This window comes from Microbacterium hominis NBRC 15708 (assembly GCF_001592125.1).
GTDB classification, from domain to species: Bacteria; Actinomycetota; Actinomycetes; order Actinomycetales; family Microbacteriaceae; genus Microbacterium; species Microbacterium hominis.
On sequence record NZ_BCWI01000001.1, the window covers coordinates 395045 to 510387 of the forward strand.

100 protein-coding genes, 4 tRNA genes, 1 other RNA gene and 1 pseudogene (2 of these 106 running past the window's edge) are annotated in these 115343 nt (G+C 70.6%); 39 read left to right on the plus strand and 67 right to left on the minus strand.

All coding sequences use genetic code 11. The features are described from left to right. Positions 1-813, plus strand: the 3' portion of a protein-coding gene (locus MHO01S_RS01925; protein WP_060959545.1) for a sugar-transfer associated ATP-grasp domain-containing protein. The gene continues 213 nt to the left of window position 1, outside the view; the window shows 813 of its 1026 coding nt (coding positions 214-1026); the start codon falls outside the window, past its left edge; the stop codon is at positions 811-813. Positions 814-897: 84 nt separating this feature from the next. On the opposite strand, the gene MHO01S_RS01930 is transcribed toward MHO01S_RS01925, so the two are convergent. The 3 genes from MHO01S_RS01930 to MHO01S_RS01940 all read right to left on the minus strand — a co-directional run bounded on the left by MHO01S_RS01930 (position 898) and on the right by MHO01S_RS01940 (position 4126). Further along, complete coding sequence (locus MHO01S_RS01930; protein WP_060959544.1) at positions 898-1599, minus strand: coenzyme F420-0:L-glutamate ligase; 702 nt, start codon at positions 1597-1599, stop codon at positions 898-900. Beyond that, on the minus strand, positions 1596-2936 hold the full coding sequence (locus tag MHO01S_RS01935) for an RNA polymerase sigma factor (protein WP_060959543.1): 1341 nt from the start codon (positions 2934-2936) through the stop codon (positions 1596-1598). The genes MHO01S_RS01930 and MHO01S_RS01935 overlap by 4 nt, the downstream gene beginning before the upstream one ends. Positions 2937-3142: 206 nt before the next feature. Then, the gene (locus MHO01S_RS01940) at positions 3143-4126 is read right to left on the minus strand and encodes a proteasome assembly chaperone family protein (RefSeq protein WP_060959542.1); all 984 of its coding nucleotides are present in this window, start codon (positions 4124-4126) and stop codon (positions 3143-3145) included. A 132-nt stretch (positions 4127-4258) separates the two neighbouring features. Between MHO01S_RS01940 and MHO01S_RS01945 the strand changes: the two genes are divergently transcribed. The 3 genes from MHO01S_RS01945 to sucB all read left to right on the plus strand — a co-directional run bounded on the left by MHO01S_RS01945 (position 4259) and on the right by sucB (position 8916). Further along, positions 4259-5728 carry a leucyl aminopeptidase gene (locus MHO01S_RS01945; RefSeq protein WP_061781760.1) on the plus strand — a complete coding sequence of 490 codons (1470 nt, stop codon included), beginning with the start codon at positions 4259-4261 and terminating at the stop codon, positions 5726-5728. Then, the gene (lpdA, locus tag MHO01S_RS01950; RefSeq protein WP_061781761.1) at positions 5725-7104 is read left to right on the plus strand and encodes a dihydrolipoyl dehydrogenase; all 1380 of its coding nucleotides are present in this window, start codon (positions 5725-5727) and stop codon (positions 7102-7104) included. The genes MHO01S_RS01945 and lpdA overlap by 4 nt, the downstream gene beginning before the upstream one ends. 105 nt (positions 7105-7209) lie before the next feature. Then, on the plus strand, positions 7210-8916 hold the full coding sequence (gene sucB / locus MHO01S_RS01955) for a 2-oxoglutarate dehydrogenase, E2 component, dihydrolipoamide succinyltransferase (protein ID WP_061781762.1): 1707 nt from the start codon (positions 7210-7212) through the stop codon (positions 8914-8916). A 29-nt stretch (positions 8917-8945) separates the two neighbouring features. On the opposite strand, the gene MHO01S_RS01960 is transcribed toward sucB, so the two are convergent. Then, positions 8946-10337 (minus strand): hypothetical protein, encoded by a 1392-nt coding sequence (locus MHO01S_RS01960; RefSeq protein WP_061781763.1) that lies wholly within the window; start codon positions 10335-10337, stop codon positions 8946-8948. 148 nt (positions 10338-10485) lie between these two features. On the opposite strand from MHO01S_RS01960, the gene MHO01S_RS01965 reads away from it, so the two are divergent. Continuing rightward, positions 10486-11196, plus strand: a complete 711-nt coding sequence (locus MHO01S_RS01965; protein WP_060958907.1) for a DUF4191 domain-containing protein — start codon at positions 10486-10488, stop codon at positions 11194-11196. A 3-nt stretch (positions 11197-11199) separates the two neighbouring features. Here MHO01S_RS01965 and MHO01S_RS01970 read toward each other — a convergent pair whose 3' ends face one another. After that, positions 11200-11649, minus strand: a complete 450-nt coding sequence (locus tag MHO01S_RS01970; protein WP_060958908.1) for an RDD family protein — start codon at positions 11647-11649, stop codon at positions 11200-11202. Between the two features lie 131 nt (positions 11650-11780). Between MHO01S_RS01970 and glnA (MHO01S_RS01975) the strand changes: the two genes are divergently transcribed. The 5 genes from glnA (MHO01S_RS01975) (at position 11781) to MHO01S_RS01995 (ending at position 16670) form a co-directional block, all read left to right on the plus strand. Beyond that, positions 11781-13205, plus strand: a complete 1425-nt coding sequence (glnA, locus tag MHO01S_RS01975) for a type I glutamate--ammonia ligase (RefSeq protein WP_060958909.1) — start codon at positions 11781-11783, stop codon at positions 13203-13205. Positions 13206-13501: 296 nt separating this feature from the next. Next, positions 13502-13834, plus strand: a complete 333-nt coding sequence (locus MHO01S_RS01980) for a YbjQ family protein (RefSeq protein WP_060958910.1) — start codon at positions 13502-13504, stop codon at positions 13832-13834. A gap of 123 nt (positions 13835-13957) precedes the next feature. Beyond that, positions 13958-15736 (plus strand): TIGR03767 family metallophosphoesterase, encoded by a 1779-nt coding sequence (locus MHO01S_RS01985; RefSeq protein ID WP_061781764.1) that lies wholly within the window; start codon positions 13958-13960, stop codon positions 15734-15736. Continuing rightward, positions 15736-16089: a hypothetical protein gene (locus tag MHO01S_RS01990; protein WP_061781765.1), complete on the plus strand. Its 354-nt coding sequence runs from the start codon at positions 15736-15738 to the stop codon at positions 16087-16089. Before MHO01S_RS01985 ends, MHO01S_RS01990 begins: the two co-directional genes overlap by 1 nt. Next, positions 16086-16670, plus strand: coding sequence for a hypothetical protein (locus MHO01S_RS01995; RefSeq protein WP_061781766.1), 585 nt, complete (start codon positions 16086-16088; stop codon positions 16668-16670). The genes MHO01S_RS01990 and MHO01S_RS01995 overlap by 4 nt, the downstream gene beginning before the upstream one ends. Here MHO01S_RS01995 and MHO01S_RS02000 read toward each other — a convergent pair. Genes MHO01S_RS02000 through MHO01S_RS02010 form a run of 3 tightly spaced genes read right to left on the minus strand, consistent with a single transcriptional unit; the run spans position 16661 to position 21281 of the window. Continuing rightward, positions 16661-19660, minus strand: a complete 3000-nt coding sequence (locus MHO01S_RS02000) for a bifunctional [glutamine synthetase] adenylyltransferase/[glutamine synthetase]-adenylyl-L-tyrosine phosphorylase (RefSeq protein ID WP_061781767.1) — start codon at positions 19658-19660, stop codon at positions 16661-16663. The two genes, MHO01S_RS01995 and MHO01S_RS02000, sit on opposite strands and share 10 nt — an antisense overlap. 6 nt (positions 19661-19666) lie before the next feature. Further along, positions 19667-21004, minus strand: a complete 1338-nt coding sequence (gene glnA / locus MHO01S_RS02005; protein WP_060958915.1) for a type I glutamate--ammonia ligase — start codon at positions 21002-21004, stop codon at positions 19667-19669. A 49-nt stretch (positions 21005-21053) separates the two neighbouring features. Further along, entirely contained in the window at positions 21054-21281 is a 228-nt protein-coding gene (locus tag MHO01S_RS02010) for a hypothetical protein (RefSeq protein WP_060958916.1), read from the minus strand. Between the two features lie 73 nt (positions 21282-21354). On the opposite strand from MHO01S_RS02010, the gene ppgK reads away from it, so the two are divergent. Next, positions 21355-22113, plus strand: coding sequence for a polyphosphate--glucose phosphotransferase (gene ppgK / locus MHO01S_RS02015; RefSeq protein ID WP_060958917.1), 759 nt, complete (start codon positions 21355-21357; stop codon positions 22111-22113). A gap of 176 nt (positions 22114-22289) precedes the next feature. After that, complete coding sequence (locus tag MHO01S_RS02020) at positions 22290-22493, plus strand: three-helix bundle dimerization domain-containing protein (RefSeq protein ID WP_060958918.1); 204 nt, start codon at positions 22290-22292, stop codon at positions 22491-22493. 44 nt (positions 22494-22537) lie between these two features. On the opposite strand, the gene rnpB is transcribed toward MHO01S_RS02020, so the two are convergent. Beyond that, positions 22538-22914, minus strand: an RNA gene (gene rnpB / locus MHO01S_RS02025) — RNase P RNA component class A. 107 nt (positions 22915-23021) lie between these two features. Here rnpB and MHO01S_RS02030 point away from each other — a divergent pair. Together MHO01S_RS02030 and MHO01S_RS02035 are read left to right on the plus strand one after the other, a co-directional pair. Next, entirely contained in the window at positions 23022-23693 is a 672-nt protein-coding gene (locus tag MHO01S_RS02030; protein WP_060958919.1) for an LPXTG cell wall anchor domain-containing protein, read from the plus strand. Continuing rightward, entirely contained in the window at positions 23686-25464 is a 1779-nt protein-coding gene (locus MHO01S_RS02035) for a DUF4012 domain-containing protein (protein WP_061781768.1), read from the plus strand. Before MHO01S_RS02030 ends, MHO01S_RS02035 begins: the two co-directional genes overlap by 8 nt. Before the next feature lie 4 nt (positions 25465-25468). Here MHO01S_RS02035 and MHO01S_RS02040 read toward each other — a convergent pair whose 3' ends face one another. Both MHO01S_RS02040 and MHO01S_RS02045 read right to left on the minus strand, forming a co-directional pair. Next, positions 25469-27190, minus strand: a complete 1722-nt coding sequence (locus tag MHO01S_RS02040; RefSeq protein WP_157553717.1) for a bifunctional 3'-5' exonuclease/DNA polymerase — start codon at positions 27188-27190, stop codon at positions 25469-25471. Next, positions 27187-27918: a zinc ribbon domain-containing protein gene (locus MHO01S_RS02045; protein ID WP_061781770.1), complete on the minus strand. Its 732-nt coding sequence runs from the start codon at positions 27916-27918 to the stop codon at positions 27187-27189. Before MHO01S_RS02045 ends, MHO01S_RS02040 begins: the two co-directional genes overlap by 4 nt. A 119-nt stretch (positions 27919-28037) precedes the next feature. Here MHO01S_RS02045 and MHO01S_RS02050 point away from each other — a divergent pair, with 119 nt between their 5' ends. From MHO01S_RS02050 to MHO01S_RS02085, 8 genes are all read left to right on the plus strand, one after another. Beyond that, positions 28038-29540, plus strand: a complete 1503-nt coding sequence (locus MHO01S_RS02050; RefSeq protein ID WP_060958922.1) for an amino acid permease — start codon at positions 28038-28040, stop codon at positions 29538-29540. 32 nt (positions 29541-29572) lie between these two features. Then, positions 29573-29645, plus strand: a tRNA-Val gene (locus MHO01S_RS02055). A gap of 133 nt (positions 29646-29778) precedes the next feature. Continuing rightward, the gene (gene aceE, locus MHO01S_RS02060) at positions 29779-32508 is read left to right on the plus strand and encodes a pyruvate dehydrogenase (acetyl-transferring), homodimeric type (protein WP_060958923.1); all 2730 of its coding nucleotides are present in this window, start codon (positions 29779-29781) and stop codon (positions 32506-32508) included. 8 nt (positions 32509-32516) lie between these two features. Further along, a complete protein-coding gene (locus tag MHO01S_RS02065; protein ID WP_060958924.1) occupies positions 32517-33740 on the plus strand; it encodes a PucR family transcriptional regulator in 1224 nt (407 codons plus the stop codon). Positions 33741-33843: 103 nt separating this feature from the next. Beyond that, entirely contained in the window at positions 33844-34764 is a 921-nt protein-coding gene (locus MHO01S_RS02070; protein ID WP_060958925.1) for an ACP S-malonyltransferase, read from the plus strand. Next, the gene (locus MHO01S_RS02075) at positions 34761-35777 is read left to right on the plus strand and encodes a beta-ketoacyl-ACP synthase III (protein ID WP_060958926.1); all 1017 of its coding nucleotides are present in this window, start codon (positions 34761-34763) and stop codon (positions 35775-35777) included. The genes MHO01S_RS02070 and MHO01S_RS02075 overlap by 4 nt, the downstream gene beginning before the upstream one ends. 93 nt (positions 35778-35870) lie before the next feature. Next, positions 35871-36119: an acyl carrier protein gene (locus MHO01S_RS02080; protein WP_005049448.1), complete on the plus strand. Its 249-nt coding sequence runs from the start codon at positions 35871-35873 to the stop codon at positions 36117-36119. Between the two features lie 66 nt (positions 36120-36185). Then, positions 36186-37424, plus strand: a complete 1239-nt coding sequence (locus tag MHO01S_RS02085; RefSeq protein WP_060958927.1) for a beta-ketoacyl-[acyl-carrier-protein] synthase family protein — start codon at positions 36186-36188, stop codon at positions 37422-37424. 153 nt (positions 37425-37577) lie between these two features. Here MHO01S_RS02085 and MHO01S_RS02090 read toward each other — a convergent pair whose 3' ends face one another. From MHO01S_RS02090 to MHO01S_RS02100, 3 genes are all read right to left on the minus strand, one after another. Further along, complete coding sequence (locus tag MHO01S_RS02090; RefSeq protein ID WP_060958928.1) at positions 37578-38090, minus strand: DUF3145 domain-containing protein; 513 nt, start codon at positions 38088-38090, stop codon at positions 37578-37580. 118 nt (positions 38091-38208) lie between these two features. Further along, positions 38209-38285: transfer RNA gene (locus MHO01S_RS02095), tRNA-Ile, on the minus strand. A gap of 14 nt (positions 38286-38299) precedes the next feature. Then, positions 38300-39355: a DMT family transporter gene (locus tag MHO01S_RS02100; RefSeq protein ID WP_060958956.1), complete on the minus strand. Its 1056-nt coding sequence runs from the start codon at positions 39353-39355 to the stop codon at positions 38300-38302. Positions 39356-39409: 54 nt separating this feature from the next. On the opposite strand from MHO01S_RS02100, the gene def reads away from it, so the two are divergent. After that, complete coding sequence (gene def / locus MHO01S_RS02105; protein WP_082734092.1) at positions 39410-39976, plus strand: peptide deformylase; 567 nt, start codon at positions 39410-39412, stop codon at positions 39974-39976. A 62-nt stretch (positions 39977-40038) separates the two neighbouring features. Here def and MHO01S_RS02110 read toward each other — a convergent pair. From MHO01S_RS02110 to dusB, 5 genes are all read right to left on the minus strand, one after another. Further along, positions 40039-40111, minus strand: a tRNA-Asn gene (locus MHO01S_RS02110). 73 nt (positions 40112-40184) lie between these two features. Beyond that, positions 40185-40958, minus strand: a complete 774-nt coding sequence (locus tag MHO01S_RS02115) for an ATP-binding cassette domain-containing protein (RefSeq protein WP_061781771.1) — start codon at positions 40956-40958, stop codon at positions 40185-40187. Between the two features lie 64 nt (positions 40959-41022). After that, positions 41023-42918: a DNA primase gene (gene dnaG / locus MHO01S_RS02120; RefSeq protein WP_061781772.1), complete on the minus strand. Its 1896-nt coding sequence runs from the start codon at positions 42916-42918 to the stop codon at positions 41023-41025. Further along, the gene (locus MHO01S_RS02125; protein ID WP_060958932.1) at positions 42918-44306 is read right to left on the minus strand and encodes a deoxyguanosinetriphosphate triphosphohydrolase; all 1389 of its coding nucleotides are present in this window, start codon (positions 44304-44306) and stop codon (positions 42918-42920) included. Before MHO01S_RS02125 ends, dnaG begins: the two co-directional genes overlap by 1 nt. After that, positions 44296-45462, minus strand: coding sequence for a tRNA dihydrouridine synthase DusB (dusB, locus tag MHO01S_RS02130; protein WP_061781773.1), 1167 nt, complete (start codon positions 45460-45462; stop codon positions 44296-44298). Before dusB ends, MHO01S_RS02125 begins: the two co-directional genes overlap by 11 nt. A gap of 62 nt (positions 45463-45524) precedes the next feature. On the opposite strand from dusB, the pseudogene MHO01S_RS02135 reads away from it, so the two are divergent. Next, positions 45525-45923 (plus strand): annotated as a pseudogene (locus MHO01S_RS02135) (glutathione peroxidase); the annotation flags it as partial. 184 nt (positions 45924-46107) lie between these two features. On the opposite strand, the gene MHO01S_RS02140 reads toward MHO01S_RS02135, so the two are convergent. The 3 genes from MHO01S_RS02140 to recO are packed head-to-tail and all read right to left on the minus strand — an operon-like array spanning position 46108 to position 48343. Beyond that, complete coding sequence (locus tag MHO01S_RS02140) at positions 46108-46773, minus strand: DsbA family oxidoreductase (RefSeq protein ID WP_060958934.1); 666 nt, start codon at positions 46771-46773, stop codon at positions 46108-46110. Positions 46774-46802: 29 nt separating this feature from the next. Then, entirely contained in the window at positions 46803-47618 is an 816-nt protein-coding gene (locus MHO01S_RS02145) for an isoprenyl transferase (protein WP_060958935.1), read from the minus strand. Beyond that, positions 47615-48343, minus strand: coding sequence for a DNA repair protein RecO (gene recO, locus MHO01S_RS02150; RefSeq protein WP_060958936.1), 729 nt, complete (start codon positions 48341-48343; stop codon positions 47615-47617). Before recO ends, MHO01S_RS02145 begins: the two co-directional genes overlap by 4 nt. 55 nt (positions 48344-48398) lie before the next feature. On the opposite strand from recO, the gene MHO01S_RS02155 reads away from it, so the two are divergent. Beyond that, positions 48399-49085 carry a trimeric intracellular cation channel family protein gene (locus MHO01S_RS02155; protein ID WP_060958937.1) on the plus strand — a complete coding sequence of 229 codons (687 nt, stop codon included), beginning with the start codon at positions 48399-48401 and terminating at the stop codon, positions 49083-49085. A 147-nt stretch (positions 49086-49232) separates the two neighbouring features. Here MHO01S_RS02155 and leuA read toward each other — a convergent pair whose 3' ends face one another. The 13 genes from leuA to lepA all read right to left on the minus strand — a co-directional run bounded on the left by leuA (position 49233) and on the right by lepA (position 63005). Further along, the gene (gene leuA, locus MHO01S_RS02160; protein ID WP_060958938.1) at positions 49233-50993 is read right to left on the minus strand and encodes a 2-isopropylmalate synthase; all 1761 of its coding nucleotides are present in this window, start codon (positions 50991-50993) and stop codon (positions 49233-49235) included. A gap of 162 nt (positions 50994-51155) precedes the next feature. Continuing rightward, positions 51156-52091, minus strand: coding sequence for an NADP-dependent oxidoreductase (locus tag MHO01S_RS02165; RefSeq protein WP_061781774.1), 936 nt, complete (start codon positions 52089-52091; stop codon positions 51156-51158). A 1-nt stretch (position 52092) separates the two neighbouring features. Further along, on the minus strand, positions 52093-53001 hold the full coding sequence (gene era, locus MHO01S_RS02170; RefSeq protein WP_060958940.1) for a GTPase Era: 909 nt from the start codon (positions 52999-53001) through the stop codon (positions 52093-52095). Beyond that, positions 52998-54317: a hemolysin family protein gene (locus MHO01S_RS02175; protein ID WP_060958941.1), complete on the minus strand. Its 1320-nt coding sequence runs from the start codon at positions 54315-54317 to the stop codon at positions 52998-53000. Before MHO01S_RS02175 ends, era begins: the two co-directional genes overlap by 4 nt. Next, positions 54314-54781 carry an rRNA maturation RNase YbeY gene (gene ybeY, locus MHO01S_RS02180; RefSeq protein ID WP_060958942.1) on the minus strand — a complete coding sequence of 156 codons (468 nt, stop codon included), beginning with the start codon at positions 54779-54781 and terminating at the stop codon, positions 54314-54316. The genes MHO01S_RS02175 and ybeY overlap by 4 nt, the downstream gene beginning before the upstream one ends. Continuing rightward, the gene (locus MHO01S_RS02185) at positions 54778-55926 is read right to left on the minus strand and encodes a PhoH family protein (protein ID WP_060958943.1); all 1149 of its coding nucleotides are present in this window, start codon (positions 55924-55926) and stop codon (positions 54778-54780) included. The genes ybeY and MHO01S_RS02185 overlap by 4 nt, the downstream gene beginning before the upstream one ends. Then, on the minus strand, positions 55877-56224 hold the full coding sequence (locus MHO01S_RS02190; protein WP_060958944.1) for an HIT domain-containing protein: 348 nt from the start codon (positions 56222-56224) through the stop codon (positions 55877-55879). Before MHO01S_RS02190 ends, MHO01S_RS02185 begins: the two co-directional genes overlap by 50 nt. Positions 56225-56247: 23 nt before the next feature. Beyond that, on the minus strand, positions 56248-57000 hold the full coding sequence (locus MHO01S_RS02195; RefSeq protein ID WP_061781775.1) for a 16S rRNA (uracil(1498)-N(3))-methyltransferase: 753 nt from the start codon (positions 56998-57000) through the stop codon (positions 56248-56250). Between the two features lies 1 nt (position 57001). Continuing rightward, positions 57002-58114: a molecular chaperone DnaJ gene (gene dnaJ / locus MHO01S_RS02200; protein ID WP_060958946.1), complete on the minus strand. Its 1113-nt coding sequence runs from the start codon at positions 58112-58114 to the stop codon at positions 57002-57004. Between the two features lie 52 nt (positions 58115-58166). Beyond that, entirely contained in the window at positions 58167-59204 is a 1038-nt protein-coding gene (hrcA, locus tag MHO01S_RS02205) for a heat-inducible transcriptional repressor HrcA (RefSeq protein ID WP_060958947.1), read from the minus strand. A 58-nt stretch (positions 59205-59262) separates the two neighbouring features. Continuing rightward, on the minus strand, positions 59263-60480 hold the full coding sequence (gene hemW / locus MHO01S_RS02210; RefSeq protein ID WP_061781776.1) for a radical SAM family heme chaperone HemW: 1218 nt from the start codon (positions 60478-60480) through the stop codon (positions 59263-59265). Further along, positions 60480-61130: a DUF1990 domain-containing protein gene (locus tag MHO01S_RS02215; RefSeq protein WP_060958949.1), complete on the minus strand. Its 651-nt coding sequence runs from the start codon at positions 61128-61130 to the stop codon at positions 60480-60482. The genes hemW and MHO01S_RS02215 overlap by 1 nt, the downstream gene beginning before the upstream one ends. A 24-nt stretch (positions 61131-61154) precedes the next feature. Beyond that, positions 61155-63005 (minus strand): translation elongation factor 4, encoded by a 1851-nt coding sequence (gene lepA, locus MHO01S_RS02220; RefSeq protein ID WP_060958950.1) that lies wholly within the window; start codon positions 63003-63005, stop codon positions 61155-61157. Between the two features lie 303 nt (positions 63006-63308). Here lepA and MHO01S_RS02225 point away from each other — a divergent pair, with 303 nt between their 5' ends. Then, a complete protein-coding gene (locus MHO01S_RS02225) occupies positions 63309-68045 on the plus strand; it encodes an ExeM/NucH family extracellular endonuclease (RefSeq protein ID WP_061781777.1) in 4737 nt (1578 codons plus the stop codon). Positions 68046-68128: 83 nt separating this feature from the next. Next, positions 68129-68872: an alpha/beta fold hydrolase gene (locus MHO01S_RS02230; RefSeq protein ID WP_082734093.1), complete on the plus strand. Its 744-nt coding sequence runs from the start codon at positions 68129-68131 to the stop codon at positions 68870-68872. Here MHO01S_RS02230 and MHO01S_RS02235 read toward each other — a convergent pair. After that, a complete protein-coding gene (locus tag MHO01S_RS02235) occupies positions 68802-70103 on the minus strand; it encodes an MFS transporter (protein WP_061781778.1) in 1302 nt (433 codons plus the stop codon). The two genes, MHO01S_RS02230 and MHO01S_RS02235, sit on opposite strands and share 71 nt — an antisense overlap. Before the next feature lie 227 nt (positions 70104-70330). Between MHO01S_RS02235 and rpsT the strand changes: the two genes are divergently transcribed. Continuing rightward, positions 70331-70591 (plus strand): 30S ribosomal protein S20, encoded by a 261-nt coding sequence (rpsT, locus tag MHO01S_RS02240; RefSeq protein ID WP_036285140.1) that lies wholly within the window; start codon positions 70331-70333, stop codon positions 70589-70591. 66 nt (positions 70592-70657) lie between these two features. On the opposite strand, the gene holA is transcribed toward rpsT, so the two are convergent. The 5 genes from holA to MHO01S_RS02265 form a co-directional block, all read right to left on the minus strand. Further along, the gene (gene holA / locus MHO01S_RS02245) at positions 70658-71704 is read right to left on the minus strand and encodes a DNA polymerase III subunit delta (protein ID WP_060958954.1); all 1047 of its coding nucleotides are present in this window, start codon (positions 71702-71704) and stop codon (positions 70658-70660) included. Between the two features lie 64 nt (positions 71705-71768). Beyond that, positions 71769-74096, minus strand: coding sequence for a ComEC/Rec2 family competence protein (locus MHO01S_RS02250; RefSeq protein ID WP_061781779.1), 2328 nt, complete (start codon positions 74094-74096; stop codon positions 71769-71771). Beyond that, complete coding sequence (locus MHO01S_RS02255) at positions 74093-74683, minus strand: ComEA family DNA-binding protein (protein ID WP_061781780.1); 591 nt, start codon at positions 74681-74683, stop codon at positions 74093-74095. The genes MHO01S_RS02250 and MHO01S_RS02255 overlap by 4 nt, the downstream gene beginning before the upstream one ends. A 126-nt stretch (positions 74684-74809) precedes the next feature. Then, positions 74810-77392 (minus strand): leucine--tRNA ligase, encoded by a 2583-nt coding sequence (gene leuS, locus MHO01S_RS02260; RefSeq protein WP_060958571.1) that lies wholly within the window; start codon positions 77390-77392, stop codon positions 74810-74812. Between the two features lie 70 nt (positions 77393-77462). Beyond that, positions 77463-78773: an anthranilate synthase component I family protein gene (locus MHO01S_RS02265; RefSeq protein ID WP_061781781.1), complete on the minus strand. Its 1311-nt coding sequence runs from the start codon at positions 78771-78773 to the stop codon at positions 77463-77465. Positions 78774-78857: 84 nt separating this feature from the next. On the opposite strand from MHO01S_RS02265, the gene MHO01S_RS02270 reads away from it, so the two are divergent. From MHO01S_RS02270 to MHO01S_RS02280, 3 genes are read left to right on the plus strand one after another with little or no spacing between them, the layout of a single operon-like run. Next, entirely contained in the window at positions 78858-79535 is a 678-nt protein-coding gene (locus MHO01S_RS02270) for a DedA family protein (RefSeq protein WP_060958569.1), read from the plus strand. Between the two features lie 4 nt (positions 79536-79539). Beyond that, positions 79540-80604, plus strand: a complete 1065-nt coding sequence (locus MHO01S_RS02275; RefSeq protein WP_060958568.1) for an App1 family protein phosphatidate phosphatase — start codon at positions 79540-79542, stop codon at positions 80602-80604. A gap of 9 nt (positions 80605-80613) precedes the next feature. Further along, positions 80614-81324, plus strand: coding sequence for an SOS response-associated peptidase (locus tag MHO01S_RS02280; protein WP_060958567.1), 711 nt, complete (start codon positions 80614-80616; stop codon positions 81322-81324). 51 nt (positions 81325-81375) lie between these two features. On the opposite strand, the gene nagE is transcribed toward MHO01S_RS02280, so the two are convergent. Both nagE and MHO01S_RS02290 read right to left on the minus strand, forming a co-directional pair. Further along, entirely contained in the window at positions 81376-83358 is a 1983-nt protein-coding gene (nagE, locus tag MHO01S_RS02285) for an N-acetylglucosamine-specific PTS transporter subunit IIBC (RefSeq protein WP_061781782.1), read from the minus strand. 94 nt (positions 83359-83452) lie between these two features. Continuing rightward, positions 83453-84109, minus strand: a complete 657-nt coding sequence (locus tag MHO01S_RS02290; protein WP_060958565.1) for a M23 family metallopeptidase — start codon at positions 84107-84109, stop codon at positions 83453-83455. A 618-nt stretch (positions 84110-84727) separates the two neighbouring features. Between MHO01S_RS02290 and MHO01S_RS02295 the strand changes: the two genes are divergently transcribed. Further along, entirely contained in the window at positions 84728-85057 is a 330-nt protein-coding gene (locus MHO01S_RS02295) for a hypothetical protein (protein ID WP_060958564.1), read from the plus strand. A 219-nt stretch (positions 85058-85276) separates the two neighbouring features. Here MHO01S_RS02295 and MHO01S_RS02300 read toward each other — a convergent pair. From MHO01S_RS02300 to rplU, 10 genes are all read right to left on the minus strand, one after another. Further along, positions 85277-85352 (minus strand) — tRNA-Ala (locus MHO01S_RS02300). Positions 85353-85423: 71 nt separating this feature from the next. Next, positions 85424-85801 (minus strand): ribosome silencing factor, encoded by a 378-nt coding sequence (rsfS, locus tag MHO01S_RS02305; RefSeq protein ID WP_060958563.1) that lies wholly within the window; start codon positions 85799-85801, stop codon positions 85424-85426. Continuing rightward, positions 85798-86760, minus strand: a complete 963-nt coding sequence (locus MHO01S_RS02310) for a hypothetical protein (protein WP_061781783.1) — start codon at positions 86758-86760, stop codon at positions 85798-85800. The genes rsfS and MHO01S_RS02310 overlap by 4 nt, the downstream gene beginning before the upstream one ends. Next, the gene (nadD, locus tag MHO01S_RS02315; RefSeq protein ID WP_060958561.1) at positions 86757-87353 is read right to left on the minus strand and encodes a nicotinate-nucleotide adenylyltransferase; all 597 of its coding nucleotides are present in this window, start codon (positions 87351-87353) and stop codon (positions 86757-86759) included. The genes MHO01S_RS02310 and nadD overlap by 4 nt, the downstream gene beginning before the upstream one ends. 9 nt (positions 87354-87362) lie before the next feature. Next, the gene (locus tag MHO01S_RS02320) at positions 87363-87590 is read right to left on the minus strand and encodes a hypothetical protein (RefSeq protein ID WP_060958560.1); all 228 of its coding nucleotides are present in this window, start codon (positions 87588-87590) and stop codon (positions 87363-87365) included. 40 nt (positions 87591-87630) lie between these two features. Next, the gene (locus MHO01S_RS02325; RefSeq protein WP_061781784.1) at positions 87631-88902 is read right to left on the minus strand and encodes a glutamate-5-semialdehyde dehydrogenase; all 1272 of its coding nucleotides are present in this window, start codon (positions 88900-88902) and stop codon (positions 87631-87633) included. A 61-nt stretch (positions 88903-88963) separates the two neighbouring features. After that, positions 88964-89797 carry a glutamate 5-kinase gene (gene proB / locus MHO01S_RS02330; RefSeq protein ID WP_060958558.1) on the minus strand — a complete coding sequence of 278 codons (834 nt, stop codon included), beginning with the start codon at positions 89795-89797 and terminating at the stop codon, positions 88964-88966. Beyond that, the gene (gene obgE / locus MHO01S_RS02335) at positions 89794-91314 is read right to left on the minus strand and encodes a GTPase ObgE (RefSeq protein WP_060958557.1); all 1521 of its coding nucleotides are present in this window, start codon (positions 91312-91314) and stop codon (positions 89794-89796) included. Before obgE ends, proB begins: the two co-directional genes overlap by 4 nt. Before the next feature lie 108 nt (positions 91315-91422). Then, entirely contained in the window at positions 91423-91680 is a 258-nt protein-coding gene (rpmA, locus tag MHO01S_RS02340) for a 50S ribosomal protein L27 (protein WP_060958556.1), read from the minus strand. 18 nt (positions 91681-91698) lie between these two features. Further along, positions 91699-92007: a 50S ribosomal protein L21 gene (gene rplU, locus MHO01S_RS02345; protein WP_060958555.1), complete on the minus strand. Its 309-nt coding sequence runs from the start codon at positions 92005-92007 to the stop codon at positions 91699-91701. Between the two features lie 193 nt (positions 92008-92200). On the opposite strand from rplU, the gene MHO01S_RS02350 reads away from it, so the two are divergent. Continuing rightward, positions 92201-92473, plus strand: a complete 273-nt coding sequence (locus MHO01S_RS02350; protein ID WP_060958554.1) for a DUF4031 domain-containing protein — start codon at positions 92201-92203, stop codon at positions 92471-92473. A 3-nt stretch (positions 92474-92476) separates the two neighbouring features. Here MHO01S_RS02350 and MHO01S_RS02355 read toward each other — a convergent pair whose 3' ends face one another. Then, the gene (locus MHO01S_RS02355; protein ID WP_061781785.1) at positions 92477-94951 is read right to left on the minus strand and encodes an Rne/Rng family ribonuclease; all 2475 of its coding nucleotides are present in this window, start codon (positions 94949-94951) and stop codon (positions 92477-92479) included. A gap of 306 nt (positions 94952-95257) precedes the next feature. On the opposite strand from MHO01S_RS02355, the gene MHO01S_RS02360 reads away from it, so the two are divergent. Next, positions 95258-95872, plus strand: a complete 615-nt coding sequence (locus MHO01S_RS02360; RefSeq protein ID WP_060958552.1) for a vitamin K epoxide reductase family protein — start codon at positions 95258-95260, stop codon at positions 95870-95872. Between the two features lie 40 nt (positions 95873-95912). Here MHO01S_RS02360 and ndk read toward each other — a convergent pair whose 3' ends face one another. The 4 genes from ndk to ileS are packed head-to-tail and all read right to left on the minus strand — an operon-like array spanning position 95913 to position 101497. Beyond that, positions 95913-96326 carry a nucleoside-diphosphate kinase gene (gene ndk, locus MHO01S_RS02365; RefSeq protein ID WP_005053482.1) on the minus strand — a complete coding sequence of 138 codons (414 nt, stop codon included), beginning with the start codon at positions 96324-96326 and terminating at the stop codon, positions 95913-95915. A 1-nt stretch (position 96327) separates the two neighbouring features. Next, positions 96328-96738, minus strand: coding sequence for a DUF4233 domain-containing protein (locus MHO01S_RS02370; protein WP_060958551.1), 411 nt, complete (start codon positions 96736-96738; stop codon positions 96328-96330). Continuing rightward, the gene (locus MHO01S_RS02375; protein WP_060958550.1) at positions 96726-98078 is read right to left on the minus strand and encodes a bifunctional folylpolyglutamate synthase/dihydrofolate synthase; all 1353 of its coding nucleotides are present in this window, start codon (positions 98076-98078) and stop codon (positions 96726-96728) included. Before MHO01S_RS02375 ends, MHO01S_RS02370 begins: the two co-directional genes overlap by 13 nt. Beyond that, positions 98075-101497, minus strand: coding sequence for an isoleucine--tRNA ligase (gene ileS / locus MHO01S_RS02380; RefSeq protein ID WP_060958549.1), 3423 nt, complete (start codon positions 101495-101497; stop codon positions 98075-98077). The genes MHO01S_RS02375 and ileS overlap by 4 nt, the downstream gene beginning before the upstream one ends. 242 nt (positions 101498-101739) lie before the next feature. Between ileS and MHO01S_RS16840 the strand changes: the two genes are divergently transcribed. Continuing rightward, positions 101740-102399 (plus strand): pentapeptide repeat-containing protein, encoded by a 660-nt coding sequence (locus MHO01S_RS16840; protein ID WP_060958548.1) that lies wholly within the window; start codon positions 101740-101742, stop codon positions 102397-102399. Further along, complete coding sequence (locus MHO01S_RS02390) at positions 102396-102971, plus strand: GNAT family N-acetyltransferase (protein ID WP_082734059.1); 576 nt, start codon at positions 102396-102398, stop codon at positions 102969-102971. The genes MHO01S_RS16840 and MHO01S_RS02390 overlap by 4 nt, the downstream gene beginning before the upstream one ends. Positions 102972-103087: 116 nt before the next feature. Here the strand turns inward: MHO01S_RS02390 and MHO01S_RS16605 are convergent, their stop codons facing one another. Then, positions 103088-103915, minus strand: coding sequence for an endonuclease domain-containing protein (locus tag MHO01S_RS16605; RefSeq protein WP_060958547.1), 828 nt, complete (start codon positions 103913-103915; stop codon positions 103088-103090). A 271-nt stretch (positions 103916-104186) separates the two neighbouring features. On the opposite strand from MHO01S_RS16605, the gene valS reads away from it, so the two are divergent. Both valS and MHO01S_RS02405 read left to right on the plus strand, forming a co-directional pair. After that, positions 104187-106763: a valine--tRNA ligase gene (gene valS / locus MHO01S_RS02400; RefSeq protein ID WP_060958546.1), complete on the plus strand. Its 2577-nt coding sequence runs from the start codon at positions 104187-104189 to the stop codon at positions 106761-106763. A 1-nt stretch (position 106764) separates the two neighbouring features. Beyond that, on the plus strand, positions 106765-107013 hold the full coding sequence (locus tag MHO01S_RS02405; RefSeq protein ID WP_060958545.1) for a hypothetical protein: 249 nt from the start codon (positions 106765-106767) through the stop codon (positions 107011-107013). Between the two features lie 15 nt (positions 107014-107028). Here MHO01S_RS02405 and MHO01S_RS02410 read toward each other — a convergent pair whose 3' ends face one another. The 3 genes from MHO01S_RS02410 to MHO01S_RS02420 form a co-directional block, all read right to left on the minus strand. Further along, positions 107029-107601 (minus strand): dihydrofolate reductase family protein, encoded by a 573-nt coding sequence (locus MHO01S_RS02410; protein ID WP_061781830.1) that lies wholly within the window; start codon positions 107599-107601, stop codon positions 107029-107031. Positions 107602-107664: 63 nt separating this feature from the next. Continuing rightward, positions 107665-108966, minus strand: a complete 1302-nt coding sequence (locus MHO01S_RS02415; RefSeq protein WP_060958544.1) for an MFS transporter — start codon at positions 108964-108966, stop codon at positions 107665-107667. Continuing rightward, positions 108963-109583, minus strand: coding sequence for a winged helix-turn-helix domain-containing protein (locus tag MHO01S_RS02420; protein WP_061781786.1), 621 nt, complete (start codon positions 109581-109583; stop codon positions 108963-108965). Before MHO01S_RS02420 ends, MHO01S_RS02415 begins: the two co-directional genes overlap by 4 nt. A 71-nt stretch (positions 109584-109654) precedes the next feature. Here MHO01S_RS02420 and MHO01S_RS02425 point away from each other — a divergent pair, with 71 nt between their 5' ends. Then, positions 109655-111712, plus strand: coding sequence for a M3 family metallopeptidase (locus MHO01S_RS02425; RefSeq protein WP_060958542.1), 2058 nt, complete (start codon positions 109655-109657; stop codon positions 111710-111712). A gap of 48 nt (positions 111713-111760) precedes the next feature. Here the strand turns inward: MHO01S_RS02425 and MHO01S_RS02430 are convergent, their stop codons facing one another. The 5 genes from MHO01S_RS02430 to tig form a co-directional block, all read right to left on the minus strand. Then, positions 111761-112312 (minus strand): hypothetical protein, encoded by a 552-nt coding sequence (locus MHO01S_RS02430; RefSeq protein WP_231734856.1) that lies wholly within the window; start codon positions 112310-112312, stop codon positions 111761-111763. A 5-nt stretch (positions 112313-112317) separates the two neighbouring features. After that, entirely contained in the window at positions 112318-113586 is a 1269-nt protein-coding gene (gene clpX / locus MHO01S_RS02435) for an ATP-dependent Clp protease ATP-binding subunit ClpX (RefSeq protein ID WP_060958541.1), read from the minus strand. A 158-nt stretch (positions 113587-113744) separates the two neighbouring features. After that, complete coding sequence (locus MHO01S_RS02440; RefSeq protein ID WP_060958540.1) at positions 113745-114410, minus strand: ATP-dependent Clp protease proteolytic subunit; 666 nt, start codon at positions 114408-114410, stop codon at positions 113745-113747. 11 nt (positions 114411-114421) lie between these two features. After that, positions 114422-115006 carry an ATP-dependent Clp protease proteolytic subunit gene (locus MHO01S_RS02445; protein WP_060958539.1) on the minus strand — a complete coding sequence of 195 codons (585 nt, stop codon included), beginning with the start codon at positions 115004-115006 and terminating at the stop codon, positions 114422-114424. A 256-nt stretch (positions 115007-115262) separates the two neighbouring features. Next, positions 115263-115343 carry the final stretch of a trigger factor gene (gene tig, locus MHO01S_RS02450; RefSeq protein WP_061781787.1) on the minus strand. 1398 nt of this gene lie beyond the right edge of the window, so 81 of the gene's 1479 nt are visible here — the last part of the coding sequence; its start codon lies beyond the right edge, outside the window — the gene reads right to left on this strand; the stop codon is at positions 115263-115265.

A 115343-nucleotide genomic window follows, 5' to 3' on the forward strand; every position in this document is an offset into this window, starting at 1 on the left:
ACGCGGGCAGAGCGCGCCACCTGGGTCACGAGTCCCCTCGCCCTCGAGCTGTCCAACCGCTACGACGATCCCGCCCAGGTCCACCGGTTCCACCACAAGGTCGACTTCAACCGCGACTTCGATCGTTTCCTCGGGCGTGAGTGGCTCGAGCTCGTACCGGGCAACGTCGAGGAACTGCGAGCCTTCGCGCAGCGGCATCCGGTCTTCATCGCCAAGGTTCCCGTCAGCAAGTCCGGGCTCGGCGTGCGCCGCTACGACGCCGCCGACGTGACCGACTGGGAGGCGTTCCACGCGGAGCTGAGGAACAAGGGCGAGGTGCTCATCGAGGAGCGCATCGTCCAGCATCCGGATCTCGAGGCGATCGCCCCCGGAACCGCCAACACGACGCGGGTGACCACGTTCGTCAAGGACGACGGCACGGTCGAGATCATCAACATGGCCCAGAAGTTCGGGCGGGGCCAGGTGAGCGACCAGGCGTCGTTCGGCGGCTTCTACACGGCGCTGCACGAGGACGGGCGCGCGATGGGCATGGGCTACTCCACGTCGGGCGAGCTGTTCGAGACCCACCCCGACACGGGGTTTCGCATCGCGGACTATCGACTGCCGATGATCGACGAGGTGCGCGCCCTCATCTCGGACGTCGCCCTGGTCATCCCCGAGGTGCGCTACGTCGGCTGGGACATCGTCGTGACGCCGACCGGTCCCGTGCTGGTCGAGGGCAACTGGGGCGCGGGCGTCTTCGAGAACAAGCCGTCGGCCACCGGCATCCGGCACGGACACCTGCCGCGCTATCGCGCCGCGATGGGGTTCTGAGCGCACGCGGCAAGACACTCCCTCGACGCGAGAGAACGCCGGCGCTCCCGAATCGGAGGCGCCGGCGTTCTCGCGTCGTGGGGCTCAGACGGTGCGGATGATTCCCAGCGGAGTCGACTCGTGGCCCTGCCCGAGCGGGTTGTCGGCGAGGATGCGCACGAGCCGGCGCTCCCCCGCCTTGTCGAGCGTCGAGCCGAGGATGTTGCCGCCGATGTCGTTGATGTCGACGACGGCGACCTCCACCTGCCCGCCGAGGAGCGTCCGCAGTCGCGTCGCGACCTCGGTCGGCTTGGTCGGTCCGAGCACGACCGCGCGGTTGTAGGGCGGGATGGTGCCGTTCGTGGGCCCGTCGATCGCGCGCGCCTTGTCACCGGCGATGCGGTAGAAGTCGCCCCGTCGCCCGAACAGCTTCGTGACGGCGCTCACCGCGGCCGCGAACAGGATGCGCACGGTGCCGCACTCGCGCAGCGCCATCTCCATGGTCTCGGGCATGCCGAGGCCGATGCCGTACGAGGTCTTGGTGACGTACTTCGAGAGGAAGCGCGCGAGGGCACGCGGCTGGATCTCGTCGAGGGTGTAGGAGCGGCCCTGCGTGATCGCGACGATCTTCTCGGTCACGAAGAGGAGGTCCCCCGCCGTCACCTCGGCCGCGGCGTACTCCGTCACGAACGCGTCCAGGTCGTCGCCGGGCATGACGACGCGCGTGCGGATCGGGATCCGCGCGAACGTCGTCCCCTCGACGGTGACGGTGAGCACCTTGCCGTCGTTGGGAACGTCGGCGCTCATTCGAGATAGTCCCGCAGCGATTGCGACCGCGACGGGTGGCGGAGCTTGGCCATCGTCTTCGACTCGATCTGGCGGATGCGCTCGCGGGTGACCCCGAACGTGTCGCCGATCTGGTCGAGCGTCTTCGGCTGCCCGTCGCCGAGACCGAAACGCATGCGGATCACGCCCGCCTCGCGCTCGCTCAGCGAGTCGAGCAGCGACTCGAGCTGACGCTGCAGCATCGTGAACCCGACGGCATCCGCGGGCACGACGGCCTCGGTGTCCTCGATCAGGTCACCGAACTCGCTGTCGCCGTCCTCGCCGAGCGGTGTGTGCAACGAGATCGGCTCGCGGCCGTACTTCTGCACCTCGATGACCTTCTCGGGGGTCATGTCGAGCTCGCGCGACAGCTCCTCGGGCGTGGGCTCACGTCCCAGATCCTGGAGCATCTGGCGCTGCACGCGGGCGAGCTTGTTGATGACCTCGACCATGTGCACGGGGATGCGGATGGTGCGCGCCTGGTCCGCCATGGCGCGGGTGATGGCCTGGCGGATCCACCACGTCGCGTACGTAGAGAACTTGAAGCCCTTGGTGTAGTCGAACTTCTCGACCGCGCGGATGAGACCGAGGTTGCCCTCCTGGATCAGATCCAGGAACTGCATGCCGCGGCCCGTGTAGCGCTTGGCCAGCGAGACGACGAGGCGCAGGTTGGCGCCGAGCAGGTGGCTCTTGGCGCGCTGTCCGTCGCGGGCGACCCACTGGAGATCGAGGCCGAGCTGGCTCGACTTCTCGGCGGCCGACATGTGCGACAGCTTCTCCTCGGCGAACAGACCCGCCTCGATACGCATCGCGAGCTCGACCTCTTCGGCCGCGTTCAGCAGCGGCACCTTGCCGATCTGCTTCAGGTAGTCCTTGACCGGGTCGGCGGTCGCGCCGGTGATCTGCGTCGAGTAGACAGGGACATCGTCCTCGTCGCTCGACGAGATCACGATCGCGCCGGTCGGCAGCGGCTCGGAGAAGGCCGGCTTGGTCGCGCCGTCCTCTTCCTCGTCGTCGTCCTCGCCGTCGCCCTTCTTGGCGGCCGCGGCCGCGGGAGCGTCTTCCGCGTCGTCGTCCGTCGCCTCGTCGGCGGTGTCGTCGATGTCGGCCTCATCGAGCTCGACGTCGTCGTCCAGCTCCTCGTCGTCGTCCGACGTGGCCTTCTTCGCAGCCGTCTTGGGGGCGGCCTTCGCCTTCGCCGGCGCCTTGGCAGGAGCCTTCTTGGCCGCCGGCTTCCTCGTGGCCTGTTCCGTGGTGGACTCCGTGGCTTCCTCCTCCTCGACCTTGCGGGAGCGGGTGGTCTTCGTGCCTGAGGTCACGTCTTGCCTTTCACCGACGGGAGCGCCGGGTTTTCGGACAGGAGTAAGACCCTTGTCAAGTCCGCAGCCGCTTCCAGGGGAAACGGCCTTCGGTCGACAACGGGTCAGGGATCCATTGTCGCATACATCATCGGATCCACCGTGCGCAACAGTCGATCAGGATCCCCACAGCATCCACAACGTCGTGGGACGGGCGGGCATTCCCCTCAGCGCCGGCCGCGCCGGTCGTCGCCGCGCCATTCGTCGCCCTTGCGGTCCTCGCCGCGGCGGTCGTCGTCGCGGCGGTGGTCATCGGTGCGACGATCGGCGAGGAAGCGCTCGAGCTCGGCGGCGAGCTCATCGGCGCTGGGCAGATCTCCGGTGTGGATGATCGGTTGGCCCAGGTTGGAGCCGGCCATGTAGGAGTCGTACCGCTCCTCGAGAGTGCGCAGCATCGCGGTCAGCTCGGGATTGCCCTCGACCTGGTCGTCGACCTTCGAGACGTACTCCCGGTTCTCCTCGCGCACGCCGTCCGCGTCGAAGACGAGGCCCGTCGCGACCGACAGGCTGTCGAGACCGGCCAACGCCGCTGCGGGATAGTCGGTGTCGGCGAGGTAGTGCGGCACGAGGAGAACGAACCCCGAGACGGAGGCGCCGCTCTGCGCGAAGCGGTGCTCAAGCAGATGTCCCACGGTCGCCGGCACCTGCGTGTGCGGCTGCCACACGGAGTGCGCCTGCGTCAGATCGCTGCGGGTGCCGCTGACGGTCGTTCCGATGGGGCGCGTGTGGGGCACCGGCATCGGGATGGCGTGGACCCAGGTCACCGAGGACACCTGAAGGCCCTCGGCGAGCCCGATGACCGTCTCCGCGAACGACTCCCAGGCGAAATCGGGCTCGTACCCGGCGAGGAGCACGAACGGCTGGCCGATCGCGTCGTGCGCGAGCGACAGCTCCAGCCGCGGAGGGCGGTAGTCCGAGAGATGGTCGGCGTCGAAGGTGATCGTGGGGCGCCGCGCACGGTAGTCGAGGAGCACGTCGGCCGAGAAGGTCACCAGCGGCGCCGGATCCAGGTCCTCGCGGAAGATGTCGACCATCTGCGAGACCGCACCGCCGGCATCCGTGAATCCGGTCAGCACGATCACCATCGGGATGCCCGCGGGCACGGGTGGGGCCGACGCGACGCGCTCGTAGAGGGGACCGCTCAAGGGCATGGTTCCACTGTACGAGCCCCCGCCGCGTGCGGCGCCGCGTGCCGCTGACAGCGAACACGACCCGCGGGCGGCGCGCCGGTGGGGGGGCGGGCGCACGCCACCGCGGCGAACGGCAAACCTAGGATGGAGGTCATGGCGTTTCCCGAGCTGTCGTACACCACCGACCCTCTGCGCGGGATCGAGGCGGATGCCCTCGTCCTGGCCCTGCCGCCTCTCGAGGAGGTCGCCGACGAGCTGGGGCACTGGCCCGGCCTGTCCGACGCTCTCGAGGCGGTCGGCTTCACGGGCGCTCCGGGCGGGGCGATCCGCGTCGCGGTGGCCGACTCCACCCGCCTCCCCCTGATCGTCGTCGGAACAGGTTCGCGCCCCGGGGCGTCGGCGCTGCGCGACGCGGTCGGCGCCGCGATCCGCACCACGGCGGGCTTCGACACCATCGCGATCGAGGCCGTGGGCGCGGATGCCGACGGCTGGCGCGGTGCGGCGGAGGGCGCCGTCCTCGGCGGCTACCGGTTCGACGGATACAAGACCACCGCGGCGCCGGCTCGTGCCCGTCGCGTCATCCTTCGGGCGGACCACGCGCCGTCGGAGTCGGAGCTCGAACGCGTCCGCGCCGTCGGTGCGGCGGCCGCGCTGGTCAAGGACCTCGTGCACACCCCCGCCGAATGGCTCGGCCCCCAGGATGTCGCGGACGCCGCCGTGGACGTCCTGCGTGACCTCCCCGTCGAGGTCGAGGTGCTCGACGAGACGCAGCTGGCCGACGGCGGATACGGCGGAATCCTCGGCGTGGGCCAGGGGTCGGATCGCCCCCCGCGACTCGTGCGGGTGGACTACCACCCGGCCGACGCCCTTCGGCATGTCGCGCTCGTCGGCAAGGGCATCACCTTCGACACGGGCGGCCTGTCGTTGAAGCCCGCGGCCGGCATGGTCGGTATGAAGTACGACATGTGCGGTGCGGCGACGGTGCTCGCCGTCGTACGCGCGGCGGCGCAGCTGCGGCTGCCGGTGCGCGTGTCGGCATGGCTGTGTCTCGCCGACAACATGCCCTCCGGCCGCGCGATCCGCCCCGGCGACGTGCTGCGCATCCTCGGCGGGACGACCGTCGAGGTGCTGAACACCGACGCGGAGGGGCGACTGGTGCTGGCCGACGGTCTGGTGGCGGCGAGCCGCACCCGCCCCGACGTCCTCATCGACGTCGCGACGCTGACCGGTGCGATCTCGGTCGCGCTCGGATCGCGGCACACCGGGGTCATGGGAAGCGAGGACGCGGTCGCGGAGTATCTCGAGGCCGCCGCATCCGTCGACGAGCCCGCGTGGCCGCTGCCGCTTCCCGCCCACATGGAGGAGGAGCTCGACTCCCCCATCGCCGACCTCGTCAACGCGAAGATCGGCGACCCCACCGGGGGTTCGCTGTTCGCGGGACTGTTCCTCCAGCGATTCGTCGGACGCACGTCCGATGCCGAGGACGCGCCCCGCATCCCCTGGGTGCACCTGGACATCGCCGGCAGCGGATCCACGAAATCCGCCACCGGTGCCACGGACAAAGGTCCGACCGCGGCGACCATCCGTTCGCTGCTCGCATTCGTCGAAGGAGACGCACGATGACCGAACACCGCGCCGACCTGGTGGTCCTCGGCGGAGGCTCCGCCGGCTACGCCGCCGCCCTGCGAGCGGCCGAGCTCGGCCGTTCGGTGGTGCTCGTGGAGAAGGACAAGCTCGGCGGGACCTGCCTGCACCGCGGCTGCATCCCGACGAAGGCGATCCTGCACGCGGCGGAAGTCGCCGACAGCGTGCGCGACGCCGCCCAGGTGGGCGTGCGCGCCTCGTTCGAGGGCATCGACGCGGCCGCCGTCACGGCGTTCCGCGAGGGCATCGTCGCCAAGAAGTACAAGGGTCTCGAGGGTCTCGTGAAGGCGCGCGGGATCACGGTCGTCGCCGGAGCCGGACGGCTCGCGGTGGATGCCGACGGGCCGGCGGTCGCCGTCGGTGAGGACCTCTATCGCGGCACCGACGTGCTGCTCGCGACCGGTTCCTACACGCGCACGCTCCCGGGGATCCAGATCGGCGGGCGCATCCTCTCGAGCGAGGAGGCCCTCGCCCTGACCGAGGTGCCGGCATCCGTCATCGTCCTCGGAGGCGGCGTGATCGGCGTCGAGTTCGCGAGCGCCTGGCGGTCGATGGGGGCCGAGGTCACGATCGTCGAGGCCCTCGATCACCTGGTCCCCGCGGAGGACGTCTCCTCGAGCAAGGCGCTGGAACGTGCCTTCCGCAAGCGGGGCATCACGGCACGGCTCGGGTCGCGCTTCGCGTCGGTGACGCCCACGGATGCCGCGGTCACGCTCGTTCTCGAGGACGGCAGCGAGCTGTCGGCCGAATACCTGCTGGTCGCCGTCGGGCGCGGCCCGGCGACGGCCGACCTGGGATTCGAGGAGGCCGGCGTCGGCATCGAGCGCGGCTTCGTCGTCGTCGATGACCGCCTGCGCACGAGCGTGGCCCACGTGTGGGCGGCCGGCGACATCGTCCCCGGCCTGCAGCTGGCCCACCGCGGGTTCCAGCAGGGGATCTTCGTCGCGGAGGAGATCGCCGGGCTCTCCCCCATCGCGGTGCCCGAGCACACGATCCCGCGCGTGACCTACTCCCACCCGGAGGTCGCGTCGGTGGGCATCACGGAAGCCGCAGCGCGCGCGGCCCACGGCGACGCCGTCGTCGCGTACGAGTACAACCTCGCCGGCAACGGACGCAGCGAGATCATCGGCACGGGCGGCATCGTCAAGGTCGTGCGGGTCGCCGACGGCCCCGTCGTCGGGGTCCACCTGGTCGGGGATCGGGTCGGCGAGCTCATCACCGAGGGTCAGCTGGCCGTCGGCTGGGAGGCCCATCCCGAGGACATCGCCCCCTACGTCCACGCCCATCCCACGCAGAGCGAGGCCCTCGGAGAGGCCTTCCTCGCCCTGGCGGGCAAGCCGCTGCACGCCATCTGAGCCCCATCCGCCACCCCAACCCGCGTCCGACGCCCGGGCCGCTGTGCGGTCGCAAGGGTCACTAAGCTAGTTGTCGGACATCGAACTTCTGAAGGAGACACAGTCATGAGCACATCCGTGGTCCTCCCCGCGCTCGGAGAGAGCGTCACCGAGGGAACGGTCACCCGTTGGCTCAAGAAGGTCGGTGACACGATCCAGGCCGACGAAGGGCTGCTCGAGATCTCGACCGACAAGGTCGACACGGAGATCCCCTCCCCCGTCAGCGGTGTGATCGAGGAGATCCTCGTGGCCGAGGACGAGACCGTCGAGGTCGGCGCCGTCCTGGCGAAGATCGGCGACGGCTCCGCCGCCCCGGCCTCCGACGACGCGCCCGCCGCCGCGCAGAGCGCGCCCGAGGCCGAGCCCGCGCCCGCCGCGCCCGCACAGAGCGAAGCGCCTGCCGCGCCCGCGCCGGCCGAGGCGCCCGCCGCCTCTGGCGACGCGAAGGACGTGGTCCTGCCCGAGCTGGGCGAGAGCGTCACCGAGGGCACCGTCACGCGCTGGCTGAAGCAGGTCGGCGACGACGTGGCGGTCGACGAGCCACTGCTGGAGATCTCGACCGACAAGGTCGACACCGAGATCCCCTCGCCCGTGGCCGGCACGCTGCAGGAGATCCTCGTCTCCGAGGACGAGACGGTCGCCGTCGGCGCCACGCTCGCCCGCATCGGCTCCGGGGCGCCCGCTCCGGCCGCCGCGGCGCCCGCTCCCGAGCCCGCCGCACCGGCTGCCGCTCCCGCTCCGGCTGCTGCTCCCGCTCCGGCTGCTGCTCCCGCCGCTCCGGCTGCTGCTCCCGCCGTGCCGGCCGCTCCTGCACCGGCTGCCGCTCCGGCTCCCGCCGCCGCGGCGACGGACGACGACGTCGCGACCTATGTGACGCCGCTGGTCCGACGCCTCGCGCAGCAGCAGGGCGTCGACCTCGCGTCCGTCGTCGGCACCGGGGTCGGTGGACGCATCCGCAAGGAGGACGTCCTCAAGGCCGCCGAGGCCGCTCAGAGCGCCCCGGCCGCGCCCGCTGCGGCTCCCGCCGCCGCGGCGCCCGCGCCTCTGGAGGTGTCGCCGCTGCGCGGCACGACGCAGCCGATGTCGCGCCTGCGCAAGGTCCTCGCCGAGCGCGCCGTCGCATCCATGCAGCAGACGGCTCAGCTGACGACCGTCGTCAAGGTCGACGTGACCAAGGTCGCGGCGTACCGGGCCGCGGTCCAGAAGGACTTCGTCGCCAAGACGGGCGGCAAGCTGTCGTTCCTGCCGTTCTTCGTGCTCGCCGCCGCCGAGGCGCTGCAGGCGTTCCCGGTCATCAACGCGACCGTCGACGGCACCGACATCGTGTACCCGGCGACCGAGAACATCTCGATCGCGGTGGACACCGAGCGCGGTCTGCTCACCCCGGTGGTGCGCGATGCGGGCGGCAAGACGCTCGCCGGCATCTCCTCGGAGATCGCCGACCTGGCGGCGCGGACGCGCGACAACAAGCTGAAGCCCGACGAGCTCGCCGGTGGCACGTTCACCGTGACCAACACGGGTTCGCGCGGCGCGCTGTTCGACACTCCGGTGGTGTTCCTTCCGCAGTCCGCGATCCTCGGTACGGGTGCGGTCGTCAAGGAGCCCGGCATCGTGAAGGTCGACGGCGTCGAGGCGATCGCGGTCCGCTCCTACGTGTACCTCGCGCTGTCCTACGACCACCGCATCATCGACGGCGCCGACGCGGCGCGCTTCCTGGGCGCGGTCAAGACGCGCCTCGAGGACGCGCAGTTCGAGAGCACGCTCGGCATCTGATTCGGGCGCCCCGCTCACCCGGGTCGTCCTCATGGCTGGTCCGCGACGTCGTACACGTCGCGGACCAGCCATTTTCCGTCGGTGCTGACGAGGACGACCACCTGCGGCGCCCGCCCGTCGGCGCTGACGCGGTAGACCGCGACGCCGCCGTACTCGTCCAGCACGTCGATGCGACGCGCGGCAGCGGCGTCGGTCGCGACCCCGACCGGCATCGAGGCGGTCGGATCCTCCAGGACGCCGTCGCACACGCCGCCGGCGACGCACGCGGCGAGCTCCGACAGCAGGCCGTCGACCTGTGCGCGCTCGTCTGCGGCGTCCGCGCCCGCTCCCGCGGTCGGCGCCGCGGTCGGGGCGGCCCGCGGTGCCGTCGCCGTCGGGGAGGGCGTGCTCGCCCCCTCGGAGGCGGAGCCGTGCGCGCCCGTGGAGGCGGTGCCGATCGCCGCCGACGGCGCGTCGTCGACGGGCCATGCCACGCCGACGCCGACCACGACCAGGGCGATGGCCGCGGCGACGAGCGCGGGAGCGCGGTGACGGTGCGAGCGCCGCGCCGGCGACGCCGCGGCGCTCGGAACCGCCGGCTCACCGCCACGGGCGTGCCGACGCGGCGTCACCTGCGCGCGTCCGCGGATCTCGCGCAACCGCGAGATCGACGAGGCGGTCGCACGGATCGCCTCATGCGCACGCTCGACGAGGTGATGATCGAACAGCCGGCCGGCCCCTCCGGAGAGGCGTGCCGTGCCGGTCACGGGAATGTCGTCCGCGGTCCATACCGTGGCCGCGCGCCGCGGGCGCGACGTCGCGTCCTCCTGCCGCTCGTCGCCGATCAGCGATGAGGGCTCCGCCGCCGAGAACAGGGCTTGCTCCACGCGCTCGTGCCGACGCGGAGTGATCTCGTCGGCGGACACGAGCTCGATCGCCTCCGCGAGCGCGGCACCGAGTGCGCCGCGAGAGCCGCGAGAGCCGCGAGAGTCGTCGGACAGCAGTTCCAGCATCCGCACCGTCTCCTGCCGCCACGGCGCGGAGCCGCCCGCGGCCAGGACGGGGCGACCATCGGCATCCACCCACCATGATCCCGTCGAGATGCCGCAGCGCAGGGCCTCGGCGGCGCCGCGCAGCATGCTGATCGCCGCGGTGACCACGGCTCCGGGCGACAGCGGCGCACCGGCGGCGATGACCGTCGTCAGGCGCTGCGCGCAGTGCGGCAGCAGCGCCACATGGCCGTCGGCGGAGCGCGCGACATCCACCGGCGCCAGCACGTGTTCGTCGCCGCGCGCCCGCCACACGGCGTCGGGAAGCTCATCGGCGGGCACCCACACCGTCGGCGGGTCTCCGGCCCGCAGGACGCCGGGGAACGGCGATTCGTCCGCGCGCAGCGTCCGCAGCATCGGCGGCGGGGCGAGCGGAGAGGCGTCGAACGTCATGCTCCGAGCGTCGTGGAGCGGCCTGGCGCGCTGACCCCGCCGCCCCTCATCTGTGGACGATGCGGGAAATCCGACGGCTGGGGAGGAGGTGCGTGGGCAGGCGTACGCCCGCGCGTGCGGGCTGCCCCGCGACGGTAGGCTGTGTGCCATGGCATCCCGCAGTACCGCTCCCGAGAAGGGCCCCGGCTTCTTCTCCCAGCTCCGCTCCCTGTACACCTTCACGAAGGCCGAGTTCTCGTGGCTTCCGTGGGTTCTGGCGGCGGTCGTCGTCGTGGGCATCGGCATCGGCGTGCTCGTGGGCTTCCTGATCCCGCCCACCGCCATCTGGAGCATCATCCTCTGGGGCGTCACCGGTCTGCTGTTCGGTCTGCTCGGCGCCATGATCGTGCTCACGCGCCTGTCGACGCGTGCGATGTACATCAAGCTCGACGGGATGCCGGGCGCCGCCGGGCACGTGCTCTCCACCTCGCTCGGGCGCAGCTGGGTCGCCTCCGACATGCCCGTCGGCGTCAACCCCAAGACGCAGGACGCCGTCTACCGCGTCATCGGACGCGGCGGCGTGGTCATCGTCGGAGAAGGTGCCCGTGGACGCCTGACGCGGCTCGTCAACGACGAGAAGATGAAGGTGCAGCGCGTGGCATCGGGAGTGCCGATCAACGTGCTCTACATCGGTCACGGCGAGGGCGACATCCCGATCTCCAAGCTCTCGGCCACGATCAAGTCGTTCCCGAAGAAGGTCGACCGCGCGACGATGGCGGCCGTCGTCAAGCGCGTGGACTCCGTCTCTCAGTCGGTGACGTCGTTGCCGATCCCCAAGGGCATCGACCCGATGCGCGCCCGCGCCCCGCGCCCGCGGTGACCGTCACCCTCTGACGAGAACGGTCCCTGCGGCCTTGTCGTGCAGTCCCCGCTGATCCGCATCCCAGATCACGGCGGGGATGACCAGCGCCAGCAGCAGCGTCCGCACGAGCGGCCGCCACAGTCCCGTCCACCCGCCGCCGACACGGATCACCCTCATGCCGAGCAGCCGGTGCCCCGGGCTGCCGCCCAGGGTGGGGATGAACAGGATCTGCACCGCGAGGAAGATGATGTTCGATGCCACCGGGTTGGCGTTGCGGAAGCCGGTGACCTCGTCGATCGTCGGGAAGAACGCGTACGCGATGAGGGTCGCCGTGGCCAGATCGATCGCCAGGGCGCCGATGCGGCGCCCGATCCGGGCGATGCTTCCCGCGCCGGTCTGCGGCAGCCCGAGCCGCTCGCCGGGATAGCTGTCGTCGGAATGTCCCGTATTCTCAGTCGTACCGGCTGTCACCGGCTCAGCTTATCCGCGCCGCCGTAACATCCCCGAAACACAGGGGATACTGCCGGGCAACCGGTCCTCGATAGCGTCGAGGAGAGCCTGATCCCGTTCAGGCGTGTTTCACACCCGATCTTGGAGACTCCATGTTCAAAGATTCATCCGAGGTTCTGAAGTTCATCAAGGACGAGGACGTCAAGTTCCTCGACATCCGTTTCACGGATCTGCCTGGTGTGCAGCAGCACTTCAACATCCCTGCCTCGACCGTCGACGAGGAGTTCTTCACGGTCGGTCAGCTCTTCGACGGCTCGTCGATCCGCGGTTTCGCGAACATCCACGAGTCCGACATGCAGCTCATCCCCGATGTCTCGACCGCCTACATCGACCCGTTCCGCGAGGCGAAGACGCTCATCATGCTCTTCGACATCTACAACCCGCGCAACGGCGAGATCTACAGCAAGGACCCGCGTCAGGTCGCCAAGAAGGCGGAGAAGTACCTCGCCTCCACCGGCATCGCCGACACGGCCTTCTTCGCCCCCGAGGCGGAGTTCTACATCTTCGACGACGTGCGCTACGAGGTGAAGCAGAACGCTTCCTTCTACAGCGTCGACTCCGAAGAGGGCGCCTGGAACACCGGTCGCGCCGAAGAGGGCGGCAACCTCGCCAACAAGACGGCGTACAAGGGCGGCTACTTCCCCGTCTCCCCCGTCGACAAGACGGCCGACCTCCGCGACGACATCAGCCTGCACCTCATCGACTCGGGCCTCATCCTCGAGCGCGCTCACCACGAGGTGGGCACCGGCGGCCAGCAGGAGATCAACTACCGCTTCGACACCATGGTGCACGCGGCCGATGACATCCTGAAGTTCAAGTACATCGTCAAGAACGTCGCCGAGCAGTGGGGCAAGGTCGCGACCTTCATGCCGAAGCCGCTCTTCGGCGACAACGGCTCGGGCATGCACACGCACCAGTCGCTGTGGCTCGAGGGCAAGCCGCTCTTCTACGACGAGAAGGGCTACGGCGGCCTGTCCGACCTCGCTCGCTGGTACATCGGCGGTCTGCTGGCGCACGCGCCGGCCGTGCTCGCCTTCACCAACCCGACGCTCAACTCCTACAAGCGTCTCGTCAAGGGCTACGAGGCCCCGGTCAACCTGGTCTACTCGGCCGGCAACCGCTCGGCCGCGATCCGCATCCCGATCACGGGCAGCAACCCCAAGGCCAAGCGCATCGAGTTCCGTGCGCCCGACGCCTCGGGTAACCCGTACCTCGCGTTCGCCGCGCAGATGATGGCGGGCCTCGACGGCATCAAGAACCGCATCGAGCCGCACGAGCCGGTCGACAAGGACCTCTACGAGCTGCCGCCCGAGGAGGCCAAGAACATCCCGCAGGTGCCGAACTCGCTGCTCGACTCGCTCGAGGCGCTCCGCGCAGACCACGAGTTCCTCCTCGCCGGCGGTGTGTTCACGCCCGAGCTCATCGAGACCTGGATCGAGTACAAGATCGAGAACGAGATCAAGCCGCTCGCCGCGCGCCCGCACCCGTTCGAGTACGAGCTGTACTTCGGCGTCTAGTCGGCCCGCGGCAGGGCCGGAGTGACCGGTGACGATCCGTCGTCGCCGTCTCGCCGGATCGAGTCGCCCAGAGCCCCAGTGGCACCGCTTCCTCCCCTGGAGGAACCCGGTCGCCGCTGGGGCTCTGTCGTTTCGGGTCTCGGCGCGTCGGAGGCCCGCGGTCACCCGCCACGGTCCCGAGCCGATGCCGCTGTGGTGCTCGATCTCGGGCCGCGGCATCCATAGGATCGACCCGGCACCATCCGTACGCCGCCTCGGCGACGGAGCATCGGGCCGATCACAGAGACGAGGTCACCATGTTCGCTGTCACCACGAACGACGTTCCGGGTTATCGCATCACCAAGGTCCTCGGCGAGGTCATGGGGCTCACGGTGCGGTCGGCCAACTTCGGTCAGAACTTCACCGCCGGCTTCCGCTCGCTCGCCGGCGGCGAGATGCCCGAGTACACGAAGGTCATCTACGAGTCGCGCTTCGAGGTGATGCAGCGGATGTGGGCCGAAGCGCAGCAGCGCGGCGGCAACGCCGTGGTGGCGATGCGGTTCGACTCGGGTGCGATCGGCAGCTTCACGGAGTTCTGCGCGTACGGCACGGCCGTGGTGGTGGAGCCGCTCGATCCGGCGCAGGCGTAGCGGCATCCGGGCACGGATGCGGGTCGTCGGCGCGTCGCGGCATCCGCATCTGGTGAGTCGCGCTCGCGGCCCGCTAGATTTGACGCACCCGATTGCGTCAGCGCGCCGAACCCGGAGGTGCCCGTGGGCGTGCTCTCCCGCCGCCAGTTCCTCGCCGTCGTCGGCGGTCTCGCCGCTGCCGGCGCACTCCCCCGCGACGAGCTCGCGCACGCTCTCGCCGCACCGCCGCGCGCGGTCGCCGACGCACCGAGTACGCTCCTGCAGACGATCCTGCAGGGGCCGGTTCAGAAGGGCTCCTACCGCACGCTCGTCGCCGGCGCGGGTGAGCCCCACATCGCACGCTTCGACGTGCTCGGGCGCTCCGCGGACGCCGGGCGCGCCGCATCGCGTCGGTCGCTCCTCTACCTCGCCCACCTCTCGGACATGCACGTCATCGACGCGCAGTCGCCCGGCCGCATCGAGCCGATGATCGTGCAGGACCACGCCGCGTGGGGATCGGCATTCCATCCGCAGGACCCGCTCAGCCCGCACGTGATCGCCGCGATGACCAGGTCGATCTCCGATCTTCGGTACAGCCCCGTCACCGGCGCTCCGATGGATGCCGCCGTCGTCACCGGAGACAGCGCGGACATGCACTCGCACCGCGAGCTGCGCTGGTACATCGACCTGCTCGACGGACTGACCGTCGACCCGCGCACGAGCGACACGTTCCAGGGCGTACAGGCGTGGGCCGAGGCCGTCTGGGCCTATCGGCCGGCCGATCCGACGGGCGGCGCGTTCGGCGCCTACGGCTTCCCCACCCTGCCGAGCCTGCTCGACGAGGCGATCGCCCGCCCCGTGTCGTCGGTGGGCTTGCCCGCCCCCTGGTACACGGTCTACGGAAACCACGAGACGCTCCTGCTCGGAACGTTCGACCTCGACACGCAACTGCGCGCCCTCGCGGTGGGCGGACGCAAGTCGTACACCCTGGAGGCGACGGCGGCGATGGCGCTCGGCGGCTACGCGGCGCGCACCAGCGCCGTGCAGCAGACCCTGGATGCGTGGGGGCTCGAGCTGGGGCTGCGTCCCGGATTCAAGGCGGTCCCCGCCGATCCGGGGCGTGCGCTGTTCACGCAGCAGGAGTTCATGACGGAGCATTTCCGCACGGCGGATCGTCCCGGCCCGGTGGGGCACGGCTTCACCGAGGAGAATCTGCGCTCCGGCCAGACGTGGTGGAAGGCCGATCTGTCGCCGCGGGTGCGGGTGTTCGGCCTGGACACCTGCAACCAGGTCGCGGGCCCCGACGGCGCCGTGCCGAAGAACCAGTTCGACTGGCTCGAGGCGGAGCTCGTCACGGCCACCAAGGAGAACCGGCTCGCGATCGTGCTCAGCCATCACAACAGCGACACCCTGGAGAACCGGGCACAGCGGCCCGGGCAGGAGGAGGTGCTGCTCGGAGCCGACGAGTTCGTGGCGATGCTCGTGAGATACCCCGTGGTGGTGGCGTGGCTGAACGGACACACCCACCTGAACCAGATCCTCGCGCACCGGGCGCCCGGCGGTGGCGGCTTCTGGGAGATCACGACCGCATCCTGCATCGACTTCCCACAGCAGCAGCAGACCGTGGAACTCGTCGACAACCGGGACGGCACGCTCTCGATCTTCACGACCGTCGTCGACCACGCCGCCGATCCGCGGCCGGGAAGCGGCGGCGACTATCTCGCGCTCGCTTCGCGCAGTCGCGAGCTCGCGTCCAACGACTGGGCCGAGACTCCACTGATGCGCCGCGGATCGGCGCTCGACCGCAACACCGAGCTCCTCCTGCCCGCGCCGTTCGATCTCGCGACGATCAGCGACGCGGCGCTCGAAGCGCAGCATCTCGCCGCGCGCACGCGCATCCTCGCGCACGAGGGGAACCTCTGATGCGCGCCGCTCGGCTCGTCTGCGCCCTCGTGGCGTGCGCCGTCGCCGCGAGCCTGGCGGGCTGCTCGCAGGTCGCCGCCCTCGCGCCGGTCGGAGGAAACGGCCTGGCCGAAGTGCGCTTCGGAGCGATCGACGTCCTGCAGCAGAAGGGCATCGATCTGCTCGAGGCGCCCGTCTGCGCGACCGTGGGGGCAGGGCCCGCGGTGACCTGCACCGGCCGCACGCTCGACGGCCGCGACGTCTCGGTCGCCTCCAGCGTCTCGTCGGACGCGCGACTGGACGTGCTCGTCGGCGGACAGACGCTCTTCTCCGGCCTCCTGTCGGATGTGCTCGACGCGGCGGCGCGCGGATGAGCGCCGCTCCGACGTCGCTGACGCGGGTGGCCCTCGCGGGGGTCGTCGTGGTGGCCAACGCCGCCGCACAGGCTGCGCTCGTCGCGGTCGCGCCGCGTCAACCGCTGGATGCCGCTGCCATCGCCCTCGCCGTCGTCTCCGGTGTGGTCCTCGGTGCGGGGGCGGCCGCGCTGTGGGTGATCGCCCAGGGGCGGTTCCGGGCGCGGACGGTGGGCCGCACGGCGGTCGCCGCGGTCGCCGTCGCCCTGTTCGCGGTGGCGGCACCCGTCGCGATCCCGGTCGTGGTCGCGATCGCCTGCCCCGTGATCGCGGCGGACCGCCCGGTCGTCGCCGGGACGGGGCTGCGGCGGCATCCCTGGCGCACCGCCTTCCATCTGGTGCTGACGGCTCTGGCGGTCGTCCTGGCGAGCGTGGTGGCGATGCTTCTCGGGCTGCTCGCGCCCGGCGCGATCGGGTCCGCCGCCGCGTGGCTGATCATCGGAGCCGGCGCCGCCGTCATCACCGGGAGCTGGCAGCGCTGGGCACGCCGTGCTGAGTCCGAGCACGGCACGCGCACGGCCCCGGCATCCGCTCAGCCGTAGAAGAGCTTCTCGAAGTCGCGGCGCGCCCGTCGCGCCGTGCGCAGCCACTCCTCCTCGACGAGGGTGGCCGACCGCGGCGGGTACTCCAGCAGACGGCCGATGCCGTCGAGCTTGCCGCGATCGGTCGGAAGGACGTCGCTCGTCTGGCCGGACAGCAGCGTGTTGGCCGACCGCAGTCGACTCGCGAGCCGCCACGCGTCGTGGAGACGCTGCGCGGCGGCATCCGGCACCAGTCCGGCCGCCCGGGCGGCCTCGAGCGCGTCGAGGGTGGATGTCGTGCGCAGCGCTGGGACGTCGTGCGCGTGCTCGTGCTGCCAGAGCTGCACGAGCCATTCGACATCGCTCAGCCCGCCGGGGCCGAGTTTGAGGTGTCGCGACCGGTCGGCGCCCTGGGGCAGTCGCTCGTTCTCGACGCGCGCCTTGATCCGCTTGATCTCCCGCAGGTCCTGCTGCACGGGATGCCGGGGGTAGCGCACCTCGTCGGCGAGGGCCATGAACCGGCCGACGAGCTTCACGCTCCCGGCGACGCCGCGAGCGCGCAGCAGGGCCTGGGCCTCCCACGAGAGCGACCACCGTCGGTAGTACTCCGTGTAGGAGTCCAGCGACCTCACGAGCGGTCCGTTGCGCCCTTCCGGACGCAGGTCGGCGTCGAGCTCGAACGGGACCCGATGATCTTCGGAGTAGGTGCGGATGCCGGCGACCAGGCGCAGCGCGAGATCGTGCGCGCGCTGCGGGTCGAGGCCGTTCGCGTCGTAGACGTAGAGCACGTCGGCGTCGGATCCGAAGCCCAGCTCTCCCCCGCCGAAGCGGCCCATCGCGATGACCGAGAAGTCCAGCGCGGCGTCCTCGGCGCCGACGATGTCGCGGCGGACCGCGCGCAGCGTGGCCTGGATGGTCACCTCGCTGACCGTTGTGAGGCCCTGTGCGAGCTCGTCGATCGTCAGCGTGCCCAGCACGGCCCCGAAGGCGAGCCGCAGCAGCTCCCGACGACGCAGAGCGCGCACGGCGCGCATGGCCTCGACCACCGTCTCGTGCCGCGTCTGGATCGCGCGCGCCTCTTCCTGGAGGGCGACGCCGGGGCGCGGGCGGAGCTGGTCTTCGGAATCGAGCCAGGCGACCGACTCGGGGATCCACTCCATCAGCTCGCCGATGTAGCGCGATCCCGACAGCACGCGGGTGAGCCGCTCGGCGGCACCCGCCGAGTCGCGCAGCATCCTCAGGAACCAGGGCGTGTCGCCCAGACGCTCGCTGATGCGCCGGAAGGCGAGCAGGCCGTAGTCCGGATCGACCCCGTCGGCGAACCACCGGATCATGACCGGCATCAGATGACGCTGGATGGTGGCCTTGCGGCTCAGACCGCCCGTGAGCGCGCCGATGTGACGCAGCGCCCCCGCCGGATCGCGGAACCCGATGGCCGCGAGGCGATCGTGCGCCTGCGCGGTCGACAGCTGCTGCTCGTCCGAGCTCAGCGCCGCGACCGCCGACAGCAGCGGGCGGTAGAACAGGCGCACGTGGATCTCGCGCACCTCGCGCTTGATGCCCTCCCACAGCGCCCAGACGCCGGGCCCGCCGTCCGCCAGGCGCGACGCGCGAGCGAGCACCCGCAGACCGTCGGGCTGCTGAGGCATGAGGTGGGTGCGGCGCAGGTCACGCAGCTGCACGCGATGCTCGAGGACCCGCAGCACCCGGTAGTCATGCGAGAACGTCGCGGCATCCTCGCGCCCGATGTAGCCCGCGCCGACGAGCGCCTCGAGCGCATCGAGGGTGCCCCGTTGCCGGATCGTGTCGTCGGTGAGCCCGTGCACGAGCTGGAGCAGCTGAACGGTGAACTCGATGTCGCGGATGCCGCCGGGACCGAGCTTCAGCTGGTACGGGACCTCCGCTGCGGGGATGTGGTCCGTCACCCGCTCGCGCATGCGCTGCACGCTGTCGACGAAGTTCTCCCGGGCCGCGCTCGTCCAGATCTTCGGCTGGACGGCCGCGACGTATGCCTCGCCGAGAATACGGTCGCCGGCCAACGGGCGTGCCTTGAGGAGGGCCTGGAACTCCCAGCTCTTCGCCCAGCGGTCGTAGTACGAGAGGTGGGAGTCGAGGGTCCGCACGAGGGCGCCCTGCTTGCCTTCCGGGCGCAGATTGGCGTCGACCTCCCACAGGGGAGGCTCGATCTCCATCCCGGAGATGCCGCGCATCGTCTGCACTGCGAGCCGCGTCGCGATGTCGATCACGCGGCTCTCGCCCACCTGCTCGACGAGTTGCGGGTCTCCCCCGCCCACGAAGATGACGTCGACGTCGCTGACGTAGTTGAGCTCGCGCGCGCCGGTCTTGCCCATACCGATGATCGCGAGCTGCGTCGCCGCGACCTGGTCGCGCGGGAACAGACCCGATCCGGGCGCACCCCCGGCGACCCGCGTCCGCGCGACGCAGAGGGATGCCTCGAGTGCGGCACCGGCGGCATCCGCCAGGCTCGCCGCGACCGGTGCGAGCACGGCGACGGCGTCGTCGGCACCGAGGTCGTGGGCGGCGATGCGCGCGAGCATGCGCCGGTAGCGGACACGGAGGGCCACCCACGCGCTCTCGTCGCCCGTCGCGGCGAAACCGTCGGCATCCGCGCCGACCGCATCGGTCAGCTCGCGGCGCAACTCCTCCGCCGTCGGCAGCGGCACCTCGGGGCCGACGAGGTGGGCGAGCTCGGCGGGGTGTCGGAGGAAGAAGTCGGCGAATCCCGTCGACGCGCCCAGCAGGCGCCACAGCGCGGAGCCTCCCCGCGTGAGCGCCTCCGCGACGGCGGTGGCGTCGCGGCGCGCGATGCGCGCGAGCGCCGCCAGAGCGCCGTCCGGATCGGCCGCGTGCTGGGCACCGCGCAGGATGTCCTCGCGGGAGAGGCCCAGGGCCTCCGCCAGCTCGGTCAGCAGCGCGTCGGCGTCGCCGAGGTCACCGAATCCGTCGCGCGCCAGCAGCGTCAGAACCGACGTGCGCTCGCTCGATGTCATGACGGATCAGAGCATCTCCAGGTTGCTCTTCAGCTCGAAGGGCGTCACCTGTGCACGGTACTCGTGCCACTCGCGGCGCTTGTTGAGCAGCACGTAGTTGAACACCTGCTCGCCCAGCGTCTCGGCGACCAGCTCCGACTCCTCCATGTACTCCAGCGCGTGGTCGAGGCTCGCGGGCAGCTGCGCGTAGCCGAGCGCGCGTCGCTCGGCATCCGTGAGCGACCAGACGTTGTCCTCGGCCTCCGGCGGAAGCTCGTATCCCTCCTCGATGCCCTTCAGGCCCGCGGCGAGCATCAGCGCGAAGGCGAGGTACGGGTTCGCCGCCGAGTCGAGCGCGCGGTACTCCACCCGCGTCGACTGCCCCTTGTTCGGCTTGTACATGGGCACCCGCACGAGGGCGGAGCGGTTGTTGTGACCCCAGCAGATGAAGCTGGGCGCCTCGTCGCCGCCCCAGAGCCGCTTGTACGAGTTGACGAACTGGTTGGTCACCGCGGCGATCTCGTTCGCGTGGGTGAGCAGTCCGGCGATGAACTGGCGACCGGTCTTCGACAGCTGATACTGCGCGCCCTCCTCGTAGAAGGCGTTCTGGTCGCCCTCGAAGAGCGACATGTGCGTGTGCATGCCGCTTCCCGGCTTGCCGGACAGGGGCTTCGGCATGAAGGTCGCGTACACGCCCTGCTCGATCGCCACCTCCTTGACCACGGTGCGGAAGGTCATGATGTTGTCGGCGGTCGCGAGGGCGTCCGCGTAGCGCAGATCGATCTCGTTCTGCCCGGGGCCGCCCTCGTGGTGGCTGTACTCCACCGAGATGCCGAGGTCCTCGAGCATCCGCACGCTGCGGCGGCGGAAGTCGTGGGCCGTGCCGCCGGGGACGTTGTCGAAGTAGCCGGCGGAATCCACCGGCTCCGGGCCTTCGGGTCCGAACGACGACGACTTCAGCAGGTAGAACTCGATCTCGGGGTGGGTGTAGAACGTGAACCCGGCATCCGCCGCCTTCGCGAGCGTGCGCTTGAGCACGTGACGCGGGTCTGCCACGGCCGGCTGCCCGTCGGGCGTGGTGATGTCGCAGAACATGCGGGCCGTCGGGTCGATCTCACCGCGCCACGGGAGCGTCTGGAACGTCGTCGGGTCGGGGTGGGCGAGCAGATCCGACTCGTACGAGCGGGTCAGGCCCTCGATGGCCGATCCGTCGAAGCCGAGTCCTTCGGTGAAGGCGCCCTCCACCTCGGCGGGGGCGATCGCGACCGACTTCAGCGTTCCGATCACATCGGTGAACCAGAGGCGGACGAACTTCACGCCCCGCTCTTCGATCGTGCGCAGTACGAAGTCCCGTTGCTTGTCCATCGCGTCCTCTCAGATGCCGCTTCGAAGGGAAGCCGGGCCGAAGGCCAGACTATCGGTCCCCGTCGGTGTGCGAAGCGTCGCCCGACGTACCCCAGTCGCCCTCGCGGGCGTCGTCCTCGGCCCACTCGCGCGAACGCTTCGCGAGCAGCTCCGGAGCCTTCGCCGCCTCTTCGGCCGTGTCGAACGGTCCGGCGCGGTCGATGGCGGGCGACTCGAACCCGCGCTCGACGGCGCCGGTCGTGAGGTTGTACCAGTACTTCTCGTCGCCTGACGTCATGGCAGGTCCTTCCTGTGGGGGCTCTGGCTCGATCCTAACGATGGGCGCGGAGGACCTGGATAGGCTGGACCGCATGACGACGAAGGCGACCCGCGCGGTCGGTGTGGACATCGGCGGAACCGGCATCAAGGGTGCCCTCGTTGACCTCGAGGAGGGAAAGCTCCTCAGCGACCGCGCGAAGGTGGCGACGCCGACCGGCGCCGAGCCCGACGACGTGCTGGCGGCGGTGCAGACCGTTCTCGACACGCTCGGCGTCACCGACGCCGACATCCCGCTGGGCGTCGCGTTCCCCGCGATCGTCAAGAACGGCAAGACCCTCTCCGCGGCCAACGTCGCCGACACCTGGGTCGGCTTCGAAGCCGAGAAGTTCTTCGAGGACGGCCTCGGCCGTGAGATCCACTTCGCGAACGACGCGGATGTCGCCGGTGTCGCGGAGGCGCGATACGGTGCCGCTCGCGACGTGCCCGGCCTCGTGCTGCTGACGACGCTCGGCACCGGCATCGGGACCGCCATGCTGTACAACGGCGTCCTGATCCCGAACGCCGAACTCGGACATCTCCAGCGTGCGCATCACGGCAAGGATGCCGAGGCGTGGGCGGCCTACTCGGCGATGGAGCGCGACGAGCTCACGTGGAAGAAGTGGGCCAAGCGCCTGCAGTGGTATTACAGCTACCTCGACTTCCTCCTGAGCCCCGATCTGTTCATCGTCGGCGGAGGGGTCTCGAAGCACGCCGACGAGTTCCTGCCGCTGCTGCAGCTCTCCACACCCATCGTCCCCGCCACGCACCGCAACAACGCGGGGATCATCGGCGCGGCGGCGCTGGCGGTGTAGCGCGATCGACTGTTGCCACGCGCGTCCTGTTCGCTCTATGGTGAGCCTGACGGTCTGGGGACTGTCGAGCTCCACTTTCACACGCTGATGCAAGCGGCGGAGAGGCGGGACGCAGAGCTGCGTTCCGCCTCTCTCCGTCTTACCGTCGTCGCGCTGCGCGGCGTAGGCTCGTCGCCATGTCGACCCAGCCCGCGGATCCCGAAGCGGTCATCCAAGAGATCGTCGAACGTCTCGAAGTGCGTTTCCCGAACGCCCCGGCCTCCGCGGTGAGGGCTGCTGTCGAGGAGGCTCGCGATCACTTCTCGCGCGCTCGCGTCAAGGACTTCCTGCCGGTGTTGATCGAGCGCGAGGCGAAGGCCCGGCTCGAACGACCCCTCTGACCCCTCCGGCGGTCGGGTCGCGAACCCTGCCGGACGGGGTGAGGCGAATGGGCCGGCCTGTACGCCGGGTTCTGTCCGGGAGCTCGCGCTCCGTGGACGGTCATCTCTCTCGGCGACACGTTGCCGTGCCGCTCCAGCGGCCTACCCGGGGACTCGGCGAGCCGCGTCGGCATCCCCTGTCTGGCCTTGCTCCGGGCGAGGTTTACCGTGCGGACCGTGTCACCACGATCCCGGTGGTCTCTTACACCACCCTTTCACCCTTACCCCGGTGCTCCGACGAGCGGAGTCCGGGGCGGTCTGCTCTCTGTGGCACTGTCTCGCGGATTGCTCCGGGTGGGTGTTACCCACCGCCCTGCCCTGTGGAGCCCGGACGTTCCTCGGTGCGGGTGTGACCCCGCCACGCGACCGTCCAGCCGACCCATTCGCTCCCCCGATCCTACTGGTTCGCGTCGTTCCGACGTGGTACGGTGTCGCCACGAGGCCCGGCTGGGGGGGTTTGGGCTCGCATCGCCTGGGGGAGGCATCATCATGCGTAAGTACGCGCTGCCCGTTTTTCTTGCCGTCGTTCTGCTGTCGGGGGGTGCGTCGGCCGCGTCGGCTGCCGATACCGGCGACGACTACGGCCCCGACACGCCGTCATCGCCGTCGCTGAGCGGGACGACGGTCTCGCCGTCCTGCGACGCGAACGTGCCGTGGATCGACTACTCGGTGGTCCTGAACGATCCGGACGGCCAGGCCACGAGCCACACGGCGCGCCTGGTGCTGACCGACGGTGAGCAGAGCACCACCATCGCACTCGGAGAGATCGTCGACGGGACGCTGTCCGGACGGGTGCTCTGGCCCGGCGCATCGGTGGACGAGAACGGGCAGGGGAACGGATGGCCCGGGTGGGCCTTCGAGAACGGCCAGTGGGTCGCGTCGCCGGGCAACTTCGCCTGGACGAGGGGCGACATCTCGGCCACCGTCGAGGTGAACCCGTCACTGCGGGTCGCGCTCTCCTACCCGCCGTCGACGCCGGCGTGTCTGACGGACCCCGCCGGTGTGGCGACGTCGGGAGCCGTCGCGGCGGCGGGGATGTCGCTGCCGGCGACGGGCGGCGACGGCGCAGCCGTGCTCCCGCTCACGGGCCTCGCGCTCGCGCTCGTGGTCGGCGGCGGTGCCCTGCTGTACGTCCGGCGCGCGCGCCGCGCCCGTGACTGAGGTCGCGCCGCCCACCACCGCGACCGGATCGCGCCGCCGGAAGCGGCGGCGGGGCGCTCTGGTCGCCGTCGTGGTGGTCGGGCTGCTCCTCGCGGTGGCGGGATGGCTCGGCATCCGCGGGTGGATGGCGAAGAACGAGCTCGAGGAGGTCGTCGCGCTGCAACCGCGCCTGTCGGCGGCCCTCGCCGCGGGCGACCTGGCCGCGCTGACCCCCGTCGTCGATGCCGCACGGGAGCATGCGTCGCGCGCAGCCGCCCTGACGTCGGACCCGCTGTGGCGAGCCAGTGAAGCGATCCCTGTCGTGGGGGCGAACACCGCCGCCGTGCGGATGCTGGCGGACACCGTCCGCGATGTCGCCGCCGCGACCGGCGATGTCCTCGTCGCGGCGCAGCCCACCGGCGGTGCGGACGGAACGATCGACCTGTCGGGGGTCGCCGCGGTCTCGGCTCCGCTCGACGCTCTCGCGCAGCGCGTGGCCGCCGCCGACGGCGCCCTCACCGCGCTCCCCCGCGACCAGCTCGTCGGTCCGCTGCGGGATGCCGCAGACAGCGCCGGCGTCGCGGTCGCCGCCGGGGCGCCGCTGCTGCGGGACGCGGCCGCCGCGGCGAACGCGCTCCCGGGGATGCTGGGTGCCGACGGTGCGCGGACGATTCTGGTCATGATCCAGAACACCGCGGAGGTGCGCACCGGCGGCGGCATCACCGGCTCCTTCCTCGCGATACGGGCGGTCGGCGGTCGCCTGGAGGTGACCGACCACGTCGACTCCCGCGCCTTCCACTCGCTCGATCATCCGATCGCGGAGCTTCCTCCCGATCTCGTGGCGCTCTACGGTGAGGCTCCCGGGCGGTTCGTCATGAATGCGACGATGACCCCCGACTTCGCCCTCAGCGCACGGCTCGCGTCGGCGTGGTGGCAGTCGCTCGGCCATGCCGCGCCGGACACGGTGGTGGCGGTCGATCCCGCCGTGCTCGCGTCTCTCCTCACGATCACCGGGCCACTGACCCTCTCCGACGGCACCGTCGTCGACCGCGGCGACGTGGTCGAGGACATCCTTGTTCGGCCCTACCTGGAGAAGACGGCCGACGAGCAGACGGCGATGCAGAGTGATCTCACGGATCGGCTGTTCGCGGCGCTCTCGTCGCGTCCCCTCGATCCGCTCCGCTGGATGGACGCCCTCGCGAAGCCGGTCGCGCAGGGGCGCGTGTCGGTGTGGAGCGCCCGGGCGGATGAGGGGTCGGCGCTGGCGCAGGGCCCGCTCGGCGGAGCGCTCGCCCGCCTGCGCGCGGCGGGACCCGACGCCGTGGGCGTCTTCTTCAACGATGCCACGACGGGGAAGATGGACACCTATCTGCACACGCGCATCGCTCCGTCGGTGCAGACGTGCCGCGCCGACGGCGCCGCCGACGTGACGCTCGCCGTGACGCTGCGCAGCAGCGCGACCGTGGCGGCTCGCGACTTCTCCGTGTGGATGACGGGAGCGGCGAACCCGTCCGCCCCCGGCGACATCACGACGGATGTCACGGCGATGATCCCGGACGGATGGTTCCTGGGCGGCGTGGAGCTCGACGGCGAACGGGCTTCCTCCACCGACGTCGACGGCGACGCGTCCGCGGCGACCCTCGCGCGTGTGACACTCGCTCCCGGACAGGAGCGCACATTGACGTTCCACTTCGTCGCCCCACGCGGCGCCGGGCTGCAGCCCGTCGTCGTGCACACCCCGATGATGAACGATGTCGACGTGGAGGCAACCAGCGCGCCCGGGTGCCGGTGACCCCTCAGTCCTTCGCGGCGTCGACGGCGATCCGCAGATCCAGGGGGAAGTCGATCGGGAACGAGCCGAAGAGCAGCCGAGCGGCGTTCGCGGCCGCCTCCCGCACCGCCTCGGCGACGGCTTCCGCGTGCGGGGCGGGGGTGTGCACGATGATCTCGTCGTGAAGGAAGAAGGCGAGGTGCGCGCGTCGGCCGAACACGGGCCCCGATGCCGCCGCGCCGTCTGCGGCGTCCACCTCGGGCAGGGCCGCGAGGCGGCCGCGCAGGTCGGCGAGCCACGCCGCCGCCCATTCGGCGGCGGTGCCCTGCACGACGAAGTTGCGGGTGAAGCGCCCGCGATCGCGGGCGGAGCGGCGGGCGCGGACGCGGTCTGCCTCCGTCGCGTCGGGAAGCGCGGCGGAGGCCTGGATCTCGCGCCAGGAGGATGACGGAGGCGGGCTGGAGCGACCGAGCCAGGTCGAGACGACTCCTCCCCGCTCCCCCGTCGCTGCGGCGTCGTCGACCAGTCCCATCGCCCGCGGGTAGGCGCGCCGCAGCGCCGGGACCAGGCGGCCGCTGTCTCCCGTCGTCGCACCGTACATCGCGCCGAGGACCGCGATCTTGGCCTCCTGGCGGGTCTGGACCACCCCGCTCGCGACGATGCCCTCGTAGAGATCGCGCCCGCGCGCCGCCGACGCGAGCGATTCGTCGGACGCCATCGCCGCGAGCACCCGCGGCTCCAGCTGCGCGACATCGGCCACGACGAGGGTCCACCCCGGATCGGCCCGGACGGCGCGGCGCAGCTGGCGCGGGATCTGGAGTGCGCCGCCCCCGGATGATGCCCATCTGCCCGTCACGACCCCTCCGGGCACGTAGACGGGACGGAACCGGCCGTCGGCGGCCCACTCGTCGAGCCAGGCCCAGCCGTTCGCGCTCATCAGGCGCGTGAGCTTCTTGTAGGCGAGGAGGGGCCCGATGGCGGGATGGTCGTACTCGGCCAACTCCCACCGACTCGTGGATTCGGCGCGCACCCCGACGCGGTGAAGGCTGCGCAGGAGCTTCGGGTGCGAGTCCAGACTCGCCGCCGGGTCACCGAGCGCAACGCGCACGGCCGTCGCGAGGTCGCGCACGCGGGCGGGGAGCTCGCCGGGCGCGGGGCGGGCGCCGAGAACGTCCTCGAGGATCGCCTCGTGCGTCCGCCGATCCCAGGGCAGACCTGCCGTGTTCATCTCCGTCGCCAGGAGCGCGCCGGCGGACTCGGCGGCGATCAACAGCTGCAGACGAGCGGGGTCTGCGCCGTCGCGGAGCGCGCGCTGCTGGCGCCGGAACTCGGCGAGCGCCTCGTCGGGATCGTCGGGCACGCCCGCACGCGCGGTGCCGTCGAGATCGAAGAGCGCGGGTGCGGTGGGTGTCGCGGGCTCGTCCACCGCGACATCCCACACCGTCGCGGCACGCAGCGCGGCCGCATCCGTGACGAGAGCGCTGTCGCGCAGGATCGCGTGCGCGAGCCGCAGGTCATGGCACCGTGCGAGGACGGCGCCGGCGCGGAGCGCCCGCGGATACCAGCGTGTCGTGTCGGACCAGACCCACCGGGTGAGCGGGTCGTCGTCCCACCACGCGTCGAGCGCGCGGCGCTCGACGTGCTGGACGTCGAGGTCCGCACCGATCGTGGTGACGACCGCCTGCTCGCCCGACGTCGTGACCAGGCGCCAGCGCGGCGTGCTCCGTGCCGCGCTGGTGGCGTTCACAGCCCCGATTCGTCCGTGCGCACGAGGATGCCGCCGCACTCGGGGCACTGGACGACGTCGTCGTCGGCGGCCTGGCGGATCGTCTGCAGATCGGTGCCCGCGAGCACCATGTTGCACCCCTCGCACGTGCGGCGGCGGAGCAGTCCGGCGCCGACACCGCGAGCGGACAGGCGCTCGTACAGCGCGAGCAGATCCGCGGGCACACGGGCGGCGATGGCGGCGCGGTCGCGGGTGGCGGCCTCGCTGCGCGCGGTCGCGGCGGCGACGCTCTCCTTCGCGGCGGCGCTCAGTCGCCCGCCCTCCTCGTTCACGGCGGCGATGGCCGCCTCCTGCGCCGCGACGGCGGCTTCGGCGGCCTCGAGCCGCTCCATCAGCTCGAGCTCGGCATCCTCGAGGTCGCTCTTGCGCTTCGCGAGCGACGCCAGCTCGTGCTCGAGTCCCTGCGCCTCCTTGGCGTTGGCCGAGGCCGCGAGGCGTTCCCGGTCGCGGGCGACACGAGCCTCGACGAGCGCGACATCCGACTCCAGACGCGCCAGCTCGGCGTTCACGTCGTCGCGGGCCCCGAGCAGCGTCGTCAGTTCGGCGGACTGGGCCTGGCGCTGCGCGAGCAACTCCTGCACACGGCCGGCCTGCTCCGGGTTGCGGCGGGCATGCTCAGCGTGCTGGATCGCGGCGTCGAGCGTCGCGAGTTCGAGCAGGAGCTGCTGGTCGGCGGGTCGTGACTTCACCGTCCCAACCTACCGCTCCCGACGCAGGGGCGTTCCGGTCGGCGCGGACGTCGCACTAGCATGTTCACCCTGACCGCAGTGCTGCGCACCGTGCTCTGCGGATCCTCAGAGGAGGCGCCATGAGCGTGATGCGCACGAAGTCCATCGAGCGATCGATCGCCGACACGGAGGAACCGGAGTTCCGGCTGCGAAAGTCGCTCTCCGCGCTCGACCTGACCGTCTTCGGGGTCGGCGTGGTGATCGGCGCCGGCATCTTCACCCTGACCGGCCGCGCCGCCCACGAGGTCGCCGGACCCGCGGTGGTCGTCAGCTTCATCGTGGCGGCGGTCGCCTGCGCTCTCGCGGCGATGTGTTACGCCGAGTTCGCATCGACGGTTCCGGTGTCGGGCTCCGCGTACACGTTCTCGTACGCCTCGCTCGGCGAGCTGTTCGCCTGGATCATCGGATGGGACCTCATCCTCGAGATGTTCCTCGGCGCGAGCGTGGTCGCCCAGGGGTGGAGCGCGTACCTCGGCGTGCTCCTCGGCCAGCTCGGCATCCCCTTGCCGGAGGCCATCGGCTACGGCGGCGTGGTCGATGTCATGGCGATCCTCCTGGTCATCGTCCTCGGCATCCTCATGACGATCGGCATCCGCGAGTCCATGCGTGTCAACCTCGTGCTCGTGGGGGTGAAGCTCTTCATCGTCCTGTTCGTGATCGTCGCCGGGATCATGTTCATCAACCCCGCCAACTACACGCCGTTCGTCCCGGATGCCGCGCCGCGCGAGGCGGCGACGGGTCTCATGCAGCCGCTGCTGCAGTTCCTCTCCGGCTCGGCGCCGATGGCGTTCGGCGTGGGCGGCATCTTCGCGGGCGCGGCCCTCGTCTTCTTCGCCTACATCGGCTTCGACGTCGTCGCCACGACGGCCGAGGAGACGAAGAACCCGCAGCGCGACCTCCCGATCGGCATCATCGCGTCGCTCGTGATCTGCACTGTTCTCTACTGCGCCGTCGCGCTCGTCGTGACCGGCATGGTGCGCTACGACGAGCTCGACCCCGCCGCCGCCCTCGCGAACGCGTTCACGGATCACGGTCAGGCCTGGATGGCCACGGTCATCTCCGCCGGAGCGGTGGCCGGCCTCACCACCGTCGTGCTGACGCTGATGATCGGTGCGACGCGCATCATCTTCGCGATGTCGCGCGACGGTCTGCTCCCCCAGCGGCTCGCCAAGGTGCACCCCACCCGACGGACCCCCTGGGTGATCTCCATCGTGGTCACCGTGATCGTCGCCGTCGTCGCCGGACTGACCCCCATCGGTGTGCTCGAGGAGATGGTGAACATCGGCACGCTGTCGGCGTTCGTGCTGGTGTCGGTCGGTGTCGTCGTGCTGCGGCGCACCCGCCCCGACCTCAAGCGCGGCTTCCGGGTGCCCGGCAACCCGGTGCTTCCGCTCCTTTCGGCGCTCATCTGCGTCTACCTGATGCTGAACCTGACGGTGGAGACCTGGCTGCGGTTCCTCATCTGGCTCGTGATCGGGTTCGTGGTCTACTTCGCCTACTCCCGCGGTCATTCCCGACTGGGCAAGGACGACGGGATGTACCTCAATCCCGCCGAGCCGCGTGTCGTCGGGCGCGACGGCTGACCGCAGCCCCTCCTCATAGACTGAGGGGGTCAGGGCCTTTAGCTCAGCTGGTAGAGCGCCACGTTTACACCGTGGATGTCGTCGGTTCGATCCCGGCAGGGCCCACTCGCGTCCCGCGCGGTCCACCCCATCGCGATGTGACTAGGCTGATCCAGGACGCGTTGTCGACGCTGCACAAAGCCGCGCGCATCCCAAGCCCCATCCCTGGCACGATCTGCCAGACGACGAAAGGTGTCTCGTGACGGTCAACGATCAGGATCCGTACTCTCAGGGACCGCAGGACAGCGACCCCGAAGAGACGCACGAGTGGCAGGAATCGCTGCAGCAGCTCGTCGACAGCAAGGGGGCGGGGCGCGGTCGCGAGATCATGCTCAGCCTGCTGAACAAGTCGCACGAGCTGCAGCTGAACGTGCCCCAGGTCCCCACGACCGACTACATCAACACGATCGCGCCGGAGAACGAGCCCGCCTTCCCCGGTGACGAGGAGATGGAGCGTCGCTACCGCCGGTGGATCCGCTGGAACGCCGCGCTCACCGTGCACCGTGCTCAGCGCCCCGGTATCGGCGTCGGCGGACACATCTCGACCTACGCGTCGTCCGCGTCGCTGTACGAAGTCGGCTTCAACCACTTCTTCCGCGGCCTCGATGACCCCACGGGCGGCGACCAGATCTTCATCCAGGGCCACGCCTCCCCCGGCATCTACGCCCGCTCCTTCCTCGAGGGGCGTCTGTCGGCCGACCAGCTCGACGGTTTCCGTCAGGAGAAGTCGAAGGCACCGCTGGGCATCCCGTCGTACCCGCACCCGCGGCTCATGCCCGAGTACTGGCAGTTCCCGACCGTGTCGATGGGTCTCGGACCCATCAACGCGATCTACCAGGCGATGACCAACAAGTACCTCACCAACCGCGGGATCAAGGACCTCTCGGGCTCGCGCGTCTGGGCCTTCCTCGGCGACGGTGAGATGGACGAGGTCGAGAGCCGCGGACAGCTCCAGGTCGCAGCCAACGAGGGTCTGGACAACCTCACCTTCGTGGTGAACTGCAACCTCCAGCGCCTCGACGGACCGGTGCGCGGCAACGGCAAGATCATCCAGGAGCTCGAGGCGTTCTTCCGCGGCGCGGGCTGGAACGTCATCAAGGTCGTCTGGGGCCGCGGCTGGGACGACCTGCTCCAGGTCGACACCGACGGTGCTCTCGTGCGCCTCATGAACACGACGCCGGACGGCGACTTCCAGACCTATCGCGCGGAGGACGGCAAGTTCATCCGCGACCACTTCTTCGGCCGCGACGAGCGCACCGCCGCCATGGTGAAGGACTGGTCGGACGAGGACATCTGGGGCAAGCTGCGCCGCGGTGGCCTGGACTACCAGAAGCTCTACGCCGCCTACAAGGCCGCCACCGAGCACAAGGGCCAGCCCACGGTCATCCTCGCGAAGACCATCAAGGGATACGGTCTCGGTCACCACTTCGAGGGGCGCAACGCGACCCACCAGATGAAGAAGATGACGCTCGACGACCTCAAGCACTTCCGCGACTCGATGCGCATCCCGGTCTCCGACGCGCAGCTCGAGGAGAACCCATACGCCCCGCCGTACTTCCACCCGGGCATGGAGGACGAGACCATCCAGTACATGGTGGAGAAGCGTCGCGCCCTCGGCGGGTTCCTGCCGGAGCGCCGCACCCACCACGTGCCGATCAGCCTGCCCGACGACAGCGCGTACGCGCTGCCGAAGAAGGGCTCCGGCACGCAGGAAGTCGCCACGACGATGGCCTTCGTCCGCCTGCTGAAGGACCTGCTGCGCTCGAAGGACTTCGGCAACCGCATCGTCCCGATCATCCCGGACGAGGCGCGCACCTTCGGTCTCGACGCGTTCTTCCCGACCGCGAAGATCTACAACCCGAACGGTCAGAACTACACCTCGGTCGACCGTGAGCTCCTCCTCGCCTACAAGGAGAGCCCGCAGGGGCAGATCATGCACGTCGGCATCAACGAGGCGGGTGCGGTCGCCGCCTTCACCGGCACGGGCACCTCGTACGCCACGCACGGCGAGCCGCTGATCCCGGTCTACATCTTCTACTCGATGTTCGGCTTCCAGCGCACCGGCGACGCGCAGTGGGCGGCGGCGGACCAGATGGCCCGCGGCTTCATCATGGGCGCGACGGCCGGTCGCACCACGCTGACCGGTGAGGGCCTCCAGCACGCCGACGGCCACTCGCACCTGCTGGCCTCGACGAACCCCGCCACCGTGTCGTACGACCCGGCGTACGGGTACGAGATCGCCCACATCGTGCGCTCCGGCCTGGACCGCATGTATGGCGGCAACCACCCCGACCCCAACGTGATGTACTACATCACCCTCTACAACGAGCCGCTGGTGCAGCCGGCCGAGCCCGAGGGCGTCGACGTCGACGGCATCGTCCGCGGCATCCACCGCATCTCCGAGGGTTCCGGCGACGGTCACCGCGTGCAGCTGCTCGCGTCGGGCGTCGGCGTGCCGTGGGTGCTCGAGGCGCAGCAGCTGCTGCGCGACGACTGGGGTGTGGCCGCCGACGTCTGGTCGGTCACGAGCTGGACGGAGCTGCGCCGCGACGGTCTCGCCGCCGACGAGCACAACTTCCTCAACCCGCTCGCCGAGCCGCGCACCGCGTACCTGACCGAGAAGCTCCGCGACACCGCGGGTCCGGTGCTGGGCGTGAGCGACTACATGCACGCGGTCCAGGACCAGATCCGCGAGTGGGTGCCCCGTCGCTACGTGACGCTGGGTGCCGACGGCTTCGGCTTCTCCGACACGCGTGCCGCGGCGCGTCGCTTCTTCAAGATCGACGGACCGTCGATCGTGGTCCGCGCGCTGCAGGCGCTGGCCGACGAAGGACTCGTCGACCGCTCGCTGTCCGCCCAGGCGATCGAGAAGTACCGTCTGCACGACGTGACGGCCGGAACGACCGGGAACGCCGGCGGCGAGAGCTGACCGGTTCGATGCCCGCCCGCCCCACACCTCAGGAGAAGGCGGAGACACTCGCGTGGCTCCGCCGCATCTCCGGGGACCTGGCCACGGCGACCATCAAGCGACTCGAAGACTCGCTGCCGTGGTATGCCGACATGCCGCCGGCACGCCGGTCGGCCGTGGGCCTCGTGGCGCAGGCGGGCATCGCCTCGTTCATCCAGTGGTACGAGGATCCGGGCTCCACGCCCTGGATCGCCGCCGACATCTTCGCCGCAGCCCCCCGTGAACTGCTGCGCAGCGTCAGCCTGACGCAGACGCTGCAGCTCATCCGGGTGACCGTCGCCGTCACCGAGGAGCGCGTCGCGGGCCGGGCGGAGGACCTGCGCGAGAGCATCCTGCTGTTCTCCCGCGAGGTCGCGTTCGCGTCGGCCGACGTCTACGCGCGCGCCGCAGAGGCCCGCGGGCTCTGGGACGCGCGACTCGAAGCGCTCGTCGTCGACTCGATCCTCACGGGCGAGGCCGACGAGGAGCTGCCGAGCCGTATCGCCGCGCTCGGCTGGCACGGCCACGGAGAGGTCGCCGTGCTCGTGGGTACGACGCCCCCGCAGCTGGATGTCGATCATCTGCGGCGGCTCGCGCGCAAGCTCGGCGTCGACGTGCTCATCGGCGTGCAGGGGTCGCGCCTCGTGCTGGTGATCGGGCGTGCGGTACTGCCCGGACGCGAGCCGGTGAGCGACGAGCTGCCGTTCCCCGAGATCGCATTACGGCTGGAGCCCGGCTTCGGTCCCGGCCACCTCGTCCTCGGTCCCACGGTGCCCGCGCTGGTGGATGCCGGGCTGAGTGCGCGCGCGGCGCTGGCGGGGTTCGCCGTCGCCGGGGCGTGGCGTCACGCCCCGCGTCCGGTCGAGGCCGACGATCTGCTGCCCGAGCGTGCGCTGGCCGGCGACGCCATGGCGAAGGCGACCCTGGTCGAGCGCATCTACCGTCCGCTGCAGGCGCACTCCGCCGATCTCGTCACGACGCTCTGGAGCTACCTCGACAACGGGCGCTCCCTCGAGGCGACGGCGCGCGAGCTGTTCGTTCACCCGAACACCGTGCGGTACCGCCTCAAGCGCGTCTCGGACGTCATCGGCTGGGATGCGACCGGGCCGCGAGAGGCGCTCATCCTGCAGACGGCCCTCATCATCGGGTCGATCGGCACCGAGGCGACGCGCCGTCGGGGAAGCGCGGCGCGACGCCCCCCTCGCACCGACTGACATCCCACCGTCCCGGTGCTGTTATCGATCGGATACAAAGCAATCCGCGTTTGTTGTGACGTGTTCGCCAGCGCGGCGGCGCAGAAGTTGGAAGGATAGGCACGTGATCATCACCGTCTTCCCCGGGCAGGGCTCACAGACCCCCGGGTTCCTCGCTCCGTGGCTCGAGCTCGACGGGGTCCGCGAGCGCGTCGAGCGGTACGCGGAGGAGGCGGACGTCGACCTCCTCGCGGCCGGCACCGAATGGGACGCCGACCGCATCCGCGACACGAGCGTCGCGCAGCCGCTGATCGTCGCGGCGAGCCTGGTCTCGTACGCCGCTCTGCAGGATGCCGCGGCCACCGCGCCCGGCGGTGTCGCCGGCCACTCCGTGGGTGAGATCGCGGCTCTCGTCGCGGCGGGAGTGCTCACGGACGACGACGGGATGCGTCTCGTCGGTCTTCGGGGACGAGCGATGGCCGATGCGGCTGCGCGCGAGCACACCGGGATGAGCGCCGTCCTCGGCGGTGACCGCGACGCGGTCCTCGCCCTCCTCGATGAGCTGGGCCTCACCCCGGCCAACCACAACGGTGCCGGACAGATCGTGGCGGCCGGCGCGCTGGACGCGCTGGCGGAACTCGCGGCCCACCCGGTCGCGGGAAGCCGCGTCATCGCGCTGCAGGTGGCGGGCGCCTTCCACACCTCGTACATGGCCCCCGCGGTCGAGTCGTTGCGCGCCGCCGCCGCAGAGGTGACGGCATCCGACCCGACCGTCGCCCTTTGGACCAACCGAGACGGTGCGCGGGTCGTGGCAGGTCGTGAGGCTCTCGACCTGCTCGTCGCACAGGTCTCCTCCCCCGTCCGCTGGGACCTCTGCATGGACGCGTTCTCGGCTGCGGGCGTGACCGGCATCATCGAGCTCGCCCCGGCCGGCACCCTCACGGGTCTCGCGAAGCGAGCCCTGCGCGGCGTGCCGACCGTGGCCGTGAAGACACCCGACGACCTCGCGGCTGCGGCCGCCCTGCTGACAGGAGGCGACGCGTGACCGACGCGCCCACCCGACCCGCCCTCGTCCAGTCGACGGGGCCGGCCCACACGCGCATCTACGCCTACGGCGCGGCGCGCGGCGAGAACGCCGTTCCCAATGACGATCTCGTCGGTCCCATCGACTCCAGCGACGAGTGGATCCGTCAGCGCACCGGCATCGTCACGCGCGTGCGGGCGGATGCCGCCACCACCGCGATCGACCTGGCATCCGACGCAGCGGCCGAAGCGGTCGCCACCGCAGGGATCGACCCCGCGCTCATCGACGCCGTGATCGTCGCGACGATCTCCAACCCGAAGCAGACCCCCTCGGTGTCGGCGATCGTGGCCGACCGGATCGGCGCGAACCCCGCGGCGGCGTACGACCTCAACGCCGCCTGCGCCGGCTTCGCCTACGGCGTCGCGCAGGCCGACGCGCTCATCCGCGCGGGCTCGGCGCACTACGCGGTCGTGGTGGGCGCCGAGAAGCTGAGCGACATCGTCGACCCGACCGACCGGTCCATCTCGTTCCTCCTGGGCGATGGCGCCGGTGCGGCCGTCGTCGGACCGAGCGACTTCCCCGGCATCGGACCGACCGTCTGGGGCTCGGACGGCTCGAAGGCCGAGGCCGTGGGCATGAACCACACCCTCGTCGAGTTCCGCGACGGCCAGTCGCCGTGGCCGACGCTGCGCCAGGAGGGTCCGACGGTCTTCCGCTGGGCCGTCTGGGAGATGGTGAAGGTCGCCCGGCAGGCGCTCGAGGTCGCCGGAGTGCAGGCCTCCGATCTGGCGGCCTTCGTGCCGCACCAGGCCAACATGCGCATCATCGACGAGTTCGCCAAGCAGCTGAAGCTGCCCGAGACGGTCGTCATCGGCCGCGACATCGAGACCACCGGCAACACGTCGGCGGCATCCATCCCGCTCGCCACGCACCGCCTGCTCGTCGAGCACCCGGAGCTGTCGGGCGGACTCGCCCTGCAGATCGGTTTCGGCGCCGGGCTCGTGTTCGGCGCCCAGGTCGTCGTCCTGCCCTGACGGCCCGAGATCCGCGGGCGCGGCGGCCGCCGCACCTAGACTGAACGTCGGCCCCGCAGGGCCGGTGAAACCCCGATAAACAAGGAGAATCCCATGGCATTCAGCAACGACGAGGTCCTCGCAGGGCTCGCCGAACTCATCACGGACGAGACCGGCATCTCGGCGGACGAGGTCGCGCTGGAGAAGTCGTTCACCGACGACCTCGACATCGACTCGATCTCGATGATGACGATCGTCGTCAACGCCGAGGAGAAGTTCGGTGTCACCATCCCCGACGAAGAGGTCAAGAACCTCAAGACCGTCGGCGACGCCGTCACCTTCATCACCACCAACCAGGCCTGACCTCAGGCCTCGCCACCTGCACCCCGGTGGGGGCCTGAGCGCCCCCACCGGAGCAACGAGGAGACCATGAGCATTCCCCGAATCGTCGTCACCGGCATCGGCGCCTCCAGCCCCATCGGTGGGACCGCGCCGGAGAGCTGGTCCGCGCTGCTGGGTGGCGCCTCCGGCGCGCGCACGCTCGAGTACGACTGGGTCGAGCAGTACAACCTTCCCGTCACGTTCGCCGCGCAGGCCGCCGTCCGCCCCGACACGGTGCTGGAACGGCCGATCGCCAAGCGTCTCGACCCGTCCTCGCAGTTCGCGCTCGTCGCGGCCATGGAGGCGTGGGCGGATGCCGGAAGCCCGGAGGTCGACCCGGAACGCCTGGGAGTCGACTTCGCGACCGGGATCGGCGGCCTCTGGACCCTGCTCGACGCGTGGGACACGCTGCGCGAGAAGGGCCCGCGTCGCGTGCTGCCGATGACGGTGCCGATGCTCATGCCGAACGCGGCGGCCGGCAACCTGTCGCTGCACTTCGGTGCGCGTGCCTACGCACGCACGGTCGCGAGCGCCTGCGCATCGAGCACCGAGTCGATCGTGAACGCGATCGAGCACCTGCGTGACGGTCTCGCGGATGTCGTGATCGCCGGTGGCACCGAGTCGGTCATCCACCCGGTCACCATCGCGTCGTTCTCGTCGATGCAGGCGCTGTCCAAGCGCAACGACTCCCCCGAGACCGCGTCGCGCCCCGGCAGCATCGATCGCGACGGATTCGTCATGGGCGAGGGCGCGGGCGTCCTGATCCTCGAGACGGAGGAGCACGCCAAGGCGCGCGGAGCGAAGATCTACGCCGCGGTCGTCGGAGGCGGCGTCACGGCCGATTCGTACCACATCACCGCCAACGACCCCGAGGGCACCGGCGCCGCGCGCGCCGTGAACCTCGCGCTCGCGATGGCGGACGCGTCGCCCGACGACGTGACCCACATCAACGCCCACGCCACCTCCACCCCGGTCGGCGATCCGAACGAGTACGTGGCGCTCAAGAGCGTCTTCGGCGACCGGATCGATGAGATCCCCGTGTCGGCGACCAAGGCGTCCACGGGACATCTGCTGGGCGGGACGGGAGCGCTCGAGGCGATCTTCACGATCCTCGCGCTGCGCGACCGTGTCGCACCGCCGACGATCAACCTGACGGAGCAGGACCCCGCGGTCCCCTTCCGTCTGTCGGGCGCGCCGACCCCGCTCGGCGACGGACAGCAGCTCGCGATCAGCAACTCGTTCGGCTTCGGCGGACACAACGCGGTCGCCGCGTTCGCCTCGGTCTGATCCGGCCTCGAGCCGGACGCGAAGACGCCCCCGCATCCTTTCGGATGACGGGGGCGTCTTCGTGTCAGACGAGGATGCGCTGTCTCGGTCTCCGGGAAGCCGTCCGAAGCCGGTACCGGCGCCTCGACTCGTCTGGGCTCAGGGGGTCGGCGCTCAGCCGACCTTGTGGAGCCAGACGACGGGGGCGTCGTCGCTGGCGTGACGGAACGGCTCGAGCTCTTCGTCCCAGGACGAGCCGAGGGCGACCTGGAGCTCGCGCTGCAGGTCGTACGGGTCGCCGGCCGCGATCTCGAGTGCGTAGCGGATGCGGTCCTCGCCGATGACGACGTTGCCCGCGGTGTCGGTCTGGGCGAAGTGGATGCCGAGATCCGGCGTGTGCATCCAGCGACCGCCGTCCGAGCGCGGCGTCGGGTCCTCGCTGACCTCGAAGCGCAGGTGCTCCCAGCCGCGGATCGCGGTGGCGAGAGCGGCGCCGGTGCCGGCGGGGCCTTCCCAGTAGAACTCGGCACGACGGCTGCCGGAGAGCACTGGCTGTTCCGCCCACTCGAAATTGACCGCCCGTCCGAGGGTGCGACCGACAGCCCACTCGAGGTGGGGGCACAGCGCTCGTGGCGCGGAGTGGATGTAGATCACTCCGCGCGCCTGTGGGGTCGACGTGGTCGCCATCGCGATTCTCCGTTTCTTCAGGTACGTCTTCCCCTACGACCTGAGTCCGGATGCATGGCGGCTATGTGGTTGTGCGCCCATTATTGCCGATATCGACGTGGAATCACAACCGTGTCATTGGTAGGGCGGGTGGGACTTGAACCCACGATCGTCGGGTTATGAGCCCGCTGCCTTGACCAGCTTGGCCACCGCCCCCTGTCCCGGGAATTCTAGCGGGGTCGCGGGTCGTCCTTGTCGCGCACCGGCGGCTCCGGCCACACCTTGGCGACGGCGTCCGTGAGGCGCTGGGCGCTCGGCGAGACGCCCTCTCCGCTGCCGCGGGTGATCGGGATCTCCTGGCTGTCGCTGACGATCTGCGGATGGTGTCGTGCGAGTTGGAACACGCCCGTGACGGCGAGGGCGCCGGCCGCGACGAAGCCCACGTACGCGCCCCAGGGGGCGCCCTCGGCCTCGCGGAGCACCGCGAGACCGATCACGATCGCGACGATCGGGTCGATGACGGTGAGGCCCGCGATGACCAGGTCCGGGGGCCCGGACGCGTAGGCGGTCTGCACGAAGTAGGCGCCGATCGCCGTGCCGGCCAGCAGTGCCACGATGCAGACGATCGTCAGCCACTCGAAGTCACCCGAGCGGATGCGGCTGAGCACCACCTTGGCGAGCGTCGCCACGAAGCCGTACATGATGCCGGCGGCGACGATGTAGAACAGCGCTCCCATGCGTGCGCGCAGCCAGACCCACAGGGCGGTGAGCACGATCGCGACGCCCGCCAGGATGAGGAGCACCGTGATGAGCTGCCCGTCGCTGATCGGGGTCTCGGTCGCGTAGAGAGCGGCCACGGTGACGAAGACGAAGATGCCGGCGACGCACAGCCCGATCGCGGAGAGCGAGCGACGCGTGGGGCGCAGGCCGCTGATGCGGGCGTTCAGGAGGGTGGTGATCACCAGTGAGACCGCGCCCACGGGCTGGACGAGGATCAGCGGCGCGAACGTCAGCGCCGACAGCTGGCAGACGATCGCGAGGCCCAGCATCACGGTGCCGGCGACCCACGAGGGGCGCCGCAGGAGGTTCCACATCTGTCCGCCCGTGAGGCCGGACGAGCCGTGCGTGGCCGTGAGGCGTTCGACCTTCTGCACGCCGCGGTGCTGATACTGCGCACCGAACGACATGAAGACGGCACCGAGGAGGGCCAGCGGGATGCCGATGAGGATGCCGGGGTCGGCGAAGACGCCGACGAGCTTGTCAGTCACGTCTCCGAGGTCGGTCATGGCGGCATACACCCCTCGACACTAACCGCCGGGTGCGCTCGATAGGCTCAGGACGTGGCTGTTCTTCCGATTCGCATCATGGGCGATCCCGTCCTCCACTCCCCCGCCGATCCCGTCACGGAGGTGACGGAGGAGATCCGAACCCTCGTCGCCGACATGTTCGAGACGATGGATGCCGCCCCCGGCGTCGGGTTGGCGGCCCCGCAGGTCGGGGTGGGCCTGCGCATCTACACCTACAGCTACCAGGACGACGACGGCAATCCCTGGCGCGGAGTGATCATCAACCCGCAGCTGTGGATGCGTCCTCCGGTGCCCGGCGCGCCGGATCCGGACGACGAGTCCGAGGGATGCCTGTCGTTCCCGGGCGAGCGGTTCCCGCTGCGGCGCTCCGACGAGGTGCTCGTGACCGGCGTCGACCTCGACGGCGCTCCCGTGCGCATCGAGGTGGACGGGTGGCGTGCGCGCATCATGCAGCACGAGTTCGATCACCTCGACGGCATCCTCTACATCGACCGTCTCGACGACGGCGACTGGAAGACGGTGCAGAAGATCGCGCGCAAGCGCGGGTGGGGACGTCCCGGCGCGTCCTGGACCCCCGGCGTCGACGACCTCGACGCCTGATCGCCGTTCACCCCTCCCGCGGGAAACGAAAACGGCCCCAGAGTGGAGTCTGGGGCCGTTCGCTCCCCGGCTTGGACTCGAACCAAGAACCTGCCGGTTAACAGCCGGCTGCTCTGCCAATTGAGCTACCGAGGATCAGTCACCCGCGAGCGGGCAACCCGTCCATATTAGCAAAGGTCGGGGCGTGGTCGTGACAACCGACACGCGATCACGACACGAGTCGCACGCCGCCGTCCGGCGTCCACAGCAGGTCGGCCGTGCCGTGGCCGTAGGCCACCGGACGTCCCCCGCGGAGCACGAGCACATCGGCGTCGATCTCGCGCACGGCTTCCGCGTCGTTGGTCACCATCAGGATCGCCATCCCGCCCTCGTCGCGGCGGCGCAGGAGCGCGTCGCGAACCGCCTGCCGCACCTCGAGGTCGAGGTTGGCGTAGGGGTCATCGCCGATGAACACCCGCGGCTGCAGCACGAGGGCCCGCGCGATCGCGACACGCTGGCGCATGCCCGAGCTGAGCTCATACGGATACCGGGCCGCGGCGCCCAGCGGAAGCTCGAACTCGTCGAGCAGACTGGCCACCCGCACCGCGAGCGCCCGCTGGTTGACGCGTCGGTCGCGACTCGTGATGGGCTCGCCGATGACCTCCCCGACCGTGAGCCGCGCCGGCAGGTCGGCGCCGGCGCGCTGCGGCACGTAGCCCGTGTAGTAGGCGCGCACACGGGCCGCGCGCCCCTTCTTGCGGATCGGGGTGCCGTCGACCCAGGCGTCGCCGCCGACGACCGTGAGCGAGCCGTCATCGGTTCCGGCCAGGAGTGCGGCCAGGCTCGACTTCCCGGCGCCCGTGGCGCCCATGACGGCCAGGGCTCGGCCGGCGTCGAGGCGCACGCTGACGCCGTCGACGACGCGCACGCCGCCGCGGGCCACGGACAGGTCGTCACACCGGACCGCGGCGGTGACGGCGTCGAGGGAGGATCGACGAGGCATGGGGTTCATCCTGCCCTCTCCGGCGCCGTCGCGCCAGCGGGGCTCGCGCCGACGCCGCGCGGCGTCAGGACGCGTTGTCCGTCAGAGCCCGTCGGCGTGCGTCGAGCTCGCGCAGCGCGAGCCGCACGGTGCGACCCTGCTCCGACTCGGCGGGCAGACGTTGGATGGCGCCGAGCATCTCGCTCTTCTCACGATCGAGCGCTCGGATCCGCAGCCGGCGGGCGAGCGCGTGCGTGGATGCCGCGGCCTCCGCCTCCGTGAGAGCCGGGAAGTCGGCGGTGAGCAGTTCGACGGCCAGCGACCGGTACGGCTCTCGGACGGCCTCCACGGCCGTGGAGGCCCAACCGATCCGGGTGCGATCGGTGTGCGAGAGGAGCGCCTGGCGCACGGCATCCAGGGCCGGCACGGTCATCGGCAGCGCGAGGGCGGCATCGAGCTCGCCCCCGTCGACGAGGTGACCGTACTGCAGCACCCCCATCAGGGCGTCCCGCTCCAGCGCCGCGTCGGCCGAGCGCGGCAGCGTGCGCAGGCTCATCCGCAGCGCCGGCTCGCCCGCTGCCGAGGCGTCTGCCGACCGTTCACCGCGCGGCGTCGCGTCGGATGACGCCGCACCGCCGGTCCGTGCGTCGTCGCCGCGTCGCGCCGCCTCGCGGCCCGCCCGCTCGACCTCGCGTCGCACCGCCTCGGTGTCCATCCCGAGGCGGCGCGCGAGCACCCGGGTGTACTCGGGCTGCAGCAAGGGATCGCGCAGCTCCCCCACGACCGGCGCAGCGGCGCGGAGGGCGCCCACGCGTCCCTCCACACTCGACAGATCGAACCCCGCGAGTCGCTGGTCGATGACGAACTCGAACATCGGGACCTTGGTCTCCATGAGCGAGCGGACGGCGGCATCCCCGCGCTCGAGGCGCAGGTCGCACGGGTCGAGCCCCTGCGGGCCCGTCGCGACGTACGTCTGCGCGTTGAACCGCTTCGCGTCGGCGAAGGCCCGCAGTGCGGCCTTCTGGCCCGCCGCATCCGGGTCGAAGGTGAAGACGACCTCCCCGGCGGCCGAGTCGTCTCCCATGACCCGTCGGAGCACGGTGATGTGGTCGGAGCCGAACGCGGTGCCACACGTGGCGACGGCGGTCGTGACCCCGGCCAGATGGCAGGCCATGACGTCGGTGTAGCCCTCGACGACGACCACGCGGTGCGAGCGCGACACGTCCTTCTTCGCCAGGTCGAGCCCGTACAGCACCTGCGCCTTCTTGTAGATGGTCGTCTCAGGGGTGTTGAGGTACTTCGGCCCCTTGTCGTCCTCGTACAGCCGTCGCGCGCCGAAACCGATCGTCTGTCCCGTCACGTCGCGGATGGGCCACACGACGCGTCCGCGGAAGCGGTCGTACACGCCGCGCTGGCCCTGCGAGACGAGGCCCGCCGCCGACAGCTCCTCGTCGCTGAATCCCTGCCCGCGCATCGCGTCGCGGAGTTTGTCCCAGCCCTGGGGCGCGTACCCGACGCCGAAATGCGCGGCCGCGCCCGCATCGAACCCCCGCTCCCCGAGGAAGCGGCGCCCGGCATCGGCCTCGGGCGACGAGAGCTGGCCGCGGAACCACTCGGCGGCCGCCGCGTTGGCCTGGTACAGCCGCGTGCGTCCGCTGTTCTCGGGCGCGGCGCCGCCGTCCTCGTAATGCAGGGTGTAGCCGACGCGGGCGGCGAGGCGTTCGACCGCCTCCGTGAAGGACACGTGGTCCATCGCCCGCAGGAACGAGTAGACGTCGCCCGATTCCCCGCACCCGAAGCAGTGGTAGTAGCCGACCTGCGGTCGCACGTGGAAGCTCGGGCTGCGCTCGTCGTGGAACGGGCACAATCCCTTCAGTGACCCCACCCCGGCCGACTTCAGGGCGACCCGCTCACCGATCACGTCGCCGATGTTGATGCGGGCCTTCACCTCGTCGACGTCCGACTGTCGGATGCGCGCCATCAGTGCCCCTCGGCGGGCCAGAGTCCGGCGATCGGCTCCGGAAGGGCGAAGCCGCTGGGGGCGATCGTCCGGTCGTCGCCGGAGCGCAGTCCGAGCTCGCGCAGGTCGACGGGACCGATGAGGCGCGCGTGCCACTCGATCGCGAAGCGGTCCGTGAGGCTGGAGACCTGGTCGACGACGACGCGCTTGCGCGCGGCATCGGTGGATGCCGCGGCGAAATCCTCCGCGTGCAGGCGGTCCAGGTGCTCGGGGCGCTCCCACAGGGCGCTCGCGAGCCGCTTGAGCACGCGCCGCTGCTCCTTGTAGAGGCCGCGGCGGCCGTCGATCGTGACGACGAAGGCGCCGATGATGCCCTTGAGCACCGCCATCTCCGCCTCGATCACGCGCGGGACGATGACGCGCCCCCGGTAGCGCGTGAGCACCGGAACCGAGTAGTGCTCGCGGGTCGCGGTCGTCGCGGCGCGCGCGAAGCGGCCGATCAGGTCGGAGGTGAGGTTCTTCAGCCCGGCCAGCGCGGCGCGCGACCCGTCGAAGCCGGGCAGCCACTCGGGCATGCGGGTGAGCCGGTAGAGCGCGTCGGCGAGCTCGTCACGCGTGAACCCGAAGCCCACCCACGCCTGGATCGCCGTCAGCAGCGCCTCGTGCTCGCGGGCGTCGGCGAGGCGGGCCGGGTCGAGGTAGCCGTTGAGCACGGCGTCCTCGAAGTCGTGCACCGAGTAGGCGATGTCGTCGGAGAGGTCCATGACCTCCGCCTCGATGCAGCGCACCCTCCCCGGCGCGCCGAGGCGCATCCAGCGGAAGACGGCTTCGTCCTCGGGGTAGACGCCGAACTTCTCCCGGCCGCCGGGATCGGGCACACCGTGCTCCACCGTCCACGGGTACTTGCAGGTGGCGTCGAGGCTGGCGCGGGTCAGATTGAGACCGGCGCTCTGGCCCGCGGCATCCATCACCTTCGGCTCCAGGCGGGAGAGGATGCGCAGCGTCTGCGCGTTGCCCTCGAACCCGCCGATGTCCTCCGCCCAGTCGTTCAGCGCCCGTTCGCCGTTGTGCCCGAACGGAGGGTGCCCGATGTCGTGGCTCAGACACGCCGTGTCGACGACGTCGGGCGACAGCTCGAGGGCGATCGCGAGCTCGCGGCCCACCTGCGCCACCTCGAGCGAGTGCGTGAGACGGTTGCGGGCGAAGTCGGCGGGGCTGGCGGGGCTCAGCACCTGCGTCTTGGAGGCGAGGCGCCGCAGCGCCGCAGAATGCAGCACGCGGGCCCGATCGCGGGCGAAGCCGTCGCGCTGCGAACGGTGCTGTTCCGGGACGAAGCGTTCCGCGTCGTGATCGTCGTAGCCGGACGGGCGGCCGGAGGCGATGCCGACGCCGCTGCCGTCACCCGCCACTGGTGTCGACCTCCGCCTCGGCCAGCTCGCGCGCGGCGTCACCACTCATCTCGCGGCTGTGCAGCCACCCGTCGGGCAGGGCGGGCCGCTTGGGCGTGCCGGCGCGCCCGCGCTGGCCCTCCGCCGCCGCCCCCGGGTACGGGGCATCGAGATCGAGGGTGGCGATCAGGTCGTCGATCTCGGCGAGAGTCGACACCGTCGCCAGCTGGGCGCGGGTCTCGCCGCCGACGGGATAGCCCTTGAAGTACCAGGCGACGTGCTTGCGGATGTCGCGGCATCCGCGGCCCTCGTCCTCGAAGAACTCGACCAGCAGCTCCGCGTGACGGCGGAACGCGGCTGCGACGAACCCGAGTGTCGCGTCGACGGGCGCGCCGGCGGCGGCCCCCGGGCCCCCGAGGCCGCGGGCGAGGTCGCCGAACAGCCACGGGCGGCCGAGGCAGCCGCGGCCGACCACGACGCCGTCGCATCCCGTCTCGGCCATCATGCGCGCGGCGTCGGCCGCCGACCAGATGTCGCCGTTGCCGAGCACCGGGATGGACGTGACGGCCTGCTTGAGGGCGGTGATGGCCGACCAGTCGGCGTGGCCGGAGTAGAACTCCGCGGCGGTGCGGGCGTGCAGCGCGACGGCGGCGACACCGGCATCCTCGGCGATGCGTCCCGCATCGAGGAAGGTGAGGTGGTCTGCATCGATGCCCTTGCGCATCTTCACCGTCAGAGGCACATGGCCGGCGGCGCGCGCGGCGCGGGTGACGATCTCGCGGAAGAGCCCGAGCTTCCAGGGCAGCGCCGCTCCCCCGCCCTTGCGGGTCACCTTGGGAACCGGGCAGCCGAAGTTGAGGTCGATGTGGTCGGCGCGGTCCTCCTCGACGAGCAGGCGCACCGCTGCTTCCGTGGTGGCGGGATCGACGCCGTACAGCTGGATCGAGCGCGGCTTCTCCGACTCGTGGTGGGTGATCAGGCGCATGGTCGTCGCGTTGCGCTCGACGAGCGCGCGCGTCGTGATCATCTCGGAGACGTAGAGGCCGGCGCCGTACTCACGGCACAGTCGACGGAACGCCGTGTTGGTGATCCCCGCCATCGGCGCGAGGACGACCGGCGCGTCGAGCGCGATGGGCCCGATGCGCAACGCGGGGCCGGTGGAGACGGAGAGGGACATCCTGTCCATTCTCCCAGACTCCCGCGGTCACGAAGGCGGCGTACGGCCCTATCGTGGAGAACATGGCCGAGACACAGACGGTGGACATCCGCGACATCCCCTACACCGACGCGTCGGGCGTCGAGCACACGCTCTCCGAGTGGGGCGACAAGGCCGTGCTCGTCGTGAACGTCGCCTCCAAGTGCGGGCTCACGCCGCAGTACGAGCAGCTCGAGGAGCTCCAGCGCACCTACGGCGCGCGCGGCCTGCAGGTCGTCGGGTTCCCGTGCAACCAGTTCATGGGGCAGGAGCCCGGCTCGATGGAGGAGATCCTCGAGTACTGCGCGGTCACGTGGGGCGTGAGCTTCCCGATCATGGACAAGGTCCGTGTCAACGGATCGCACGCGGCACCGCTGTACAAGGCGCTGAAGAAGGCGAAGAACGCCGAAGGCGCGAAGGGTCCGGTCATGTGGAACTTCGAGAATCGAGGCGAGCCTGCCCGCCTGATCGTCGCGGGCGGGCGTTTCGACGCGCTGCGCTCGCTCAACGACCGCGTCGCGCCACGGCCTCCGGTCGTTGAGCGAGGCGCGCAGCGCCGAGTCGAAACGCAGCCGAGTCGAAACGCAGCGGCGAGTCGAAACGCAGCCGAGTCGAGACGCAGCCGCCTCAGGCGCCCTGCTTCTCCGTCCAGACCTGCCGTGCGATCTGCGCGAACGCGTCCGCCGGCTGTGCGCCGCTGACGCCGTACTTGCCGTCGATCACGAAGAACGGCACGCCCTGGATGCCGTAGGCCTGCGCCTGCGCCTGATCGGCGCGGACATCGGCGAGATGACGGCTCGACTCCAGCGCATCGCGCACCTCGTCGGCATCCAGCCCGATCTCGGACGCGAGCGCGACCAGGTCGTCGACCCGACCGACGTGCTTGCCCTCGGTGAAGTAGGCCGACATCAGACGCTCCGCCATCTCGTTCTGGCGGCCCTGCGCCTTCGCGAAGTGCAGCAGTTCGTGCGCCTTCACGGTGTTCGTGTGCTGCAGCAGGTCGAAACGGTACTCGAGGCCCGACCCCGCGGCGACCCCCGTCACCTGGTCGAGCATCTCGCGGACCCGCTCGCGCGGCATCCCCTTGTGCCCGGCGAGGAAGTCCAGCTCGTCGCCCTCGAAGTCCACCGGTGTGTCGGGTGAGAGCTCGAAGGAGTGGAAGGTCACCTCGACCTGGGGAGCGTCGGGATCGTCGGCGATCTGAGCCAGCCCGGTCTCGAGGTTGCGCTTGCCGATGTAGCACCACGGGCAGGCGATATCGCTCCACACGTCGATCGTGATCTTCTCCGTCATGCCTGGTGCAACTCCGTTCGCATCGCGGTCTATTCCGCGGAGTCGGCGGTCGGGGCGTCGACGGCGCCGCCGAAGCGGCGGCTGCGGCCGAGGTAGAGCTCGATGGCGCCCCAGAGATCGGTGCGCGAGAAGTCCGGCCACAGGGTGTCGAGGAACACCATCTCGGCGTAGGCGGACTCCCAGAGCAGGAAGTTCGAGGTGCGCTGTTCACCGCTGGAGCGCAGGAACAGGTCGACGTCGGGCATGTCGGGCACGTACAGGTGCCTGCGGAGGGTCTTCTCCGTGATGGCCGACGGCTTCAGGCGTCCCGCGGCGATCTGCTCCCCCATCGCCCGCATCGCGTCGACGATCTCGTGGCGGCCGCCGTAGTTGATGCACATCGTGAGCGTGAGGGTGTCGTTGCCCGCGGTCAGCTGCTCGGCGTACTGCAGCTCCTTGATGACCGAACCCCACAGGCGCGGCTTGCGTCCGGCCCAGCGGATGCGCACGCCCCACTCGTTGAGCTGGTCGCGGCGGCGGTGCAGCACGTCGCGGTTGTAGCCCATGAGGAAGCGCACCTCGTCGGGCGAGCGGGCCCAGTTCTCGGTCGAGAAGGCGTAGACGCTGAGGTGCTTCACCCCGGCCTGGATCGCGCCGGCGACCACGTCGAGCAGCACCTCCTCGCCCGCGCGGTGCCCCTCGATGCGCGTGAGCCCGCGCCGGTTCGCCCAGCGGCCGTTGCCGTCCATGACGATGGCGACATGGTTCGGCACACCGCCCTTCGGAAAGCGCGGTGGGTGGATGCCGGTCCAGTCGAGGGGACGGTACGGGACCGCATCGCGGTGCGTGTAGGGCTTGGGGCTCACCGGGGGGACTCCACGTGGGACAGGGATCGGATGCCGCGCTCGAGGTGCCACTGCGCGTAGGCTGCGACGAGACCGGAGGCCGACGCCGTGGCGGCGTGCGTCGCGGCATCCACGATGTCCCATTCTCCCGCGATCAGCGCGCGCAGCAGCACGCCCGTCTCGGGGCGCAGCCGTGCGGAGCCGGCCGGGGCACAGTCGCCGCACACCACGCCGCCGAGCTGGGCGACGAACCAGTCGTGCGGACCCACGGCGCCGCAGCGTGCGCAGTCGGTGAGCGCCGGCGCCCACCCCGACAGGGACATCGCGCGCAGGAGATACGAATCGAGCACCGAGCGCGCGGCGCGCCCGCCCTGCGAGAGCGTGCGGAGCCCGCCGACGAGCAGGAGGTACTGCTGCGGCGTCGCCTCCGCCTCGTTGAGACGGTCGGCCGTCTCGACCATGGCGTGGGCGGCGGTGTAGCTGTCGTAGTCGGCGACGATCGCGGCGCCGTAGGAGCCGAGCGACTCGGCCTGCTGCACGATGTCGAGCGAGCGCCCCTGGTACAGCTGCACGTCGGCGACCATGAACGGCTCGAGGCGGGCGCCGAACTTCGATGACGTGCGCCGCACACCCTTCGCGACCGCGCGCACCTTGCCGTGGCGACGGCTGAGCATCGTCACGATCCGGTCCGCTTCCCCGAGCTTGTGGGTCCGCAGGACCACGACCTCGTCGCGGTAGGTGGGCACCCCTCGATTATCCCCGTCGGCGCGGACATCGGGCGGTATTGGAGACAATGGACGGGTGACGGAGCAGCTGTTCGTGATCCCCCTCTGGGCCGACCTCCTCGCCGTGGGTCTCGGCGGCGTGCAGGGGGCGCTGTTCTCGTCGGGATTCGTCGGGCAGCGCCGGCTCGACCTGCTGGGCGTCGTCATCGTGGGCACCGTCATGGGCATGGGCGGCGGCATCATCCGCGACCTGCTGCTGAACGTCGAGCCCGCGACGCTGCAGAGCAACTGGTACCTCATCACGGCGGTCGGTGCGGCGCTGGTCGGCATGCTGCTGGCCAACATCTTCGAGCGCCTCAACGGCGTGATCGTCGCGTTGGATGCCGTGGTCATCGGGCTCTTCGGCGCGTTCGGCACCTCGAAGGCGCTGGCGCTGGGACTGCCCGTGGTGCCCGCCGTGTTCGTGGGTGTCTGCGCCGCGGTGGGCGGCGGCATCCTGCGCGACGTCATCATGGGGCTGCCGGTGGCGATCATGCACGTCGGCTCCCTCTACGCGGTCGCCGCGGCGGTCGGCTGCGCCATCCTCGCGTTCGCGCACGCCCTGGGCGCGCCGCTGGTCGCGGCAGCCGTCGCGTGCGTGATCGTGACGACGGTCATCCGGCTGCTCGCCGTGATCTTCGACATCTCGCTGCCCGAGCAGCGAGCCCTGTACCGCCGCAAGGTCGCGGTGGAGACCAGCGCGATCCCGATCATCCGGCCCTGAGGCGTTTCGACTCGCTGCGCTCGCTCAACGACCGGGGGTGGGCGTCGCTCAACGGCCGGGGGTGGTGGGCGTCGCTCAACGACCGGGGGCGGGAAGCCTCCCGGTCGTTGAGCGAGGAGCGCAGCGACGAGTCGAAACGCGGCGACCTCAGACCGCGGCCAGCGACGCCGAGCGCTCGCGGGTGCGGATCGCGCGGTTGACGCACGACACGATCGCCTTGAGGGATGCCGTGGAGATGTCGCCGTCGATGCCGACGCCCCACAGCCGCTCGCCGTCGACCTGCAGCTCGACGTACGAGGCGGCCTGCGCGTCGCCGCCGGCGCTGAGCGTGTGCTCGACGTAGTCGTACAGCGTCACCTCGAAGCCCTGCGCACGCACGACCTCGAGGAACGCGGACACCGGGCCGTTGCCGACGCCGCGGGTCGAGAAGGTCTCCTCGCCGTCGCGGAGGGTGACCTCCAGTGACACCTCGCCCGACATGTCGCTCTGCGTCCGGGTGGACAGCAGCTCGAAGCGGCCCCACTTCTCGTCCGCGTCACGGGCCGGCAGGTACTCATCGGTGAAGATGTCCCAGATCTGCGCGCTGGAGACCTCGCCGCCCTCGGCATCCGTCTTGGCCTGCACGACCCCGGAGAACTCGATCTGCAGCTTGCGGGGCAGATCCAGCGCGTGGTCGGTCTTCAGCAGGTACGCGACGCCGCCCTTGCCGGACTGCGAGTTGACGCGGATGACGGCCTCGTACGAGCGGCCCAGGTCCTTCGGGTCGATCGGCAGGTACGGCACCGCCCACTCGATCTCGTCGACGGTGACTCCGGATGCCGCGGCCCGCGCCTCCATCGCCTCGAAGCCCTTCTTGATGGCGTCCTGGTGCGAGCCGCTGAAGGCCGTGAACACGAGGTCGCCCGCCCAGGGGCTGCGCTCGTGGACGGGCAGCTGGTTGCAGTACTCCGCGGTGCGCTTGACCTGGTCGATGTCGCTGAAGTCGATCTGCGGGTCGATCCCCTGCGTCAGCATGTTGATGCCCAGGGCCACCAGGTCGACGTTGCCGGTGCGCTCCCCGTTGCCGAACAGGCACCCCTCGATACGGTCGGCGCCCGCCATGTAGCCGAGCTCGGCGGCGGCGATCGCCGTGCCGCGGTCGTTGTGCGGGTGCAGCGACAGGATGACGTTCTCGCGGTGCGCGAGGCGGCGGCTCATCCACTCGATCGAGTCGGCGTAGACGTTCGGCGTCGCCATCTCCACGGTCGCGGGCAGGTTGATGATGACCTTGCGCTCGGGCGTCGGTTCGAACACCTCGATGACCTGGTTGCAGATGTCGACGGCGAACTCGAGCTCCGTGCCGGTGTACGACTCGGGCGAGTACTCGTAGTAGACGGCCGTCTCGGGGATGCGCTTCTCGAACTCACGGCACAGGCGCGCCCCGTTCAGCGCGATGTCGATGATGCCCTGCTTGTCGCTGCGGAACACGACCTCGCGCTGCAGCACGCTCGTCGAGTTGTAGAGGTGCACGATCGCCTGCTTGGCGCCCGCGATGGCCTCGTAGGTGCGCTCGATGAGGTGTTCGCGCGCCTGGGTCAGCACCTGGATGGTGACGTCGTCGGGGATCCGGTCCTCTTCGATGAGCTGGCGCACGAAGTCGAAGTCCGTCTGGCTGGCGGAGGGGAAGCCGACCTCGATCTCCTTGTAGCCCATGCCGACGAGCAGCTCGAACATGATGAGCTTGCGCTCGGGGCTCATCGGGTCGATGAGCGCCTGGTTGCCGTCGCGCAGGTCGACGGCGCACCAGCGCGGCGCGGTCGTGATGCGGGCGTCGGGCCACGTGCGATCGGGCAGGTCGACACGGATCTGCTCGTGGAACGGACGGTACTTGTGGATCGGCATGCCGGACGGCTGCTGCGTGTTCTTCATGGGGTTCGCTTCTCTCGTCTGATGAGGGCGGGCCGCCGGCGGCAGGAAATGCCAAGCTCCGCGACGAGGAAGGCCCTAGAACGAGGTCTCGTCGCGGCGGCTAAGAAGGAGGCCGAACGCGCGCATGTCGACAGCGTACACCGCCACGCGAGGCGGTGCGACTCACGGGATCAGCGCCAGCGCTCCGCCGGGGTGTCCTTCCGCGAGCAGCGCGAGCGCAGCCGGCGCCTCGCTGAGCGGGAACGTCCGAGCCACCGGGACGACGAGCGTGTCGGCCTGCGCGGCCGCGACGAGCCCGGCGCGCGCCTCGTCGCGGAAGCGGGCGCTGTCCGGCAGGGCGCCGGCGATCCAGCGGAAGCCGTCCTGCCGGGCGCGCGCGGGATTCACGATCGTCACGATCCGATGCCGGTCGGAGACGACGGCGAGCGAGACGTCGATCGCCTCGTCGGTGCCGACGGCATCCAGCGCCGCGACGATCGGAACGTCGCCCGTGACGGCGGCCAGGCGCTCGGAGAGGCCGGGTCCGTAGACCACCGGCTCGCCGCCGAAGCGGCGCACGCGGTCGAACGAGGTCTCGGCTGCGGTGCCGATGACGTGGATGCCGCGCAGTGCGGCCAGTTGCAGCACGGCCACGCCCACGGCGCCCGAGGCGCCGTGCAGCAGGATCGTCTCCCCCGGCTTCGCCTCCACGACGTGCAGCATCTCGGCGGCGGTCGTGCCGGTGAGCAGGAGGTTCGCCGCCTCCGGGTGGGTCAGCGGCGACGGCTTGTGGAACGCCGTGGCGGCATCCACGGTCAGAGCCGTCGCGTAGCCGCCGGCGATCCGGAACGCGACGACCTCGTCGCCGATCGCGGCGGGCCCCGACCCGATCACCGTGTCGGGGCCGAGAGCGACGATCTCACCCGAGACCTCGTACCCGATCGCGACGGGCCAGGACTGACCGTTCTCGGCGGCGACGTGCTTCCCGTCGGCGGGGTTCACCCCGGCGGCGTGAACGCGGATCGTGACCTCGCCGGGGCCGGGAGCGGGCACCTCGACATCGGCGAACTCCCACGTCGCGGGCGTTCCGGCCCGGCGGGCGATCCACTGGCGCGCCACGTCAGAACCCCAGCCGTCCGAGCTGCTTGGGATCGCGCTGCCATTCCTTCGCGACGCGCACGTGCAGCTTCAGGAACACCTTCGTGCCGACGAGGGGTTCGATCTGCGCCCGCGCCCGCGCGCCGACGGCCGCCAGTCGCGACCCCTTGTGGCCGATGATGATCGCCTTCTGGCTGTCGCGCTCGACGACGAGGTTCGCGTAGATGTCGGTGAGCTCACCTTCGTCGCGGCGGGAGATGTCGTCGATGGTCACGGCGATCGAGTGCGGCAGTTCGTCACGCACGCCCTCCAGCGCCGCCTCGCGGATGATCTCCGCGATCCGGTCCTCGAGGGACTCGTCGGTGACCACCCCCTCCTCATAGAGCGCGGGGCCGGTCGGCATGAGCGTGAGCAGCTCGTCGGCGAGCACGTCGAGCTGTTCGTTCGCGACGGCCGACAGCGGGATCACGGCGTCCCAGTCCTCGCGCAGGCTGTCGACCTCCATGAGACGCTCGGTGATCTCGTCGCGGGAGGCGATGTCGGTCTTGGTGACGATGGCCACCTTCTTCGCCCGCGGGTAGCCGTCGAGGGATGCCGCGATACGGCGGTCGCCGGGGCCGACCTTCTCGGTCGCCGGAACGAGGAAGCCGATGGCGTCGACGTCGCCGAGTACCTGCTCCACGAGGTCGTTCAGGCGCTGTCCGAGCAGCGTGCGCGGCTTGTGGATGCCGGGGGTGTCGACGATCACCAGCTGGCCGGCCGGGCGGTTGACGATGCCGCGGATGGCCCGCCGGGTGGTCTGCGGCTTGTCGGAGGTGATGGCGACCTTCTCGCCCACGAGGGCGTTGGTGAGGGTGGACTTGCCCACGTTGGGCCGACCCACGAAGGTCACGAATCCCGATCGGGTGCGGTCGTCGGCGGGAGGGGTCATCGGCCGGCCTCTTCTCGTTCGGTGCGGCGTTCATCGCCCCAGGCGGCGTCGACGGCCCGGAGCCGGTCCGTGGCCTCGACGAAGACGGTGGCCAGACCCCGACCGCGGCCGCGCGAGGTGCCGCCGGTCAGTCGCAGGCCGGAGTACTCGGCGGTCGCGCCCGGAAGCGGCACCCGTCCGAGGAGCTTGCCGAGCAGACCGCCGATCGAGTCGACGTCGTCATCCTCGAGCTCGAGGCCGAACAGCTCCCCCACCTCGTCGAGGCCGAGGCGTGCGCTCACGCGGTAGCGTCCCGCGCCGAGCTCGACGACCTCGCTCGAGCGCGGGTCGTACTCGTCGGAGATTTCGCCGACCAGCTCCTCGATGAGGTCTTCCAGGGTGACGAGGCCGGAGACGCCGCCATACTCGTCCACGACGAGGCAGACGTGCACGGCATCCCGCTTCATCTGCTGCAGGAGGGTCTCGGCCTTCATCGATTCCGGCACGAACACGGCGGGGCGCGCGATCTGCGCGACGGGCGCGTCGCGCCACGCCGTCTCGTCGCGGTAGGCGAACTGCACCAGGTCCTTCAGATAGACCACGCCGGTGATGTCGTCGGCCTCGCCGTCCGCGACCGGGACGCGCGAGACGCCCTTGTCGAGGAACAGCTGCATGGCCTCCTGGGTCGTCGCGGCGGCATCCATCGTCACCATGTCGGTGCGCGGGACCATGACCTCGCGCACGAACGTGTCCGTGAACTCGAACACCGAGTGGATGAGTTCGCGGTCGTCCTCCTCGATGAGGTCCTGCGACGCGGCTTCGTCGACCATGCTCAGCAGCTGCTCCTCGCTGGCGAACGAGGTGCCGCGGTGGATGCCGGGCGTCACCCGGTTGCCGACGATGACGAGGAGGTGCGCGAGCGGGCCCAGCACGATGCGTGCGCCGCGTACGAGAGGCGCGCAGGCGTGGAGGAGTCCGCGGGCGTGCTGGCGACCGACGGCGCGGGGACTGGCGCCCACGAGGACGAACGAGACCACGGTCATCAGGATGGCCGCGGCCAGCATCGCCCACCAGATGCTGTCGAAGGCGAGGGTGAAGGCCACGGTGACCACCACCGCCGCCGTCGTCTCGGCCAGGATCCTGATGAACACGACCGCGTTGCCGTGCGCCTCGGGATCGGCGCCGATGCGCGCCAGCGCCACGCCGTTGCGACCGGTGACCGACATCTCCGCCAGGTCGGCGCGGGAGGTCACTCCGAGCGCGGCATCGAGGGCGGCCATCAAGCCCCCCAGCGCGACGAGGAGGGCGGCGGCGACCAGGAGGAGGATCTCGGTCATGCGCGTCGTCGGCGCTCGGACACGTGGAAGGCCGCGACGAGGTCGCGCTGGAGCCCGAACATCTCGCGCTCCTCCTCCTTCTCGGCGTGGTCGAATCCGAGCAGATGCAGCAGGCCGTGGGTGGTCAGCAGGATGAGCTCGTCCATCGTCGTGTGACCGGCGGCCTGGGCCTGCGTCTCGGCGACCTGCGGGCAGAGCACGATGTCGCCGAGCAGCCCGGGCGGCGTGGGCTGCTCCTGGGTGCCGGGACGCAGCTCGTCCATCGGGAAGCTGAGCACGTCGGTCGGCCCCGGCTCGTCCATCCACTGCACGTGCAGGGCTTCCATGGCGCCCTCGTCGACGAGCAGGATCGCCACGTCGGCGTCGGGGCTGACGTGCAGCTCCGCCAGGTTGTTCTCGGTGAGGCGCAGCAGCACCGTCTCGTCGATGTCGACGCCGGACTCGTTGGTGATCTCGATGGTCATGCGCGTCCTCGCTGGGTTCCTCGCGGCGGCAGGTGGTCTCGGGGGCCGCCGCCTCGGGTCTGGCCCCGCCGCTCGGCGCGGCTGGCGAACTCGGAGGCCTCGTCGCGTTCGCGTCGCGACGCGAGCCGCTGCTCGTCGTACACGCTGTACGCGTCGACGATGCGTCCGACGAGGCTGTGGCGGACGACGTCCTCGCTGGTCAGCAGCGAGAAATGGATGTCGTCGATGTCCTTCAGCACGCGGGTCACCAGCCGGAGTCCGGAGGCGCCCTGCGGCAGGTCGATCTGGGTGATGTCGCCGGTCACGACCATGCGCGTGCCGAAGCCCAGCCGGGTGAGGAACATCTTCATCTGCTCGGGCGTCGTGTTCTGCGCCTCGTCGAGCACGACGAACGAGTTGTTCAGGGTGCGCCCGCGCATGTACGCCAGCGGGGCGACCTCGATCGTCCCCGACGCCATGAGCTTGGGGACGATCTCCGGGTCCATCATCTCGTTGAGCGCGTCGTAGAGCGGTCGCAGGTACGGATCGATCTTGTCGGTCAGCGTGCCCGGGAGGAACCCGAGGCGTTCGCCGGCCTCGACGGCCGGTCGCGTCAGGATGATGCGGTCGACCTCCTTGCGCTGCAGCGCCTGCACGGCCTTCGCCATGGCGAGGTAGGTCTTGCCGGTACCGGCCGGGCCGATGCCGAACACGATGGTGTTCTCGTCGATCGCGTCCACGTACCGCTTCTGACCGAGCGTCTTCGGTCGTATCGTGCGGCCGCGCGAGCTGAGGATCGCCTCGCCCAGCACCTCGGACGGCCGTTCGCCCGTGTCGGCGCGGAGGATCCGCTCCGACGTGCGCACGTCGGCGGGCTCCAGGCCCTGGCCCGCCCGCGCCATGGCGATCAGCTCGTCGACGAGTGCGCGCGCCCGGGCCACGACATCCCGATCTCCGCTGAGGGTGATCTCGTTGCCCCGTACGTGCACCTCGACATCCGGGTGCTCACGCTCGACGACCCGCAGCAGGCGATCCTGCGGTCCGAGCAGCTGCACCATCGCGATGCCGTCGGCGAGGATCCGCTCGACGGCCGCGCCCTGTTCGCTGTCGGCGGGTTCAGCCACCGAGGCTCCCTTCGTCGAGTCCACCGGCGAGGACGTGGGCATGCACGTGGAACACCGTCTGCCCCGCGCCGGAGCCGGTGTTGAAGATCAGACGGAAGTCGCCGTCGGCGTGCTCGGCGGCGAGCGTGTGGGCGAGGCCCACCATCTCGCTGAGCAGAGCGGGGTCGGATGCCGCGAGCTCGACCACGTCGCGGTGCGCGGCGGACTTGGGGATGACCAGCAGATGCACGGGCGCCTGCGGTGCGATGTCGCGGATCACGAACACGTTCTCGGTCTCGGCGAGGATCTCGGCCGGGATCTCCCCCTGCAGGATGCGCGTGAAGATGGACGGTTCGCTCATACTCCGAGTGTAGTCAGCGCCCGTCACCAGCGGCCGAGCCGGGCGTTGACGATGGCCAGGGCGGCGGGCCCGGCCGTCGAGGTGCGCAGCACCGTATCGCCGAGGCGCACGGCGATCGCGCCGGCCTCCGTGAGCTCGGCGATCTCCTCCGCGCTGACCCCGCCTTCCGGGCCGACCACGAGCACGACCTCCGCGACGTCGTCGAGCGCAACGGCGGTGAGCGCGGTGCGGGCGGTCGGCTCCAGCACGAGCACGCGCGCCCGGTCTGCGCGCGCGGCCAGTTCGCGCGTCGTGAGCACGGCGCCGACGGTGGGGGTCCAGGCGCGGTGCGCCTGCTTCGCCGCCTCGCGCACGATGCTCTGCCAGCGGCCGACGCCCTTGACGGCCTTTTCGCCCGTCCAGCGGGAGATGCTGCGTGCCGCCTGCCACGGGACGACCTCGTCGATGCCGAGCTCGGTGGCCGCCTGCACCGCGAGCTCGTCGCGGTCCCCCTTCGCGAGGGCCTGGGCGAGGACGATGCGGGGGGTCGCGGCCGCCTGGTGAGACCGCGACGTCACCGACACCACGACCCGCTTGGGGGCGGAGGCGGTGACGACGCCGGTCAGCCAGACGCCCCGGCCGTCGCCGACGGTCACCTCCTCGCCGATGCGCACGCGCCGCACGACGGCGGCGTGATGCGCCTCCGCGCCCGTGATGACGACCTCGTCGCCGGCGTCGGCGGTCGACACGTCGGCACCGTCGACCGATGGCTCATCGACGAGGAAGTGGAGCGCCATGTCAGCCGCGGAACCGGTCGCGGAGCTTGGAGAACATGCCCTGGTGGAACTGCGCCAGCCGGGGGGCGGGAGCCTTGGTCCGCTTGGCGAAGTCCTCGATGAGGGCGCGTTCCTTGGCGTCGAGCTTCGTGGGCGTGACGACCTGCACGCCGACGCGCAGGTCGCCGCGCGTGCCGCCGCGCAGCGGCGTGATGCCGCGACCCTTGACGGTGAGCACATCGCCGGACTGCACCCCCGATCGGACCTCCAGGTCGACGTCGCCGTCGAGCGAGGAGATCGTGGTGCGGGTACCCAGGATCGCGTCCGGCATCGACACCTCCAGCGTGGCGAGCAGATCGTCGCCTTCGCGGCTGAAGACCTCGTGGTTCGCGACGGTGACCTCGAGATAGAGGTCGCCGTTGGGTCCGCCCGCGGGACCGACCTCGCCGGACCCGGGCAGCTGCAGGCGCAGGCCGGTCTCGACGCCGCCGGGGATGTCGACCGACACCGTGCGGCGCGCGCGCACCCGGCCCTGCCCCTGGCACGTGGCGCACGGGTAGGGGATCGTCGTGCCGTAGCCCTGGCACGTGGTGCACGGCTGCGACGTGACCACGTTGCCGAGCAGGCTGCGCACCGTCCGCTGCACCTGGCCGGAGCCGTGGCAGATGTCGCAGGTGGTCGGCTGCGTGCCGGGCTGGCAGCACGAGCCCTGGCAGGTGTCACAGAGCACCGCGGTGTCGACCTCGATGTCGCGGTGCGTGCCGAAGACCACGTCGGCGAGATCGAGCGTGACGCGCACGAGCGCGTCCTGGCCCCGCTCCCGGCGCGATCGGGGTCGTCCGGTCCGGGCTCCGCCGCCGCCGAAGAAGGTCTCGAAGATGTCGCCGAAGCCGCCGAAGCCGGCGCCCGCTCCCCCGCCGAAGGGCGAGCCGTCGCCGCCCATGTCGTAGCGCTGACGCTGCTCGGGGTCGCTCAGCACGTCGTAGGCGTGCGTGACGAGCTTGAACCGCTCGGACGCATCGGCGCCCGGGTTCACGTCGGGGTGCAGCTCGCGCGCCAGACGCCGGTACGCCTTCTTGATCTCCTCGGGGCTCGCGTCACGGGAGACGCCCAGGACTTCGTAGTGGTCGGCCACAATCGCCTTTCCTGCCCTCTCGGGCGCGGGTGGGTGTTCGGGAGCGGATCGCTCAGCGGGACGCGTCGTCCTCGTCGAGGAGCCGGCTCAGATAGTGCGCGACGGCGCGGACCGCCGCGAGGTTGGTGGGATAGTCCATGCGCGTCGGACCGAGCAGGCCGACGCGGGCGCGGGTTCCGGTCGTGTCGTAGTCGCTCGTCAGGACCGAGGCCTCCGTCAGACCGAACGCCGCGTTCTCGCGCCCGATGCTCGCGGCGAGACCGTGTTCGTCGGCGACCATCTCCCCCATCAGCCGCAGGAGCGTGACCTGCTCCTCGATGGCCTCGAGGAGCGGATAGATGCTGCCGCGGAAATCGCTCTCACGTCGGGCGAGGGTCGCGCTGCCGGCCATGACCAACCGATCCTGGCGGAAGTCGTCGAGCTCCTCGCCGACGATCCGGGCGACGACCCGCAGCGCGTCGTCGATGCGGGTTCCGGCGGGCACGGATGCCGCGAGCTCCGCGATCGCGGCGGCGGCGTCTCCGACGGGCTTCCCGGTCACGAGTTGGGCGATCGCGGTCTTCACCTGTGCGGCGGACTGCTCGCTCAGCTCTTCCGCGAGGAAGGCGACCCGCTGCGAGACGCGCCCCGTGTCGGTGACCACGATGACGACCACCCGCGCGCCTCCGAGGTGGACGAACTCGACGTGCGAGACGTTCGCCCGCGCGAACGAGGGGTACTGGACGATCGCGACCTGTCCGGTGAGCTGGGTGAGGGCGCGCACCGTCCGCATCAGCAGATCGTCGAGATCGCCCGGGTCGCTGAGGAAGGACGAGATCGCCGAGCGCTGCGCGCCCGAGAGGGGACGCAGCTCCGCGAGGTGGTCGACGAAGACGCGGTAGCCCTTGTCGGTCGGCACGCGCCCCGACGAGGTGTGCGGCGCCGCGATGAGCTCTTCGTCTTCGAGCAGCGCCATGTCGTTTCGGATCGTGGCCGCGGAGACCCCGAACTGGTGTCGTTCGACGATCGCCTTGCTCCCGACCGGCTCGTGCGTGTCGACGTAGTCCTGCACGATCGCGCGGAGGACCTGCAGGCCGCGTTCCGAGACCATCACTCCTCCTCGTTGGCACTCCGGGTTGTCGAGTGCCAATCCTACCGCGTGCGCCGCCTCAGACGGTGAGGGCGCGGACCACGGCGTCGGCGAGAAGGCGTCCCCGCCGCGTGAGCACCACACGTCCGCGCACCGCGGCGGCGCCGTCGATGAGGCCGTCGGCGATCAGGGCGGCGATGGCGTGACGGCCCTCGCCGGTGAGATCCGAGACGGCGATCCCCTCCGCGATGCGCGAGCGCAGGAGCACGTCTTCGAGCCGGCGCGCCGCGGCATCCGGGCGCTCGCGCGCCGCCGCGGGCGACTCGTCGGCGGCCAGGCGCTGCGCGTACGCGGCCGGATGCTTGACGTTCCACCAGCGCAGCCCGCCCACGTGGCTGTGCGCCCCCGGGCCGTAGCCCCACCAGTCGGTGCCCCGCCAGTAGGCTAGGTTGTGCCGGGAGCGCTGCTGCGGGCTGCGCGCCCAGTTCGACACCTCGTACCAGTCGTAACCGGCGGCGGCGAAAGCCTCGTCCGCCAGCTCGTACATGTCGGCCTGCAGGTCGTCGTCGGGGGCCGCGACATCGCCGCGGCGGATCTGCCGCGCCAGTTTGGTGCCCTCTTCGATGATGAGCGCGTATGCGGAGATGTGGTCGGGCTCGAGCCCGACGGCCGTCTCGACAGAGCGTCGCCAGTCGTCGAGCGACTCCCCCGGCGCGCCGTAGATGAGGTCGACGCTGACGTCGAGACCGGCGGTGCGCGCCGCCTCGACGGCGGTGCGCACGCCTGCCGGGTCGTGCGTGCGGTCGAGCACCGCGAGCACGTGCGGCACGGCGGACTGCATGCCGATCGACATCCGCGTCACTCCGGCGGCGGCCAGCTCGCGCGCGAGGGCATCCGTGACGGTGTCGGGATTGGCCTCGACGGTGACCTCCGCGCCGTCGGCAAGGCCGAAGCCGGTGCGGACGCCGTCGAGCATGCGGGCGAGGTCGCCCCCGGGCAGCAGGGTGGGGGTGCCCCCGCCGAAGAAGACGGTGGATGCCGCCCGCAGCGGCCCCCGCGCGCTCAGCACCTCCCGCGACAGCGCGATCTCGCGCAGGACCTCGTCGGCGTAGGCGTCTTGCCGTGCCCCGCGCAGCTCGCCGGCCGTATAGGTGTTGAAGTCGCAGTAGCCGCAGCGGACACGGCAGAAGGGCACGTGCAGGTAGACCCCGAAGTCACGATCGGGGTCGATCACGATGTCGGGGGGCAGGGCGCCGTCGGAGGGCGCGGGATCGCCGAGAGGGAGGGCGGATCCCATCAGGCGGGGGTCGTGTACATCGGGGAGATGGCGCGCAGATAGCCCCGGAAGAGCTCGCGGCGGCGGCGCTTGAGCAGGGGCGGGATCAGTCGGTACAGCGCCGAGACCGGGCGGTCGAAGGCGCGCACCGTGAAGCGCACCTCGTCGTTGTCGGCCCACGTCACGACGAAGGACTCCTCACCGCTGACGACCGAGCCGCCCACGGTGCCGAGCGCGAAACCGACCCGACGGGGCTCCTCGATCGCGTAGATGACCCGCAGCTCGCCGTCGGCGCTCATGCGCTTGACGTGACCGTGGACGCGGATCGTGGTGCCCGCGGCCACGTACGGTGTGCCGTCCGCATCGAAGCGCTGGTCGGCCTCGAGGCGGCTCGCGACCGTGGGCGTGCCGTCGATGTCGTAGCCGACGCCCGTGTACATCGGGCCTGCCGCCGGGCGTACATCGCTGATCTGCAGTCCGGCGCCGCGCAGGGCCGACCACGACAGGAGGGCCTCCGCGGACGACTCGAAGCGAGCCTGTCCGCTGCCCAGCAGCAGCGAGTCCTCGGCCGGGACACTGTTCTCCGGCGGGTAGCTCATGAGGTCGTGCGCCTGCGTCGCACCGACCGCGGCGTAGTCGACGGTGTCGTCCTGAAAGCTTCCGCGACGCATGGTCTCCAGCCTAACGGGGGCGTCCTACTTCTTGTCCTTGCCCTCGACGTCGCCCGAGAGGGCGGCGATGAAGGCCTCCTGGGGCACCTCGACGCGACCGACCATCTTCATGCGCTTCTTGCCCTCCTTCTGCTTCTCGAGCAGTTTGCGCTTACGCGTGATGTCGCCGCCGTAGCACTTCGCGAGCACGTCCTTGCGGATGGCGCGGATGTTCTCGCGGGCGATGATGCGGGCGCCGATCGCGGCCTGGATCGGCACCTCGAACTGCTGACGCGGGATGAGCTTGCGCAGGCGCTCGGTCATGAGGGTGCCGTAGGCATAGGCCTTCTCGCGGTGCACGATCGAGCTGAAGGCATCCACCTTCTCGCCCTGCAGCAGGATGTCGACCTTCACGAGGTCGGCCTCCTGGGAGCCCGCCGGCTCGTAGTCGAGGCTCGCGTAGCCCTGCGTCTTCGACTTCAGCTGGTCGAAGAAGTCGAACACGATCTCGCCGAGCGGCATGTTGTAGCGCAGCTCGACGCGGTCCTCGGAGAGGTAGTCCATGCCCAGCAGCGTTCCGCGGCGCTGCTGGCACAGCTCCATCACCGTGCCGACGTAATCCTTGGGCAGCAGGATGCCGACCTTCACGACGGGCTCGGACACCGACGCGACGCGGCCGTCGGGGTACTCGCTGGGGTTGGTGACCACGACGTGCTCGCCGGTGTCGGTCGTGACCTCATACGTCACCGACGGCGCGGTGGTGATGAGGTCGAGGTCGAACTCGCGCGAGAGGCGCTCGGTGATGATCTCGAGGTGCAGCAGACCGAGGAATCCGCACCGGAAGCCGAAGCCGAGCGCCACCGAGGTCTCCGGCTCGTACTGCAGCGAGGCGTCGGACAGCTTCAGCTTGTCGAGCGCTTCGCGCAGATCCGCGTAGTCGCTGCCGTCGATGGGGTAGACGCCGCTGAACACCATCGGCTTCGGGTCGGTGTATCCGGCCAGGGCCGTCGTCGCCGGCTTGCGATGGTTGGTGATCGTGTCGCCGACCTTCGACTGGCGCACGTCCTTCACGCCGGTGATGAGATAGCCGACCTCGCCGACACCGAGCCCGCGCGTCGGCACGGGTTCGGGGCTGGACACACCGATCTCCAGCAGGTCGTGCGTCGCGCGCGTCGACATCATCTGGATGCGCTCTCGCGGCTCCAGCTTGCCGTCGACCATGCGCACATAGGTGACGACGCCGCGGTAGGCGTCGTACACGGAGTCGAAGATCATCGCCCGTGCCGGAGCCGACGCGTCGCCGACGGGCGCCGGGATGCGCTCGACGATGCGGTCGAGGAGCTCTTCGACGCCCATGCCGGTCTTGCCCGATACGCGCAGCACGTCGTCGGGTGAGCCGCCGATGAGGTTGGCGAGCTCCGCGGCGTACTTCTCCGGGTCGGCGGCGGGGAGGTCGATCTTGTTGAGCACGGGGATGATCTGCAGATCGTTCTCGAGCGCGAGATAGAGGTTCGCGAGCGTCTGCGCCTCGATGCCCTGAGCGGCGTCCACCAGGAGGATGGCGCCCTCGCAGGCCGCCAGCGACCGGGAGACCTCGTAGGTGAAGTCGACGTGACCCGGGGTGTCGATCATGTTGAGGGCGAAGGTGCCGTCCGAGGTCGCCCACGGCATCCGCACGGCCTGCGACTTGATCGTGATGCCGCGCTCGCGCTCGATGTCCATGCGGTCGAGGTACTGCGCGCGCATGTCGCGGTCGGACACGACGCCCGTGATCTGCAGCATGCGGTCGGCCAGCGTCGACTTGCCGTGGTCGATGTGGGCGATGATGCAGAAATTGCGGATCAGCTCTGGAGGGGTCGCAGACGGCTCGAGAGGCTTCAGGGCGCGCGGTGACATGTCCCGAGCAGTCTACCGGCGTCGCCGCGTCGCGCCCGCCCGCGGCGGCGGCACCCTATCCGACGGCGACGGCGGCGCGCCAGAGAACCGGCCGATGAGAAAGAGTTAACGCTTCCCGCCCTTGTCCGGGCGGCCCGGCGCCGCCGATGCTCGATCTCAGACCCGATGACACGGGGTGCCGTCGCGTGTTCACCTGCACGCAACCGCCCCGCCCCCCGGCATCCCCATCATGGGTCCGAATCCACACTGACGGACGACCGCTCGGCGGCCGTCGCTTGTTGCATGCGAAACCAGGGAGAACACGTGTCAGATCAGACACCGGACGCACCGCGTCCCACCGCCGACAGGCGGAAGCGACGCTCGGTCGTCGCCGCCATCACAGCCGGAGCCCTCGCCTTCAGCGGTCTGGGGCTCGCCGCCCTTCCGGCGCGAGCCGCCGTCGACACCGGCGCGGCTGTGCTCATCAACGAGGTCTACGGCGGGGGTGGCAACAATGGCGCGACCTACACGCACGACTTCGTCGAGCTCGTCAACGTCTCCTCCTCGGCGGTGAGCCTGGAGGGGTGGTCGCTGCAGTACGCCTCGGCCACCGGCACCACGTGGACCAAGAACGCCCTCTCCGGATCGATCCCGGCGGGATCGACCTTCCTCGTGCAGGAGAAGATCGGTGCCGGCGGCACGACCGCCCTGCCCACGCCGGACGCGATCGGCGACCTGGCCATGAGCGGCACCACCGGCAAGGTCGCACTCGTGTCGAGCGCGGCCGCGATCACGGGCCCGACGGATGCCGACGTCGTCGACTACGTCGCCTGGGGCTCGGCCGCCGCCCCCGCCGCCGGCGGATCGCCCGCCCCCGCGACGACGAACGCGACGAGCATCACGCGCGACGCCGCCCACACGAACACCGCCGTCAACGGCGCCGACTTCGTGGCGGCCGACCCCACGCCGCAGAACGCGGCCGGCAACGTCCCGTCGCCCTCGCCGACGGCATCGCCGACGGCGTCGCCGACGGCATCGCCGAGCCCGAGCCCGACGTCCACGGCTCCCGGCACCGACACCGTGACTCCCATCGCCGCGATCCAGGGCACGGGCGACGCCACCCCCCTCAACGGCCAGACCGTCACCACGGAGGGCGTCGTCACCGCGCACTACCCGGTGGGCGGCTACAACGGCTACGTCATCCAGACGCCCGGCACCGGCGGTGCGATCGATCTGGGCAGCCACACCGCATCCGACGCCGTCTTCGTGTACACCAGGACCGCGTCCGTCGCGAACGAGGTCGCGCTCGGCGACACCGTGCGGGTGACGGGGACGGCGGGCGAGTTCAACGGACTCACCCAGCTGAGCGTCGAGGCCGGCAAGACGACGAAGATCGCGGATGCCGCGAAGCCGGTGCCGGTCACGCTCACGAGCTGGCCGACGTCGATCGCGCAGCGTGAGAGCCTCGAGTCGATGCTCGTCACCGTCTCGAGCACCTTCACGGTCACCAACACGAACAACACGAACCGCTACGGCGAGGTCGGTCTCGCCGCCGGAACGGGCGTGCTGCGCCAGCCCACCGACGTCGCGCGCCCCGGATCCGCCGAGGCGGAGGCCGTCGCGGCCGACAACCTCGCGCGCGGCGTCGTCCTCGACGACGGCGGATCGCTCGACTACGCCGCGCGTGCGAACAGCGGCACCGGAGCGCTCCTCAACGGCGACCTGACCCCGGCCTACGTCTCCGTCGACCACCCGGTCGTCGTGGGCGGCACCGCCACCCTCACCGGCTCGTTCGTCCTCGACTACCGCAACAACGCGTGGAAGCTGAACCCGGCATCGTTCCTGCCCGGCGACGGTGTCACGCAGGGTCAGGCCACGTTCAGCAATCCGCGCACGGCGGCGCCGGCCTCCGTCGGCGGCGACCTCAGCGTCGGCTCGTTCAACGTGCTCAACTACTTCACCACGCTGGGCTCGTCGAACGCGGCGTGCCAGCCGTACACCGATCGCGCCGGCGTCGGCACCAACGTCCGCACCGGGTGCGACCTGCGTGGCGCCTGGGGTGCTGCCGACCTCGCGCGCCAGCAGTCCAAGATCGTCTCGGCGATCAACACCCTGGACGCGTCGGTCGTGGGTCTGATGGAGATCGAGAACTCGGCGAAGACCACGCCGAGCACGCCCGACACGGCGGTCTCCACGCTCGTCGACGCACTCAACACCGCGGCGGGCTCCTCGAAGTGGGCATACGTGCCGGCATCCGCGCAGCTGCCCGACGCGTCCGAGCAGGACGTCATCCGCAACGCGATCATCTACCAGCCCGCTCGTGTGGAGCGGGTGGGCGACGCGCTCGCGCTGGGAACGCTGTCGGGCTCCGGCCAGGCGTTCGACAACGCCCGTGAGCCGATCGCGCAGAAGTTCGCACCGGTCGCGGGCGGCGAGCCGTTCCTGTTCGTCGTGAACCACTTCAAGTCGAAGGGCTCGTCCGGCGCGTCGGGCGCGCAGGCCGACCAGAAGGACGGCCAGGGCGCCTGGAACCCGGCGCGCGTCGCGCAGGCGACCGCGCTGCGCGACTGGGTGACGTCGCTCACGAGCACCGGAGACGCCGCCGTCCTCGTCGGCGACTTCAACTCCTACACTCAGGAGGACCCGCTGAAGGTCCTCTACGACGCCGGGTACACGGATGCCGAGTCGGGGCTGGAGCTGGGTCGCTCGACCTACTCCTTCGACGGTCTCTCCGGTTCGCTCGACCACGTGCTCCTCAACGAGGCCGCGTGGAAGCGCGTGACCGGCGGCGACGTCTGGAACATCAACTCCGGTGAGTCGGTGGCGCTCGAGTACAGCCGCTACAACAACCACGGCACGCTGTTCTGGCAGGAGGGGCCCTATCGCTCGAGCGACCACGATCCGTTGAAGGTCGGGCTGTCCGCGGGCGCCGGAGCGCCGACGACGATCGACATCCTCACGATCAACGACTTCCACGGACGCATCGAGGCCGGCACCCAGGGCGAGGCCGGCGCGGCCGTGCTCGCCGGTGCGGTCGCGACGAAGAAGGCGCAGAACCCGAACACGGTTCTCGTGTCTGCGGGAGACAACATCGGTGCGTCGACGTTCACCTCGCTGATCCAGCAGGACTCCCCGACGATCGATGCGCTGAAGGCCTCCGGGCTCGAGGTCTCGGCGGTCGGCAACCACGAGTTCGACCGTGGCTTCGCCGACCTCAGGGACCGTGTCATCCCGCGATTCGGCGGCAACGTCGATCCGTCGGGCGCGACGCCGGAGCAGATCGCGGCGGGTGCGCCTTACGCACTCGGGGCGAACGTCTACCTGAAGGGCACGAAGACGCCCGCGCTGGCCTCGTACGCGATCAAGACGATCGACGGCGTGCGTGTCGCCTTCATCGGCACCGTCACCACCGACACCGCCACGATGGTCGACCCCGCCGGTATCGCGGACCTCGACTTCGGCGACCAGCTGGAGGCCGCGAACCGGGTGGCGGACGAGATCGCAGACGGCGACCTCGCCGACGTGACGGTGCTGCTGACGCACTCCGGATCGTCGGTGTCGAACCAGTGCGAGGCGGTCGCCACCGACCCCTCGGCCTTCGGCACCCTGATCCGCGGCGCATCCGCCCACATCGACGCCATCGTCTCGGCGCACACGCACCAGACGTACGCGTGCGAGGTGCAGGTGGCATCGACGGGCGGGCTGCGTCCGGTCATCCAGGCCTCGGAGTACGGCAAGGCGCTGGGTCAGCTGACCGTGACGTACGACAAGCGCGCCGACGAGCTCGTGTCGATCTCCCCGACGATCACGACCTTCGCCAGCACGCCGTTCACCCCGGATGCCGAGGTCGCGGCACTCGTCAAGGGATTCAGCGACCAGGCCAACACCATCGGAGCGCAGCCCGTGGGCACGATCACGGGCGACATCCTGCGCGGCGGGACGAAGGGCTCCGACCGCGGAGTGGAGTCGACGATGGGCAACACCGTCGCCGACGTCTACCTGTGGGCGACCAGCACGAACCCGGCGTACGCGGGGAAGAAGGCGCAGATCGCGCTCATGAACCCGGGCGGGCTGCGCGCGGACCTCACCTACGTCGGCGACGGCACGGTGACCTACAAGCAGCTCGCCGACGTGCAGCCCTTCGCGAACACGCTCGTGACGGTGACGCTCACGGGTGCCCAGCTCAAGGACATCCTCACGCGGCAGTGGCAGGCGACGGGTGACCGCCCGAAGCTGCACCTCGGCGTCTCGCAGGGCTTCTCCTACGAGTACACGGAGGACGCGCCGCCGGCCGGTCAGAGCGCATCGCGGTCGGGGCACATCGTCTCGATGTCGCTGAACGGCACGAAGATCACCGACACCGACACCTTCACGGTGGTGACGAACTCGTTCCTCGCCAACGGCGGTGACGGCTTCGCGCCCTTCGCGCAGGGGACGGATCGCACCGACACCGGCCAGGTCGACCTGGCGGCTACGCTCGCGTACGCCGCGGCGGTCGACCCGATCGCCCCGTCGGCGCTCGGCCGGGCGAAGCTCGTGACCGGCACGCCGACACCGGAGCCGTCGCCGACGGGCACTCCGACCGGCTCGCCCACCGCGTCGCCGACCGGCTCGCCGTCGCCGTCTCCGACGACGACTGCGCCGTCGACGGGCGGATCGGGCGTGGGCGTGTCGACGACCGGCCTCGCCGCCGGCGGTCGCATCGAGCGCGGCTCGTCCTTCACCGTGACCCTCACCGGTCTCGGCGCCGGAGAGCAGGTCGCGGCGACGCTGAACAGCCAGCCCATCGTGATCACCGGCATCCCCGCCGCGGACGCGAGCGGACGGGTCACCTTCACGGTGGCCGTGCCGCGGACGCTCGAGACCGGCACGCACCACCTCATCGTGCTGGGCGCCGACGGTCGCGTCGTGTTGAACCTGCCGCTGGAGGTGGTGGGTGAGGGCGTGCTCGCCACGACGGGCGCCGAGCTCCCCTGGGGCCTCGCGCTCGGCGGTGCGTTCCTGCTCGCAGCGGGCATGATGCTCGCGATGACGACACGCCGCCGCCGCGTCGTCGGCTGATCCGCGCGTCCCGGCGGCCCCGGCCCCGCTTCGGCGGGTGTCCGGGGCCGTCGGCGTGCGTGGCCACCGTTTAGGCTGGCCGGGTGAGGACGACCGTGGTGATGGTGCACGGCATCCGCACGTCCGCCACGATGTGGCGCGCGCAGGTGGAGCATCTCGAGGACCGCGGGGTATCCGCGGTCGCCCTCGATCTCCCCGGTCACGGCACGCGGATGGCCGAGGAGTTCACCCTCGACGGCGCCTTCGCGACGATCGACACCGCCGTCCGCGCGGCGGCCGGGCAGGGTCGCGTGCTGCTCGTCGGGCATTCGATGGGCGGACTGCTCTCGATCGCGTACGCCGGCGATGAGACGCGCCCCCCGCTCGACGCCTTCGTGGCGGCCTCGTGCACGGCCATCCCGCGCGGACTCGCGCTGCAGACCTACCGGACGCTCGCGCGCGGCTTCGACCGTCTCCCGGGGCGGGGCGCTCCCATCGCCGAATGGGTTCTCGATCGCACACTGCCCTCGGAGACCCGTGCCGACTTCGGCGCCGGCGGCTACGCCTACGACGCGCAGGACATCGCGCTGCGGAGCCTGTCGGTGCTGGATCTGCTGGCCGCCCTGCGCCGGATCGACGTGCCCACGTGGTTCGTCAACGGGCAGTTCGATCAGCTGCGCGTCAACGAGCGGCTCTTCGCCTCTCTCGTGCCCGGCGCGGAACTGATCGTCGTGCCGCGCACGTCGCACCTGGTCACCGCGATGCGCCCGCGGGTCTTCAACGCCGTGCTCGATCTGGCGCTGGCGACGATGGATGCCGCCGGGGAGCCCGCACCATCAAGGTCATGAGGCCGCCCACCACCGACATCACGGCGGAGCCCAGGAACAGCAGCCAGAATCCGCCCACCGCCGCGACGAGTCCCGCGCCGATGAGCGGCCCGAGGAGCTGACCGAGGCTCGCGGCCACGTTGACGAAGCCGAGGTCGCGCGCACTGTCCTCCGCGAACGGGAGCAGGTCGGTGCCGAGGGCGAGACCGACCGACATGTACGCGCCGTAGCCGACGCCGAGCAGACCGGCCGCCACGAGCGACATCTCGAACGACGGGAACACCGCGAGCAGGAGTGCCGCGCCGCCCTGCACGAGCGCGGCGCCGACCGTCAGCCCCCGTCTGTTGCCGGTGCGATCCGACACCGCCCCGGCGAGCACCGAGGCGAGCACGACGAACACCGTGTACACGACGATCAGCAGCAGGAGCTCGTCTTGAGCGGCGGCCGGGTCGCGGTGGAGGCCGTACAGCAGGAAGAAGAGCAGCAGCCCCGTGCCGAGTGCGTTGCCGATGTTGGCCACGAGGCGGCCCCACAGCATCCACGCGAAGTCTCGATCACGGAAGGCGGCGAACCGGGCCGACAGCGCGCGGCGCGTGCGCGCGGTCGCCGACGCCGCCGGTGCGGGCGGGTCGGGCAGCAGCAGCGCGCCCGCTCCTCCGGCGACGAGCAGGATGGCGCCGAGCATGAGGTAGCCCGCGACCACGCCGAGTCCGAGCAGCACGACGACGCCGACGCCGACCACGATGCCGAGCGCCTGCGAGGAGGAGATCGCCGCCGAGGCGGTGCCCCGCTGAGCCGACAGCTGGTCGGCGATCATGGCGGTGAAGGCGGCGGAGGCGACGGCGACGCCGACCGACACCCCCACCCATGCGGCGCCGACGCCGAGGGGGCCGGTCGCGAAGGCGATCGCCACCAGCGACCCCGCCCCGAGGAGCACACCGCCCAGTGCCCACGGGCGCCGGCGCCCGAACCTGCCGCGCGTCCGATCGCTCATGCCCCCGGCCAGCGGTCCGGCGATGACCCCGGCGAGGCCTCCCGCCGCGAGCACCAGGCCCGAGGAGACGACCCCGGAGATCCAACGGTCGGCATCACCCGGGGTGTCCAGCTGCAGCGGGATGAGGAGTTGGAGCGGGGTGAGCTGCGCGGTCCAGATCGCGAGCCACGCGAGGGTGAACAGTGCGAACCAGCCCGCGCCCGCGCGGCGGCCGGAGGTCGGGGCGGTCGGGGCGTTCTGGGGGGACCCTGCGCTCACGGGAGGCTCCTTCGTCGGTGCTCCGTCGGATCGGCCGGATCGGGCCCGGTCGATCCGATCATGCCCCACGCGCGCGGGTGCGCGGCGCATTGCGGGGTCGCCACGCGGCAACCTGATAGACTCGGTGATTGGCTTGCGTGTGGGTCCCACCCCGCACGCCGCCGGAGGCGTCCCTCTACCGCTACCCCGGCACATCCATCGAAAACCGAACGAAAGAGCCGTCGAACGTGGCGAACATCAAGTCGCAGATCAAGCGCAACAAGACCAACGAGAAGGCGCGCGAGCGCAACAAGGCCGTCAAGAGCGAGCTGAAGACCGAGGTGCGTCGCACCCGCGAGGCCATCGCCGCCGGCGACAAGGCCGCCGCCGAGAAGGCTCTCGCCAAGGCGTCGAAGAAGCTCGACAAGGCCGTGAGCAAGGGCGTCATCCACGAGAACCAGGCCGCGAACCGCAAGTCGTCGATCGCGAAGCAGGTCGCCGCTCTCTGAGCCGCATCCCGTCGCACGAAGGCCCGTCCCGCATCCGGGGCGGGCCTTCGTCGTGTGCGGCGCGGGTCAGGCGCCGTAGGGGGCGCGCGTCGCGATGATCGTGATCAGGCGCTCGACCGCGAACACGGGGTCGCGCGAGGCGCCCTTGACCTCGGCATCCGCGCGCGCCGCCGCCTGGATGGCGCGCCCCAGGCTGGTCTCGTTCCAGCCGGTCAGGTCGCGGCGGGCGCGGTCGACCTGCCAGTCCTTCATCCCGAGGCGTGCGGCGATGGATGCCGACGACTCGCGCAGGCCGGCGACCCGCGCCATCGTCCGCAGCTTCGAGGCGATCGCGGCTACCAGCGGCACCGGGTCGGCTCCGCTCGCGAGCGCGTGGCGCAGGGCCACGAGCGCCTCGCCGTAGCGGCCGGCGATCGCGGTGTCGGCGACGGTGAAGGCCGACGTCTCGACGCGGCCGCCGTAGTAGCGCTCGACGACCTGTTCGGTGATGTCACCGGGCACGTCGGAGATGAGCTGCTGGCAGGCGGCGGCCAGTTCGGTGAGATCGTCGGAGAAGGCGCCGACGAGGGCGCGCAGGGCGATCGGCGCGATCTTCTTGCGCGCGGTCTGGAACTCACCGGCGGCGAAGTCGAACCGGTCGGAATCGCGCTTGACCGCGGGGCAGGCGATCTCCACTCCCCCGCCCGTGCCGGAGCGGATCGCATCGAGCAGCTTCTTGCCGCGGACGCTCGATCCCGTGTGGCGCAGGACGACGGTGGCGCCGTCCTGCGGGGCCTCGATGTAGGCGAGTGCCTCCGTGAGGAAGGCCTCGGAGCACTTCTCCACGCCACCGACCCGCACGAGGCGCGGCTCGCCGAACAACGACGGCGAGGTCAGTGTCAGCAGACTGCCGGAGGTGTAGTCGTCGGCGCGGAGGTCGGAGACCTCGAGGCTCGCGTCCTCGGCGCGCAGGAACTCGCGGATGCCGGCGGTCGCCCGCTCCGCGCAGACGTCCTCCGGCCCCGAGACGAGCACGATCGGCGCCGGCTGGGGGCTGCGCCAGGAGATCTGAGGGATCGCCGACGCGGTGCGGGAACCCCCGCGCGCGGCGGGACGACGGGCGGCGGGTGGCATGCCTCCAGCCTATCGACGCCGTCCGACGTCGCGTCGCCCGCCGCGTGGTCGCGGGCCGCCGCCGTCACGGCGGAGACCTCTCGCGCCAGACGCGGAGGGCCGACTCCTCGCTCCACAGGACGATGAGGCCCTCGGCGTCGGTGCGGTCGATGCGTGCGCCCAGCCCGGAGAGCATCGTGAGGGTCTCCGCGCGCGGATGCCCGTAGGTGTTCGCGCCGACCGAGACGATCGCGAGAGCCGGGCGCAGGCGGGCGTAGAACCGGGCATCCTGATCCGCGCTGCCGTGGTGGGAGACCTTGACCACGGCGTAGGACGTCAGCAGCGGTGCGCTCGCGGCCAGACGACGCTGCCCGTCCGCCGAGAGGTCGCCGAGCATCAGCGTCGTGGGGACCGCGGGACCGGTGACCTCGATGACCACGCTGGCGTCGTTGCCCGCCACCGCGTTGCTCTCCGGCCCTCGCACGCGCCACCGCGCGTCTCCCAGCAGGCCGGTCATCCCCGCGGTGGCACGGACCGGTCGGGCTCCGCCCTCGGCGAGACGTCGGAGCGTGCGCTCGTCGTCGGGGGTTCCGGCCGGTCCGTGAACGACGACGTCGACACGGCCCACGACGGCCGCGACGCCGCCGTCGTGGTCGTGGTCGAAATGGGTCAGCACGAGCAGCTCTATGCGGTCGACGCCGAGCGTGCGCAGACAGCGCTCCAGCGCTGCCGGGTCGGGACCGGTGTCGACCAGCGCCACGTGCGCCGTCGACCGCACGACGAGCGCATCGCCCTGGCCGACATCGCACGCCGCGATCGTCCAGTCCGGCGGGATCCGGGCGCGCTCCCCGATCTCCGTGACCGGTCCCACGCCCAGCGCCACCGCGGCGGTGACCGCCAGCACGAGCAGCGAGGCGATGCGCCAGACCCGGCGCGTGCGCACGAGAACGAGCCCGACCGCGAGGACCACCACGGCGAGGGCGAGGAGCCCGACCGGACCCTGCGGCCACCACACGGCGCTGCCCGGAAGCTGCGCGACGACGGTGGCCGTCGCGGCGATCCAGGCCGCGGGAAGCCAGGCGAGTACGGCCATCCCCGCTCCGAGGGCGGGGATGCCGGCGCACACGCACGCGGCGAGGCCGAGGACCGTGCCGAGCGGAGCGGCCGGTGCGGCGAGGACGTTCGCGAGCACCCCGTAGAGCGATACCTGCGGCGAGATGAGCACGATGAGCGGGGCGCAGGCGAGCTGCGCGGCCAGCGGCACCGACAGGGCCAGGGCGAGGGGATGCGGCATCCACCGCGCCAACCCGTCTGCCAGGGGGCCGGCCACGACGAGCAGAGCGGCCGTCGCCGTGACGGACAGGGCGAAGCCGAGCGAGCGCGCCAGCCACGGATCCATGATGACGAGCACCGCGACCGAGACGGCGAGCAGAGACAGTCCCGCGCCGGTGCGTCCGAGGAGCACGCCGAGCATCGCCACCGCAGCCATGGTCGCGGCGCGGACGACGCTCGGCTCGGGCGAGACGAGCACGACGAACGCCACCAGGGCGGCGAGGCCCGCCCCGACCCGGATGCCGCGACGCGCGCCGCAGACGGCGGCGCCCCCGAACGCCATCCCCACGACCAGCGCGCAGTTCGCCCCGCTGACGGCAGTCAGGTGCGAGAGCGACGACGCCTTCATCGCGGTGTCCAGCCCCGGGTCGACGGTGGAGGTGTCACCGACGGCGAGTCCCGCGATGAGTCCGCGCCCGGGATCGGGCAGTCCGGCCGTGACCTCGACGAGGCCGCGGCGGAGCTCCGACGCGACGGACAGCGCTCCTGTCGGCCCCGACAGCAGCGTGGGCACGGACGCGGCGTCGATGACCAGCACCGCCCGGTCGCCCGCCTCCGGTCGCCAGCCCGTGCCCCGCAGTCGCACCCGCGCGCCGAGGTCGAGGCCGGTGGGCACCTCGGCCGTCCGCACGAGGACGGGCGCCGCCGCGGAGATCACGGTGTCGCCGTACTCGAGCCGCTCCAGGATCGCGTCGAAGCGCCACCCGGTCGCGCTGCGCTCGATCTTGCCGACCGCGGTCACCATCACCGACAGGGCGCGGCCGCCGGTCGTGTCGGCGGCGGCGACGACCGCGCGCGTCGGCTGGGCTGCGGCGACCTGCATCGCCACCGCGCCGCTCGCGGCGAGGGCGACCGCGATCAGTGCGCACGCGGGCGCCGCACGGCCGCGGCGCACCGCGAAGAGCAGCACGGCCGCGGATGCCGCCCACAGCGCCGTCGCGACGACGCCGGAGACCTCGGCCTGGGCGGTCAGCAGGCCCGCGACGAGCCACGCGGCGGCCGCGACCGGCACCAGCCGGGCGTCGCGTCGCCGGAGGCGGCGTCCGCCGATCGCCCGCTCCGTCCGCGCGCCGACCCTCACACCGTCACCCGATCGCGCAACCCCGCCAGCATCTTCTCGCCGATCCCGGGCACCGAGAGCAGGTCGTCGACGCTCGTGAACCGTCCGTTCTCGGTGCGCCACGCGATGATGCGCTCCGCGATCGCCGGGCCGACGCGGGGCAGCGCGTCGAGAGCGGTGGCATCGGCGGTGTTCAGGTTCACCCGTCCCTCCCCGGTCGCGGCTGCGGCCGGTGGCGCGCTCTCCCCCACGCGCGGGACGTGCAGCTGCTCGCCGTCGCTGAGCGGGCGCGCGAGGTTGATGGCCGCGGCATCCGCGTCGTCGGCCAATCCGCCGGCGGCGGCCACGACGTCGACCACCCGCGCGCCGTCGTCGAGCCGGTACAGCCCGGGGTGAGCCACCGCGCCGGACACGTGCACGTACACGGGCGGCGGCGTCGGGTCCGCGACCGCCACGGGAACCGAGGCGGCGGGCGCCGCGGCCGAGCGCACCAACCCGATGACGACCGCGATCGCCGCGATCGCGAGCACCAGCACGATCGCCGCGCCGGTGCCGAGGCGGCGTCGCCGCACACGGGCCAGGGCGGCGTCGGCGGATGCCGCGGCCATCTCCTCGGGAGAACTCACCCGCCCACGCTCACACCCTCAGCGCGGCGACGATCCCTTCCGGCGGCTGTTCGTGGAGAGCCGGCGGGGCGAGCGTCCTGGGGAGGAGGGGCTCCTCCCCTCGCGGGGTCAGGCGGTCGTGAAGCTGACGACCTTCGGCGCGCGCACGACGACCCGGGCGATCTCGCGGCCGGCGAGGGAGCGCACGACCTTCTCGTCCGCGCGCGCGAGCGCCTCGAGCTCGTCGGACGAGATGCGAGCGGGCACCGTCAGGGTGCCGCGCACCTTGCCGTCGATCTGGACGACCGCGGTCACCGACTCCTCGACCAGGAGGGTGGGGTCGGCCTGGCGCCACGTCGCGAGACCCACGAACGGCTCATACCCGAGCTGCTCCCACATCTCCTCCGCCGTGTGCGGGGCGAACAGGTCGAGGATCATCGCCACGGCCTCGGCGGCTTCGCGAACGGCCGGATCGGAGGGGCCGGCGGGGCCGTCGATCGTCTTGCGCGTCGCGTTGACGAGCTCCATGAGGCGGGCGACGACGACGTTGAACTTGGTCTGCTCGATCAGCGCCGGGGCATCCGCCCACAGGCGGTGGGTCACGCGGCGCAGGGCCGTGTCTCCCTCGGCCCACACGACGTCCGGGTCGCTCGACACGTCGTGCGCGATGCGCCAGGCGCGGGCGAGGAACTTGGCGGCGCCGGTGGTCGAGACGTCGCTCCAGTCCTTGTCGTCCTCCACGGGGCCCGCGAAGGCGAGCGCGACGCGCAGTGCGTCGGCGCCGTGGGCGTTGAGCTCGTCCTGGAAGAGCACGAGGTTGCCCTTGCTCTTGCTCATCTTGGCGCCGTCGAGGATGACCATGCCCTGGTTGATGAGGTTCGAGAAGGGCTCGGTGAACTCCACCAGGCCCATGTCGAACAGCGCCTTCGTGATGAAGCGGGCATACAGGAGGTGGAGGATCGCGTGCTCCACGCCGCCGATGTAGAAGTCCACCGGACCCCAGCGGTCGGCTTCCTTCGACGAGAACGCCCGTGCGGCGTCCCCCGGCGACAGGAAGCGCAGGAAGTACCACGAGCTGTCGACGAACGTGTCCATCGTGTCGGGGTCGCGGAGGGCCGGCTCGCCCGTCTCGGGGTCGACGGTCTCGACCCAGCCGGTCGCCGCGCCGAGGGGCGAGGAGCCCTTGGGCGTGAGATCCAGACCCTCCATCGCCGGGAGTTCGACGGGGAGCTGATCGTCCGGCACCGGGACGATGCGACCGTCGGCGGTGTGCACCATCGGGATCGGCGTGCCCCAGTAGCGCTGACGCGAGATGAGCCAGTCGCGGAGGCGATAGGTCTTCGCGGCGCGACCGGTGCCGGCGGCCTCGAGCTGCTCGATGGCGCGGGCGATGGCGTTGCGCTTGCTCAGTCCGTCGAGCGGGCCGGAGTTCATCATGCGGCCGTCGCCCGTGAGCGCCACGCCCGTCACGGCGGGATCGATCTCGTCCAGGCCCGGGGCACCCGGATCGATCGGCACGCCCTCGGCATCCAGCTCGATGACGGGGATCGCGCCGGTGACCGGCGCCGTCGTGTCGACGACCACCTTCACGGGCAGGTCGAACGCGCGCGCGAAGTCGAGGTCGCGCTGGTCGTGGGCGGGCACCGCCATGACGGCGCCGTGGCCGTAGCCGGCGAGCACGTAGTCGGCGGCCCAGATGGGCAGCCGCTCCCCCGTGACCGGGTTGATCGCATACCGCTCCAGGAAGACGCCGGTCTTCGGGCGGTCGGCCGTCTGCCGGTCGATCTCGCTCGTCTTCTGCACGGTGTCGAGGTAGTCCTGGAAGCGCATGCGCGCCTCCGGGGATGCCGAGGCCACCAGCTCCGCGGCCAGGTCGGAGTCGGGGGCGACGACCATGAACGTGGCGCCGTAGAGGGTGTCGGGGCGCGTCGAGAACACCGTGATCTTCTCGGTGCGACCCTCGATCTCGAAGTCGATGTCGGCGCCGACGGAGCGGCCGATCCAGTTGCGCTGCATCTGCAGCACCTTGTGCGGCCAGAAGCCCTCGAGCTGGTTGAGGTCGTCGAGCAGACGGTCGGCGTATTCGGTGATGCGGAAGAACCACTGCGTGAGCTTCTTCTTCACCACGACGGCGCCGCTGCGCTCGGACGTGCCGTCGGGCAGCACCTGCTCGTTCGCCAGCACCGTCTGGTCCACCGGGTCCCAGTTGACCAGCGCGTCCTTGCGGTACGCGAGCCCCTTCTCGTACAGGCGCTGGAACAGCCACTGGTTCCAGCGGTAGTACTCGGGGTCGGAGGTGTGCAGCACGCGTGACCAGTCGAACGAGACGCCGTACTGCTGCATGCTCGAGCGCTGCTGGGCGATGTTGCCGTAGGTCCAGCCGCGCGGCTCGACACCGCGCTTGATGGCGGCGTTCTCGGCGGGCAGGCCGAAGCTGTCCCAGCCGATGGGGTTGAGCACGTTGTAGCCGCGGTGCCGCCAGAAGCGCGCGACGATGTCGGAGTACAGGTAGTTCTCCGCGTGACCCATGTGCAAATCGCCCGAGGGGTAGGGGAACATCGCGAGCACGTACTTGCGGGGGCGCGTGTCGTCGTCGCCGCCGGCGCGGAACGGGTCCTTCTCGGCCCAGATGCGCTGCCACTTCTCCTGCACGGCGTGCACGTCGTACGGTCCGTTCTCGGCGGCGGTGGCGATGTCTGTGGGGCTGCTCATGGGAAGGGGAAGACCAATCTGAAAGCTGGGGAACGCGCGAGAGGCGTGCTTCCAGGTTAGCGGACCCGCCCTACCATCCCGGCGGGAGGGTGGCGCCGAGCGCACCGAGCGGACCCCGGGCCTTGACGCCCACCTCGGCCACCTCGGCATCGGGGTCGGAGAGCCAGGTGATGCCGCCCCCGGCCCCCACGTAGGCGCCTCCCGGATGCAGCACGATCGAGCGGATGGTCATCGCGAGATCGGCGCGTCCGTCGTCGCCGACCCAACCGAAGCAGCCGGAGTAGAGTCCGCGCGCTCCGGCCTCGAGCCCGTGCAGGATCCGCATCGCCGACAGCTTCGGCGCCCCGGTCATGCTGCCGGCGGGAAAGGTCGCCGCGAGCAGCTGCGCCCACGTCGTCCCCGGCCTGAGCCGTCCCGCGACGGTGCTGACCAACTGGTGCACCGCCGAGTACGACTCCACCTCGAGCAGGCGTTCCGCGCTCACGGTGCCGGGTGTGCACACGCGCTGGAGGTCGTTGCGCATGAGGTCGACGATCATCACGTTCTCCGCGCGCTCCTTGACGCTCTCCGCCAGCTCGCGGGCAAGGGCCGCGTCCTCGGCGCTGTCGCCGCCGCGCGGACGCGTCCCCTTGATCGGGCGGGTGCGGACCATACCGTCGGCCACCTCCAGGAAGCGTTCGGGACTCGCGCTGAGCAGGGCGAACGCACCGCTGCGGATGATGCCGCCGTGGTGCGCGGGCAGCGCCGCGCGCAGGCGCAGATAGGTGTCGACGGGGTCGAGCGGGTCGGATGCCGCGACGTCGAAGCGCGTCGTCAGGCACAGCTGGTAGGCGTCCCCCGCGCGGATCGCCGCCCGGCAGCGCTCGATCAGCGCGCGGTACTCCACGGGTCGCTGGCGGGCGGATGCCGTGGCGACGACGCCCCCGGCATCCGTCCGCGGCGGCGCATCCCGGCGCGCGTCGAGGAGCGCGAGCGCCGCGGCCAGCTCCGCCGGCTCGGCGACCAGCCACATCGCGCGCGCGGCGTGGTCGACGGTGACGAACCAGCGCACGCGCAGCCACGCCTCCTGCGGTCCGTCCCGGTCGTCGACGGTGGCCGGTGCCCCCGCCGCGCGTGCGGCGGCATCGAAGCCCGACCATCCGACCCACCCGCCGCGGAACGGTCCCGGCGGGACGGGATCGCCCGCGCCGCCGTCCGCTGCCAGCACGACGTCGGAAGGACCGATCTCGTCGGGGACGCCGACGCCCATCCAGCTGTACCCGGTCGTCGCGTGCGGCCCGGCATCCAGCCAGAACGCGTGCTCGTGGTCGCCGAGACCGCCGCGGAACAGTGCCGCGGGATCGGTCCAGGCGAGCGGATGTGCGACGAGGCGCGCGGGCATCCTCCCAGGCTAGACGGCGGCGCCGCGCCGACCGGGACCCGCCGCGCGGCATACGCACACCCAGGTGCCGCATAGGCTGGTCGCGTGAACGAGTTCCTCTCGTGGCTGCTCGATGCCGTGCAGAATGTCGACCCCGTGCTGCGCACGGTTCTCGCCGGGATCGCCATCCTGCTGGAGACGAGCGTCCTCGTCGGACTGATCGTCCCCGGCGACACCGTCGTCATCGTCGCCGCGACGGCGGTCGGGTCGGTCGCGGAGGCCGCGGTGCTGATGGTCGTCGTGGTCGTCGGGGCGCTGGTGGGCGAGAGCATCGGCTTCTGGCTGGGCCGGTGGCTCGGCCCGCGCATCCGCTTCTCGCGGCTGGGGCGTCGCATCGGCGAGGACAACTGGACCCGCGCGGAGCTCTACCTGCGTCGCCGCGGCGGCCCCGCCATCTTCCTGTCCCGCTTCCTTCCGGTGCTGCACTCGCTCGTGCCGCTCACGGTCGGGATGAGCGGTTTCTCCTACCGCCGCTTCCTGGCGTGGACCGCGCCGGCCTGCACGGTCTGGGCGGTGGCGTACGTCAGCGTCGCGGCGGCGGCGGCGGGCACCTACCGCGAACTCGCCGACCGCCTGCACGTCGCCGGATACCTCTTCGTGGCCGTCATCGCCGTCTTCCTCGTGCTCGCGTACATCGCCAAGCGCGTGATCGTCGCGCGGGAGGCGCGGCACATGCGCCTCGACGACGCGGACACCCGTCCGACCGAGGACATGAAAGACTGAAGCGATGCACGCCGAACCCGCACCGCGTGTCAAGGTGCTCTGGATCGCTCGTCTGGAGTACAGATTCCACGCCTGGCGCGAGCGTCGCTGCCGCGCCCGCGGGCTGCGGCCGAGCGTGTCCGCCTACCCGGGTTACGGCGGCGAGGACTGGGTGCGGGTGCTGGGCCGGGTGCTCATCGTGCCGCCCGTGCGCACACGCCGCCGCACGCGTCATCGCGGCGAAGACATCGGCGTCCGCGGCTGGCGGAGCTTCGCGGCGGTGCCCGTCGGATACGCCCACGTGACGGTCACGATCGACGGTGTGAGCCATGACGTCGTGGCCGACCGCGGCGGCGTGGTCGACACCGTGCTGCCCGCGCGTCTCCAACCGGGATGGCAACCCCTGACGATGACCGTCGAAGGCTCCGAGCCCTTCGAGACGCGCGTGTTCGTCGTCGGCGCCGACGTGCGCTTCGGCGTCATCTCCGACGTCGACGACACCGTGATGGTCACCGCCCTGCCCCGTCCTCTCGTCGCGGCGTGGAACTCCTTCGTCCTGGACGAGCACGCCCGTCAGCCGGTGCCCGGCATGGCGGTGCTCCTCGAACGCCTGGTGCGCGAGAGCCCCGGGGCTCCGGTCGTCTACCTCTCCACCGGTGCATGGAACGTTGCGCCCACCCTGCAGCGCTTCCTGCGGCGACACCTCTTCCCGCCGGGTGCGCTGCTGCTGACGGACTGGGGGCCGACGCACGACCGGTGGTTCCGCAGCGGTCGCGCCCACAAAGAGGAGAACCTGCGGCGCCTCGCCCGGGAGTTCCCGCAGGTGTCCTGGGTGCTCATCGGTGACGACGGCCAGCACGACGACGCGCTGTACACGGCCTTCACGAGCGAGAACCCCGAGCGTGTGCGGGCGGTGGCGATCCGCCGGCTGTCCTCCGCCGAGGCGGTCCTCGCCGGAGGCCGGACCGCCGTCGACGATCACTCGGCCGCGGCGGTGCCGTGGGTGACGGGTGACGACGGCGCCGCGCTTCTGGATCGTCTCGCGGAGATCGGCGTGCTCGACGCCGACGGCGTCGGAGGCCCCGCGTAGGCTGGCCGCATGTGCGGTCGTTTCGTCGTGGGCAGTTCCGGGTCCGAGCTCGTCGGCGTCCTCCGGGTGGACGTGATCGGTGACGATCTGCCGGCGCCCTCGTACAACGTCGCACCCACCGATCGTGTCGCGATCGTCCTCGACTCGGCGAAGACCGAGCCCCCCACACGACGGCTCGAGGCCGCCCGGTGGGGACTCGTGCCCTCCTGGTCGAAAGATCCCGGCATCGGTGCGAAGGCGATCAACGCGCGCGCCGAGGAGGTCGAGGACAAACCGATGTTCCGTCAGGCGCTGATCGCGCGGCGCGCGATCATCCCGGCATCCGGGTACTACGAATGGAAGACCGAGGACGGCGTCAAGACGCCGTACTACATCCACCCGGCCGGTGATGAGCCGCTGTTCTTCGCGGGGCTCTACGAGTGGTGGAAGGATCCGGCGAAGGCTCCGGACGATCCCACGCGGTGGATGCTGAGCTTCACGGTGATGACGCGTGGCGCGGTCGGTCAGCTGGGGTCGATCCATGATCGGATGCCGCTGTTCATCGACGCCGACTACGCGGATGTGTGGCTCGACCCGACGACCGAGAACGTCGGCGACCTGCTCGACGCGACGATCGACGCCGCTCCGGCGCTCGTCGACGGGCTGATGATGCGTCAGGTGGGTCGCGAGGTCGGCAACGTGCGCAACAACGGTCCGGAACTGATCGAACCCGTCTCCTGACACGGCGAGGAGCGGGCTTTTCCGCCCGCTCCTCGCGCGGATCGCCGTCGGTCAGACGAACTCGACGGTGGCGTTCTCGTTGTTCAGCACGATGACCGGTGTGATCGCGGAATGTCCCGCGGCGCGGATCTTGTCGGCGTCGAAGCGGAGGAGCGGCGTGCCGGCGCTCACGGCGTCTCCGGTCTTCACGAGGGTCTCGAATCCGTCGCCCTTCATGTCCACGGTGTCGATGCCGATGTGGATCAGCAGTTCGGTGCCGTCGGCCAGAGCCAGTCCGATCGCGTGGCCGGTCGGGAACACCGAGGCGACGGTTCCTGCCGCGGGCGCCACGATCGTGTCGCCCGCGGGGTCGATCGCGAGTCCGGGACCCATCGTGCCCTCGGCGAACATGGCGTCGGGCACCTCGGACAGCGGGAGCACGGTGCCGGCGACGGGCTGACGCAGCTTCAGCGTCGCCGCGGGCACGGTCCGCGCCCGCAGTCGCTGTTCGGCGGCGGCGCCCGCCGCCACCGCCGCGCCCCCGACGCCGCCCACGAAGCCCGCCGCCGCGCCGGTCTGGCCCGCATCCGCACCGCGGAAGGCCTCGATGTTGCGGTCGTTGAGGATGTCCTCCATCGCGTCTTTGACGAACTGCACGTTGAGGCCGTACACGACCTGCACGGAATGCCCGCCCGGCTTGATGGTGCCCGCAGCGCCGGCACGCTTCAGCGCGTGCTCGTCGACCTGAGAGGTGTCGGCGATCTCCATGCGCAGCCGCGTCGCGCAGTTGTCGACGTCGATGATGTTCTGCTTCCCGCCCAGCGCCGCGATGAACTTCTCCGCCGTGCCGTGATAGCCCGTGAGGCTCGTGCCGACGTTGTCGGCATCCTGTTCGTCGAGCTCGTCGCCGCGGCCCGGAGTCTTCAGCTTGAACCGCTTGATCAGGAAGTAGAACGTGAAGAAGTAGATGAAGAACCAGGCGATGCCCAGCAGCAGGAGGATCCACGGGTTCTCTGCCATCGGATTCGTCCACTGCAGGAACATGTCGATGAATCCGGCGGAGAAGCCGAAGCCCAGTCGCGTCGGGAGCATCGCCGCGATCATGACGGAGATGCCGGTGAAGACGGCATGGATGAGGTAGAGCCAGGGAGCGACGAACATGAAGGCGAACTCGAGCGGCTCCGTGACGCCGACGAAGAAGGAGGCGATCGCGCCCGAGAGCATGATGCCGTAGGTGACCTTCTTGCGTCGTGAGTCGGCGGTCATATACATCGCCAGGGCGGCGCCCGGAAGACCGAACATCATGATCGGAAAGAACCCCGCCATGTACTGCCCGGTGACGCCGTAGGTCCCGGTGCCGTTGAGGAAGTTGACGAGATCGTTGATACCGGCGACGTCGAACCAGAACACCGAGTTGAGCGCGTGGTGCAGGCCGGTGGGAATCAGCAGCCGGTTCATGAAGCCGTAGAGGCCGGCGCCGAACGGGCCGAGCGTGGAGATCCACTCGCCGAAGGTGACGAGGGCGCCGTAGACGACGGGCCAGACGAACATCAGGACCACGGCCACCACCAGGGAGAGCCCGGCCGTGACGATCGCGACCGAGCGCTTCCCGGAGAAGAACGAGAGCGCGTCGGGCAGCTTCGTGTCTTTGAACCTGTTGTAGCACCAGGCGCCGATCAGACCGGCGACGATGCCCACGAACACGTTCTGCACCTTGCCGAACGCCGGATTGACGTTCGCGAGGTCTTCGATGCCGAGCAGCTTCTGCATTGTGGCAGGGGCCAGGAGGGTGGTGATCGTCAACCAGGAGACCAGGCCGGCGAGAGCCGAGGTGCCGTCCGTCTTGTTCGCCATGCCGATCGAGACGCCGACGGCGAACAGGAGCGGCATGTTGTCGAGCAGGGCGCCACCGGCGGCGCCGAGGAAGGCGGACACGATGTTCGAGCCGCCGGCGGCAGAACTGATCCAGTAGGAGATGCCGGAGAGGATCGCGGCGACCGGCAGCACCGCGACCGGGAGCATGATCGATCGGCCGAGTCGTTGGAAGAACTTCATCGGTGAACTCCGTCCCTGAGGGAATCGGGTCGCGCGTCGCTGCGGACCACTGAGGGGACGCTACCGCTGATCAATGGTCGCGCACAGCATTCATTCAGCTAATTCCGCTGCGACCTGACCCCTCCGCACGCCCTCCTGCGATCGCGTCGATGACCTCCCCGCGACGCGGAAGCGCGCCGTTGACGCGGAGGCGCACGGCGCGAGCGCGATCGGCGTCGAGAGAATCCATGGCCTGCAGGTGAAGGTGCGGCTCGGTGCTGTTGCCGGAGTTGCCGCAGCGGCCGACGACGTCGCCGGTCCGCACGCGCTGACCTGGGCGCACGACGAGGCTCCCCCGCTGAAGGTGGCACAGCGCCACGATGACGCCGTCCCGGTCGATGAGGACGTGGTTGCCGGCCAGTGCCACCCATCCGCCGCGGACGCGTCGTCGCTGAGTGAGCGCGTAGGCGATCGAGGGCAGACCGCGATGGGCGAGGTGATCGGACTCGGTGTCATGGGCGGCGACGACCACGCCGTCGACGGGCGCCAGCAGAGGGCGTCCGAACCCGGGAAACAGCGACGGCGGCTCCGCGCGCACGAGCGAACGGGCCGTGATCGGCGCCGTGCGCCCCGCGTCGTCGACGGGAACGAAATCGATGGCGTAGGACGTGGCGAAGAGAGTCGTGCCGTGACTCGGCACCCGATCGGCCGGGCTGTTGCCAACGAGCCAGCGACCCGCGAACGGATATGCCAGGTCGACCGCCGCAACCATGCCGTTCCTCTCCGTCATCCGAGCGGCTGACCATGCGGGACCGCCGACGAGAGCGAGTGTGCCTTGTCGGCGGCCGATGTAGACGAAAGCACCCACTTTGAGGCACTCGCGTCATGGCATCAGCCCCTTCGTGTCAGAGCATATGTGACTCGTTCGCGGATCTCAGTTCGCCGCGGACGCGCATTCGCACTCGCCTGCGCCGCAGCTCTCCTCCTCGTCCTAGTTCGTCGAAACACCCAGCTCGTTCGCCGCGCGTCCTATTCCGACGACCCCGGCCAGCCCGAAATAGTCTGGATTGTCATGCGCGCGTGGCTTTTCGGGCGAAGAGCAATTGCACGTCGTATCTCGATGTTGAGGCCGCCGAATCCGACAGCGCGGGCGCGCAACATGTGCATAATCGGAGGGCAACCCAATGCGCCCACGATTAATGCACCAGCAGTAGGCGAAAGTCGTATACGTGTCCCCCAAGGCGGTGGTCGGCATGTGCAGCCTGTTCGTACATCCAGCTACAGGCGAATCTCGCCCAGAGTGACAAGCCAAGGTCGTGTCTCTTCTTCAACGTCGTCCCCGCACCGGGTAGCATCTGGCGCGTGGGTTGCTGACGAACGAGGAGACAAGATGAACGAGATGCTCGTCTACACGATCACGGCCCTTATCGCCGTGAGCACGGGTGTGACCTTTGGCGCAGTTCCCGCTAGCCCGCTGCGCGTGATCACCACGACGGCCGGAGTAATGTCTACCGGCGCCATTGTCATTGGCGCCGTCGTCATCGGTCCCGAAGCTCCGTGGATGGGGCCGCTTTTCGCAGTTACGGCAGGACTGTCTGCGCTGCTCGTTGCTGCAGTCGCGCGTTCTGCAGAGCCCGGACTCATCGGCGAGCCGTACTGGCGGCGAGTGAAGCTCATCGCCTTCCACAACGGCAGATTGCGCACGGTCGAGGGCCACTGAATCTCGACGAAGAGACGGCACGACGAAACGCAGTGCCGCCTCTTCTGTGCCGCCTTCTGGTGTGCGTGCGAGAAGTGCTCCACGCGCTCCGGGGTCGGCTCCATCTGTGATGCTGGCTCGACGGAGCCGTAATACTCGAAACACGACCACGAATCAGCTTCAACAGAAGCTCTCGGGGACCTTCGAGGGATGCCGAGAACAGCCTTTGATCAGCAATATTGGTGGACCTGAGGGGACTCGAACCCCTGACCCCCTGCATGCCATGCAGGTGCGCTACCAGCTGCGCCACAGGCCCATTTTCAGTTGTCTGCCGCTCGCGGCAACCCCTCTACCTTACTACATCTCGCGGGGTGCAACGAACACGTGTCACTCCGCGGCGGCCGGCGCGGCGACCTCGATGGGAACGATCGGGCAGTCCTTCCACAGCCGTTCCAGACCGTAGAACACCCGCTCCTGCTCGTGGAAGACGTGCACGACGAGATCGCCGAAGTCCAGGAGGATCCAGCGCGACTCCTGGCGGCCCTCGCGGCGCAGCCGCTTGACGCCCTGTTCGAGCATGGCCTCCTCCACCGCGTCGGCGATCGCCGCGACGTTACGCTCACTCGATCCGGTCGCGAGAAGGAACACATCCACGAGGGGCAGCGGCTCGGACACATCGAACGCGAGGAGATCCTCGGCGCCCTTGCTCTCTGCCGCGGCCGCGGCGATCGCGACCAGGTCGCGGGTGCTGTCGGCGGCGGTCATCGGAAGGCTCCTGTCACGAGTGCGACGATCAGCACGCCGGTCAGGGCGAGGGCGAGCGCGCCGGCGGTGATGACGAGGGCCAGCATGAGCCGGCTCCCCTTCTCCGGCGCCGGCGGCTTGATGATGTCTTCTGCGCTCTTGATCGTGCTGATCGCGGAACTCGCCGCGATCGGGGTGGGTGAGGACGAGGCCGGAAGCTCACCGTCGACGAGGACGGCATCCGTCTCCTTGTTGTCGGCGAGGCCGGGCAGCGTGCCGGTCGAGCCGAAGGACTCGGGCAGCGAGAAGGTGCCGGTGATGAGCACTTCGCCGGTGGCCGTGATGGGCGAGACGAGCGCGCCCGTCTCGGGCGTCTGCGACAGGATGAGCGCGTTGGGGGCCGAGAGTGCCCCCGTCGCGGTGCTGCCGCGGGTGAGGAGCTGATCGAACGACGCGGGCAGCTCCAGATCGACGTTCTCACCGGCGAGGAGGCCCGACCCGAAGGTCGGCGCGACGATCGGCCGCTCCTGCTCATCGGTCTCGCGAGACTCGGGCGCCTCCGCGAAGGGCTCGCGGGTCACGGCGGGGGTCTCCTCCGGCGATGCGGGAGCCTCGACACCGGAACCCGCCGCGGCATCGTGCGCCTCGGCGGGCGCGGCGGATCCGTCGCCCTCGTCGGTCGCCGTGTCGTCGGCGACGGTCACGGATGCCGTGCGCAGGCGCTCCTGCCGCCTCGAGGCCCGGCGGGTGACGGGCTGGGCGTCGAGGTCGATGTCGGCTGCCGCCGGGGGCGCCTCGGGCACGTCTGCGGGCTCAGCGGCGCGCGGCAACGGCGCGACGACCGCGGGGGCCGGCTCGGCGGCGTGCGCGGCCTTGTCGGCCTCTTCGGGGGTGATCACCGGCGTCGAGGCGGTGTTGCGCATCTCGCGCAGCTGCCGCCGGGTCAGCTGGGGAGTTTCGGGCTGGTCGGGTGTGCTCATGCCTCGCTCCGGTAAAGGTGGTGCTTCGCAATGTATTGGACGACGCCGTCGGGGACGAGGTACCACACGGGGTGTCCCTTCCGGACGCGTGCGCGGCAGTCCGTCGACGAGATCGACAGGGCGGGGATCTCGAGCCGGCTGACGACCTCCTCGGGCAGTCCTTCCGTGGACAGCACGTGTCCCGGCCGCGAGACCGCGACGAAGTGGGCGAGGTCCCACAGGCCGTCGTGGTCGCGCCATCCGAGGATCTGCGCGATCGCGTCCGCTCCTGTGATGAAGAAGAGCTCGGCGTCGGGGCGTGCGGCCTTGAGGTCGCGAAGCGTGTCGATGGTGAAGGTGGGTCCGCCGCGGTCGATGTCGACGCGGCTGACGGTGAACTGCGGATTGGATGCCGTCGCGATGACGGTCATCAGATAGCGGTGCTCCCCCGCCGTCACGTCTGCCTTCTGCCACGGCATCCCCGTGGGCACGAAGACGACCTCGTCGAGATCGAAGGACTGCGCGACTTCGCTCGCTGCCACGAGGTGTCCATGGTGGATCGGGTCGAAGGTTCCACCCATGACCCCGATGCGTGGGGCGCGCGTCGAAGTCATCCTGCCGTCCTAGTGGTGGCCGTGTCCCACCTGCGCCTGGTCGACGGGGTGCGCCTTGGCGTAGGCCTCGGCCTTGTGCGAGTGACGGTTGGCGACGTTGCGGTACGACAGCGTCACCAGTCCGAGCGCCAAGAACACGATGAACGCGATCAGGCCGAAGATGAACGTCTCGGCCTGGACGTTGCCGTGGTGCTCCGCCTCCGCCGAGGCGAGGGCGAGGATCGTGGCGAGGGTCATTCGGACTCCTTCGAAAGTCGGGTCTTCCCAGTTTAGGCGGTCAGGCGCGGATCTGCCCGGACCCACGCGCCAGCCACTTGGTGCTGGTGAGCTCGGGAAGGCCCATGGGTCCCCGCGCGTGGAGCTTCTGCGTGGAGATGCCGACTTCCGCTCCGAAGCCGAACTCGCCGCCGTCGGTGAACCGGGTCGAGGCGTTGGCCATGACGACCGCGGAGTCGACCTCGGCCAGGAAGCGCTCGGCGTGCGCGTCGTCCGCCGTCACGATCGACTCGGTGTGGTGCGTCGAGTAGCGGCGGATGTGCTCCAGGGCCTCGTCGAGGTCGTCGACGACGCGCATCGACAGGTCGAGGCTCATGTGCTCCGTCGACCAATCCGCGTCGGTGGCCGCCACGGCATCCGCGACGAGGGCGCGGACCGCGTCGTCGCCGTGGATGGTGACACCGGCATCCTGCAGTGCGGCGGCGACCGGCGGTACGAGCCGGTCGGCGGCGTCGCGGACGACGAGGACCGTCTCGACGGCGTTGCACACGCTGGGCCGCTGCGCCTTCGCGTTGACGACGATCTGCTGGGCCCACTCCAGCGGCGCGGACGAGTCGAGCACGATGTGGACGACGCCCGCTCCCGTCTCGATGACGGGCACCGCCGACTGCGTGACGACGGTCTCGATGAGCTGGGCGCTCCCCCGAGGAACCAGCACGTCCACGAGTCCGCGGGCCTGCATGAGGGCGTGGGCGCCGTCGCGGCCGAACTCGTCGACCGTCTGGATGGCCTCGGGATCGATGCCTCGGTCGGCGAGGGCCGATCTCATGGCTGCGACGAGGGCGGCGTTGGTGGCCAGCGCCGCCGTGCCGCCGCGCAGGACGACGGCGTTGCCCGACCTGAGCGCGAGCGCCGCGATGTCGACGGTGACGTTGGGACGCGCCTCATAGATGGATCCCACCACGCCGAAGGGGACGGAGACCTTCTGCAGGTGCACCCCGTTCGGCAGCGTGCGCTCGTCGAGCACGCGTCCGACGGGATCGGGCAGGTCGGCGACGTCGCGCACCGCGTCGGCCAGGGCCTGCACACGCGAGGCGTCGAGCCGGAGGCGGTCGCGCAGGCCGTCCGTCAGACCGTCGCGGATGCCCCGTTCGAGGTCGTCGGCGTTTGCGGCGACGATGTCCGCCGAGGCGGCCTCGATCGCCGCGGCGATGGCCCGGAGAGCATCGGCCTTCTCGACGTCGGTCAGCAGTCCGATCCTCCGCGCGGCGTCGTGCGCGCGCTCGATGCGCTCGCGGGCACCGGCGGCGACAGAGACGGTGGGAGTGGTCATCCGCTCAGTGTATCGAGGCCGACCAGCCGTCTCGGTCGTCCGGCGTCGCGCGGATGCCGGGTCACGCCGAGGGGACGGTCGGCATCGGCGTCGTGCCGCTGCGTACCGGGGCGACCGGATTGGGGGCGAACCAGGTGCCGACGTCGGCGCCCGACAGCGCGGACGAGACGAGGTCGGCGCTCGTGACGAGCACGCCCACTCCGGCAGCGGCGGCCAGACGCGCGGCCGAGACCTTCGTCGCCGCACCGCCGGTGCCGACGCTGTTGACGACCACCGAGCCGAACTCGTACCGGCTGAGATCGTCGCCGAAGTCGACGGTGGAGATGGCCTCGGCCCCGGGCTCGGACGGCGGTCGCGTGTACAGCGATTCGATGTCGCTGAGCAGCACCAGCGCGTCGGCGCCGATCAGCTCGGCGACGAGCGCAGCGAGCCGGTCGTTGTCGCCGAAGCGGATCTCGTGGGTGGCGACCGTGTCGTTCTCGTTGACGATCGGGAGCACGCCCAGCCCGAGGAGCCGGTCGACGGCACGGCGCGCGTTGGCGCGGTGCGCCGGGTTCTCCAGGTCGCCGGCGGTCAGCAGCACCTGCCCCGCCAGCATCCCGTGCCGGTCGAGCGAGGTCTGATAACGCCACATCAGCACGTTCTGGCCGACCGCCGCGGCGGCCTGCTGGGTCGCGAGGTCGGACGGCCGCCCTTCGAGGTGCAGGAAGGGCAGCGCGGTCGCGATCGCGCCGGAGGAGACCAGCACGACTTGCGTGCCCCGCGCGCGCGCCGCGGCGAGGGCGTCGACGATGGACTCGATGCGGTAGTGGTTCTCGCCGCTGATCGACGACGAGCCGACCTTCACGACGACCCGCTGCGCTCCTGCGATCTGTGACCGGTCCTGCACGCTCACGCTTCCTCGTCGTCCTCCCACTGGTACGCGTCCGCCGCGCCGCCGAGGCGCTCGGCCTCGAGGTCGGCGCGCGCTTCCGCCTTGGCGTCCATGCGCTCGTGATACCGCTCGCGTCGCTGCGACGTGGTGCGTCGCGGGTTCAGGTCCAGACGCGGGTCGGTGCCGCGGGGCGCCGTCATGAGCTCGGCCGCCGACGAGAGCGACGGATGCCAGTCGAACACGATCCCGTCGCCGGGGCCGATGACGACGGTCGAGCCGGCCACCGCGCCGACGCGGTAGAGCTCGTCCTCGACACCGAGCTTCTCGAGGCGGTCCGCGAGGAAGCCGACGGCCTCCTCGTTCTGGAAGTCCGTCTGCTGCACCCAGCGCAGCGGCTTGTCGCCGAGGATGCGGTAGACGTTGCCGTAGGTGCCGCCTTCGACCCGGATCTCGAAGTCCCTGTCGGCGCCCTTCGGTCGGATGACGATCCGCTCCGCGACCGGGGTCTCGGCCAGGTGCGCGCGGTGCGCGGCGACGATGTCGCCGAGGGCGAAGGTGAGCTGACGCAGGCCCTCGTGGCTCACGGTCGAGATCTCGAAGACGCGGTAGCCACGCTCCTCGAGCTCGGGGCGGACGAGGTCGGCGAGATCCTTCGCCTCGGGCACGTCGACCTTGTTCAGCGCGATGAGCTGCGGGCGCTCGAGCAGGGGCGTCTGCCCCTCGGGCACCGGATAGTTGCCGAGCTCCTCGAGGATGACGTCAAGGTCGCTCAGCGGGTCGCGACCCGGCTCGAGGGTAGCGCAGTCGAGCACGTGCACCAGGGCGGTGCAGCGCTCCACGTGGCGCAGGAACTCCAGTCCGAGCCCCTTGCCTTCGCTGGCCCCTTCGATGAGGCCGGGCACGTCGGCGACGGTGTAGCGGGTCTCCCCCGCCTGGACGACGCCGAGGTTCGGATGCAGGGTCGTGAACGGGTAGTCCGCGATCTTCGGCCGCGCCGCGGACACCGCGGCGATGAGGCTCGACTTTCCCGCAGACGGGAAGCCGACCAGGGCCACGTCGGCCACCGTCTTCAGTTCGAGGAGGACGTCGCCCTCCCAGCCCGGTGTTCCGAGCAGCGCGAACCCCGGCGCCTTGCGCTTGGGGTTGGCGAGGGCGGCGTTGCCGAGACCGCCCTGGCCGCCCGGGGCGACGACGAAGCGGGTGCCGGGGACGATGAGATCCGTCAGGGTCTCGCCGTCGGCATCCTTCACCACGGTGCCGACGGGGACGGCGAGCTCGAGGCTCTCCCCCGCGGCGCCGGAGCGGTTGTCGCCCATGCCGAAGCCGCCGTTGCCCGCGGAGCGGTGCGGCGAGTGGTGGTACGAGAGCAGCGTGGTCACCTGCGGATCGGCGACGAGCACGATGTCGCCGCCGTGGCCGCCGTTGCCGCCGTCGGGACCGGCGAGCGGCTTGAACTTCTCGCGGCGGACGGACACGCAGCCGTTGCCGCCCTTGCCGGCTCGCAGATGAAGCGTCACTCGATCGACGAAGGTCACCATGTCGGTCTCCTGACGGGATGGGTCGAGGTGGGGGTGGATCTCGGTGGTAAAGAAGGAGGGGCGAGCCGAAGCCCGCCCCTCACCTCATGTCTGTGGTCGACCGCGCGGTCACTCCGCTGCGGCGACGATGTTGACGACCTTGCGGCCGCCCTTGCTGCCGAACTCGACCGCACCCGCGGCGAGGGCGAACAGCGTGTCGTCTCCACCGCGGCCGACGTTGGCGCCCGGGTGGAAGTGCGTGCCGCGCTGGCGGACGAGGATCTCGCCGGCGAGGACCTGCTGGCCGCCGAAGCGCTTCACGCCCAGTCGCTGGGCGTTGGAGTCACGACCGTTACGGGTAGAGCTTGCGCCCTTCTTGTGTGCCATCTCGTCTGCCTCTTCCGCTTACTTGATGCCGGTGATCTTGACGCGCGTGAGGTCCTGACGGTGGCCCTGGCGCTTCTTGTAGCCGGTCTTGTTCTTGAACTTCTGGATGACGATCTTCGGACCGCGCTCCTCGCCGAGGACTTCGGCGGTGACGGTCACCTTCGCGAGCTTGTCGGCGTCGGTCGTCACGGCGTCGCCATCGACGAGCAGCACCGCGGGCAGCTCGAGCTTCTCGCCGACCTTGGCCTGCTGACGATCGAGGACGACGATCGTGCCGACCTCGACCTTCTCCTGACGGCCACCGGCGCGCACAACTGCGTAAACCACTTCACACCTGTTTTTCTTCTGCGGAACCTGCGGCTCCGGCTGTCTTCATGGGACGAGCACGTCCCGGGAAGGTCGTGCCCAAACATCCAGTGCGGAGGCGGAACTCGACGCACCAAGGGTCTACTTTACCGGATGCCGGGGACATCGGCAAAAGCAGAGTGAGGCGTGTCGCGCGTCGACCTAGACTGCGGGCATGGCGATCCTCATCGATGACCCCCGCTGGCCGGCCCATGGGCGGCTCTGGGCGCATCTGGTCAGCGACAGCGACCTGGAGGAGCTCCACGCCTTCGCCGCGGCCAACGGCATCCCCCGTCGCGGATTCGACCGCGATCACTATGACGTCCCGGAGGACGCGCTCGACCGTCTCGTGGCCGCCGGTGCGGAGCACGTCAGCGGCCACGAGCTGGTCAAGCGCCTCATCGCGTCGGGCTTGCGGATCACCGCCCGCGAGCGCCGCGAGAGCTGAGGCTCACTCGCCCGACGCGGCCTCCGTGGACTCCCCCGCGGGCGTCGCCGCCACCGGCGTGCCGGTGAGTGCAGCCGTGGTCACGCGGCGTCGGCCGCGTCCCTGTCCCGGCGCCTTCGGCTCGGGAAGGGCGCTGAGGACCGAGTCGAGGAGGATGTCCTTCTCGGTCTTCTTCTCGGCCGTCGCGCGCGTGGAGGGCTCGCGCTTCTTGCGCGGGCGCTTGGGGCGCTCGGCGGCGGCGTCGTTCTCCGGGTCGGGCAGCGTGATCACGGGCGTCGCGTCGGCCTGCGCCGCGGCATCCTCGGCCGTCGTGTGGATCGTGGAGGCGGCGATCTGCGCGAGCGCGGACTTCGCGCTCTCCGTGATCACGTGCGTGCCTCCGTTGGCGCTGGCGCCGTTGCCGCCGGCGGGCGCGCTCTGACGCGAGCGGCGACCGCCGTTGGAGGACGGAGCCTGCGAGCCGCGGTGCTTGACCACCGGGTCGTGGTGCACGATCACGCCACGGCCGGCGCAGACCTCGCAGGGCTCGCTGAAGGTCTCGAGCAGACCCAGCCCCAGCTTCTTGCGGGTCATCTGCACGAGGCCGAGGGAGGTGACCTCGGCGACCTGGTGCTTGGTCCGGTCGCGGCTGAGGCACTCCACGAGGCGGCGGAGCACGAGATCGCGGTTGGACTCGAGCACCATGTCGATGAAGTCCACGACGATGATGCCGCCGATGTCGCGCAGCCGGAGCTGTCGGACGATCTCCTCGGCCGCTTCGAGGTTGTTCTTGGTGACGGTCTCTTCGAGGTTGCCGCCGGAGCCGACGAACTTGCCGGTGTTGACGTCGACGACCGTCATCGCCTCGGTGCGGTCGATGACGAGCGAACCGCCCGACGGCAGCCACACCTTGCGGTCGAGAGCCTTCTCGATCTGCTCGGTCACGCGGAACCGGTCGAAGGGATCCTGGTCGTCCTCGTACTTCTCGACGCGCTCCAGCAGGTCGGGTGCGACACCCGCGAGGTAGGCCGTGATGGTCTGGTAGGCGTCCTCGCCCTGGATGAGCATCTTCGAGAAGTCCTCGTTGAAGACGTCGCGGACGATCTTCACCAGCAGGTCCGGCTCGGAGTGCAGCAGGGCGGGGGCGCCGATCGTCTCGACCTGCGTGGAGATGTGCTCCCACTGCGCGGTGAGGCGCTGGACGTCGCGGGTCAGCTGCTCCTCGGTGGCGCCCTCGGCCGCCGTCCGCACGATGACGCCGCTCGACTCCGGAAGGACCTCCTTCAGGATGCGCTTGAGGCGGGCCCGCTCCGTGTCGGGGAGCTTGCGGGAGATGCCGTTCATCGCGCCGCCCGGGACGTACACGAGGTAGCGGCCGGGAAGGGAGATCTGGCTCGTCAGGCGGGCGCCCTTGTGGCCCACCGGGTCCTTCGTGACCTGCACGAGCACACGGTCGCCGCTCTTGAGGGCGAGCTCGATGCGTCGCGGCTGGTTGCCGGTCTCGACGGCGTCCCAGTCCACCTCGCCCGAGTACAGCACCGCGTTGCGGCCGCGGCCGATGTCGACGAAGGCCGCCTCCATACTCGGGAGCACGTTCTGCACGCGCCCGAGGTAGACGTTGCCGATGAGCGACGACTCCTGGCTGCGGGCGACGTAGTGCTCGACGAGCACGTTGTCCTCCAGGACGGCGATCTGGATGCGACCGTTCTTGGAGCGGACGATCATGTCGCGGTCGACGGCTTCGCGCCGGGCGAGGAACTCGGCCTCCGTGACGACGGTGCGACGGCGGCCGGCCTCGCGGCCGTCGCGACGGCGCTGCTTCTTCGCCTCCAGGCGCGTCGAACCCTTGATGCGCTGGGGCTCGGTGATGAGCTCGACGGCGCGGCGCCGCGGCTGGTTCTGCTCGCGGGGCGCGTCGTCGGCGTCGGATGCCGAGCCGCCTCCCCCGCGGCGACGGTTGCGCCGGCGTGCGCTGGAGCCGCTGTCGGGCCCCTGCTCCTCGCGCTCGTCGCGGCTCTCGGGCCGCGCACCCGGGCGCGGCGGGAGCGGCGCGATGGCGGGCGCGTAGAAGACGAGCTGGGTGGAGACCGCGGAGACGAAGTCGGCGGGCAGCAGCCCCAGGCTGACCGCGGTGAGGGGCTCGTCCTTGGCGGGCTCCTCGGCCGCGGCGGCATCGGTCTCCGCCGAGGGCGTGTCGGACGCGAGGGTCTCGGGCGCCGCGGCCTCTGCCGGCGCCGCGTCGGCCTCCGCAGGAGCGGCCTCTGCGGGAACCGCGTCCGCAGGAGCAGCCTCTGCGGGAGCCGCGTCCGCAGGAGCAGGCTCGGGTGCGGTGTCTGCAGCGGACGTCTCGGGCTCCGCGGACGTCTCGACGGCCGGTTCGGTCGCCGCGGGGGCCACCTCGACGTCGGCCGGCTCGTGGGCGGTCGCAGCGGTGGATTCGGGGGCGTTCAGCGCCCCGTCCGCGGCGATGGTGGACTGATCGTTGTTGTCATCGGCCATCTCTGGCTTACTCCTCGCCGCCGGCTCCGCGTGCCGTCGGGTGAACTCTGGCGGCCTCACCCGGATGCCGGGGAACCGCGTACTCACTCGGTCTGCAGCCTCACCCGCTCGTCGGCGGGGCTCGTGCTGCCAAGGGCGTTCATCGCCCGAAGTCTTCGGTGATGCCGGTTGCGGCGCGGCCGCGATGCATCGGCCCCCATTATCGCATCTTCTCGTGAGGATTGAGCAGAGGCGCCGCCGAGCATCGCGCGTTCCGTCGGAGTGGACCCAGCGAACCTCATGCACATGGATGCGATAATCGCCGTCATGGCCTCACGCACGATCGACAGTCGCCCGAGAATCCTCGCGATCTGGCTGGTGATCGCCGGAGCGATCGGATGGATCGCCGCCTTCGCCCTGACGCTCGAGAAGTTCGACAAGGTCGCGGACTCGACGGTCGCGGCATCCTGCGACTTCAGCATCGTGGTGCAGTGCAGCGCGAACCTGAACTCGCCGCAGGGCAGCGCGTTCGGGTTCCCGAACCCGATCATCGGGCTGACGGGATGGATGGCGCCCATCGTCGTGGGGATGGCGATCCTCGCGGGCGCCCGCTTCGCCCGATGGTTCTGGTGGACCTTCTTCGCGGGAATCACCTTCGCGTTCGGATTCGTCATCTGGCTCATCAGCCAGAGCATCTACATCCTGGGCACGCTCTGCCCGTGGTGCATGGTCACATGGCTCGTGACGATCCCGACGTTCTACGCGGTCGCCGTCCATCTCCTGCGATCGGGCGTGGTCTCCGACAACGCCCGTGTCCGCGCCGTCGGCACGGCGCTGAGCGCGTGGGTGCCGCTGATGGCGTTCGTCACCTATGCCGTCGTGCTGCTGTTGGCGCAGCTGCGCCTCGACGCGATCCCTCAGCTGATCGACGTCATCTTCTGATCGACGCCGAAAGCGGTGGCCGGCAGCGCCGGCCACCGGCTCAGAACCAGATCGCGAGCTCGCGTGCGGCGGACTCGGGGCTGTCGCTGCCGTGCACGAGGTTCTGCTGAACCTTCAGTCCCCAGTCGCGTCCGAAGTCGCCGCGGATGGTGCCGGGGGCGGCCGTGGTGGGATCGGTCGTGCCCGCCAGCGAACGGAAGCCCTCGATCACGCGGTTGCCGGCGAGGCGGATGGCGACCGACGGCCCGGACAGCATGAACTCGAGCAGGGGCTCGTAGAAGGGCTTGCCGGCGTGCTCCGCGTAGTGCTGCTCGAGCACGTCGCGGTCGGGCTCGACGAGCTTGATGTCGACGAGGGCGTAGCCCTTCGCCTCGATGCGGGCGAGGATCGCGCCGGTGAGACCGCGTGCGACGCCGTCCGGCTTGACGAGGACGAGCGTTTCTTCGGTGGGCATGTCATTCTCCGTTCGGGGCGTGCGGGGAGGAAGCGTGCGCGCGCGAGGCATTGCGGCGATCGAGCGCTCTGCCCTTGATCGTCGCATACGCGTACATCCCACCGAAAATGACGCCGACAATCACGAGGGCCGGCACGATGAACCCGCCCAGCACGATGAGCGCCTGCCAGAGCCAGCCGAGCGCGATACCCCACCGGAAGCGGACGACGCCGGTCGTCGCGATCATGAGCACCGCCAGCACGGAACCCGCGACGATCCCCCACCACGAGGCGATGCCGGCAGGAAGGGCGTTCAAGCCGTAAACGGCGAGGCCGCCGAGGAAGACGATGATCGACTCGAACCCGAGCACCACCTGCGCGAGCGACTCCTCGGCGCCCCGAGCGCGGCGCACGCGCCCGCTCACGCGCGCCATCCGCTCTTCCAGTCCTCATCCGCAGCGAGCTGCAGGGCCTCACCGGCGAGCACGACGCTGCCGGCGATGACCACGGCACGCCGCTCCGAACCCGATGCCCACTCGCGTGCCGCCTCGGCCGCGTCCGCCAGTGCGGGGTGGACCGTGACGGGGATGCCGAGGGCCTCGACCAGATCGGCCAGCGCCTCCGGGTCGGCGGCGCGCTCGGAATCCGGCGCGGTGACGAAGACGTGCGCCGCCGCGGGGGCGAGCGTCGACACGATTCCGGACGTGTCCTTGTCGCCGAACGCGCCGAACACGATCCCCCACTCGTCGAAGTCGAACGAGTCGCCCAGCGCCGCGACCAGCGCGCGGGCGCCGTGCGGGTTGTGCGCGCTGTCGACGAGCACCGTGGGAGCGACCCCGATCAGCTGCAGGCGACCGGGAGAGGTCACCTGCGCGAGTCCGTCGGTGAGCACGTCGGGGGCGATCGGCTGTACGCCGGCGCCGATGAGCGATTCGACCGCGGCGATCGCCAGCGCGGCGTTGTGTCCCTGGTGGGCGCCGTACAGCGGCAGGTAGAGGTCGTCGTAGGCGGCGGCGAGGCCGCGGACGGCGAGCTGCTGGCCGCCGACCGCCAGGCGCTGACTCGTCAACCCGAACGCCGAGCCCTCCACCGCGAGCGAGGCGTCGCGCGCGGCGGCGGCGTCGGTGAGGACCGCCAGTGCCGAGGCCTCCTGCTGCGCCGACACCACGGCGGCGCCGGGCTTGATGATGCCCGCCTTGACCGTCGCGATCTCGGCGATGGAGTGTCCGAGCTTGTCGGCGTGGTCGAGGTCGATCGGGGCGATCACCGCCACGTCGCCGTCCGCCGTGTTGGTGGAGTCCCACGTGCCGCCCATGCCGACTTCGACGACCGCGACGTCGACCGGGGCGTCGGCGAACGCGACGAAGGCCAGCACCGTGAGCAGCTCGAAGAAGGTGAGGGCGGCGTCGCCGGATGCCGCGAGCTCCGCATCCACGAGATCGACGATGGGAGCGATCTCGTCCCACGCGTCGGCGATCAGCCCGTCGTCGATGGGCTCGCCGTCGATCATGATGCGCTCCGTGAAGCGCTCCAGGTGCGGGCTCGTGAACAGGCCGGTCCGCAGGCCGTGCGCGCGGACGATGGACTCGATGATCCGGCTCGTGGAGGTCTTGCCGTTGGTGCCCGTCACGTGGACGACGCGGTAGGTGCGCTGCGGGTCGTCGAGCAGCTCGAGGACCCGACGCGTGCGTTCGACGCGCGGCTGCACCCACTGCTCGCCCTGTCGGGTGAGCAGGGCGCGGTAGACGGCGTCGGCGCGGTTGCGGTCGCTCACGAGTCTGCTCCGATCCGGGTGACGGCCACCGTGAAGGCGCCGGTGTTGGCATAGGTGCCCGCGGCGATCAGCGCGGTGTGGTCGGCGTCGATCGTTTCGGCCGCGGCGAGCACCGACCCCTCGCCGAGCAGCGCCGTGCCGTCGGGATCGACCACGGCGTAGTCGAGGGCGAGCGTCTCCCCCGCGACATCCGCCGCCCCGAACGCCGACGCCACCGCGTCGGCATCCTCGCGCGCCTCGAACAGCAGCTGCAGGCGGATGCGGTCGCTCACGTCGAACCCGGCCGCCTTGCGGGTGTCCTGCACGGCGCGGATCGTGTCGCGGGCGAGCCCTTCGGCCTCCAGCTCGGGCGTGGTCGTCGTATCCAGCAGCACGAACCCGCCCTGGCGGTCGGCCGCGCCCGGAAGCACGGCGAGCGCCTCCCCCTCGGGACGCCCCGCCGTCTCGAGCACCAGGTCGTACTCGCCCGGCTCGAGGGCGATGCCGCCGACCGTCACGACGCCGTCGTGCTCGCTCCACTCGCCGGCGCGCGCGGCGCCGATGACCTGCTGCACCTGCTTGCCGAGGCGGGGGCCGGCGGCACGCGCGTTCACCGAGAGGCGGTGCGTGATGCCGAACTCCGCGGCGGTGCCGGCCTCCAGCTCCACCAGTTCCACGGCCTTGACGTTCAGCTCCTCGCGGACGATGTCCTCGAACTGCGCCAGGGCGCGCGCGTCGGGCACGACGACCGTGAGACGCGGAAGCGGCAGGCGCACCCGCTTGCCCTCCTTCTTGCGGAGCGCGTTCGCGACGCTGGACACCTCGCGCACGGCGTCCATCGCCGTGCGGATGTCGGTGGCGGCGGGGAACGCGTCGGCGTCGGGCCAGTCCTCCAGGTGCACGCTGCGGCCCCCGGTGAGCCCCTGCCAGACGCGCTCGGAGACGAGCGGGATCAGCGGTGCGGCGACGCGCGTGAGCGTCTCGAGCACCGTGTACAGAGTGTCGAAGGCCTCGGTCGACGTCTCGTCGTCGGTCACCCCGACCCAGAACCGGTCGCGCGAGCGACGCACGTACCAGTTGGTGAGCGCCTCCGCGAAGTCGCGGAGCTTCGCCGCGGCCGTCGTCGAGTCGAGCTGTTCGAGGTCGGCGGCGACACCGCGCACGAGGTCGCCGGTGAGGGCGAGGATGTAGCGGTCCAGCACGTTCGTCGAGTCGGTGCGCCAGCGCGCCTCGTATCCGTCGGCGGTCGCGGCGTTCGCATAAGTCGCGAAGAAGTACCACGTGTTCCACAGCGGCAGCAGGAACTCGCGGACGCCCGCGCGGATGCCCTCCTCCGTGACGATCAGGTTGCCGCCGCGCAGCACCGACGAGGCCATGAGGAACCAGCGCATCGCGTCGGAGCCGTCGCGATCGAACACCTCGCTGACGTCGGGGTAGTTGCGCAGCGACTTGCTCATCTTCTGGCCGTCGCTGCCGAGCACGATGCCGTGGCAGGCGACGCCCGTGAAGGCGGGCCGGTCGAACAGCGCGCCGGAGAGCACGTGCATGACGTAGAACCAGCCACGCGTCTGACCGATGTACTCCACGATGAAGTCGGCCGGCGCGTGCTCGTCGAACCACTCGCGGTTCTCGAACGGATAGTGCACCTGCGCGTAGGGCATCGAGCCCGAGTCGAACCACACGTCGAACACGTCCTCGATGCGGCGCATCGTGCTCTGTCCGGTCGGGTCGTCGGGGTTGGGCCGGGTCAGCTCGTCGATGTACGGACGGTGCAGATCGACCTCGCCCTGCGCATTGCGCGGAAGGCGTCCGAAGTCCTGCTCCAGCTCGGCCAGAGATCCGTAGACGTCGACCCGCGGGTACTCCGGGTCATCGCTGCGCCAGACCGGGATCGGCGAGCCCCAGAAGCGGTTGCGGCTGATGGACCAGTCGCGCGCCCCCTCGAGCCACTTGCCGAACTGGCCGTGCTTGACGTTCTCCGGTGCCCAGGTGATCTGCTCGTTGAGCTCGATGAGCCGGTCCTTGATCGCGGTCACGCGCACGAACCAGCTGGAGACGGCCTTGTAGATCAGAGGGTTCCGGCACCGCCAGCAGTGCGGGTAGGAGTGCTCGTAGGAAGCCTCGCGCAGCAGTCGTCCCTCCGCGCGCAGCAGCCGGATCAGCGGACGGTTCGCGTCCATCCAGAGCTCGCCGGCCACGTCCGCGACCTGGGGCAGGAAGCGTCCGCCGTCGTCCAGGCTCATGATGAGCGGGATGCCGGCGGCCTCGGTGATCCGCTGGTCGTCCTCGCCGTAGGCGGGCGCCTGGTGCACGATGCCCGTGCCGTCGGTGGTGCTCACGTAGTCGTCGACGAGGATGCGCCAGGCCGTGCCGGTCCCCCACACCTCAGCATCCGCGTAGTAGTCGAACAGGCGGTCGTAGTGCACGTCCGCGAGCTCCGCGCCCCGGATCGTCCTCTCCACCGCTTCGGCCGCATCGGCGGCGTTCTCGTAGCCGAGGTCCTTCGCGTAGCCGCCGAGGAGGTCGGAGGCGAGCAGGTAGCGGTGCGCCGTGGCGCCTTCGTCGTCGCCGGATGCCGGGACGTCGGCGGCGCCCTGCGGCCCACCGGGGACCACGACGTACTCGATCTCGGGCCCGACGGCCAGAGCGAGGTTGGTCGGGAGGGTCCAGGGGGTGGTCGTCCACGCGAGGGCGCGGACGCCGGTGAGCCCGAGGCTCTCCGCCTTCACCCCGACGAGCGGGAAGGTGACGGTGACCGACGGGTCCTGACGCATCTTGTAGACGTCGTCGTCCATCCGCAGCTCGTGGTTGGACAGCGGCGTCTCGTCGCGCCAGCAGTAGGGCAGCACGCGGTGGCCCTCGTAGGCGAGCCCCTTGTCCCACAGACCCTTGAAGGCCCACAGCACCGACTCCATGTAGCCCGTGTCGAGCGTCTTGTAGCCGCGCTCGAAGTCGACCCAGCGCGCCTGGCGGGTGACGTAGTCCTCCCACTGCTGCGTGTACTCGAGCACCGACTCGCGCGCCTTCGCGTTGAAGGCGGCGATCCCCATCTGCTCGATCTCGCTCTTCTCGGTGATGCCGAGCTGCTTCATGGCCTCGAGCTCGGCGGGAAGGCCGTGCGTGTCCCACCCGAAGACGCGGTCGACCTTCTTGCCGCGCATCGTCTGGAAGCGCGGGAAGAGGTCCTTGGCGTACCCGGTGAGCAGGTGCCCGTAGTGCGGAAGGCCGTTGGCGAAGGGCGGGCCGTCGTAGAAGACCCACTCCTCGGCGCCTTCACGACGGGCGATCGACGCCCGGAACGTGTCGTCGCGCGACCAGAAGTCGAGGATGTCGCGCTCGATCTCGGGGAATCGCGGGCTCGGCGACACCTCGGCGGCGGGCCCGAAGGCGCTCGCGCCGTCGGCGGTGGGGGCGCTCGTCGAAGGGCGGGGGTAGGTCATGTCACTCCAGCAGGGGCTCGTGCATCGTGTGAATCGTGCAGTCTTCCTGCGAGGACGATCATGCGACCGCGGTACCACCCCGCTTGCCGACGCGCGAGGCGGCGGCCACTCGTACTGCGGCTGTGACGGGCCTGCCCCGCGCGGTTCTAGCGGCCCCGTGAGGGACTTTCTTCCGCGAGCTCCCCGGTGATGGCCGGATCGTTGCTGATCAGCCCATCATACCGTCCGCGTAGGCTCGAGGCATGGCCGCGCGCTCCCGCACCCCTCTCGCCCCTCGCACGGGAGCCCCCGACCTGCCGGCGGTGCTCGAGGAGGTCTCCGCCGTCCATGCCCGCGACGACCTGCTCGGCGTCGCGCTGGTCGGCCTCGGCGGCGACGTGGATGCCGCGCACGCCCGCATCGGCGAGTCGCGTCTGGCCGGGGCGACGGTGGGTCATCTCGATCTCACCGGCACGACGCTCGTCGATGTGGCCGTCGACGACCTGCGGGCCGTCGAAGTCATCGCCCGCGACGGCACCTGGCGCAACGTCGAGATCTCCGGCGGCCGCATCGCGACGCTCGACGGACTCCGTGCGCGCTGGGACAGCGTGGTGCTGCGCGGTGTGCACGTCGATTACCTGTCGCTTCCCTCGGCGGAGGTGACGGACGTGCTCTTCGTCGACTGCCGGTTCGGGACGATCGACCTCCCCGAGGGCCGGCTGACGCGCGTGGCGTTCCAGGGATGCCGGGCCGACGAGGTCGACACCCGCGGTCTCCGCGCCGCCGATCTCGACCTGCGCGGCCTCGAGGCGTTGTCCTTCACCGATGCGCGCTCCCTGACGGGTGCCTGGCTCGAACCCCGACAGGCGGAACTGCACGCGGCGACGTTCGCCCAGGCCCTCGGCATCCGGATCGCGACGTGATCCTCGCGACCCCACGCCTGGAGCTCCGCGAGATGACCGACGACGAGCTGCCGGCCCTTCGACGGATTCTCCAGGATCCGCAAGCCATGCGCGCTTATGAGGGCGCGTTCTCCGAGGAGGAGACGAGGCAGTGGCTCGATCGCCAGGTGCGGCGCTACCACGACGACGGTCACGGCCTGTGGGCCGTCGTCCACCGCGATTCCGGCGAGATGATCGGCCAGTGCGGCGTCACGCGTCAGCGCATCGACCTGGACGAGGTCGTGGAGGTCGGTTACCTCTTCGAACGGGCGCACTGGCACCGCGGGTATGCCGTCGAGGCGGCGTCGGCATGCCGCGACTGGGCCTTCGCCACCCTGCCGATCGACGAGCTGTACGCGAAGGTGCGGGCGACGAACGTGGCCTCCATGAACGTCGCGATCCGGCTGGGCATGACGGTCCGGCGCACCTTCACGACGCACTACCGCGGCGTCGACATGCCGCACCTCGCCTTCGCCGTCGATCGCGCGAGCTGGAGGCGCGGCGCGGTCGCGTCGTCACGCGCCGACCGATCGCGAGGAGATGTCGAGAGCTGAGGACGGGATGCCGGTGGGTGCTCCTCGGCATCCGCCATCTCCTCGGCATCCGGCGGCTCCTCGGCATCCGGCGGCTCCTCGGCATCCGGCGAGGGACCGGCGTCCGGGTGGTGCGCTCAGCGGGCGATGTGCAGCCCTTGCGCGACTGCCCGCATGACCAGTGCCTGCACCTCGTGCCAGCGGTGGACGACCTGGGCGTAGCCGACACGGATGACGTGATAGCCGAGCAGCATGAGCTCGGCGTCGTGGGCGATGTCGCTCGTGCGCTGCGCGCCGACGTGCGTCCCGCCGTCGATCTGGAACACCAGCCGTGCGCCGATGAGGAAATCCACGCGGTGGCCGGCGATCCACACCTGCGGAACGATCGGCACGCCCAGCCAGCTCAGGCGAGCGATGAAGAGGGTCTCGAGTCCCGATCCCGAGTACGGGCTCGCCCGATCGAGCAGTTCCCGGGCGGCGCCGCGAAAGGGCAGGCGGCGGAGCTCGTCGAGCGTCACGAGCTTGTGGTCGAGTGCCGATTCCCACACGATCAGCGCCTCCTCGAACGGGAGGCACTGCGCGACGAGAGCCAGGACGTTCTCGATCTCGTCGACGAGGGCGTCGGGATGGCGGGGCACGATCGGCTGCGCCCAGTGCACGTGTGCGCGGGGCGCGCGTACCGCGCCCGATCGCGGCGACGCCGCCACGTGCGGCTGGGCGGTGCGTTCGAGCAGCCACAGGCCGAGTCGTTCCGCTTGGGTCACGCACGAGATCACCACCCCGGCGCGGGCCGCCGCCGTGAGATGTGGGTCCGCGTCGGGGAGCGCGACCCAGCCCTTGCGCGGACGCGACAGTCGTCGGGTCTCGACGGCCGCGCGCAGCTGCCGTTCGCTCCAGCCGCGTTCGCGCAGCCGCCGCACGCGCACGATGCCGCCCGCACCGCGCACGTCGTCTTCGATCCCCATGCGACCACCGTGCCGCGGTGCGGCGCCTCAGGTGGCGCCATCGACGGCTCCGTGGACTATCGGTGCGGCCCCCGGGGCTGTGGAGGGGCCGGCGGCGCGGCCGGACGCCGCCCGATCCCGAGGAGATGTCGAGAACCGAGGACGGGATGCCGGTGCCAGCTCCTCGGCATCCGCCAGCTCCTCGGCATCCGCACTCGGCCGGTAGACTGGGCGGACATCCACACTCAGGCACGCTCACACAGTGCCGCACATATCGCTCGAGGAGACCTCCATGTCGAACGCGCAGATTCCCGACAAGCCCGCCCTGGAAGGCCTCGAGCAGAAGTGGGATGCCGCGTGGAGCGCGGCCGGCACCTACCTGTTCGACCGCGACGCCGCCAAGGCCAAGGGTCGTGCCGGAGTCTTCTCGATCGACACGCCGCCGCCGACCGCATCCGGGTCGCTGCACATCGGCCACGTGTTCAGCTACACGCACACCGACGTCAAGGTGCGCTTCGAGCGCATGCGCGGCAAGACCGTCTTCTACCCGATGGGCTGGGACGACAACGGTCTGCCGACCGAGCGCCGCGTGCAGAACTTCTACGGCGTCCGCTGCGACACGTCGCTGCCCTACGACCCCGACTTCACTCCCCCGTTCCGCGGCGACGCGAAGAGCCTCAAGCCCGCCGACCAGGTGCCCATCAGCCGCCGCAACTTCATCGAGCTCTGCGAAGAGCTGACCCTGGAGGACGAGAAGGCGTTCGAGGACGTCTTCCGCCAGCTCGGACTGTCGGTGGACTGGACGCAGACCTATCGCACGATCTCCGACGACACGATCCGCACGAGCCAGCTCGCGTTCCTGCGCAACCTCGAGCGCGGAGAGGCCTATCAGGCGCTCGCGCCGACGCTGTGGGACATCGACTTCCGCTCGGCGATCGCGCAGGCTGAGCTTGAGGACCGCGAGCAGCAGGCCTCCTACCACCGCCTCGCCTTCCACAAGGGCGACGGCTCGGGCGACATCCACATCGAGACCACTCGCCCCGAGCTCCTCGCCGCGTGCGTCGCGCTCGTCGCGAACCCCGCGGACGAGCGCTACCAGCCGTACTTCGGCACGACGGTGCGCACGCCCGTCTTCGACGTCGAGGTTCCGGTGCTCGCCCACCCCCTCGCGCAGCAGGACAAGGGCTCGGGCATCGCGATGGTCTGCACCTTCGGCGACGTCACCGACATCATCTGGTGGCGCGAACTCGACCTGCCCAACCGCACGATCCTCGGCCAGGACGGTCGCATCCTCGCCGAGGCGCCCGACGCGCTCGTGACGGATGCCGCCAAGAGCGCGTACGCCGAGATCGCCGGCCTCACGGTCTTCAGCGCGAAGAAGAAGATGGTCGAGCTCCTCGAGGCGTCGGGCGAGCTGCTCGAGGTCTCGACCCCGTTCAGCCACCCGGTGAAGTTCTACGAGAAGGGCGACCGCGCCCTCGAGATCGTCTCGACGCGCCAGTGGTACCTGCGAAACGGCGCCCGCGACGAGGCGTTCCGCGACAAGCTCATTGCGCTCGGCCAGGGCATGAACTGGCATCCCGATTTCATGCGCGTGCGCTACGAGAACTGGACCAACGGCCTCACCGGAGACTGGCTCATCAGCCGTCAGCGTTTCTTCGGCGTGCCGATCCCGGTCTGGTACCCGTTGGACGAGAACGGCGACCGCGTCGAGGGCGGCGTGATCACGGCCGCGGCCGCGAGCCTGCCGGTGGATCCGACGACCGACGTGCCGCCCGGGTTCACGGAGGCTCAGCGCGGCGTCCCCGGCGGGTTCGAGGGCGAGAAGGACATCTTCGACACGTGGGCCACGTCGTCGCTCACGCCGCAGCTCGCGGGCGGGTGGCAGCGCGACGACGAGCTGTGGAACCTCGTCGCGCCGTTCGACCTGCGCCCGCAGGGCCAGGACATCATCCGCACGTGGCTGTTCTCGACGATGGTGCGCTCCGCCCTCGAGGACGACAGGGCTCCGTGGACGGATGCCGCCATCAGCGGCTTCATCGTCGATCCCGACCGCAAGAAGATGTCGAAGTCGAAGGGCAACGTCGTCACGCCGGCCGACATCCTCGATCAGCACGGCACCGACGCGGTGCGCTACTGGGCGGCCTCGAGCCGGCTGGGCGCCGACGCCGCCTTCGACCCCCAGAACCCGACGCAGGTCAAGATCGGCCGTCGGCTCGCGATCAAGGTCCTGAACGCGGCGAAGTTCGTGCTGTCGTTCCCCGTGCCCGCGGGCGCCGAGGTGACGCACGCCCTGGATGCCGCGATGCTCGCGACCCTCGACCAGGTCGTGCGCGACGCGACGAAGGCGTTCGAGGCCTACGACCACGCCCGCGCGCTGGAGATCACCGAGGCCTTCTTCTGGACCTTCTGCGACGACTACCTCGAGCTCGTGAAGGAGCGCGCCTACAACCAGACCGATGTGGGCCAGGCCTCGGCCGCGCTCGCACTGCGGATGGCCCTCTCGACGCTGCTGCGCCTGCTCGCGCCGGTGCTCGCGTTCGCCGCGGAGGAGGCGTGGTCGTGGTTCGAGGACGGTTCGGTGCACACCGCGCCCTGGCCCGAGCCGGCGGGCATCGACGGCGACCCCGCGATCCTCGTCGCCGCGAGCGCCGCGCTCATCGGCATCCGCCGTGCGAAGACGGAGGCCAAGGCGTCGCAGAAGACGCCGGTCGCGCGCCTCGTCCTGCGCGGGGATGACGCGACGATCGCCGCACTGCGCCTCGCCGAGGGCGATCTCAAGGCCGTCGGTCGGATCTCCGACCTGCAGCTGGTCGGCGGCGGCGAGGCCCTCGTCGTGGATGCCGTCGAGCTCGCGCCGGAGGCCTGAGATGCAGCTCGGAACCCGATGGACGAGCGGCGACGAGCCGCCCGCGGCCGTTCCGGCGGTGCTGCGAGGGCAGATCCACGCCGTCGATCGTGCGCTCCCCCGCGACGAGCTGGGACAGCCGCGTCCGCGGTGGACCCTCACGTTCCTCGAAGGCCGCCCGATCGCGGAACTCGACACCGGTGTGATCGTGGAGGCCACGGCATCCGGCGAGGTGGTCGTGCGGCACGACGACGAGGACGACTTCGCCTGACTGCGGGAACGGCCGTCAGTCGGTGTGCCCGACTGCGGCCTCGACGCGGTAGACGAGGCGGGCGAACGGACCGACCGCGTCGGCACGGCGCAGGGTGAGGCGGTCGGACTCGATGCGTCGCGGCAGCACCGGCGCGCCGCCGCCGAGTGTCACGGGTGCGATCGACACGGCGATCTCGTCGAGGGCGCCGGCGTCGAAGAACTGGCCGGCCAGGTCGCCGCCGCCGACGACCCAGATGTCGCGATCGCCTGCGGCCGCACGGATCTGCGGCAGCGCCTCGGCGACCGAGCCGGACACCAGGGTGACGTCCGCACCGACGGGGACCGGGAGTGCACGCGTGGTGAAGACGAAGGTCGGCTTGTCCGCGTAGAGCTGTTGCCAGCGTTCGGGGTGCGAGAGCAGGTCTTCGGCGGCGAGCACCCACTCGTAGGTGGTCGATCCCTCCACGAGGACCCCCGCATCCGACGGCAGCAGCTCCGGGTCGGGTTCCGCGTCACCCGCCGCGGCGAACAGCCACGCGAGCGCGTTGTCGGCGTCGGCGATGAACCCGTCGAGCGAGGCGGCGGTGTCGTAGATGATTCGTGCCATGCCGACGACGCTAGCGGCGGTCACCGACACCGACGCCCCTCCGACGCGGGGGCCGCGCCCGTCTCACGGCAGTTCGGCTCCCGCCTCGCGGGTTCCCACGATGAGCAGCCGCACGCCGAGCAGGGCGACGATGGCCGTCGCGGCGCCGCCCACGAGGAACGGCAGACGCAGATCGACACGGGCGACCAAGCCGCCGAGGATCGTCGCGATCGGGAACAGCCCCCACGTCACGGTGCGGGCCACTCCGAGCACGCGGCCGAAGATCTCGGGGGGCACGATCTGCTGGCGGAGACTGCCCCACGGCACGTTCCAGATCGACACGGCGCACGCCGCGAGGGCGAACGCGATGATGGCGGTCCAGATCGACGGAGCGAGCCCCGTGAGGAGCATGGCGATGCCGCCGCTGAAGATCGCCCAGAACATGACCGGCCCGCGACCCCAGCGCGCGACCAGGCGCGGTGAGACGAGGGAGCCGCAGAGGGCGCCGACGCCGATGCCCGCCGTGACGAATCCGATCGCGGCCGCGGGCACGGCCATGGCGTCGATGAAGAACAGCACGAGGACGGCCTGCGCGAAGGCGAGGGCGCTTCCGGTGAAGGCCGTGAACATCACCATGGTGCGCAGATACCGGTGGTGCCAGAGATAGGCGAGGGCGTCGCGCGTGCCGGTCCGCGGCGCGGGTGTCGTGTCCGCAGTGGCGGTCGCGGCCGTGTCGCCGCGGAGCGAGCGCGCCGCCGACAGCGGCAGCAGCAGGGCGAGCACGACCGGCACGAGGTAGCCCGCCGAGCCGATCCACAGCGGAAGGGCGAGCGAGACGGCGAACAGCACACCCGAGATCGGCGTCGCGATGAAGCTGTCCACGGTGACCTGGGCGGCTTGGACCCACCCGTTGGCGCGATCCAGCTGATCCCGCTCCACGACACCGGGAATGACCGCGTTCGTGGCGTTGTCGAACAGGGTCTCGCCGAGGCCGAAGATCAGGGTCGCGGCGAACAACGCCCAGAGGGTGAGTCCTCCGGAGGCGCCGAGGATCGCGAGCCACAGTGCGACGCCGCCGCGGATCACGTTGGCCAGCGCCATGACGTAGCGACGGTCGAGCCGGTCGACGATCATGCCGGCCGGCAACCCGAAGACCAGCCAGGGCAGGAAGGCGAGCGCGGTCAGCACCGAGATCACCAGAGGGTCGGAGCTGAGCGTGATGGCGATCAGCGGCACGGCCGTGCGGCCGATGCCGTCGGCGAGGTTGCTGAAGACGGCGGCCGACCAGAGGGTGCGGAAGCCCCGGCCCAGCGGACGCTTGTGCACGGGCACGTCCGGTCCGGATGCCGGCGCGGCGGCATCCGGAGAAGCGGTGGGAACGGTCATGAGCTGAGTCCTTCGTCGGGGAGGGGGAACAGGTCGGTGCGGATGCTGACCGGGCGCAGGCCCTCGCCGGTCTGGTCGCGGTAGAGATCGACGTAGCGCAGCACGACCTCGTGGATCTCGGTCGCCAAGGCCTCCATCTGCGCGGACGTGAGCCGCAGCGTGGAGGTGGCGATCATGGCCTCGGCCTCGTCGAGACTCTCGGCGGAGATGAGCGTCTCGTTGACGTAGCGCATCAGCTGCTGATGGCGGCGGGTGAGGAACTCGCTCATGACGAGCTGGGTCGCGGCCTTGCCCGCGGGCGTCTTCATCGCCTCCGGGTTCGTGAAGGAGATGCCGCCCTTGGGGCGCTCCCACCAGCGCTCCCGCCCCGTGCCGCGGTCGCTGACTTCGCGGATGAGATCGTGCTTGGCGAGGGCGCGCAGGTGATAGCTGGTCGCGCCGGAGGACTCCCCCGTCATCGCCGCCAGGGAGCTCGCCGTCTGGGGGCCGTACTGGTTGAGGATGTCGTAGATCTCGATGCGGAGCGGGTGCGCGAGCGCGCGCAGGGCGCCGGCATCGAGCCGGCGCTCCTCCTCGCGCGCGTTCGGGACGGCAGGGGCCGCGTCGTCTGTGGTCATGGTGCAAAGATAGCGTTGCAAAGAATGCTTTGCAAGGTAATCTTTGCACGGAACCGGCCTACGCTGGTGTCATGACCGACGTCGATCCCCACCCCCTGCTGACGCCCTCCTCCCTGCCCTACGGACTCCCCGACTATCCCTCGATTTCGCCCGCGCACTATCTCCCCGCCTTCACCGCGGCGTTCGCCCGCCACCGTGCGGAGATCGACGCGATCATCGGCGATGAGTCCGCCCCGACGTTCGAGAACACGATCGTCGCGCTCGAGCGTGCCGGCGACCTGCTCGGTCAGGTCTCGCGGACCTTCTACACCGTCTCCTCCGCCGACGCGACGCCCGAGATCCAGCAGATCGAAGAGACCCTGGCGCCGCTGATGGCCGCGCACCACGATGCCGTGCAGCTGGACAGCGCCCTCTACGCGCGCGTGCGCGCCGTGTACGAGAGCCGCGAGGGCCTCGACCTGTCACCGGAGGAACGCTATCTCGTGGAACGCCGGTTCCGCGAGATGACGCACGCCGGCGCCGGCCTGGACGATGCCCAGAAGGCGCAGCTCACCGAGCTGAACCAGCACCTCTCGGTGCTGACGACGACGTTCGAGAAGAACCTCCTGGCCGACACGAACGAGCTCGCGGTGGTCTTCGACGACGCGGACGAGCTCGACGGTCTCACCGACGGCGAGCTGTCCGCCGCCGCGCAGAACGCGGTGGATCGCGGCCTCCCCGGGCGGTATGTCGTGACGCTCACGCTGTTCACCGGGCATCCGTATCTGTCCAGCCTCACCCGGCGCGACAGCCGCCGCCGACTACTGGAGGCATCGCGCGCCAGGGGGTCTCGGGGAAACGCCCACGACAACCGCGACGTGCTGCGCCGGATCGTGCGCCTGCGTGCCCAGCGGGCGGCGCTGCTGGGCTACGAGAACCACGCGGCCTACGTCACGAGCGACGAGACCGCGGGCTCGCCCGAAGCCGTGCACGCGCTGCTGCGGGAGCTGGCGGCACCGGCGGCGGCGAACGCCCGCTCCGAGCAGGCGGCGCTGCAGGCGATGGTGGATGCCGAGTCCGCACCCTTCCCGCTCGAGGCGCACGACTGGGCCTTCTACACCGAGCGGGTGCGGGCGGCCGAGTACGACCTCGACCGCACCGCGCTGCGTCCGTGGTTCGAGGCCGAACGGGTCCTCATCGACGGCGTGTTCCATGCGGCCACGGCCCTGTACGGCATCACGTTCACCGAGCGCCCCGACCTTCCCGCGTACCACCCCGACGTGCGGGTCTTCGAGGTCCACAACGCCGACGGGTCGGAGCTGGGGCTGTTCCTGTTCGATCTGTACACGCGCGACACCAAGCGGGGCGGTGCGTGGATGAACTCCATCGTCACGCAGTCGCGTCTGCGCGGCACGCGTCCCATCGTCGTCAACAACCTCAATGTGCCCAAGCCCGCCCCCGGGATGCCGACGCTGCTGACCCTCGACGAGGTCACCACCCTCTTCCATGAGTTCGGCCACGCGCTGCACGGCCTGTTCGCGACCGTCACCTTCCCCCACTTCGCGGGGACGGCGGTCTTCCGCGACTTCGTGGAGTTCCCGAGCCAGGTGAACGAGATGTGGATCCTCTGGCCCGAGATCCTCTCGGCCTACGCTCGGCACGTGGACACGGGCGAGCCGCTCCCCCAGGACGTCGTCGACAAGCTCCACGCCTCCGAAGCCTTCAACCAGGGCTTTGCGACCAGTGAGTACCTCGCCGCCGCCTGGCTCGATCAGGCCTGGCACTCCCTCGACCTCGCGGCCGCGGACGCCGTCGAGGACGTGGCGGGCTTCGAGGCCTCCGCCCTCGCGGACATCGGTCTGGACAACCCCGTCGTCCCCACCCGCTACTCCTCCACCTACTTCGCCCACGTCTTCTCGGGCGGGTACAGCGCCGGCTACTACTCGTACATCTGGAGCGAGGTGCTCGACGCCGACACCGTCGAGTGGTTCAAGGAGAACGGCGGGCTCACACGTGCGGGAGGCGACCGCTTCCGCGAGCGTCTGCTGGGCGTCGGAGGCTCGAAGGATCCGCTCGAGGCCTACCGGGACTTCCGCGGTCGTGACGCGGTCATCGCGCCGCTGCTCGCCCGCCGGGGTCTCGCCGGCTGACGCGCGTGCGTGCGGGCGGCCGGGCACCGTGCCCCGGCCGCCCGCACATCACGGGGTGGACGTCGGTGTCGCCGGCGCCGGAGACGCCGAAGCGGTCGGCGATGGGGACGGGGTCGCCGGGGGGATGCTGGCGGGGCAGTCGATCGGGCGGTACCACGCGCGGCTCTCTCGCACGTGGAAGCGGAAGCACTCCTGAGCGCTGCCCGCCGCGACCCCGGGCTGGAACAGCTCCCTCGACGGCTGGGAGCCGACGTCGACACGGATCGCGACGTCGACGCGGGCGCCGTCCGCGTCGGAGGTCGTGCCGCGCCAGGCGTAGGGGTCGATGTGGGCGCCCCCGATGTCGCCGAACTGCGTGGCGGCGAGAGTCTCGGCATCCGTGGCCGTGTGGGGCGCCGACAGGCGGTGTTCGAGCGCACGCGCCGCGGCATCCACACGATCGTGCGCGATCGACTCCCCGTCGCGCGGTCCGAAGGCGTGCATGAAGGTCACGGCACCGACGCCGGCGACGATGAGGGCGGCCATGATCGTCGCGAGTGCGATGCGGAGGACGCGAAGACCCGTGCTCTGCGGCGTGCGGGCCGGATCCGGTGCCGTCACCGGGGTCAGGCGCTCTTGCGCTTGTGCTCCAGCACGAGGGTCGGCGGAGCACCTTCGGTCACGGCGGCGCGGGTGACGATCACCTTGGCGACGTCTTCTGTCGAGGGGATCTCGAACATGATCGGACCGAGGACGTCTTCGAGGATCGCGCGCAGACCGCGGGCGCCGGTCTTGCGGGCCACGGCGAGATCGGCGATCGCGCGGAGCGCGTCCTCCTCGAACTCGAGCTCGGCGCCGTCGAGCTCGAACATGCGCTGGTACTGCTTGACGAACGCGTTCTTCGGTCCGGTGAGGATCTCGATCAGCGCGGTCTGGTCCAGCGGAGCGACGGAGGTGACCACGGGCAGGCGACCGATGAACTCGGGGATCAGACCGAACTTGTGCAGATCCTCCGGCTCGACCTCGCTGAACAGGTCGAGCTCCTTGCCCTTCTCCTGCAGGGGGGCGCCGAAGCCGACGCCGTGCTTGCCCACCCGCGACGAGATGATGTCCTCGAGACCGGCGAACGCACCGGCCACGATGAACAGCACGTTCGTCGTGTCGATCTGGATGAACTCCTGGTGGGGATGCTTGCGGCCGCCCTGCGGAGGCACCGAGGCCACGGTCCCCTCGAGGATCTTCAGCAGCGCCTGCTGGACGCCCTCGCCCGACACGTCGCGGGTGATGGAGGGGTTCTCGGCCTTCCGGGCGATCTTGTCGACCTCGTCGATGTAGATGATGCCCGTCTCGGCCCGCTTGACGTCGAAGTCGGCGGCCTGCAGAAGCTTCAGGAGGATGTTCTCGACGTCTTCGCCGACGTAGCCCGCCTCGGTCAGTGCCGTCGCGTCGGCCACCGCGAAGGGGACGTTCAACCGCTTCGCGAGGGTCTGCGCCAGATAGGTCTTGCCGCATCCGGTGGGGCCGAGGAGCAGGATGTTGCTCTTCGCGATCTCGACCTCATCGGCCCGCTGCTCGGCGCTCTGCAGGGTGCCGTGGGCGCGGACGCGCTTGTAGTGGTTGTAGACGGCGACCGAGAGGGCCTTCTTGGCGGCATCCTGGCCGACGACGTACTCCTCGAGGAACGAGAAGATCTCGCGCGGCTTGGGGAGGTCGAAGTCGCTGACGACGCCGTCGGAAGACTCCGCCATGCGCTCTTCGATGATCTCGTTGCACAGCTCGACGCACTCGTCGCAGATGTACACGCCGGGACCGGCGATCAGCTGCTGCACCTGCTTCTGGCTCTTGCCGCAGAAGGAGCATTTGAACAGGTCGGCGCTCTCACCGATGCGAGCCATGATGCCCCTCCTCCAGAAAACTCTCAGGGATGCGTTTCGAGCCTAACCGCTGAGACCGACATCTCGGCGGATTGCGACACGGAAGTGAACGTCTCGACGTATGACGAGGCCCCGTCGTCGGCGGGACGACGGGGCCTCGGTCGGCGGATGCCGCGGGATCAGGCGGTCAGCGCCGCGGGAACCCGCTTGCGCGAGGTCAGCACCTGGTCGACGATGCCGTACTCGAGCGCCTCGGACGCCGAGAGGATCTTGTCGCGGTCGATGTCCTTGTTGACCTGCTCCTGCGTGCGGTTGGTGTGCCGGGCCATCGTCTCCTCCAGCCACGTGCGCATGCGCATGATCTCCGCGGCCTGGATCTCGATGTCCGACGCCTGGCCGTGTCCGGCCTCGCCGACGGCGGGCTGGTGCATCAGGATGCGGGCGTTCGGCAGCGCGAGGCGCTTGCCGGGGGCGCCGGCGGCCAGCAGCACCGAGGCGGCCGACGCGGCCTGGCCGAGCACGACGGTCTGGATCTGCGGCGACACGTACTGCATGGTGTCGTAGATCGCGGTCATGGCCGTGAACGAGCCGCCCGGCGAGTTGATGTACATGACGATGTCGCGATCGGGGTCCTGGGACTCGAGCACGAGCAGCTGAGCCATGACGTCGTCGGCCGAGGCGTCGTCGACCTGCACGCCGAGGAAGATCACGCGGTCTTCGAACAGCTTGTTGTACGGGTCCTGGCGCTTGTAGCCGTAGGCGGTGCGCTCCTCGAACTGGGGCAGGATGTAGCGGCTGGAGGGCATCTGGAAGCCCTGCGGGATGCCGGCGGTGGGCATGTTCATGATCGGGTCCTTCAGTTCTTGGTGCCGCCGCCGCCGATGACATCGGTGGCCGATTCGCGGATGTGGTCGACGAAGCCGTAGGCGAGGGCCTCCTCGGCGGAGAACCAGCGGTCGCGGTCGCCGTCGGCGTTGACCTGCTCGACGGACTTGCCCGTCTGCGCCGCCGTGATCTCCGCGAGACGCTTCTTCATGTCGAGGATGAGCTGCGCCTGGGTCTGGATGTCGCTCGCGGTTCCGCCGAAGCCGCCGTGGGGCTGGTGCAGCAGCACACGAGCGTTGGGCGTGATGTAGCGCTTGCCCTTCGTGCCGGCGGTGAGCAGCAGCTGGCCCATCGATGCGGCCATGCCGATGCCGACGGTGACGATGTCGTTCGGCACGAACTGCATCGTGTCGTAGATCGCCATGCCGGCCGTGATCGACCCGCCGGGCGAGTTGATGTAGAGGTAGATGTCCTTCTCGCTGTCCTCGGCCGCGAGGAGCAGGATCTTGGCGCAGATCTCGTTCGCGTTCTCGTCACGCACCTCCGACCCGAGCCAGATGATGCGGTCTCTCAGCAGCCTGTCGAAGACGCTCGTAGCGACAAGTGGTTCAGCCATGGATACTCCTGATTCCGGGTTTCCGTACGCCATTGAATCTATCTGCGCGCGCCGTCCGCCTCGCCCGTGTTCGCCGTCGGCGGAGCACCGTGTCGGGCGCGCCGTCTCGGGGACGACGAAGGGCCGGATGCCGTGGCATCCGACCCTTCGCACCGGGGTACCCGGTCGTTGAGCGAGCGCAGCGAGTCGAACGCTCCCCCGCCGCGCCCGGTCGTTGAGCGAGCGCAGCGAGTCGAAACGCTCCGCGCCGCGAGCTTTACTCGGCGTCCGCCTTCTTGGCCGGAGCCTTCTTGGCGGCGGGCTTCTTCGCGGCCGGCTTCTCGGCGGCGTCCGCGTC

Bases quoted from the DNA above. Each gene is read 5' to 3' on its own strand.
- MHO01S_RS01930 (WP_060959544.1), bottom strand. From the start codon at position 1,599: ATGAGCGCCGACGTTCCCAACGACGGCAAGGTGCTCACCGTCACCGTC.
- MHO01S_RS01940 (WP_060959542.1), bottom strand. From the start codon at position 4,126: ATGCCCTTGAGCGGTCCCCTCTACGAGCGCGTCGCGTCGGCCCCACCC.
- MHO01S_RS01945 (WP_061781760.1), top strand. From the start codon at position 4,259: ATGGCGTTTCCCGAGCTGTCGTACACCACCGACCCTCTGCGCGGGATC.
- lpdA (WP_061781761.1), top strand. From the start codon at position 5,725: ATGACCGAACACCGCGCCGACCTGGTGGTCCTCGGCGGAGGCTCCGCC.
- sucB (WP_061781762.1), top strand. From the start codon at position 7,210: ATGAGCACATCCGTGGTCCTCCCCGCGCTCGGAGAGAGCGTCACCGAG.
- MHO01S_RS01960 (WP_061781763.1), bottom strand. From the start codon at position 10,337: ATGACGTTCGACGCCTCTCCGCTCGCCCCGCCGCCGATGCTGCGGACG.
- MHO01S_RS01965 (WP_060958907.1), top strand. From the start codon at position 10,486: ATGGCATCCCGCAGTACCGCTCCCGAGAAGGGCCCCGGCTTCTTCTCC.
- glnA (WP_060958909.1), top strand. From the start codon at position 11,781: ATGTTCAAAGATTCATCCGAGGTTCTGAAGTTCATCAAGGACGAGGAC.
- MHO01S_RS01980 (WP_060958910.1), top strand. From the start codon at position 13,502: ATGTTCGCTGTCACCACGAACGACGTTCCGGGTTATCGCATCACCAAG.
- MHO01S_RS01990 (WP_061781765.1), top strand. From the start codon at position 15,736: ATGCGCGCCGCTCGGCTCGTCTGCGCCCTCGTGGCGTGCGCCGTCGCC.
- MHO01S_RS01995 (WP_061781766.1), top strand. From the start codon at position 16,086: ATGAGCGCCGCTCCGACGTCGCTGACGCGGGTGGCCCTCGCGGGGGTC.
- MHO01S_RS02000 (WP_061781767.1), bottom strand. From the start codon at position 19,660: ATGACATCGAGCGAGCGCACGTCGGTTCTGACGCTGCTGGCGCGCGAC.
- glnA (WP_060958915.1), bottom strand. From the start codon at position 21,004: ATGGACAAGCAACGGGACTTCGTACTGCGCACGATCGAAGAGCGGGGC.
- MHO01S_RS02010 (WP_060958916.1), bottom strand. From the start codon at position 21,281: ATGACGTCAGGCGACGAGAAGTACTGGTACAACCTCACGACCGGCGCC.
- ppgK (WP_060958917.1), top strand. From the start codon at position 21,355: ATGACGACGAAGGCGACCCGCGCGGTCGGTGTGGACATCGGCGGAACC.
- MHO01S_RS02020 (WP_060958918.1), top strand. From the start codon at position 22,290: ATGTCGACCCAGCCCGCGGATCCCGAAGCGGTCATCCAAGAGATCGTC.
- MHO01S_RS02030 (WP_060958919.1), top strand. From the start codon at position 23,022: ATGCGTAAGTACGCGCTGCCCGTTTTTCTTGCCGTCGTTCTGCTGTCG.
- MHO01S_RS02050 (WP_060958922.1), top strand. From the start codon at position 28,038: ATGAGCGTGATGCGCACGAAGTCCATCGAGCGATCGATCGCCGACACG.
- MHO01S_RS02065 (WP_060958924.1), top strand. From the start codon at position 32,517: ATGCCCGCCCGCCCCACACCTCAGGAGAAGGCGGAGACACTCGCGTGG.
- MHO01S_RS02080 (WP_005049448.1), top strand. From the start codon at position 35,871: ATGGCATTCAGCAACGACGAGGTCCTCGCAGGGCTCGCCGAACTCATC.
- MHO01S_RS02085 (WP_060958927.1), top strand. From the start codon at position 36,186: ATGAGCATTCCCCGAATCGTCGTCACCGGCATCGGCGCCTCCAGCCCC.
- MHO01S_RS02090 (WP_060958928.1), bottom strand. From the start codon at position 38,090: ATGGCGACCACGTCGACCCCACAGGCGCGCGGAGTGATCTACATCCAC.
- MHO01S_RS02100 (WP_060958956.1), bottom strand. From the start codon at position 39,355: ATGACCGACCTCGGAGACGTGACTGACAAGCTCGTCGGCGTCTTCGCC.
- MHO01S_RS02115 (WP_061781771.1), bottom strand. From the start codon at position 40,958: ATGCCTCGTCGATCCTCCCTCGACGCCGTCACCGCCGCGGTCCGGTGT.
- dnaG (WP_061781772.1), bottom strand. From the start codon at position 42,918: ATGGCGCGCATCCGACAGTCGGACGTCGACGAGGTGAAGGCCCGCATC.
- dusB (WP_061781773.1), bottom strand. From the start codon at position 45,462: ATGTCCCTCTCCGTCTCCACCGGCCCCGCGTTGCGCATCGGGCCCATC.
- MHO01S_RS02140 (WP_060958934.1), bottom strand. From the start codon at position 46,773: ATGACGGAGAAGATCACGATCGACGTGTGGAGCGATATCGCCTGCCCG.
- leuA (WP_060958938.1), bottom strand. From the start codon at position 50,993: ATGAAGAACACGCAGCAGCCGTCCGGCATGCCGATCCACAAGTACCGT.
- era (WP_060958940.1), bottom strand. From the start codon at position 53,001: ATGACCCCTCCCGCCGACGACCGCACCCGATCGGGATTCGTGACCTTC.
- MHO01S_RS02175 (WP_060958941.1), bottom strand. From the start codon at position 54,317: ATGACCGAGATCCTCCTCCTGGTCGCCGCCGCCCTCCTCGTCGCGCTG.
- ybeY (WP_060958942.1), bottom strand. From the start codon at position 54,781: ATGACCATCGAGATCACCAACGAGTCCGGCGTCGACATCGACGAGACG.
- MHO01S_RS02185 (WP_060958943.1), bottom strand. From the start codon at position 55,926: ATGCCCACGTCCTCGCCGGTGGACTCGACGAAGGGAGCCTCGGTGGCT.
- MHO01S_RS02190 (WP_060958944.1), bottom strand. From the start codon at position 56,224: ATGAGCGAACCGTCCATCTTCACGCGCATCCTGCAGGGGGAGATCCCG.
- MHO01S_RS02195 (WP_061781775.1), bottom strand. From the start codon at position 57,000: ATGGCGCTCCACTTCCTCGTCGATGAGCCATCGGTCGACGGTGCCGAC.
- hrcA (WP_060958947.1), bottom strand. From the start codon at position 59,204: ATGGTCTCGGAACGCGGCCTGCAGGTCCTCCGCGCGATCGTGCAGGAC.
- hemW (WP_061781776.1), bottom strand. From the start codon at position 60,480: ATGGGATCCGCCCTCCCTCTCGGCGATCCCGCGCCCTCCGACGGCGCC.
- MHO01S_RS02215 (WP_060958949.1), bottom strand. From the start codon at position 61,130: ATGCGTCGCGGAAGCTTTCAGGACGACACCGTCGACTACGCCGCGGTC.
- lepA (WP_060958950.1), bottom strand. From the start codon at position 63,005: ATGTCACCGCGCGCCCTGAAGCCTCTCGAGCCGTCTGCGACCCCTCCA.
- holA (WP_060958954.1), bottom strand. From the start codon at position 71,704: ATGCCACCCGCCGCCCGTCGTCCCGCCGCGCGCGGGGGTTCCCGCACC.
- MHO01S_RS02255 (WP_061781780.1), bottom strand. From the start codon at position 74,683: ATGGCCGCGGCATCCGCCGACGCCGCCCTGGCCCGTGTGCGGCGACGC.
- leuS (WP_060958571.1), bottom strand. From the start codon at position 77,392: ATGAGCAGCCCCACAGACATCGCCACCGCCGCCGAGAACGGACCGTAC.
- MHO01S_RS02265 (WP_061781781.1), bottom strand. From the start codon at position 78,773: ATGCCCGCGCGCCTCGTCGCACATCCGCTCGCCTGGACCGATCCCGCG.
- MHO01S_RS02275 (WP_060958568.1), top strand. From the start codon at position 79,540: ATGCACGCCGAACCCGCACCGCGTGTCAAGGTGCTCTGGATCGCTCGT.
- MHO01S_RS02280 (WP_060958567.1), top strand. From the start codon at position 80,614: ATGTGCGGTCGTTTCGTCGTGGGCAGTTCCGGGTCCGAGCTCGTCGGC.
- nagE (WP_061781782.1), bottom strand. From the start codon at position 83,358: ATGAAGTTCTTCCAACGACTCGGCCGATCGATCATGCTCCCGGTCGCG.
- MHO01S_RS02290 (WP_060958565.1), bottom strand. From the start codon at position 84,109: ATGGTTGCGGCGGTCGACCTGGCATATCCGTTCGCGGGTCGCTGGCTC.
- MHO01S_RS02295 (WP_060958564.1), top strand. From the start codon at position 84,728: ATGAACGAGATGCTCGTCTACACGATCACGGCCCTTATCGCCGTGAGC.
- rsfS (WP_060958563.1), bottom strand. From the start codon at position 85,801: ATGACCGCCGCCGACAGCACCCGCGACCTGGTCGCGATCGCCGCGGCC.
- MHO01S_RS02310 (WP_061781783.1), bottom strand. From the start codon at position 86,760: ATGAGCACACCCGACCAGCCCGAAACTCCCCAGCTGACCCGGCGGCAG.
- nadD (WP_060958561.1), bottom strand. From the start codon at position 87,353: ATGACTTCGACGCGCGCCCCACGCATCGGGGTCATGGGTGGAACCTTC.
- MHO01S_RS02320 (WP_060958560.1), bottom strand. From the start codon at position 87,590: ATGACCCTCGCCACGATCCTCGCCCTCGCCTCGGCGGAGGCGGAGCAC.
- MHO01S_RS02325 (WP_061781784.1), bottom strand. From the start codon at position 88,902: ATGACCACTCCCACCGTCTCTGTCGCCGCCGGTGCCCGCGAGCGCATC.
- obgE (WP_060958557.1), bottom strand. From the start codon at position 91,314: ATGGTGACCTTCGTCGATCGAGTGACGCTTCATCTGCGAGCCGGCAAG.
- rpmA (WP_060958556.1), bottom strand. From the start codon at position 91,680: ATGGCACACAAGAAGGGCGCAAGCTCTACCCGTAACGGTCGTGACTCC.
- MHO01S_RS02350 (WP_060958554.1), top strand. From the start codon at position 92,201: ATGGCGATCCTCATCGATGACCCCCGCTGGCCGGCCCATGGGCGGCTC.
- MHO01S_RS02355 (WP_061781785.1), bottom strand. From the start codon at position 94,951: ATGGCCGATGACAACAACGATCAGTCCACCATCGCCGCGGACGGGGCG.
- MHO01S_RS02360 (WP_060958552.1), top strand. From the start codon at position 95,258: ATGGCCTCACGCACGATCGACAGTCGCCCGAGAATCCTCGCGATCTGG.
- ndk (WP_005053482.1), bottom strand. From the start codon at position 96,326: ATGCCCACCGAAGAAACGCTCGTCCTCGTCAAGCCGGACGGCGTCGCA.
- MHO01S_RS02370 (WP_060958551.1), bottom strand. From the start codon at position 96,738: ATGGCGCGCGTGAGCGGGCGCGTGCGCCGCGCTCGGGGCGCCGAGGAG.
- ileS (WP_060958549.1), bottom strand. From the start codon at position 101,497: ATGACCTACCCCCGCCCTTCGACGAGCGCCCCCACCGCCGACGGCGCG.
- MHO01S_RS16840 (WP_060958548.1), top strand. From the start codon at position 101,740: ATGGCCGCGCGCTCCCGCACCCCTCTCGCCCCTCGCACGGGAGCCCCC.
- MHO01S_RS16605 (WP_060958547.1), bottom strand. From the start codon at position 103,915: ATGGGGATCGAAGACGACGTGCGCGGTGCGGGCGGCATCGTGCGCGTG.
- valS (WP_060958546.1), top strand. From the start codon at position 104,187: ATGTCGAACGCGCAGATTCCCGACAAGCCCGCCCTGGAAGGCCTCGAG.
- MHO01S_RS02405 (WP_060958545.1), top strand. From the start codon at position 106,765: ATGCAGCTCGGAACCCGATGGACGAGCGGCGACGAGCCGCCCGCGGCC.
- MHO01S_RS02410 (WP_061781830.1), bottom strand. From the start codon at position 107,601: ATGGCACGAATCATCTACGACACCGCCGCCTCGCTCGACGGGTTCATC.
- MHO01S_RS02415 (WP_060958544.1), bottom strand. From the start codon at position 108,966: ATGACCGTTCCCACCGCTTCTCCGGATGCCGCCGCGCCGGCATCCGGA.
- MHO01S_RS02420 (WP_061781786.1), bottom strand. From the start codon at position 109,583: ATGACCACAGACGACGCGGCCCCTGCCGTCCCGAACGCGCGCGAGGAG.
- MHO01S_RS02425 (WP_060958542.1), top strand. From the start codon at position 109,655: ATGACCGACGTCGATCCCCACCCCCTGCTGACGCCCTCCTCCCTGCCC.
- clpX (WP_060958541.1), bottom strand. From the start codon at position 113,586: ATGGCTCGCATCGGTGAGAGCGCCGACCTGTTCAAATGCTCCTTCTGC.
- MHO01S_RS02440 (WP_060958540.1), bottom strand. From the start codon at position 114,410: ATGAACATGCCCACCGCCGGCATCCCGCAGGGCTTCCAGATGCCCTCC.
- MHO01S_RS02445 (WP_060958539.1), bottom strand. From the start codon at position 115,006: ATGGCTGAACCACTTGTCGCTACGAGCGTCTTCGACAGGCTGCTGAGA.